The sequence below is a fragment of the Novosphingobium resinovorum genome (assembly GCF_001742225.1).
GTDB lineage: Bacteria > Pseudomonadota > Alphaproteobacteria > Sphingomonadales > Sphingomonadaceae > Novosphingobium > Novosphingobium resinovorum_A.
Genome location: NZ_CP017075.1, coordinates 3,639,601 through 3,746,567, shown reverse-complemented (window position 1 = coordinate 3,746,567; position 106,967 = coordinate 3,639,601). Strand labels below are relative to the sequence as shown.

Genomic DNA, 106,967 nt, shown 5'->3' with positions numbered 1-106,967 from the left:
TCGATCCGGCGAGGCTCATCGCGGGACCGAAGCAAAGCCCGTAAGCCAGCAGGTAGAGGGCGTAGCTTTGCGTCCAGGCCAGCGTGAGATAGCCTGCCACCGTCAGTAATGCGCCGATCAGCAGCAGCAGGCGCAGCGACACCTTGGCGATCAGCACGCCCACGAAAGGCGCGAGCACCGACGAGCCGACCAGCACCAGCGGAATGCCCGCCGCCGCCTCTTCTGCGCTGACGCCGAGGCGTTGCTCGACCGAGGCCAGCATCAGCCCGAAGGAGCCCATGACGGTGCCGACGACGACGTTGTGCGATACGCCCGCGATCACGCCCATGCGTACCGCAAGCGGATGGTTGGGGGCGTCGCCCTCCGGTCCGACAGGTGCTGCCAAACGCTCTCTCCCCATGCTTGAACTTGCCGGCGATGGCGTGCCGGTCTATTCGCGGGAGTGTGTGGGGCGCCGGATCGGCTTGACCAGAACTTTCCGACCGGATGAACGAGAATTCGCCGGGGCGACGTTATCGCTCAGGCGCTCGCGTGCGATCCGTGCGTTGCCGCGATGTGCTCGAGCACCGGGCCGTAGAGCGGACGGTCGAACTCGACCCCGGCAAGGTCGCTGCTGACCCAGCGCACCACGCCCGACATGCCTTCCATCCCCTTGGGCCGCACGATCAGGCGCGCGCCGACGCGGAAATAGATGCCGCGCATGCGCAGGCAGCAGCCCTCCACCGAGATGTCGGAAATCTCGCCGTCATCCCGCAGACCGCTCTGCGTGCGGCACTGAACGGCCAGCGCGACGGAGCGTCGCTGCGATCGCCGGGGAAGAACGGTGCGGGTCATGAGCGGGAGAATACAACCGATCGGTTTATGATCGCTTAAACTTCATCGCGCGCCCGTTCGAACACGGTTCGAACTCAATCCGGGAATCAGGGCGACCATTTCCGAAGACAATGGCGCGCCCGACAGGGTTCGAACCTGTGACCCCAAGCTTAGAAGGCTCGTGCTCTATCCAGCTGAGCTACGGGCGCGCGCCGGATTTCCCATAGCGTGGTTACCGCGCGGCGCAAACCGCTGGCGGCGCAAACTTGTGCTTTGCGCTGCAGCAAAGCCACGTTACGCACAGGCAATGACCGCCGCTACCGACGCTCCATCGCCTCTGTCCCGCCCCTTGTCACGCATCGACGGCCTTACCGGCGCCCGTCGGCACTTCCGCTATTTCGACTACGTGATGGCGGCCTTCGTCGCGATCCTGCTGCTGTCGAACCTGATCGGTGCGTCCAAGCTGGCGAATATCGGCGGCGTGACGTTCGGCGCGGGCATCCTGTTCTTCCCCGTCAGCTACGTCATCGGCGACGTGCTGACCGAAGTGTACGGCTATGCCAATGCCCGCCGCTGCGTCTGGGCGGGCTTCTTCGCGATGATCTTCATGGCTTTCATGAGCTTCGTCGTCGTCGCCATGCCGCCGGATTCCGGCTGGACCGGACAGGCCGCCTACGAAGCAGTATTCGGCTCGACCTGGCGCATCGTCCTAGCCTCGCTGACCGCGTTCTGGGCGGGTGAGTTCGTCAATTCCTTCGTCCTCGCCAAGATGAAGCTGATGACTGGCGGCAAGCACTTGTGGATGCGCACCATCGGCTCGACGGTGGTGGGACAGGCCGCCGACAGCGCCCTGTTCTATCCCATCGCCTTCCTCGGCACCTGGACGCACGAGCAGGTGCTGACCGTCATGGTCACCAACTGGGGCATGAAGGTGCTGTGGGAAGCGGTGCTGACGCCGGTAACCTACGTCGTCGTCGGCTGGCTAAAGAAGCGCGAGGGCGTCGAGGTGTTCGACGACAATCTCGATTTCTCGCCTTTCGCCAAGGCAAAATCGGTCTGAACGTTGTGAGCAGGGCGCTGAGCCGCGCTTTTTACAGGGCTGCCGCATTTTCCGAGTCGTCAGGTGTTTCCACCTGACTTGAAAATGCTCTAGGCCGCGCCGACCATGCTCGACCGCATCCTCCTGTCCCGTTTCCGCAACCACCACGAGACCGCGGTGAAAGGCACGGCGCAGTTCAACCTGCTGGTCGGCGAGAACGGCGCGGGGAAGACCAACGTGCTCGAGGCGATCAGCCTGCTCGCGCCCGGACGCGGCCTCCGTCGGGCGCAGCTCGTGGACGTGCCCGCGCAGGACGGCGACGGCGGGTTCGCGGTGAACGCTGCACTGCGCATGCCCGGCCAAGGGGAAGGGAGCGAGCCCGTCCGCCTCGGCACCGGCGTCGCGGCGGAGCGTCCCGGGCGGCGGCTTGTGCAGGTGAACGGCGCGCAGGCATCCGCCCTGAGCCTGGCCGAGTGGCTCTCGATCGGCTGGCTGACCCCGGCGATGGACCGCCTTTTCGTCGAGAGCGCGGGCGCGCGGCGGCGGTTCCTCGACCGGCTGGTGCTGGCGATCGAGCCGGCCCATGCCGGCCATGCGGCGCGGCTGGAGACGGCACTGCGCGAGCGCAACCGCCTGCTTTCCGACGAACGTTCCCCCGATCCGCACTGGCTCGACGCGATCGAGGTGCAGATCGCCGAGGCCGGGGCGCTGGTGGCGACGGCCCGCGCGCGCCTCGTCACCCGGCTGGAGGCGGCGCTGGCTCGGCTTCCCGACACGCCTTTCGCGCGCCCTTCGCTGACCTACCAGCCCGGCGGCCCGGTCGAGGCCGGTGCGCTTGCCATCGCCCTGCGCGACGGGCGGCCGCGCGAGCGGGCGGCCCAGCGCACCCTTACCGGCCCCCACCGCGACGAACTGGCGGTGACGATGGCGGGCAAAGGGCAAGCGGCGGCGGAATGCTCAACCGGCGAGCAGAAGGCGATGCTCATCGCCATCACTCTTGCGCATTCGCAGCTGCTGGAGGCAGATGGGGAGAACCGCCCGCGCCTGCTGCTGCTGGACGAGGTCGCCGCACATCTCGACCCGCTGCGGCGCGAGGCGCTGTTCGACCGGCTGCGGGCAGGCTCCGCGCAAGTCTGGCTGACGGGGACCGAGATCGCCCCGTTCGAGGCAATCGCGGCGGAAGCGGCGGTATGGGAGGTCAGCGCAGGGACGGTGCGGCGGGTCTGACCACTCGGTCGTCATTGCGAGCGTAGCGAAGCAATCCAGGGCAGTCTTGAGCCGCCTTGGATTGCTTCGCTACGCTCGCAATGACGAAGTGAAGAGGGGACCTCACCTCTTCGGCAAAGCATCCGCCACATCGTCCACCGTCGCCGTCACAATGGCGTCTATGCCGATGGCCGTAGGATGCACGTGATCGCCCTGCATCAGATCGGGCTTGTCGATCACCGGCTGGAGGAAGAACGGCACCAGCACCGCGCCGTACTTCTCCGCCAGCTGCGGATAGATCGGGTTGAATCCCGAGGCATAGTCCCTGCCTAGGTTCGGCGCCGCCAGCATTCCGAGCAGCACCACCCCGATCTTCTCCTGCCGCAACCGCTGGAGGATCTTCTCCAGGTTCGCGCGCGTCTCGGCCGGGGGCAGCGAGCGCAGCATGTCGTTGCCGCCGAGGCTGATGATCACCAGTTCGGGCTTGGCCGGCTGGCTTTTCAGCGTGAAGTCGAGCCGCTGCAGCCCCGCCGCCGTGGTGTCGCCCGAGACCCCGGCATTGGCGATGCGCGCGTTGACACCCCGCGCGCGCAGGGCCTGTTCGAGCCGGTCGGGGTAGCTTTCGCCATCCTCGAGTCCGTAGCCCGCCAGCAGCGAATCCCCGAAGGCGAGTATCCTGCGCTCCGGCCCCATGACCGGTATCTGCGGCGGCGCATCGATGGCCGACCGGCTCTCCTGCACGGGCGGCGCCGGGGCCTTGTCGCAGGCGGAAAGCGCCAGGGTGGAAGCGGCAAGGAGAGCGAGAGAAACGAGGCGCAAGGCATTCTCCTGAAGGGACCGACTTGTCGGATGCACTGGTGCTATCCCATATGGGGATGGTGACAAGCCCTGCCCAAGCCCGCTCCGCCCTTTCCGCCACTCCTTCCCCCGCTTCCGACGACACTATTCTGGCCCGCGACCTGCGCCTGACGCTGGGTTCCGGGGACAGTGCGGTCGAAATCCTCAAGGGAATCGACCTTTCCGTGCCCCGGGGCCAGACGCTGGCGCTGCTCGGTCCTTCGGGATCAGGCAAGTCGTCGCTGATGGCGGTGCTCTGCGGGCTGGAGCGCGCCAGTTCGGGCACGCTGGAGGTCGCCGGACAGGACTTCGTGGGGATGGACGAGGACGCCCTTGCCCGCGCGCGGCGCGGCAGGATCGGTGTGGTGCTTCAGGCTTTCCACCTGCTGCCGACGATGACCGCGCTGGAAAACGTCGCCACGCCGCTGGAACTCGCGGGAATGCCCGATGCTCGCGCGCGGGCCGAAGCGGAACTCACGGCGGTCGGGCTGGGCCATCGCCTGTCGCACTATCCCGCGCAGCTTTCCGGCGGCGAGCAGCAGCGCGTCGCGATCGCCCGCGCCCTCGCTCCCCGCCCGGCGCTGGTCTTCGCCGACGAGCCGACCGGCAACCTCGATGCAGCCACCGGCGCGGCAATAATCGACCTGCTTTTCGCCCGCCGGGCCGAGACCGGCGCGACCCTGCTCATCATCACCCACGACGAAAGCCTCGCCCACCGCTGCGAGCGCGTAGTGACCATCGGCGACGGCCAGATCGCCAGCGACATACGGGCAGGCGAACACCTTGGCTGACGCCCTCCCCTGGCGGACCGCCTGGACACTCGCCCGCCGTGACCTCTCGGCCCGGTTCAAGGGGCTGCGACTGCTCCTCGTGTGCCTGTTCCTCGGCGTCGGCGCGATCGCCGCGATCGGCACGCTGACCGGCTCGATCGAGCGCGAGCTGGGAACACGCGGACGCGAAATCCTTGGCGGCGACATCGAACTGAGAGTCTGGCAGCGCGCCTTCGGCAAGGACGAGGATGCGGCGCTCTCGCGCCTCGGCCGGGTTTCGCGCGGGCAACGCATGCAGGCCATCGCCACGAAGGGAGACGCCACCGCGCCGGTCGCGCTCAAGGCGGTGGACGGGAACTGGCCGCTCTACGGCCGCCTCGAACTGACCGACGGCCGCCGCGTCGGCGCCCCCGCCCCCGGCACGGCATGGATCGCCAAGGGCACCGCCGCCCGCCTCGGTGCCGGGAAGGGCCAGCGTATCGCCATCGGCGGCGTGCCGGTGATCGTGGGCGGCATCATCGCGACCGACCCCGAGCAGATGAGCGAGGGCTTCGCGCTGGGCGACACCGCCGTCGTCCCGCTTTCCCTCCCTGCCAGCGCCGGGCTCACGGCGCCGGGCGCCATGTACCGCAGCGTCGTGCGGGTGCGCTTCGCCGACCCCGCGCGCGATCCCGAAGCGGTGATCGACGCCCTCAAGTCCCGCTTCGGCGACGGCTTCGACACCCGCACCCGGCTGGCAGCCTCGCCTTCGACCGAGCGCTTCGTCACCCGCATGGGCGAGTTTCTCGTGCTGGTCGGGCTTGCCGCGCTGGTGATCGCCGGGATCGGCATCGGCGGCGGCGTCTCGTCCTATCTGGAGGCACGGCGCAGTTCGATCGCAACCCTGAAGGTGCTCGGCGCCACCAGCGGCGACATCGCGCGCATCTATCTCCTGCAGGTCGGCGCGGCCGCCCTGGTAGGCAGCCTGGCAGGGCTCGCCGCAGGCGTGCTCGTGACCCCGCTCCTCGCCTCGGCGCTGCAGAGCCTGCTGCCGGTCGAGCCCGGGTTCACCGTCTCCCCCGCGGCGCTCGCGACGGCGGCGGCCTATGGCCTGCTGGTCGCGCTGATATTCTCCGCGCCGCCGCTGGTGCGGGCGCGCAGCTGGCCGACGATGGCGCTGATGCGTGCCCGCGTGGCGCCGCTCACGGCCGACCGCAAGGCGCTCGCCCTGCCGGTCGGCCTCGGCCTTGCCGCCATCGTCGCGCTGGCGCTGCTCAACGCCGCGCAGCCGCTGGTGACGCTGGGCTTCCTCGGGGCCTCGGCCGCGATGCTCGGCCTACTGGCGCTCGTCGGCCTCTGCATCCGCAAGCTCGCCGCCCGCCTGCCGAGACCGCGCGGGCCGATGCTGCGCGCGGGACTGGCGAACCTCCACCGCCCGGGCGCGCAGACCGGCGCGCTGGTGACGGCGCTCGGCTTCGGGCTCTCCGCCTTCGTGCTGATCGCGGCTGTGCAGACGAGCCTCGACGCCAACATCCGCCGCACCGTCCCCGCGCGCGCGCCCGACTTCTTCGTGCTCGACGTGCCGAAGGACAAGGCGCCCGCCTTCGCCGACGCGGTCGAGCGGACGATCCCCGGTTCCACCCTCAAGCTGGTGCCGAACATGCGCGGCCGCATCCTCGCTTATGGACCGAAGGATCGAATGACCCGCGTGGCAAGCCTCGGCAAGGACCTGCCCGATGGCGCCTGGGCGCTGCGCGGCGAGCGCGGGCTGACGTATTCGGTCGGCGTGCCGGAGGGCAGCACGGTGACCTCCGGCCAGTGGTGGCCGCAGTTCTACCGGGGCGAGCCGCTTGTCTCGGTCGATGAGAGGCTGGCCGAGGCGATCGGCCTGAAGGTCGGCGACTACGTGACCGTGGGCGTGCTGGGCGTCGAGAAGACCGCGCGCATCGCGGCGCTGCGCCGGATCGACTGGGACAGTCTGGGCTTCAACTACGTGCTGGTGTTCTCGCCCAATGCGCTGGCCGACGCCCCGCACAACCTCGCCGCGACGATCGAGGTGCCCAAGGGCGCGTCCACGGCGGGCCTGCTGCCCCGGCTGGTGCGCGCCTTCCCCTCGACCTCGGTGATCGAGACGGGGAGCCTGCTGCGCGATGCCCGCGCGCTGCTTGACCAGATGTCGGCGGCGATCCTCGCGGCATCCTCGGTGGCAGTGCTGGCGGGGCTCGCGGTGCTGCTGGGCGCCATCGCGGCGGCGCGGGCGAGCCGGACTTACGACACCGTGATCCTGCGCGTACTGGGCGCCAGTCGCGGGCAGTTGCTCGCGGCGCAGATGGCCGAGTACGGGCTGCTCGCCGTGGTGCTCGCCCTCGTCGCGCTGGGCGCGGGCAGCGCGATGGCCTGGGCGGTGATCGTCAAGCTGTTCGAGTTCGCCTGGCTGCCCGACTGGCCGCGCGTGCTGGCGGTTCTGGCCGCCGGGCTGGTGCTGATCCTCGGCTTCGCCCTAGCCGGAACGCTGCCGCTGCTGCGGGCGAAACCGGCAAGGGCGCTGCGCGAACTTTAGAAGCCGATCTCTACCCTCACCACTCATTAGTCATTCCCGCGAAGGCGGGATTGGAAATCAGGCGAAGACCTCGCGGTTGTCGAACAGCACGCTGGGATCGCGCGTCTTGTAGACGAGCGTGCTGGCGACGATGTCGTGCAGGCCCTGCTTGCGCTCGGTGAAGGCGACCATGATGTAGCCGATGCACAGGATCAGGCTCGACAGGATCTTGGCGAAGTAGCGCCCGGTCGCACGCGCGAAAGTCAGCCGTTCGCCCCGCAGGTCGGTAACGACCACGCCGACGGCCAGCTTGCCGACGGTCGCCTGCAGCTTCGAGCTTTCCATGATCGCGAAGTAGAGCCAGTTGATCACCAGCGACGCGCCGATCATGCCGAACATCATCATCCCGAACGCCGCGTTCTCACCCGCGCCCAGCCCCGTCAGCGGCAGCGCAAGGCCGACACCGAAGATGCCGCCGATGATCGAAGTCGCGATCTGCAGGATGATCGCGTCGAGGATGTAGGCGAGCACGCGCCACCAGAAGCCACCATACGGAATCATGCATTCCCCCTTGTTTTACGGCCTGCCCAGCCTGACAATGCGACGCAAGTTCACATTTAAACCGGGAAATTACAAAGACTTTCTGTTCCGCCGTCCGAAGCCGTAAAGAAAGAGGGGCACAGGAGGTCGAGCCTCCCGCGCCCCTTTTCAGGTCCGCGCCCCGCTTCTCTTGCCGTACCTCCTCCCAGAGACGACACGGCGGGTACGCGCTTCACACGCTCCGGGCTTTATCATGCCGCATTTTCCGAGCCGCCGACCGCGCACGGCCGGCTTGAAAATGCTTCAAAACCGGTAGCGCGCCGCCACGCCGTAAGTGCGCGGCTGGTTCGGATAGCCCGAGATCGAGCCGGGCTGTGCCGGGCTGTCGAATATCTGCAGGATGGTGCGGTCGTTCAGCAGGTTGCGGCCCCAGACCGTCAGTTCCAGCCCGTTCGCCATCGCGTATGTAAGCGAGGCGTTCATGTCGTTGATGTCCTGCTTGAACTCTCGCGCAGCGGCGAGCGCTGCGGATACGTCGGTGACGTTGCCCGCGCTGTCGCGCACGACGAGGCCCGGCAGGCCCTCGACCAGACGGAACTGCGATTCGTAGTGATAGTCGCCGCGCAGGATGATCCGGTCCCCGCGCGTTCCCACGGGCTGCACGAACTCGGCCGAGAACGTCGCCGACAGGGGCGGGACGCCCGCCGGGGTCGTCCCCGAAAGGTCGCCGAAGGCCGAAAGCTGGAACGTGTCGTACTTCGGATCGAGGTACGTCCAGGCCATCGTCAGCGTCAGCTGGTCGATGGGCTTGGCCGAGCCTTCGAACTCGATACCGAACGCCGACTGCTTGCCCGCGTTCGCCAGGAAGAAGCCCGAGCCGGTGAAGATGTTCGACTGGAAGTTCTTGATCTCCTGCTTGAACACCGCGACGTTGGCCGAGACGATCCCCCAGTTGCCCTTGATCCCGGCCTCGTACACCGTCGAATTCTCGGCATTGGCGAAGCGGCTGCCGGAGGTGAGATTGGTCACCGCCAGGCCCTGCGCACGCAGTTCGACGAGGTCGGCCGGCGTCGGGCGGCTATCACGCGACAGGTTGATCGACGCCGCCTTGTAGCCGGTCGCCCAGGCCGCGTAGAAATTGACCGTGGGAGTCACGTCCCAGGCTACGCGCGCGGTGTAGCTGAAGTCGCCGTCGCTCACCCTGCCCGGCTCGACCGCGTTGGGCACGTTCATGAACTGCGGGAAATACTGCAGCGCGCGCAGCGGATTGAGCGGGTTTGCGGCCGGATTGTTGGCATTGCCGTTCGCGAAGCCGACCAGCTGCTGATAGATCGGCGCGGTCTGCGGGTTCGTCGCGAAGGCGAAGATCGCCGCCGGGTTGGTCGGGTCCACACCCACCGAACGCAGCGCCCCGCCGAGCAGCAGTTGCTGGCGGAACGCCGAATAGCGCGGATCGTCGAAATTGATCGACGAGAACACGTCATCCGACGTCGTGTTGGTGGCGAAGCGCTTCTTGTCGTGCGTGTAGTTGAGACCGCCGGTCACCGTCAGCCCCGGCGCCACCTCGAAGTCGAGCTGGCCGAAGATCGACCACGCCTCGTTCTTCAGCTTGTAGGCCTCGGTCAGGCCGGTGCCGGAAGCGAAGAACTGCCCGGCGTACTTGGCCGGATTGCCTTCGTAGGCGCCGAAGGCCGTCTCCAGCGCGGGCACGCTGAGCGCCCCGCCCGAGAGGCTCTGGACCAGCAGGTTGGCGTAAGGCCGGGCATCGTCGCCCCAGAAGACCTCGTTGTTCTGGTCGATCTTCTCGTTGAAGTAGTAGCCGCCGATCAGGCCGGTGATCTTCTCACCCACCTCGAAGTTGGCGCGCAGTTCCTGCGTGAAGGTCTTGATCCGCAGGTCCTGCCAGTTGCGGCCCAGCAGGTCGGCGCTGGAGAAGTCCGAATCCTGATTGGTGAGCGCATTGGTGCGGCGGTACGAGGTGATCGAGGTCAGCTTGGTGGCGCCCAGATCATAGTCCAGCTGGCCCGAAACGCCCCAGTTCTCGATTCTATTGGACGATTCGAAGTTGTTGTAGACGATGTTGTCGTACTTCTCGCCCGGCTGGTTGACCGCCCCGCCCAGCGCGAAGATCGCCGCCGTCGGCGTCGCCTGACGCAAGTTCACCACCGCGCAGCAGTTCTCGTCGATCTTGCCGTAATCGCCGATCAGCCGCAGTTCGAGGCCGTCATGGTTGTCGAACAGCAGCTGCCCGCGCCCGAACCAGCGGTCGCGCTCATTGGTGCGCTCGCCGGTAGCCAGATCCCTGACGATACCGTCGCGCTTGTTGAGCCCGCCCGCGAGGCTGAATGCGACGTTCTCGCTCAGCGGCCCGGTTACCGTGCCCTTGACGACTACGGCGTCGTAGTTGCCGTAGCTGGCCTCGACATTGCCGCCGAACTGGAACTGCGGCTTCTTGGTAACAATCGAGATCACGCCCGCCGACGCATTCTTGCCGAACAGCGTGGACTGCGGCCCGCGCAGCACCTCGATGCGCTCCACATCGGGGAAGTCCGCGATCATCGAGGCCGAGCGCGAACGGTAGACGCCGTCGATGAACAGGCCGACCGAAGGCTCGATACCGGCGTTGTTGGCGCCGTTGCCGAAACCGCGGATATAGAAGTTGGTATTGGCGCTCGACTGCAGCTGGTTGACGCGCAGCGACGGCACCAAAGTCTGCAAGTCCTTGAGATCGCGCATCTGCGCGCGTTCCAGCGTCGCTCCGCTGGTCACCGAGACGGCGACGGGCACGTCCTGCAGCGTCTGCTCGCGCTTGGTGGCGGTGACGATGATGGTGTCGGTGTATTGTTCGTCGGCAGCCTGAGGCGCCGCGTCCTGCGCCATGACCGCAGGCGACCAGGCAAGCCCGAATGCCGCACTCGCCAGCAGCGCGGCACTGCGTTCGGTCATGCCCCTGCGTTCGGTGAAGATGCGCGTACCCCGCGCGCCGATGCCCGCCAAAACACCTTTCATCTGGTCCCCTGTCCCTTCCTGCGCGACGGCCCGCATCGTGATGCGCGGAAAGCTCGCCGCAAAGCGTAAGAGGTTCAGGTTATGCGGTTCCGGGGCGCCTCACAATGAAGACCTGTGAACAGGTGCGGACATTTGGCGCCACTGTTGCGCCGTCGCCACATTCCTCAGCCGGCCTTCTTCGCCTTGTGCTCGGCGAGCAACTTGTCGAGTTCGGCGATCCGAAGCCGTTCGGGGGTTCCTTTGGCAAGACCCTTCAGGCGGCATTCCGCCCAAAGGCTGCGGCGTTCGGATTCCAGTGCCTTGAGATACAGGTCAGCCATCGTGTCTTTTCCTTCTTCTGCCGCCGGCCGAGGCCGGTCGTCGCCCGCCGCCCTGGGTACTGTCGGCGTCTTCATCGCGCAGCTTGCGCCAGCGTTCCAGCCGCCTGGGCTCGAGGGTGCCGTCCCGCAGTGCGGCCAGCACCGCGCAGCTTTTCTCTGTGGTGTGGGTACAGTTGCCGAAACGGCACGCCTGCGTCAGCGCGGTTATGTCGTCGAACACTTCGGCGATGCCGGTCGCGGCGTCGGGCAGGTGAAACTCGCGCATGCCGGGCGTATCGACCAGCCAACCACCTTTGGCGGGACCGTCCAGCGGGTACAGTTGCCGCCCCGTCGTCGTGTGCCGACCCTTGCCGTCGATTTCACGGATCGGCTGGGTCTCGATGTCGTCGGAGCCCCGCAGGCCGTTGATCATCGTCGATTTGCCCACGCCCGACGAGCCCAGCAGGGCTACAGTCCGGCCCTTGCCGCAGTACCGGGCCAGCCGCCCGACGCTGGCCGGATCGCGGCCATTGACCATCTCGACTTCCAGATCCGGCTGCAACGCGCGTGCCGCCTCAAGGAACCGCTCGGGTGCCTCGGCCAGATCGACCTTGGTGAGCACCACCACGGGCCTCACCCCGACCTCCCGCGCCATCACCAGATAGCGTTCGAGGCGCGCGACGTTGAAATCCTGGTTGCAGGAGGTCACGATGAACAACGTATCGACGTTGGCCGCGATCAGCTGCAGCCGGCGCTGGTCGGCGGGCGCCTTGCGCTTGAACAGATTGATCCGATCGAGGATGCGCACCGGCTCCAGCCGCTCCCGGTCCACCATAAGCCAGTCGCCCACGGCCGCCCGGTCCTCCGGCCCCTCGGACAGCGGCAGGGCGGAATTGATCATGCCGCTGAGGCCGCTTCCGGCAATGTCCACCATGCCGCGATGAACCGCCATCACACGCACGGGGCATACCTCGCCCGCCTGCTCCTCGGCCGAAAGCTGATCGGCGAAGAAGGAATTCCAACCGAGGTCTTCAAGGGTGGGGCCGGATGCTTCCATCGTTACGACATGGGCTTTCTTCATGGGGCGGGGCGCGAAAGCCCACGGGAGAGCGCGGCACAGCCGCCGGGCAGGACCCTTGCGACGTCCCCGAAATGCCCTATCGACCAGCCCCTAGTACGATATCGGCCGGCACGCCATGGCGCACGGCACGCTTTTCGCCCGATCGTCGATTCCCCGACCCGGCGCACACCGCTTGCCGAAATGCCCGCCATCGGCTAAGGGCGCGGCAATTTTGCGGTGCAGCACACGATGGCTGCCCGCCTCCGGCCCTCGTACAGAGAGAACAACAATGTCCGCCCCGCTTCCCTTGCGCAATATCGCGATCATTGCGCACGTCGACCATGGCAAGACCACCCTCGTCGACCAGCTGTTCCGCCAGTCCGGCACGTTCCGTGACAACCAGCGCATCGAAGAGCGCGCGATGGACAGCAACGACCTCGAAAAGGAGCGCGGCATCACCATTCTGGCGAAGCCGACCTCGATCGAGTGGAACGGCTATCGCATCAACATCGTCGACACGCCCGGACACGCCGACTTCGGCGCCGAAGTGGAGCGCATCCTCTCGATGGTGGACGGCGTGGTTCTCCTCGTCGACAGCTCGGAAGGCGCGATGCCGCAGACCAAGTTCGTCACCGGCAAGGCGCTGGGCCTCGGCCTGAAGCCGATCGTCGTCGTCAACAAGATCGACCGTCCCGACGGCCGCCACGCCGAAGTGCTCGACGAAGTGTTCGACCTCTTCGTCAGCCTCGACGCCAACGACGAGCAGCTCGACTTCCCGACCCTCTACGCTTCGGGCCGCAACGGCTACGCCAGCTACGATGCGGACCGCCGCGAAGGCGACCTGACCCCGCTGTTCGAAAAGATCGTCGAGCACGTCCCCGCGCCGAACCTCGACGTCGACGCGCCGTTCTCGTTCCTCGCCACCCTGCTTGACCGCGACAACTTCATGGGCCGTGTCCTCACCGGCCGCGTCCAGTCGGGCACGTTGAAGGTCAACGACCCGATCCGCGCCATCGACATGGACGGCAAGGTCGTCGAAGTGGGCCGCGCCACCAAGGTGCTGTCGTTCCGTGGCCTCGACCGCGTGCCCGTGGAAGAAGCCCGCGCCGGTGATATCATCGCGCTCGCTGGTCTCGAAAAGGCGACCGTGTCGAACACCATCGCCGATCCTTCGGTCACCGAGGCGATCCAGGCGCAGCCGATCGATCCGCCGACCCTGGCGATGCGCTTCGCCGTCAACGACTCGCCGCTCGCGGGCCGTGAAGGCGACAAGGTCACCAGCCGCATGATCCGCGATCGCCTGATGCGCGAAGCGGAAACCAACGTCGCCATCCGCGTCACCGAATCGGCCGACAAGGACAGCTTCGAAGTCGCCGGTCGCGGCGAACTCCAGCTGGGCGTCGTGATCGAAACCATGCGCCGCGAAGGCTTCGAACTGGGCATCAGCCGTCCGCGCGTGCTGTTCGGCACCGACGAAAAGGGCGGCCGCACCGAGCCTTACGAAACCGTCGTGATCGACGTGGACGACGAGCACTCGGGCACGGTCGTCGAGAAGATGCAGCGCCGCAAGGCAGAGCTGACCGACATGCGTCCGTCGGGCTCGGGCAAGACCCGCATCACCTTCTCGGCCCCTTCGCGCGGCCTGATCGGCTACCACGGCGAGTTCCTTTCGGACACCCGCGGCACCGGCATCATGAACCGCCTGTTCGAGAAGTACGACGCCCACAAGGGTCCGATCGAGGGCCGCCAGAACGGCGTGCTGATCTCGAACTGCACCGGTGAAGCGGTCGGCTACGCGCTGAACTCGCTCGAAGATCGCGGCGTGCTGTTCATCAAGCCCCAGGAAAAGATCTACGAGGGCATGCTGATCGGCGAGAACGCCAAGACCGACGACCTCGAAGTGAACCCGATGAAGTCGAAGCAGCTGACGAACTTCCGTTCGACCGGCAAGGACGACGCCATCCGCCTCACCCCGCCGCGCGTGATGACGCTGGAGCAGGCCATCGCCTACATCGACGACGACGAGATGGTCGAAGTCACCCCGCAGTCGATCCGCCTGCGCAAGGTCCACCTGGACCCGAACGAGCGCAAGAAGCAGAGCCGCAAGAAGGAAAGCGCCTGATTTTGCCCTCCCCTGTGGTCGGGCTTTGAAAAGAGCGATCGCGGGGGGATGCATTACCGGTTGAATGAAAGGTCGGGGCGCCGAAGGGCGCTTCCGGCCTTTCGTGTTTTTGAAGCAGGGGGCATGACTGCAATGACGAGTTCCAACGCACCCTCGCCCACCCCGCACGGGCACGGCGAGGACATCTACGCCCTCTTTGTGGGCACGATCCATCTCGCGGTCGGGCTCGTGCTGCTGCGCGCGGCAGGGCTCGCGACAGGCGGTGTGGCGGGTGTCGCGCTGGTGCTGAGTTATGCAACGGGATGGCCGGTGGGCCTGCTCTATGCGCTGATCTCGGCGCCGCTGATGGCGATCACCTTGCGCTCGATGAGCTGGCGGTTCCTTATAAAGACCGCCGTGGTGACGCTCGGCCTGTTCGCGATGACCGCCCTGGCCCCGATGGGCATCGACATCGCCCGGGTGAGCGACCTGGTTGCAGCGGTCGTCGGCGGCAGCGTCATCGGCATGGGCGCGCTCGCCCTCGCCCGCCATGGGGCGGCAACGGGCGGCTCGGGAGCGCTGGTGCTGTGGCTTTATCGCACGCGCGGATGGAATGCCGGCCGCACCCAGCTCATCATCGACGGTACGGTGCTGCTGTTCGCGGCGTCACGGCTCGATGCGGTGCGCATGGGCTGGTCGCTGCTGGGCGTCGCGGCGACGGCGGGCATACTTTGGGTCTGGCACCGCCCGGGCCGCTATACCGGATACTGAAAGAGGGCCGGCCCTGCCCGGCCGGCCCTCCCCCCGTTTGCCCCGCAAGGCCGAGTGATCAGAACGCCGCGGACAGCGAGAACACCACGGTCGAGCCGGAGATCGGCGAACCGTTCTTGGAAGAGGAGAAGTTCGGCTTCAGGTAAGCCGATTCCGCCTTCGAGATGTCGGTGTCGATGTAAGCCACGCCCAGCACGACCGGGCCGACCGCGAGGTCCGCGCCGAGCATCCAGTCGAGATAGCTGCCCGTCGGCGCCACGCTGGTGCCGTTGGGGCCAAGGCCGGAGTTGCCGTTCGAATAGCCCAGGTGTGCCTTCAGGGTCAGCGGCGTGTTGGGAATGCCGGTGCTGGCATCGCCCCAGAGGTAGAAGTTGTCCGACTTGGCGCCGGGTGCATCGGGAATGCCGGTCGCGTAGGAATCGGCGTCCAGATACCAGCGACCGAGCGCTTCCTGCTTGGGCGCATAGGCCGCGCCGACGAGCAGGTTTGCCGGACCGACCGAGCCCGAAACCTTGACGTAGGGTTCAGCGAAATCGGTGATGTCCGAGCCGCCCGGGTACATGTACCAGGTCACGCCGACGTCCACCTTCACGCCCGGCGTCACTTCGGCCGCGAAACCGCCGTAGATGTCGAGTTCGGTGTTCGAGCCGCCGAAGGTGCCCCAACCCGAGAGGTTCGAACCCCAGGTGCCGACGTAGAGCCCGCTTTCATGCGTAACCGAGACGCCGCCCTGCACCGCGAGTTCCTTGTCGGACTGCGACACACCGCGGAAACGGTAGTCGGTGACGAGCCCGACGCTGCCCGCGATGGTGAATTCGCTGGGGGCTTCCTCCTGCGCCATCGCGGGAGTCGCAGCAAACGCGGCTGCGAGGCCGGCGACGCCGGCAAAGAGACGAAACTTCATAGTCGGAACACCCTCATGTTACTGTTGTAGCATGTTCCGTCCTGCGGCCTGCAAGCCGGGCTCCGCTGCGTGGCGAGCCCGTTTCATGCCGGCAGGTTCATGGATATGGCGCCGATCTGTCTCTATTCTTGCCTTATCGTAACGAACTGTTGCTGAATTCTGCAGCGCAACAAGTGTGGTTGCGTAGCAACACAAGCACGCCGTCACGATATTGCCGAGTATCTATGCAGGCCAATTCGCTCTGCGATCAGAAAACGGCACCGTCCAAAAGAAAGCGGGCGGAAACGCTTACGCACTCCGCCCGTAGGTTAGAGGGCCGGGTGTGAGGGTTCCCGGCCCGCCAGGTGTTCGATCAGATCGTCAGCTGGCCAGCGGCAGCGGGCGCAGGATGGCATCGGGACCGGTGATCCGGTCACGCTGGCCACCCTGGCGGCGGCGGCTGATCCATTCGGACAGCGTCTCCGCCGTGGTATGGTCCATCGCCTTGACCAAGCCGAGGTCGAGGTGGACCGGACGGTTGGCCGGCTGCTTCTCCAGCACCGCATTCAGGCGGGTGAGCCCGACGAAGGTGGCCGCACCGTTCAGTTCCACGCGGGTCGCCTCACCCTCGTCATGCTCCGCGACCTTGAGCCGCAGGTGCTTGTAGTGCGGCAGCAGTTCGACGACCGAGAGCGCCAGGCCGACGAGCACGCCGGTCAGCAGGTCGGTGGTGACAACCAGCACGAAGGTCGCGGCCCAGATCGCTGCGGGCAGCGGACCATGCGCCTTGAACAGGTGCGTGACGTGCTTGAGGCTGACGAGCTTCCAGCCGGTGACGACCAGCACGCCGCCGAGCGCGGCCATCGGTACTTCGCGCAGCAGCCAGGGCAGCAGCGCGACGAAACCGAGGATCCACACGCCATGGAAGATCGTCGAAAGGCGGGTCTTTGCACCTGCCTGCACGTTCGCCGAGGAGCGCACGATCACGCCCGTCATCGGCAATGCGCCGAAGACGCCGCACAGGAAGTTGCCGATGCCCTGCGCGCGCAGTTCCTTGTCGTAGTGGGTACGCACGCCGTCATGCATGCGATCGACGGCAGCGGCAGAGAGCAGCGTTTCGGCGCTGGCGATGAAGGCGATGGCGACGGCTGCGACGAGCAGCGCGGGCTGGCTCAGCGGCGCGAACCAGGCGGCGCTGGTCGGCAGGCTGAAAGCCGAGGCGATCGAGGCAGGCACCTCGATGCGGGCGACGTCCAGGCCCATGCCCCAGGCAACCGCCGTGGCGGAAACCACGCCGAGCAGCGCGCCGGGAACCAGACCCATCGACTTGGGACGCAGCTTTTCCCACGCGAGCATGACGGTGATCGTAAGCACGCCGATCAGCAGCGCCATTTCGGTTGCAGCCGCATTGGTGAAGTCGAGGCCAAAGACGCGCGCGGGCATCGCCGCGAGGTTCTGGAGGCCACTCGACAGCGGTTTCGCGTCGAACAGGATGTGGAACTGGCCGATGACGATCAGCGCGCCGATACCCGCCAGCATCCCGTGAACGACAGCCGGGCTGATCGCGCGGAACAGCCCGCCGAGCCTGAGCGCACCGGCAATCAGCTGGAGCACGCCTGCCAGAAGCAGCACGGGACCAAGCGCCTCGAGTCCGTTCTCGCGAACGAACTCGAAGACGATGACCGCAAGGCCGGCCGCCGGGCCGCTGACCTGCAGCGGCGAACCCGCCAGCAGGCCGACGACCACGCCGCCGATGATGCCGGTGACGAGGCCCCTTTCAGGCGGCACGCCCGAAGCGATGGCGATGCCCATGCACAGCGGCATGGCGACCAGGAACACGACGATCGACGCCGTGAAATCGCGGCCGAAGTGGGAGAAGAGGCCTTGGCGGCCGTCTCCCACGCCAGAGGAAACCGAGGTCATTCTGCCGCTTCTGCGTATTCGGTGGCAAAACGGCTGCGGGCGGCGAGAGCAACCGGCAGGTCACGGTCTTCGCGCAGCGGCACGAACTCGCCGGTGTCGCCGTTTAGGCCAAGGACCTGACCGGCGTGAATGTCGACCATCCAGCCATGCAGCGTTATCTCGCCGCGCGCGATGCCCGCGGCAACGGCCGGATGCGTGCGCAAGTGGCTGATCTGGGCGATGATGTTCTCCAGCGTGATCGCGCGGACGCGGTCCTTGCCCTGAAGGTCGGAATGGCAGGCGCTGACGATGTTCTCGGCCGCGGCGCCGTGCTTGAGCCAGGCGGCGACGTTCGGCATCGCCTCGAGGCCGGTGGGATCGGACAGCGCCTTCATCGCGCCGCAGTCCGAGTGGCCGCAGACGATGATGTCGCGCACGCCGAGCGCCATGACCGCATATTCGACGGTCGAGGTGACGCCGCCGTTGAGCGTCGCGTAAGGCGGCACGATGTTTCCGGCGTTGCGGCAGACGAACAGGTCGCCGGGCTCGGCCTGCATGATCTGCTCGGGCACGATGCGCGAATCGGCGCACGAGATCATCAGCGCCTTGGGCGACTGGCCGTGCGTGGTCAGCTTGCCGAACAGCTCGCTGCTGGCGGGGAAGAGGGTCTTCTCGAAGTTGAAGACGCGACCGATCAGTTCGTTCACTGGAACACCTTTCTTTTATCCACTGCCGTCAGCGCACGCACTGCGGCTCACTGTGGAAAGCTAGGTGCCGCGCTTGTCGCTGAGCGTGCGCGAACGTTACGAAAGTTTGCTGCGATGCAGCGTGTGTGAACTCCGGGTCAGTCCGTACCCATGGGCAGGCGGATGGTCGCCCGCAGTCCGCCTTCGGGCCGGTTGCGCAAGTCCAGCGTGCCGTTTTCCGTGCGCACGGCCTTGCGCACGATCGGCAGGCCGAGGCCCATTCCGGCGGTGTCCCGCGCCCGCGCCGTGTCGAGGCGGACGAAAGGCTGGAGCGCGTCGGTGATGCGATCGTCGGGGATGCCGGGCCCGTCATCGTCGACGGTGATCTCCACCGCTCCTCCGTCCCGGCGCACGCTGACGCGAACATTGCCGCCGTAATGCAGCGCGTTTTCGATGAGGTTCGACAAGGCGCGGCGGATCGGGACGGGGCGCACTTTGACTTCGAGGCTGGACACGCCGGAATAGGTCGCGTCGGCGCCATGATCGGCAGCGGTATCGACCAGTGTTTCGGCCATGACGGCGATGTCGATGCGCTCCGCCGGGATCGAGCGGCCGTCGCTGTCGACATAAGCCTGGATCGAATCGAGCAGCATGCGCATCTCGTCGATGTCGTGGTTCAGGCCGTCGCGCACTTCGGGATCGACGCTCTCGTCGTCGAGCCGCAGCCTCATGCGCGCGAGCGGGGTCTTGAGATCATGTCCGATCGCCAGCATCGTCTGGGTGCGGTCCACCAGCGACTGGTGGATGCGTTCCTGCATCTCGTTCAGCGCGCGGATAAGTTCGCGCAGCTCGTCCGGTCCGCGTTCGGGCACCGGACGCGGCGGACCGGAGCCGAGATGGCGGGTCGCGCCGATCAGGGTGCGCAGGGGCTTGAGCGTGGTGCGCACCAGCACCCAGGCAAGCGCGAAGAGCAGCAGCGTGGGCAGCACCAGCCCGGCGATCCGGCCCAGCGTCAGCTTCCACGCCGACTTCGCATGCGTATGGAACTTCACGAGGCTGTTGTCGGAGAGCCGAATCGAACCGCCGATGTTCCCCTTGCCAGGCAGCTCCTCGAGGTGAAGCTCGAGATCGGCCATGGCGAGTTCGGGTTGGAGATCGACGACCTGCGCGCGCAGGTTGGTCAGCCCTAGGCTACCGCGGCGGCGGGTGCCGGGTGCGAACCAGTGCAGCTGGAAGCGGTCGGTACTGAGGACGTGGGCGATCTGGTCGCGCTCGCCCGCCTCGGCATGTTCCATCGTCCGGCGCGCGAGGACGAGGTTCTCGGCGATGCGCTCGGCATCGTCGCGCCGCAGCATGAAGGAATCGACACGCTCGAACAGGAAGGAGTTCGCCACGAAGTCGATAATGACGACGACCAGCAGCACCGCGAGCAGCCGCTCGGGCAGGCCCATCCGCCTGAACAGGGCGACGAACCTGCCTGCCATCAGGTGCGGATCACTTCCGCCTTGAACATGTAGCCAACACCGCGAACGGTGACGATCGGGGATTCGGAGCCCTCGGCCTGCAGCTTGCGGCGCAGGCGGCTGACGAGCACGTCGATCGAGCGATCCGAACTGTCGCCGATGCGCGAGCGCGAAAGCTCCATCAGGCGTTCACGCCCGAGCACTCGCTGCGGGTATCCCAGGAAGGTGGAAAGCAGGTCGAACTCGGCGCCGGTCAGATCGACGATCGCACCGCTGGGCGAGCGCAGTTCGCGCCGCGCCATCGAGACTTCCCAGCCGTCGAACCGGATCGCATCGGCGGATCGCATCTCGGGCACCGGCTCGCTGGTCGAATCGAGACCGCCGCCGCGCCGCAGGACGGCGCTGACGCGCGCAGCCAGTTCGCGGGTGCTGAAAGGCTTGGCGAGGTAATCGTCGGCGCCCAGTTCAAGGCCGAGCACGCGGTCTTCCTCGCTGCCGCGCGCACTGACGAAGATGATCGGCACGTCGCTTTCGCGGCGCAGGCGGCGGAACAGGTCGAAGCCGCTGGTGCCCGGCAGCATGATGTCGAGCACGACCAGGCTGACCGTCGCCTCGCGCAGGGTCACCCACATCTCCGCGCCGGTGGCGGCGGTGAGCACGTTGAAACCGCTCTGGCGCAACGCTCGCGCGGTCAGGGTGCGCAACGCGCCATCGTCCTCGACGAGCAGAATGGTGGAAGGGGTTGTCATAGTCTCGTGCGGGTGTCTGTAGCGGGGGGCGACCGTCATCGTGCTGGTTGTCTCTGCTGTCTATAGGCAACCGGCGCGGTCAGGCAAACCGCGCCGGTCGGAAATTGTCCTGCCACCCTCTTTCGCGCAGCAAATCTGCACAAAAGGCCAAGGCGGCGGATGCGTCAGTCCTTGGTCACGGCCGCATCGGCGACTGCCAGAATCGGACGCTCTGCCTGCTCGGCCTGGACGACGGCGTGACGGCAGGCGCGGCCCTTGGACGGGTCAGGATGGCAGACGGTCGGAGCCGAAGCCTTGCCCTGCGCGCGCGCCACGATGGTCGGATGGCCCTTCGAGGCGGCGACGCTGTCACCGGCATAGGCAGTAGCGAGCGATGCCGAAGCGGGCGTGGAAAGTGAAACAAGGGCAAGAAGAGCGGCGGAAATCATTGGTATTCTCCAATCTGGCAATGCAATGACGCCAGATTGAGGAGCCCGCGTGTCACGTTTCGGGCGGACGCGTGACGAAACATGTCTGGAACCGCTTCATCTGCAGCCCCGCATCGCCCCATGTACCGCTACGCATACAATTGCATACAATCGTGAATGGATTCTGCCAGATCCGCTTCGATCCGGTTCAGGAGCCGGGGCTTATACCAAACTTCACACGGGGACAACGGCTTCCTTGATCCGCCACCCCGAACAAGGAGTTGAAGCCATGACCATTTTCAAGAAGACCGCGCTGGCCGTCGGCCTCGCCGCCACCGCTCTTGCCACCACGACGCCGGCGATGGCGCGCGACTGGCACCGGGGCGGCGACAACACCGCCGCCGTCGCCATCGGCGCGGGCATTCTGGGCCTTGCCGTCGGCGCCATCGCCGCCTCGTCCAGCCGCGACCACGACCGTTACGACAATGCCCGCTACGACGACCGCTACTACGGTTCGAGCTGGTCCTATCGCGACGGCTACTACTGGAATGGCGACGGCAACCGCTACTCGCGCGGCGACTACGATCGCTACAACCGCGATCACCGCGACGATCAGCGCCGCGGCTACTACGGCGACCGGGGTGACTGGCGCCGCGGTTACTGATCGATCGAATACCAGCGAAGCCGGGTGACGCCCCTTTCGGCCCCTCCCCGACTTCGCGAGACGCCCGGCCCCTCCTCCTCGGCCGGGCGTCTTCGCATGTGCCGTTAGAGCGAGATCGACTTTAACCGTATTATTGTCATTCCCGCGAAGGCGGGAACCCATCTCCTGACGGCGCCTGCTGCATGAGCGTCAGATGGGTTCCCGCCTTCGCGGGGATCACGAACGGTGTTTTAGCCGAACACGATCACGCCCTGGCGCACGGCTCGCCGCACGCCCGATACACCTCGCGACAAATTCACTTCCGGTTCAGTCCATCCGGCCCATGTTTCCAGCGTGCCCACCGCTACCGCCGTTACCCGGTCGGCCCGGAAAGGGAGACGTCACGTCATGAGTATAAATTTGAAATCCTTCGGGAAAAAACTCGCGCTGGGGGCCGCACTCGCCGCCTCGGTGCTGGTGACCACATCGCCAGCCCAGGCGCGAGACCGCTACTACGGGCGCGGTGACGACACTGCCGCCATTGCCATCGGTGCGGGCGTGATCGGCCTTGCCCTCGGCGCCGCGATCGCCGACCGCGGTGATCGCAATTACTACGATCGCGGCTACTGGGGCTCGCGCCGCTACGTCACCGTGCGCGACCGTCCCGGGTATTATTATTACTACGACGGCTACCCCAACCGCTATTATCGCGATCGCTACTACGACCGGGACTATTCGCCGTGGTATCGTGATCGTTGGCGCGACGGCGGCAATCGCTGGGACCGTGGCCGCGACTGGCGCCGGGACAGGCAATACGATCGTCGGGATCGCTGGGACCGTCGTGACGATCGCCGCTGGGATCGCCGTGACGGACGCTGGGATCGCCGCGATGACCGCAGAGACGACCGGCGAGACGACCGCCGCTGGCGCGACCGCGATTATCGTCGCTGAAGCATAGCTGCGATGCTTTCCGCGGACGGCTGCCCGATCGATGGCAGACCGTTCGCGGCCTCCCTCGCCCCCAATGCATACGGCCATGAAATCCATCGGGGAGCGCCTCATCATGCACCCTCGCCAAGTGCGGCCGGGGCGGCTATGGGGCGCTCCATCATGGACACCGCAGATCTGCGCATCGCCCTGTTCTCGGGCAACTACAACTACGTCCGCGACGGCGCCAACCAAGCGCTCAATCGTCTCGTCGGCTACCTCCTGCGCCAGGGCGCGCAAGTTCGCGTCTACGCGCCGACCGTGGCCGAGCCCGCGTTCGAGCCGACCGGCGATCTTATCAGCGTGCGTTCCTTCGCGATTCCCGGACGTCCGGAATACCGCGTTCCGTTCTCGATCTCGGGCAAGGCCCGCCGCGACCTCGCGAAGTTCGCGCCGAATGTGGTGCACGTCTCTTCGCCCGACCCGGTCGGCCACCAGGCGGTGACCTGGGCACGCAACCGGACCATTCCGGTGCTGTCCTCGGTCCATACCCGGTTCGAAACCTACCTGCGCTACTACAACATGGCCTGGGGCGAGCCGGTGGTCGAGGCGATCCTGCGCCGCTTCTATCGCCGCTGCAACGCCCTTGTCGCGCCTTCGGAAAGCATGGCGCAGCTCCTGCGCGAGCAGCGCATGAACTACGATGTCTCGATCTGGTCGCGCGGCGTCGATCACGAGATATTCAACCCCGGCCGCCGCGACCTCGAATGGCGCCGCAGCCACGGCATCGCCGACCATGAAGTCGCCATCGGCTTCCTCGGCCGTCTGGTGATGGAAAAGGGGCTAGACGTGTTCTCGGACACGCTCGACGAACTGCGCCGCAAGGGCATCGCCCACAAGGTTCTGGTGATCGGCCAGGGGCCTGCCCGCGAATGGTTCGAGGAACGTCTTCCCGGCGCTGCCTTCGTCGGCTTCCAGGGCGGCGCCGAGCTCGGCCGCGCGGTCGCCTCGATGGACGTGCTGTTCAACCCCTCGGTCACCGAGACTTTCGGCAACGTCACGCTCGAGGCGATGGCCTGCGGGCTGCCCGTCGTCGCAGCGGCCGCCACCGGCAGCCAGAGCCTCGTCGACGACCGCGTCTCGGGCCGCCTGATCCCGCCCGGCGCCGTGCACCAGTTCGCCGAAGCGCTGAAAGGCTATATCGAAGATACCGAACTGCGGCGCGCCCATGGCGCCGCCGGCGTCGCGCGTGCCGGCGAGTTCAGCTGGGACCGCATAAACCAGGCCGTCGCCGATACCTACGTGCGCCTGATCCGCCAGAAGGCGCGCGCCTGAGCACATAGCAACAAGACGCGGCGGTGGTGGCTACCCGCCGCGCCTTGCGCTTCTCCCCTTCCCTCGGCTCTGCGCGAAGGCCCAGCCGACCTTCGCGCGCGTTCTCCCTGCGTCTTCTCTTTTTATACCGTCATGCGACCTTGCGCTGCAGACGGACCAGCGCGCGGTCGATCTCGGCCCGGGCACCATCCCCGATCTCACCGGTGACCACCCGGTAGACGATCCGCCCTTTCTCCAGCGAATAGGCCACCGTCGCCATGCCGTCGTTGAAACTGGCAAGGTAGAGCGCGGGCTTGCGCTGGAGCAGGGCGAGATCGTCCGCTCGGGGAACCAGGCTGTCGCGCATGTAGTACGCACCGGTCATCGCATCCGCCTCGACGGACACTTCGGCAGCGTGACCGGTTCCGGTCATCGCCATTGCTGACGGGAAAGCCATTGCCGACAGGGCAAACCCTACCTGCAATGCTGTCAGGAATCGCTTCATGACAACTATCCTCTTCCGGTGCGGCACCGTCGTCGCGGGCCGTCATCTCACAAGCCGAGAGGTACCATGCGCACCCACCGCGACAAAGCGAACAATCCTCAAGAAGCTTAGGATTTCTGCGCTTTTTGCGGTGCGCAACGATTGGTGTACCGCATGGTATCACGGGCATCAGCCCCGCTTTCGGCGGGATGTGAGGGCGCCGCGCCCCCTGCCCGGTGCCAAGGCGTAAAAGGCTCTTCCAGGAAGCATCGCCCGGGCGTAGCCTCGTGCTGCAACGCGAGGCTCGCCAAACCCGCTGCGGCATCGTCACGCGGCAGACTTTCGGAACCTGTACAGAGCCCCGGCGTTGCAGCCAGCGCCACTTCGGCCCGCCAGCAGTAGCATCAGCACCAGGGGAACCTCGACATGACCACCAATACCGCTTCCGCCCGTTATGTCGGTCTCGGCAAGGACGGCAAGGGCTCGATCACCACGCGCTCGGGCGTGTTGTCAGACCAGCCCTACGGCTTTGGCACCCGCTTCGAAGGCCAGCCCGGCACCAACCCCGAGGAACTGATCGCCGCCGCGCACGCCGCCTGCTTCACCATGGCGACCAGCTTCGCGCTCGCCCGCGCAGGGCACGCCGAAGGCACCCTCGACACCCAGTGCACGGTCACGCTCGACAAGGACGGCGACGGCTTCTCCGTCACCAAGTCGGCCCTGACTCTCACCGCGTCCATACCCGGCATCACGCCCGAGGACTTCGCCAGCATCGCCGACGAAGCCAAGGCCGGCTGCCCGATCTCCAAGCTCCTGAACTGCGAGATCACGCTCGAAAAGTCGCTCGGCGACTAATTGCTGCCCGTGCGCGGGCTGCGGTCGGTCCAGCCGCAGCCCTGCCGCGTTTCCTCGCCGATCTGCAAGGTGATGGTAAAGGGATAGCGCGTGTCCGACATGCCGTCGCTGCAGACCGACGGCGTGACCGCCAGCGTCGCCGCACCGCCCGACAGCTTTCCGCTGAACGAAACCCCGCCGCGACCGGCGAAGCGGGTGACCGGCACTGTTTCGCCTTCGGCATTATCCGGGGTTGTATACGTCAGGCGCGAGGACGCGACCTGCCCGCCCCAGAACGGCTCCGTACCGACGAAGTGCACGGTCTCCGTGACGGCGATGCCGTTCCACGGCCGATGATCGGCAGGATCACCGGGCAACCCGTCCGAAGCGGAATGACATGCTGCAACTGCGAAAATGGCCAGCAGTGCGCTCGCCCGGTACGGTCTGATGCTCGACATGAGTTGCACGGTACGCCTCTCCCGGCCGGCGGGCAAACTTTCGCATGCGATTCGACAGGCCGCCGGTGTGATTCGGCTGATTCCCTGACCCGACGATGATGAATTTGCGGTCATGCTTGTTTTTTCTTCGCGCCTGGCAACGCCGATTTGCTTAAAAATCAGGCACATTGTCCGATGATTGCAAAACTTGCAACACCCGGTTCGGGTATTGAAATTGCACTCCCGTTCAACATCCGCTTTTGCTGCAGCGCACAAGATAAACGTCGCCCGAGGCGATCCAGCCTCATCCAGAATCTAAGGATTTTGCCATGTTCAAGACTGTTCTCGCCTCTGCCGCCGTTGCTCTCCTCGCCGTTCCCGCCGTCGCCCAGGCCGACGACAGCCGCGAATTCTCGCACGAAGGCGTCAACTACAACTACACCACTGCCCAGAAGGGCAAGGTTACCGTGATCGACGGCGCGACCTCGGCGGGCATCCCCTTCCGCCTCTACGTCAAGGGCGGCCGCGTGACCGGCACCTACAACAGCCGTTACGTCTCGTTCACGACCGCCGAAGCCGCCAAGCTGCACCTCGGCGAGTAATCGAGCTACCGATCGGGCATACTGATCGCGCGCTCGCGCTTCTTCCGGGCAGTCCTCCTCTCCCAACGCCCGGGTAGCCGCTGAGCGCCGAACCAGGCGCCGTCCCCCTCCGTGCGGGACGGCGCCTTTTTCTTTGCGTTCAGCAGGCCGACAGCTGCGACGGGATACCCCGCCATCATGCAAGACAGCCGTGGCCCGAGCCGATGAGTGGAGCCAAGTTCGCCCTTTTGCTGGTGGTCGGCGGTATCGCCGGCGCGGCCTTCGCCGTCATGACGACCGGCGCGATGCCGCGATTCTCCCAGCCCCAATCGCATCGCTCCGCCACCATGGAAGACAGCTCGCCTGCCCGGCGCTCGTGGCTGGACGAGGGCCTGTCCGCCCTCAATTCTCCCGCCTGGCCCTTCGGTCGGGGCTCCGACGACGCCGGACCGCCGATGCCGCCCGAACCGCAGCAGCACTACGCGCCTTACGGTTACGGCCCGCCGGACGACTATGACGATGGCGCCTGGGAACGTCGCCAATACGGCAGCCATGCTCCCTATCAAGGCGAGGGCTACGCTGCGGAGGGTAGCCAGCCGGCACCAGACCGGTCACCGGCCCAGTCACCGGCAGCCCCTCGTGCAGACGCCGCTGCCGACGCAGCAGCGCGCGCCGCCGATGCAGCTCAGGACGTACTGTCGGCCGAGAACACGCCCTGAGGGACAGAGGCCGACGGAAGGATTTGGATCAGGCCTGATCGTTCGCCGAAAGGCGGCGCAGATTCTTGCGCACGGCGCGGCGATAGTGGTTCACCGTGCGGCGGCACACCGTCTCGGGATCGTGCCCGAACTGCCCGGTCGCCAGCGCCATGCCGACTTCCCAGCCCGCCCAGACCTTTTCGGTGACCATGCGGACCATCTCGTCGCCCGCCAGAGGATCGCCCCAGCCGATGCGGGCGGTGCGCAGCGCGATCACCGATCCGGCCTCGACCCAGAGCTTGCCGGTATCACGCAGCAGAGCTTCTCCGGCGACATCCTGCTTCATCGACACGTCCTTATGCCCCCGCCGCACGCAAGGATTGCGCGCGGTCCGGAGAGCCGGCTGCCAGGCATCGAACATCCTCGGGAATTGCCCGGAGCGCTCGACCGGCGCGCCGGGTTGCGGGCGGCTCCTTAATCGAACTCACCCGCCTTAGGAAACGATTTCATGCCATGCGTCACACCCCGTCACGAAAACGTCACGAAGATTTCGGCTTCGATTACCCATTCTCCCGCCACTTCGCGCCACTTGGCGGCGTAAGTGCCCGAGGCTCCGGGAATTTCCGAACCACCTTGCGTTCCGTACCAGCGTCCGTGCTCCATGGCGATCGGCTCGGCGGAAGAAATGGCCACGCTTTCGGACGTGCGAACATAGACCATCCGCCCGGAATGGCCGAACTCACGCCGCCAGACTTTCACTTGCGCCATCCGGCCCGCGATCACGGCGCTGTCGGTGCCGGTAACCATGACGCAGTCGCGCGCCAGCATTGGCCCGATCGCCGCCGCATCGCCGTCCGCAATGGCCCTGTTGAAGGCGGCTCGGCGGCTGCGGATCGCCAGTTCGCTCACGGCCTCACCGGAGCCGAAGCCTCTTTGCCCACGACGGTCACCCAGCGCCGGACGTTCCAGCGCTCGACCAAGCCCTCGGTCACATAAGGGTCGGCCTCGGCGAAAGCCTCCGCAGCTTCCGGCCCCTCGCCGGCGAACAGCAGCATCGCCGTATCGAGCGGATCCTCGACCGCGCCGCCAAGCAACAGTTCGCCGCGCTCGGCCGCCTGCCATGCGAGGTCCAGATGCGCGGCGCGAAATTCGGCCCGGCGCTCGAGGTAACCGGGCGCGAGGTGATAGATCAGCAGGTAGTGGTTCATCGCCCGACCATGCCCGGCGGCACGACCCGGGGAAACCCCTCAGCCACAGCCTTCCACATAGGCCAGCACCGGCATCTCGCCGACATGGATCAGGCCGACCTTGCCGTCAGACTTGATCTCGAAGCGCAGCGCCCATTCTCCCGGGCGGGCATTGGGAGCGGTCAGGTACTTGGCGGGCGCGGCCTCGTACTTGTGCGGCTCCTCGCGGAAACCGGCGAACCACTTCTTCACGTCGCCCTCGGTCGCGCCGACGCCGATACCCTCGGCCAGCTTGACCGTGGAATTCGCGCCCAGCGTGATGCGGCGCACCTTGCCCTCGGTGACGATGGCATAGACGCCGGGGTAGTCAGGCGAGCTGATCGCCGTGCAACTGTCGCTTTCCTGTGCGCCGCGTGACGCCCAGGAACTGCCCTTGGGCACCGGCTGACCGATCTTCAGGTCACCCAGCCCTTCCAAGCCAAGCACTTTAGGGTCGCTCGCCGGAGCGACGGCGGGCGCAGCCTCCGAAGGCGCGGCCTCGCTGGCCAGAGCCTCCTCGCTCGCGGAAGCGGTTACACTCGGCTCCTCCGGCCCGGACGAGCAGGCGGCGAGGGGCAGCAGGACGAGAGCGGCGAGCGCGGCAATCCGTTTCATGATAGCCGAAACGGATCGCAATCGCTCAGGTTGCCGGGGCGATCGACAAAGATGCCAAGGGTAAGAAAATGCGAGGGTTATTACCCTCGCGCTCCCGGGACTGTCGGCGTCGCACCCTGCAGCATCCTCAGCGCCCGACTTTCTCGATCAGCTTCATTGCCGCAGCAGGCGCCCGCTCCTTCGCGCCATTGATGAAAAAGACAAATGCTTCGCGGCCTTGTCCGGTCCAGTCGCCGACACGCTTTGCCCATGTGTCGAGGTCTTCGTCCGGATAGCCCTGTTCCAGTTCGCTTTGCGCGTTCTGCAGGCGGGCGTAGACGAACGGAGCGCAGTCCGTCGCATCCAGCACTGCATATTTGGGCGAATCGGCCAGCGCCACCGCTACCCCGGCCTTGCGGCACAAGTCGAAGAAGGCCGAATCGTCGAAACTCTCGTGCCTTGCCTCGATCGCGTGGCGCACCGTCAGGCCCTCGTGGCTGGCGGGCAGCAGGGCGAGGAAGGCGGCGATCTCGGCCGCATCGAACTTCTTGGTGGCGGCAAGCTGCCAGTTGATCGGGCCGAGCTTGTCGCCCAGTTCGACCAGCCCCTGCGCCATGAACCGCGCCACGCTCTCGCCCGCCTCGGACAAGTCCTTGCGGTTGGTGCAGTACCGGCTGCCCTTGAGCGCGAAGCGGAAGCCGCCGGGCACCGCGTCGCGCCACTTGGCAAAGCTGGCGGCGCTCTGGCCGCGATAGAAGGTGGCGTTGATCTCGGTGCCGGTCAGGTGCTCGCCGACGTAGGCCAGTTCGCGCGACTGGGTGAGGCCCTTGGGATAGAACAGCCCGCGCCATGGCTCGTAAGTCCAGCCGCCAATGCCGATATGAACACTCATGATTTCTTCCGGGCGAGGCGTTTACGGTTTGCGGTGACCTTGCGGCGGTAATGGCGCACGGCCTTTCCGGCGGTCTTCGGAGATGCACTCGACGTCGCCAGCATCATGCCCACTTCGGCGGCCGCCCTGACCTTTTCCGACACCATCAGTGCATTTTCGCGGTCGCTGCCCTTGCCGGTCATCATATCGCTGGTGCGCATGCCCATGACCATGAGCGATTCCGCCCAGAGCCAGTAGCTGTCGTGGGCGAGCTTCATCCATTCGGTGGTCGGGTTGCGCATGCGTGGCCCTCCTTGAGAACCGGCACCGTAGCACCGGCGCGCGATGCTGCGAAGGCGGCATGCTGCTGGTCAAACGCGCGTCGCGCTGCCAAGGGCGCAAAGGCATCAGGAGAATGGATCATGGCAAGCGACGACGAGGATTATGTCTACGACGAGGACAGCGGCGAATGGCTGCCTGCCTCGGAACTGACGGCGAAGCGCGCGGCGGCCGATGCCGTGGAAGTCCGCGACGCGGTCGGCAATGTGCTCGCCGACGGCGATTCGGTGACGCTGATCAAGGACCTCGACGTCAAGGGCGCAGGCCAGACGCTGAAGCGCGGGACGGTGATCCCCGCGATCCGCCTGACCGGCGATGCGCAGGAGATCGACTGCCGCTATCCCGGCATCAAGGGGCTGGTGCTGCGCGCGGAGTTCGTGCGCAAGCGGTGAACCATGCCCGCGGGCCGACTGCCTTCGCGGATAGGACGACATGACATGAAACGGGCGCGCCCTACCTGAACCCCAGACTGCGCGAGATCGCGGCGGCCTCGTCCCGCACCAACCGGACGAGTTCTTCAAGCCGCCCCGCCGCGCGCGCGCTGGGCGCGGCGGCAACCAGCGCGCCGACGACCCCGCCCGCCGCATCGCGCACCACGCAGGCCGTACCGGTGACGCCCTCGGCCGCCTGATCGACAGTCTGGGCGCACCCTTTCGCGCGGGCCTGCTCGACTGCCAGCGCCAGCGCGGCGGGGTCGATCTCGGTCCCCGGCGCCAGCCGCGTCAGCGTCACGCGCTTGAGGTAGGCATCGACCGCCGAGGGCGAACACATGGACAGGAGCACCCGCCCCGCCGCCGTCGCGTAGAGCGGCCGCCTGTCCCCGATCGAGACCGAATAGCGCACCACGTTGCGGCTCTCCACGAGGTCCACGTACGTGACCATGTCGCCGTCATGGTCGCCCACTGCCAGCAGCACGGTCTCCCCGCTGCGCGCGGCCAGCCGCCGCATCCCGTCGCGCACGAGGTCGGAGCTTTGCAGCCGCCGCCGCGCCTCGGTCAGCGCGCTGCCGAGGCCGAAAGCGCCCGGACCGAGCCGCCAGACGCCATCGGCCGCGACGACGAGATCCTCGTCCGCCAGCCCGCGCAGCAGCGCCGCAAGACTGCTCTTCGGGGTCTTCAGACGGCGGCTGAGATCGGCCAGCGACACCGGCTCGCTGCTGACGCAGAGGGCTTCGAGCAGGCGGATGACCCGGGTGACCGACTGCGGCGACCCGCCCCGGCGCTCGCCGTCCTTCTCCGCATCCTCGATCACGCAAGCCCTCACTGGAAATGCGGGAGCACCTCCCGCGCGAAGAGCCCCGCATAAGCGAGGAAGCGCTCCGCCGGAAGGCCGGGCGGCATCATCATCGTGAATTGCTCGACTGGGGCCTTTTCCAGCAGGCGGTGGAAGTAGGCGACCGCCTCGGACGGGGTCAGGATCTGCAGGATGCCGCTGGCCTTGAAGGCATCGAGGCTCATCGGCTGGATCGTCGGACCGTCCAGGCCAATCGCCCTATCCTCGTTCATCCAGGCGCCGTAGCTGTTGTTGACGTGGTGAAAATGGGGCGCCAGTTCCTCCAGCGCCGCCGCCTTGTCCTCGGCGACGACCAGCATCAGGCCCTGTATCCAGATGCGTGCATCGGCTGGGTCCTTGCCCGCCGCTTCCAGTTTCTCGCGGTAGAGCGGCCAGATCTCGGGATTGCCGAAGTAGCCAAGGCCGTGCCGCGCAACCCGCTCCATCGCCTTGGGCGCGAAGCCGCCGATGTAGAGCGGGATATGCCCCCGGCTTGAGAGCGGCCCGGCCTTGGCGCCGTGAAGAGTGAAGAAGCGGCCTTCGAAGTCTACCGTCTCGCCGGACCAAAGGCGGCGCACGATCTCCAGGAATTCGTCGAACCGGGCGCCGCGCTTGGTGAAATCCAGCCCGTGCGCCGCGTACTCCCGCGCACGATAGCCGATCGCGAGCCCCAGTTGCAGCCGTCCGCCGGACAGACTGTCGAGCACCGCGCAGTCCTGTGCGAACCGCAGCGGCTCGTAGAGAGGGGCAAGCGCGATGCCGGTGCCCAGCCGCATCCGCCGCGTGCGTGCAGCCATCGCGGCGAGCGCCACCAGCGGCGAGGACATGTAGCCGTCCTCGGCGAGATGGTGCTCGGGCACGAAGGCGCCGTCGAAGCCCAACGCTTCGGTTTCCGCGACCACGTCGAGGATTTCGGCGTAGAGCGCTTCGGGCGGACGGCGCCACGGGGCCGGATTGCGGAAATCGTAGAGGTAGCTGAATTCCAGCCTGCCGGTCATGCAGCCTTCTCCCCCCGTCTTGTGATCCGGCTGGAGATTAGAGGCAGCTATCCAAGCGGCAAGGCGCGGGGGCGATGAATGAGCGAACCCGTGAATCCTCCCTGTTGCGAAGCAGTGGGGAGGTGGCAGCCCGTAGGGCTGACGGAGGGGTTTTCCCCCTCCACCACACTCGCTACGCGAGCGGTCCCCCTCCCCATCGCTGCGCGACAGGGAGGATAAGTGTACGCTACTTCACGCGATTACGGCTGCGCGCTGCGCCGACGAGGCTGTCGAGCGCCCGCGCCCGCATGTCGAGTTCGCGCGCCTCGGACTCCGTCAGGCCATCGCGGGAATAGCGCTCGGCCAGCGCATTTGTCTGGCGCGCTTCCTTGCGAAAGGCCTTTGCTTGCGGCCTGGAAAGTTGCCCCGCGTCACGGCCCCTCTCGATATTGCGCCAGGTCTCGCGCAGGTCCGGGCCATACGTGCCGGTTACGGCGGACGGCGTATCCACCCGCGCTCCGGCAGGCTCGTCGGCGACGATCTGCGCCATGACGGTCGCTGGCGACAGGACAAGAAAGGCGAGCGGCAGATAGCGTAGGGTCATCGGCGATCTCCACGCAGGAACTACCGAAGTGTCTGTGCGGGGCCTGAACGCCCGATGAACCGCGCCCTCAGCCCTTATGCGGCCCCAGCAGGATCACCGCCGCCCCGGCAAGGCAGAGCAGCGCGCCGCCCATGTCCCAGCGGTCCGGTCGCACGCCCTCGACCAGCCATAGCCACAGCAGCGCCGAGGTGATGTAGATGCCGCCGTAAGCCGCATAGGCCCGGCCCGCCTGCGAGGTGTCCACCAGCGTCAGCAGCCAGGCGAAGATCACCAGCGAGACGCAGCCCGGCACAAGCCACCAGACCGGCTTGCCCATCCGCAACCAGCCCCAGAACGCGAAGCAGCCACCGATCTCGGCCAGTGCGGCAAGGAGGTAGACGGCGGCGGTCTGGATCACGCCCCCGGTCATGCAGAAAGCAGCGTCGCCTTGACCCCGTCGATCACATACTGCGCCGCCAGCGCCGCCAGCAGCACGCCAAGCAGGCGGGTGATCACCGCCTCCACCTTGTCGCCCAGCACCTTCATCAGCGGCCCGGCAGCAGCAAGCGCGGCGAAGGCGAGCAGCATCACAGCGATCATCGCGCCCAGGATCGTCAGCGTCTGCTCGGTGCCGTGCGCGCGGCTGGTCAGCAGCATCATCGTCGCGATCGAGCCCGGCCCCGCCAGCATCGGCATCGCCATCGGGAAGACGGAGACGTCCTCGATCTCGGGCGTGGCGGCGTTGTGGGCGATGATCTTCTCGGCCCGCTCCTCGCGCCGCTGGGTGCGCTTCTCGAAGACCATGTCGATGGCGATCATGAACAGCATGATGCCGCCCGCGATACGGAAGGCATCGAGTTCGATGTGCAGCGCGTTCAGCAGCGTCTTGCCGAACAGCGCGAAGACCACGAGGATGATCGCCGCGATCACGCAGGCGCGGGTCGCCATGGAGATCGCCTGCGCGCGGCTCGCCCCGGCGGAGAGCCCGGCGTAGATAGGCGCGCAGCCCGGCGGATCGATGACGACGAAGAGCGTGACGAAGGCGCTGAGGAAAAGCTCGTACATTCGCCCTACCCTAACCTTGCGGCGTCACCTTGTCCTCTACGATCGTGTCGAATTGCGTACCATTCCACAGTTGTACGCTGACGGTGCGGGCATCGTTGGCGCTCATGACCGTGACGTGCCAGCGCAAGGTGCCGTCGAGCGAGTTGCCCCCGGTGAAAGTGCGCGCGTCCGCAGGCGGCGTACCCGGCGGCGGCGCATCGGGGCGGCGGCCGCATTTCGCAACCCGCGCGGTGAGCATGTCGGGCTCCGGCAAAGCGCTCGGCAGGGTGTCGCCGTGGTCGAGGACCCAGCGATACTCGCCCTTCTTCTGGCGCTGCCAGATCGTGGTGTACCAGCCGACCGAGCCGTCCGGGCGCTGCCAGGCGCCCTTGGTTACGCCCAGCGTGCCGTCGCAGCTCATCCAGACCTGATGCGGCTCCCACTGCACGGGAGCGGCGGGATCGGCCTGCTTCTTCAGCCAGTCCTGCGCCTGCACTTCCTGCGGCACGAACATAATCGCGGTATCGTCCGCGAATTCGCGGAACGCCTTCCACTGACCCTTCTCGCGCGCGAGCCGGGCGAAGGCGATCTCCTCGGCAACGAGGGCGCTGGGGTTGGCCGTTCCCGTACCGGGCGGGAGGCGGCGCTTGGGCCGCGCATCGGTCTGGGCTGACGCAGCGAAAACCGCTACCAGCGCCAGACCGAGCGCGATCCGCTTCAAAGGGCAGTCTCGTCGAAGGCGAGCCCGGCATTGCGGTGCGCGGCGACGATGGTGTTGCGCAGCAGTACCGCGATGGTCATCGGCCCGACCCCGCCCGGAACCGGCGTGATCGCTCCCGCGACTTCGGCGGCCGAGGCGAAATCGACGTCGCCGACGAGCTTCGTCTTGCCTTCCTCGGCGCCGGGAACGCGGTTGATGCCCACGTCGATCACAGTCGCGCCGGGCTTGAGCCAGTCGCCCTTGACCATCTCGGGACGGCCGACCGCCGCCACCACGATGTCGGCGCGGCGCACCACCTCGGGCAGATCCTTGGTGCGGCTATGCGCGACAGTGACAGTGCAGCTTTCCGCGATCAGCAGCTGCGCCATCGGCTTGCCGACGATGTTGGAGCGCCCGATCACCACCGCGTCGAGACCCGAGAGCGAACCCAGCCGGTCCTTCAGCAGCATCACGCAGCCCAGCGGCGTGCAGGGCACGAAGCCCGGCAGGCCGGTCGCCAGACGGCCAACGTTGACGACGTGGAAGCCGTCGACGTCCTTGTCCGGGTTGATCGTGGCGATGACCTTCTGCTCGTTCATGTGCGCGGGCAGCGGCAGCTGGACGAGGATGCCGTCCACCGCCGGGTCATTGTTGAGCTGCTCGACCACGGCCAGCAGATCCGCTTCGGACGTGTCTGCGGGCAGCTTGTGCTCGAAGCTGTTCATGCCCGCCGCGAGCGTCTGCTTGCCCTTGTTGCGCACGTAGACCTGGCTGGCCGGGTCCTCGCCCACCAGCACCACGGCGAGGCCCGCCTTGCGGCCGCTCTTCGCCTCGAAGCCCACCGCAGCGGTGCCGACGCGGGCGCGCAGGCCCTCGGCGAAAGCCTTTCCGTCGATGACCTGGCTCATCAGTAACCCGCCATGGCAAGGTTGCCGAAGATGATCTGCAGGATCTTGAGACCGATGATCAGCACCATCGGCGAGAAGTCGATCGCGCCGGTGTTGGGCATGATCTTGCGGATCGGCCGCAGCAGCGGCTCGAGGATCGCGTTCAGCGCGGTATAGACCGCCGACACGAACTGGTTGTGCATGTTGACCACGTTGAACGCGATCAGCAGCCCGAGCACGAACTGCACGATCACCACGAAGACGATGATGTCGATCAGGTAGCTGACGATCTGGAAAATGGTGAGGAACAGCAAGGCCGGCTCCTAGAATGACGTTGGGACAGCACGTTCGCACATGCGGCATGGTTCTGCGCGCGCTGATAGCCGAGCGGGTGGCCGGTGGGCAAGGGTCGTAAGCGGTTAAAGCCCACCCCTGCCCCCTCCCGCAAGCGGGAGGGGAATGAGAGCCCGTGTTCTGCTCTCCCGCTCATCCTGAGCCCGTCGAAGGAGGGAGGGCCGGAAGGCTTGGCCGCGCAGCGGCTTAGCCGGACGGGGTGGGCAATATTACTGCGTAAGCGTCGAAGTCCGCTCGATCCGCCAGTTGAGCTGGCTGCCGCTGGCGCCCGGCACGTCGTTCACGCGGCGCAGAACGATGGTCCCGCGCTTCGAGGTGCGCCCGTCGCCGAAGTCCACGACGATCGGCGCCTCGTAATAGAGCGAGCCCGCCGCGCCTTCCATGTCGCCCTTGCCGACCGCGAGGCGAGGCTTGGCACCGCCGAATTCGCCCTGCAGCTTTTGCGCCGTCATCTCGGCATCGAGGCTCCAGGCCTGAGCCGCGGCGTTCCAGTCGCCGATGCGCACGGCACTGACGTAGTAGCGCAGCAGTCGTTCGGGATCGCGGCGCTCGGTCAGGGCGGCGGTGTCGAGGGTGCTTGCGGCAGGCGCGGCCACGGACGTCGCGCCGTCCACCGGACCGACATCGACCACGGCATCGCCGGCATCCGCCGCCGCACTTGCGCTGTCGAGCACGGCCGGGTCCTCTCCCGCCTTACCGCAGGCGGCAAGGGCCAGCAACGAGCCGGAGAGCAGGACGGCGAGTGCAGCTTTGGTGCGCATGTGCTTCGAGACGCCTTTCAGTTCCTTGATCCCCCTCGCAAGGGTAGTTCAGCCCGCCCGGATGAGCGTACCTGCACCTTCCTGCGTGAATATTTCCAGCAACATGGCATGCGAAACCCGTCCGTCAAGGACGACGGCCGCCTCGCAACCCGCCTCGACCGCGTGAATGCAGGTCTCCAGCTTGGGGATCATGCCGCCCGAGATGGTGCCGTCTTCCTTCAGGCCCGCGATCGCGGCGGGGGTCAGGTCGGTCAGCAGTTCGCCCTGCTTGTCGAGCACGCCGGGCACGTCGGTCAGCAGGAACAGGCGCGATGCACCCAGCGCCGCGGCGATGGCGCCCGCCATCGTGTCGGCGTTGACGTTGTAGGTGCCGCCGTCCGGTCCGGCCGCGATCGGGGCGATGACCGGGATCATCCCCGCGCCCGAGATCGTCTCGATCACGCGGGTGTCGATGTGTTCGGGCTCGCCCACGAAGCCGAGATCGACCACCTGCTCGATCAGGCTGTCGGGGTCCTTGCGGGTGCGCGAGACCTTGCGCGCGGTGACCATGCCGCCGTCCTTGCCGGAGACGCCCATGGCCTTGCCGCCGGCCTTGGCGATCCAGCCGACGATTTCCTTGTTGATCGCGCCTGACAGCACCATCTCGGCCACTTCGGCGGTCGCCTTGTCGGTAATGCGCAGGCCATCGACGAACTGGCTCTCGACGCCGACCTTCTTGAGCATCGCGCCGATCTGCGGCCCGCCGCCGTGCACGACGACGACGTTGATGCCCACCGCCTTCAGCAGCACCACGTCCTCGGCGAAGTCCACCGCCTTTTCGGGATCGCCCATGGCGTGGCCGCCGTATTTGACCACGAACGTGCGCCCCGCATATCGCTGCATGTAGGGCAGCGCATCGACGAGGGTTTCGGCCTTGGCCAGCAGGGCGGGGTGGTGCGGATTCGACATGAGGGCGCTAATACGCCCCCACGCGCAATTTTGAACCCGCTTAACGTGATTTTTTCGGCGTAATCGTGCCGTTTATCGGCTCAGGAATCCAGTTTCCTGCCCAGCTTCACGAAGAACCAGATGAACGGCGGCACCATGATCGTCGAGAGCACCAGCTTCGAGATGATCTGGCCCTCCATGATCTGCACGATCGGCAGGCCGGTTCCGACGAAGGAAATGGTGATGAACAGCACCGTGTCGATCACCTGCGAGAGCATCGAGGCGATCCACGCGCGCACCAGCAACAGCTTGCCGCCAGCTTGCGACAGCTTCGAGAAGATCAGGACGTTCAGCGTCTGCGACACGCCGTAGGAGATCAGCCCGGCGAACTGCATCCGCGCGCCCTGCCCCAGCAGGCGAGCATAGGCCTCCTGGTCGCCCCAGAACGCAGCCGGCGGGACCACGTGGATCACGAAGGTCAGCAGCAGCATCGAGACGATCAGCGGGATGAACCCGAAGCGCACCAGCTTGTTGGCGGTGTCCGGTCCGTGCAGTTCGGCGATGGCGCTGGAGAGCACCACCAGCAACAGGAACGCGAAGATCCCCGATTCGACCGCGAGGTCGCCCAGCACCGGCCAGTGGCCAAGCGAAGCCAGCTTGGTCCCCAGCACTCCCGCCAGCACGACGAGGCCGCCGTAGAGCAGCGAGAAGACGAAAAGCGAGCGGGTGATGATGGGCGCAGGCGCAGTGACGGGTCGATCCATCGCCTCCCTGTAACGGGCAAAGCGGCGTTGGACTAGGGTTCGGTGGAGAAAATGCGAGCCCCATCGCATCCTCCCTGTCGCGAAGCGATGGGGAGGTGGCAGGCGCGCAGCGACTGACGGAGGGGCTTTCCGACCCCTCCACCACCGACTGCGTCGGCTGTCCCCCTCCCCATCGCTGCGCAACGGGGAGGATGCGGCGGGGTCATCGCTATCGTCTAGCCGCCGTGCTAGCCGCCTCGCCATGACCGAAGACGAAGACAATGCCCTCACCCGCCCCCAGCGCCGCCTGCTGCGCCGCCTCTACAACGGCCGCACCGAGCCTGTCGTCGCGGATGACAAGCCGTTCCTGACTTACAAGGAGGCCAGTAGATACCTCCTGTCGCTGGACGCCGAAGCGCGCGAGGCGGCCTATCTGGAGATGAAGCGACAGGCCGGGTAGCTTTCCTACAAGGGCGCCGCCGCGTACTATTCCCGTCGCCCGTCCCCCGGCCACAAGGTTACACCCGATGCCCTGCAAGGTGACACATCGCTGCCCCAAGGTGACACTTTTCACGCACAAGGTGACACCCGCACTCACGCATTTGCGCCAATCACGCTCCTGCCCCGTCGCAAAGTGACACCTTCTTCGCCCTGGACAGTGTAAACCGTGTAAACCTGTCACCTTGCGGGACACCTGCCGCGAAACCCTCTAGCCCTGCGTCCCTCGCGCCTCTAGGGTCGGCGGCTGTTTCCCCCCTTCCTCTCCCGGAGCCAAGCGCCTCGATGCATGTCGCCTACAGCCTGATCGGCATCGTTCTCATCATGGCGGCAGCCTTCCTGCTCTCGACCGACCGCAAGGCGATCCGCCCGCGCGTCGTCTGCGCGGCCTTCGCGCTGCAGGCGGGCCTTGCCGCGCTGGTGCTCTACGTGCCGTTCGGCAACCGCATGCTGCGCGGCGCCGCCTCGGGCGTCGAGGGGCTGCTGAGCTACGCGCATGAAGGCGTGACCTTCCTGTTCGGCCCGCTCGCCTCGCCGGAAATCGGCGGCACCAGCTTCGCCATCGCGGCGCTGCCGGTGATCATCTTCTTCGCCTCGCTGATCTCCATCCTCTACTATCTGAAGATCATGCCGCTGGTGGTGCGCTGGCTGGGCGGCGCGCTGGAGAAGGTGACCGGGATCAGCAAGGTCGAAAGCCTTTGCGCGGCCTCCAACATCTTCGTGGGCCAGAGCGAAGCGCCGCTGGTGATCCGCCCCTACCTCGCCTCGCTCAACCCCTCGCAGCTGTTCTGCGTGATGACGGTGGGCCTGGCGGGCGTGGCGGGCACGATCCTGGCCGCCTATGCCTCGATGGGCATCCGCATCGACTACCTCGTCGCCGCCGCCTTCATGTCGGCACCGGGCGGCATCTTCATGGCCAAGATGATCATGCCCGATCCGCGGCCCGGCACCGTGTCGGACGCCGAGGTCCATGAGAGCACCCTGCCGCCTGCCGGTGCCGCCGCCGCCGCGATGAACCGCGCCGACGTCACGCACCTCCCCGGCGTCCACGTCGACGAGCCCGAAGCCGTCGAGCACGAGGAGGAAAAGCCCGCCAACATCATCATGGCCGCATCGCAGGGCGCGCAGACCGGCGTGAAGCTGGCGGTCGCGGTGGGCGCGATGGTTCTCGCATTCGTGGCGCTGATCGCGCTCGCCAACGGCTTCGTCGGCTGGGCAGCGGGGCTCTTCGGCTTCCAGGGGGTGACGTTCCAGTCGCTGCTGGGCTACGTCTTCGCGCCGATCTTCTACCTGCTGGCGACCCCCGACTGGACCGAGGCGCTGCACGCAGGCGGCCTGTTCGGCACCAAGATCGTGCTCAACGAATTCGTCTCGTTCATCGAACTGGGCAAGGACGGCCTGCTTTCGCCCCGCACGGTAGCGGTGGTGACGTTCGCGCTGTGCGGCTTCGCCAACTTCTCCTCGATCGCGATCCAGATGGCGGTGACCGGCGGCCTCGCCCCCAACCAGCGCCCGATCATCGCGAAGCTGGGCATCCGCGCGCTGGCGGCGGGCAGCCTGTCGAACCTGATGAGCGCAGCGCTGGCGGGGCTGTTCCTCACCGTCGCCTGAAGCTGGTCCGTCCCGGCGATGTTGCCCCGGGGAAACTGGACACCGCCCTGAGGCTTGGGTCTTCTTTCCCCTTGAGAGGACCAGAGCATGACCGACCGATTCCGCGAGACTTACGGCCCCACCGCGCTGGTGACGGGCGCTTCCTCAGGGATCGGCCTCGCCTTCGCCGAGGAACTAGCCGACCGGGGCTTCCACCTCGTCCTCACCGCGCGCCGGACCGACCGGCTCGACGCGCTGGCGGAGCGGCTGGCGTCCTCGCACGGCACCCGGACCACCGTGCTCGGTGCGGACCTCGGTGACCCGGCGACTCCCGCGCGGATACTCGAGGCGACCGAGGGCACCGACATCGGCCTCGTCGTCAGCAATGCCGGCTTCAACATCAAGGGCTCGTTCGAGGCGCAGGACCCGGCCGCGATGGCGCGGATGCTCACCGTCAACTGCCACGCGCCGATGCAGCTGGCCCACGGACTGATCCCCCGCCTCAAGGCACGGGCGAGCGGAGGTCTGATCTTCACCGCCTCGGTCGAGGGCCTGATCGGCTGCCCGCACTCGGCCGCATACTCCGCCACCAAGGCACTGGTCGTGGCGCTGGGCGAGGCGCTCTGGGGAGAGATGCAGGGCACCGGCGTGGACGTGCTGACGCTCTGCCCGGGTGCTACCGAAACCGAGGCGACCGCCGGGATGGAGGGCATCGCCAACCTGCAAAGCCCGGCCGAAGTCGCGCGCCTAGCCCTCGACAACGTGCGCGAGGGACCGACCTTCGTGCCGCACGCGCATTACCGCACCATGTTCGATGCGCTCCGCGCCCGTCCCCGCCGCGAGGCACTGGCGGGCATGGCGGAAGGGATGCGAAAGCGCCTCGGCTGAACCGCCTCAGACGGAACCCCGGCGCATCAGTTCCACCGCGGACAGCACGATCCCCGCGAGGATCAGCGCCATGCCGAGAAAGTGGTAGCCCTCCAGCCGCTCGCCCAGCAGCAGCGCGGAGAGCAGTGCACCGAACAGCGGCATCAGCGTGATCGCCTGCCCCGCCCGCGCAGCGCCCAATTGCACGGTCGCGGCGTTGTAGATGAAGTAGGCCAGCACCGACGGGAAAATGCCAACGTAGAGGAAGGCCGCGAGCACCTTTGGACTCCAGGCGACGACCAGCCCCCGCGCCGCTTCCGATGCTGCCAGCGGCGCCATGACCACCGCGCCGATCACGAACACCAGCAGCAGGAAGCTCGCCGGCGCGATCGGCGGCCGCTTGCGCAGGAGCACGGTGTAGAGCCCCCATACCACGACGCCGCACAGCACCAGCGCATCGCCGATGCCAAGCCGCAATGTCGCCAGCGCGGATACGTCCCCCCGGAACACGATGGCGACGACGCCGATGGTGGACAGTGCGACGCCCGCCTGGTGCAGCACCCCCGCCCGCGTTCCGAAGATCATGCGATCGAGCACCAGTACCAGAGCCGGAATCGACGCCTGCAGCAGCAGGGCATTGGCCGCGCTCGTATGATGTAGCCCGGAGTAGACGAACGAATTGAAGCAGACGATGCCGAGGAATCCCAGCGCCGCGATCCAGCGCCATCCCGCGACTATCGCCGCGCGCTCCGCCCAGGCCTGCCGCGCCGCGAACGGCAGCAGGATCAGCACCGCGATGAGCCAGCGCCCGAACGCGAGCGTGAACGGCGGAATGTCGTCCCGCACCGCGCGGCCGGTGATCGAATTGCCAGCCCAGAACAGCATCACAAGGCCGAGCAGCAGAAAGGCCCGGGTGTGAGAGGGAGACTTGGACACGACTGCTCCATTCGTCGTCCCGGACTTGATCCGGGACCGGTGGCTATCTTTAGGCACAACCTCGCTGCCGGCGCCGCAAGATGGGCTGTTCACGGCCAGCGGTCCCGGATCAGGTCCGGGACGACGCCATTATGCCAGCGCCCTGTCGAGCATCTGCGCCAGACGCAGCCCCGCCCGCTCGATGCGTTCATCGACGATCGGAATCGTCTGTTCGATCGCAGCGTTGGTCCAGACGATCTTCTGCGGCTCCTTGACGTCACAGGGTAGCTTGCCGCCGAACGCCAGCGGATAGAGCACGTCGCGGCTGATCTCGTAGCTCTCGCGGGTCCAGTCTTCCAGCGTGCCGGTCGCCAGCCGCGCCTTTTCGGCCGCGCTGTAGACGCGCACCAGCGGCGGACGGGCGGAGGTGATCGCGCGCTCGGCCAGCGTCGTGTCCCAGATCGAGTGCAGGTTGCGGCCCGGCGCGTCGCCGTAATCGGCCTTCACCGCGTTGCCGCCCTGGTCCTCGTTCTCGCCGATATGCAGAGGCTGGTGAATGTCGCCGACGAAGTGGACGAGGAAGACCAGCGCTTCGAGCCGCAGCACCGGCGCCAGCTTGTGGTTGGCCAGCAGCTTCTCGTCGCGCTCGATCTGCGCGGTGGCGCACATGCCGTCGCGGCACAGTTGCTTGAGGTCGAAAGTCCCGCAGACCGGCTGGTCGTGGTAGTGCCAGGAATTCTGGTAGGCCCAGCGCCAACGCTCGCCCTTGATGCAGTCGGGCCAGGTCGCGGCGTCCTCGATCGTGCGCATCGAGCACTTGGGCGTGTCCATCTCGCGCTCGTGGGCGAGCAGCTTGCGGATGGCGACGCGGGTGGCAGGGCGAACGTTGGCCATGGCGATGCCCGCCACGGTTCGGTGCCCCATCGCGCCCCAGGCGAAAGCCGGGCTGGATACGATCGTCGCAAGAGCGGCGAGGAGAAGGAGAACTTTGCGCATCATCAGGCCACCGGGTGCTCGTACTGTTCGATGACCCAGTCCTCCGCCTCGGCGGCGGCGATCCAGGCCTGCATCCATTCGTGCTCCCACACCGCCTGCATGTAGGCCTGCGCGAAGCCGGGCACGCCGATGCCGTACGTCAGGAAGCGGCTGACGACGGGGGCGTAGAACACGTCCGCCGCGCCGAAGGTGCCGAACAGGAACGGACCGCCCTTGCCGAACCGCGCCCGCGCCTCCGCCCAGAGGGTGAGGATGCGCACGATGTCGGTGCGGGTCTCGTCCTCCAGCCCCGGCAGTTCGACGCGAGAGCGGATGTTCATCGGGCAATTGCGGCGCAGCGACAGGTAGCCGGAGTGCATCTCCGCCACCATCGATCGCGCCATAGCGCGCGCCGCGTCGTTCTTGGGCCAGAAGCGGTCGCGGCCGACCTTGTCGGCAAGGTAGTCGACGATGGCGAGCGAATCCCACACCACCGCCTCGCCATCCCACAGGATCGGCACTTTGCCGTGGCTGGGGGCAAGGTCGTCGGAGGACTTCTTGAAGGCTTCCCATTCCTCGCCGAACAGGGGCACGGTGATCTCGTCGAAATGTAGGCCGGACTGTTTGCAGGCAAGCCAGCCGCGCAGCGACCAGCTGGAATAGTTCTTGTTGCCGATGATGAGCTTCACGGGACGGCGTTCCTCGGGATGGCTGAACAAGCGGCCTAGTGGCTGGGGGGCGCTGTGTCGAGGTGAAGAAAAGGCCCACCCCCAGCCCTTCCCGCAAGCGGGAGGGGAGAAGATGCGCAAAGCCCTCCCGCATGCGGGAGGGCCGGAAGGCTTGGCAGCTTGCCTGCCTAGCCGGACGGGGTAGGTATCAGCTCGCCCTCAGAACGCCCGCGTGATCATGTAGAACAGCGCACCCACCGCCGCGCTGGCGGGGATGGTCACGAACCATGCCACGATGACCCGGCTCGCCACCGACCAGCGCACCGCACTCGACCGCCGCGCCGCGCCGGTGCCGACAATGGAGCCGGTGATGGCGTGCGTGGTCGAGACCGGAATGCCCAGCGCCGACGCCCCGAACACCACGATGGAGCCCGCCGTGGAAGCACAGAACCCCGAGTGGTGATTGAGCTTGGTCAGCTTGGAGCCCATCGTCTTGATGATCTTCCAGCCGCCCGAAAGCGTGCCCAGCGAAATCGCCAGGTAGCACGACAGCACCACCCAGTGCGGCACATGGAAGCCCCCGGACATGTGCCCGGTCGAGTAGAGCAGCACGGCGATGATGCCCATCGTCTTCTGCGCATCGTTGCCGCCATGGCTGATCGAGTAGGCCGCGCTGGAGAGCAGGTGGAGGCTCTTGAAGATGCCGTTCGACTGGCGTGGGGACGTGCCCTTGAACAGCCAGCTGGTCAGCAGCATCAGCGCCATCGCGATGACGAAGCCGAGCACCGGGGAGACGAAGATCGCGGCGATGGTCTTTACCGTGCCCGAGCTTTCGACCACCGCGAAGCCGCCGTGCGCCATGCCGGCGCCGAGCAGGCCGCCGATCAGCGCGTGACTGGAACTGGAAGGGATGCCCTTGATCCAGGTCAGGACGTTCCAGAACATCGCCCCCACCAAGGCACCGAACACCACGGCCGGGGTGACGGCATCGACGTTGATGATGCCCTTGCCCACCGTCTCGGCGACGTGGAGGCCGACGAAGAAGTAGGCGAGGAAGTTGCCGGCGGCGGCGAACAGCACCGCGAAGACCGGCGAGAGCAGCCGCGTCGCCACCACCGTCGCGATGGCATTGGCGGCATCGTGCAGCCCGTTGAGGAAGTCGAACGCCAGCGCGAGCGCGACGAGGCCGATCAGCAGCGGCAGGGCAAGGCTGTGGTCCATGGGCGGGCCTTTACGAGTGGTCGATGACCAGCCCGTCGATCTCGTTCGCGAGGTCCTCGAAACGATCGACCACGCGCTCGAGGCGCTTGAACATCTCCTGCCGCACAAAGAAGTGCATCGGGTTGGTCAGGTCCGCCTTGAACAGGCGCTTGAGCCCGGCCGCGTGGATCTCGTCGGCGTGGCCTTCCATGCGCACGAGGCGCTCGGTCAGTTCGTGGAGGCGGTGGCCGTTGTCGCCGATCTTGCGCAGCAGCGGGATCGCCTCGGCGGTCAGGCGCGCGGCATCGACGATGATCGCGGCCATGTCGATCATCTCGGGCTCGAACTCGCTTACCTCGTAGAGATCACAGGCGTTCGCCGTCTGCTGCATCTCGTCGATGGCATCGTCCATCGTGTTGATGAGGCTGGTGATGGCCGAGCGATCAAACGGCGTCAGGAAGCTGCGACGCACCGTCTGCAGCACTTCGCGGGTGATGTCGTCGGCGTCGTGCTCGCGCTCGGCGATCTCGCGGATGTGCTGGGCGCGGCCCGGACCACCCTGCGCGAGGCGGGCGAGTGCATCGGCGCCCGCCACCAGCGTGGCGGCCTGCTTCTCGAACAGGTCGAAGAAGTTGCCCTGCTCGGGCAGCAGCTTCTGGAACCAGGCGAACATGGCATTGACCCCTGTCTTGCTTGCCACCGTGTCCACGGCTGCGCCCAGGAAGCGCGCGGGACTGGCGGCGGCGCGGAATTCACGTGCGCCGAAGGAACGTATGAGGGCGCGAAGGTCCTCTTCGTCGACCGCCCTAGCCGCTTCCTCCAGCGAGAACCAGCGCCGTTCGCGCTGGTGCTGCTCGTCCCATGTGGAAAGCTCGTCGGTGACCGCGAACGGATAGACATCGACGTCCGCCCATACCGAAGCGCCCGAATTGCGCTGCTTACGGTAGCGGTAGGAGCCCAGCGGCACTGGACAGGTCGCGCCCAGCACGCCTGCTTCCTCTTCCGCTTCCTTCGAGGCGGCGGCGTGCGGTTGCAGGCCCTTCATCAGCCCGCCCTTGGGAATCACCCAGCGACGAGTGCTGCGCGAGGTGATGAGCAGAATCTGGATCGGCGCGTCGACGGCGGGACCGACGGTGCGGTAAGGAAGAACGGCAATCTGGCGCATATGGGCGAGATTCCTTTCATCCCTCGACGCGTGAAGCTGCGCCCCATAGGGGACGGCGCGCCGTCATGCAAATGTCACAAACAGAGACACGGTCTCGATTGTGGACTCGAATGATGAAAGGATGATTTCCGCAACGCTACGCGGCCGGCGCTTGCGTCGTCCCGGACCCGATCCGGGACCGCTGGGTACTCTTGAGGCGAGAGCTTGCGATGGGCCACTGCGGCGCTGCGCGACATATCTAGGTCGAGCAGCTTTGCCAGCGATCGCGGCATTCGCCGGGATGACGATTGGGCACTCCCCAATCCCACCCCGGACTTCCCAACCTCGCTCAGGCTGAGCTTGTCGAAGCCCCGCCGCGCGCGGAAGTGGTTCAGAGTTCCGAATCGCCCAGCACGGCAGCGCGCAGTTCCTCGATCCCAAGGCCCTTTTCGGAACTGGTGACGTGGACCACCGGGAACGCGGCGGGATGCTTGCGCGCCTCGGCGATGGTGGCGGCGTGGACCGCTTCCAGTTCGCTGGCCTTGATCTTGTCCGCCTTGGTCAGGACGAGGCGATAGCCCACCGCCGCCTGATCCAGCATCTCCATCATGTCGAGATCGACCTGCTTCACGCCGTGGCGCGAATCGATCAGCACCAGCGTGCGCTTGAGTTCCACACGGCCACGCAGGTAGTCGCGCACCAGACGGCGCCAGGTCTCGACAACCTTGGGCGGCGCCTTGGCGAAGCCGTAGCCCGGCATGTCGACGAGGCGGAACTTGAGCGGTTCGGCCACGTCGAAAAAGTTCAGCTCCTGCGTGCGGCCCGGCGTCACCGAAGTACGCGCGATCGCCTTGCGGCCCACCAGTGCGTTCAGCAGCGAGGACTTGCCCACGTTCGACCGGCCCGCAAAGGCGATCTCCGGCGCATCGGGATCGGGCAGGAACTGGAGCGACGGTGCCGACTTCAGGAACGTCACCGGTCCCGAGAACAGCTTGCGCGCGCGCTCCGTCAGTTCTGCCATTTCTTCATTCACGCGATCATCACTCACTTTGTACGGGCCGCCGCGCGTGCCTTGTCGGCCGCGTCCTTCTCGGCTTGCGCCTTGAGCTGCGGATGGCGGCTGTAGAGGAACTTCTGCTGCGCGATGGTCAGGATGTTGGAGGTGATCCAGTAGACCAGCAGGCCCGAGGCGAAGGGCGCCATCACGAACATCATGAACCACGGCATCAGCTTGAACACCTGCTGCTGCGCCGGGTCCATCTGGGCCGGGTTGAGCTGGAACTGCAGGTACATCGTCGCGCCGAGCAGCAGGGCGAGCAGGCCGATCGCCAGGAAGCTGGGCGGATCGAACGGCAGCAGGCCAAACAGGTTCAGGATGTGCAGCGGATCCGGAGCCGAAAGGTCCTTGATCCACAGCACGAAGGGCTGGTGGCGCATCTCGATGGCCAGGATCAGCGTCTTATAGAGCGCGAAGAACACCGGGATCTGCAGGAACATCGGCAGACAGCCTGCGAGGGGATTGACCTTCTCCTGCTTGTAGAGGGCCATGATCTCCTGCTGCTGCTTCTGCTTGTCGTCCTTGTAGCGCTCCTGGATCGCCTTCATCTTCGGCTGGATCGCGCGCATCGCCGCCATCGAGGCGAACTGGCGCTGGGCGACCGGGAACATCATGCCGCGCACGATGAGGGTCAGCAGGATGATGGCGACGCCGAAGTTGCCGACAAGGCTGAACAGCTTGGTGAGCAGCCAGAAGATCGGCTTCTCGAACCAGCGGAACCAGCCCCAGTCGATCGCGAGGCCGAAGTTGGCGATGCCCTGCGCCTCGTAGGCGTCAAGCACCTTGTGCTCCTTGGCGCCCGCGAAGATCTTGGTCGTCACGCTCTGGCGCGTGCGCGGCTGGATCACTGCCTGATCGTATACCACGTCGGCGCGGAAGATCTGGTTGCCGAGCGAACGGAACGTGCTCTCCGCCTTCGCGCCTACGGGAATAAGGGCCGACATCCAGTAGATGTCGGTGAAGCCGATCCAGTCGGTGCGGCCCGCTTCGTTGACGGTGCCGGCTTCGGCCACGTCCTTGTAGTTGGTGCCGAAGGTCACCGAACCGTCGAAGGCGCCGATCGGCCCCGAATGGACGTTCCAGGTATCGAGGCTTGCAGTCTTCTCGGTACGGTTGACGAGCGCGAAGGGCTTGACCGAAACCGCGCCGCCGCCCGCGTTCTCGACGGTCTGCTGCGCGGTGATCATGTAGTTCTGGTCGATCGAGTACGTGATCGCGAAGCGCTGGCCGGTGGGGTTCGCCCAAGTCAGGGTCACCGGGGTGGTCGGGGTCAGCGTGGCGTTCGCGGGCGCGGTCCAGACGGTCGAGGCGGTCGGCGCGGCGACGCCGCCCTCACCCAGCCAGCCGACCTGTGCAAACTGCTGCGCGGGAGTCCCCGCGGGCGAGAAGATGCGGACCGGGCCGGAATTCTTCTCGACCGTTTCGCGGTGGCGATTGATCACGAGGTCGTCGACGATCGCGCCGGTCAGGTTGATAGAGCCCGAGAGGCCGGGCGCGGAAATCTTCACGCGGCCCGGAGCAGCCAGCTCGGTCTTGAGGTCGGTAGCTTCCAGCGTGCGGTCGGCGGCATCCATCAGGCCACCTTCGCGCGTCGGCTTGGTGGGACTGGAGGCGTTCTTGGCGCCGCCGGACTCGACGATCTGCGTCGGGGTCTTGGCCTGCGGATAGAAATAGCCGACCCCGGCCTCCCAGCCGAAGAGCACGAGCGCGGTCAGTACGACCGCAAGGATGATGTTACGCTGGTTTTCCACGAAAGCCTGTTTCCTGCCCGTATCTTCGTCTCGGCGGCGGCCATGTGGGGCCGCCGGCATCACTTCGCCAGTATCTAAGGTTCAGTCCGGCACGGGATCGTGCCCGTGCCCACCCCAAGGATTGCAGCGCAATAGACGCCACAGCGCCAGCAATCCACCCTTGATCGCACCATGCTTGCGAACCGCGATAATCGCGTACTGCGAACAGGAGGGGGAGTAGCGGCAGGTGGGCGGCATGATCGCCGAAGGACCGAGTTGCCACAATCGCGCGACCCCGATGATCGCCAGCCCCGGAAGCGAGACGAGGAAGGCGAGAACCTTGGTCATTTGCGAGGACCGCGCCTGCGATTCGGCTGGCGAGGGGCGTCCCCCTTGCCGTCCCGCGCCCGTCCCAGCGCGGCGACGAGTTCGCCGCGCAGCTTTTCGAAGTCGCGCTCGACCCCGCCTTCGCGGCCGATCAGGACGTGGTCGGTGTCAGCCAAGCCATGCTCGGGGAGCAGTTCGCGCAGCAAGGCGCGGAAACGCCGTTTCATGCGGTTGCGCACGACGGCATTGCCGATCTTCTTGGTCACCGTGATCCCGGCGCGCCGTCCCAGCCCGTCATTGCGGTTGGCCAGCAGCACGAAACCGGGACGCGCGACTCGCAGGCCGCGATTGGCGGCGAGAAAGTCCGAACGACGGCTCAGGACCGTGTAGGCGTCAGCCTGCTTCATGACAGCTCGAACGTCGGGACATGGCGATTCGCGCCAAAACAAAACGGCGCCAGCCCATGCCCTCGCGCAAGGCGAGAGCGTGGGCTGGCGCCGCTTATGGCAGGAGCTTTGCGCCCCTGCCGATCCCGGCGGATTAGGCCGAGAGCTTGGCGCGGCCGCGAGCGCGACGCGCGCGCAGAACCTTGCGGCCACCGACGGTCGCGGTGCGGGCACGGAAGCCGTGACGACGGGCGCGAACAAGGTTGCTCGGCTGGAAAGTGCGCTTCATGTCAGTCCTCGAAAATCTAACAAAAAGGGCCGCCCAAACCGGACGACCATGGAAATCGTTGGCCGCCGTTACTGGAACGACGGGATTGAGTCAACAACAGCCGCAAGCTGGACGAACTGAAAACGCGGGCTCACGTCCACTTTCACCTCGTCGAGTTGCACCCATGCACTCATCTCTCCCGCATCGAGCCAGCGCGCCGAAGCGAAGGGCACCGAATTGGTCATGGCATAGAACGCCTGCGCCTCGGCCGCATTCATGCCCATGGCGCGGTAGTAGTCGATGTAGCGGCGATTCTCGGGGGCATTGGCGGCATAGTCCGAGGGCTCGAGCCCGGTGTCGTCCTGCCAGGAATGCACCGCGAACTCGGAGCCCGGATCGGCGTAGCGCCGTGCGCCCGCCAGGAACAGTTCTACCCCGCCCGAACGCACCGACCCTCCCGCCGGAACATGGGTGACGATGCCGCTGCGGCGAATCATCTGGCCGACCTGCAGGTTGGCGAGGTCGTCTTCGGTGCCGGGGCAGTCGATCATCTCGATCGTGGCAATTCCGGGATGGTCGCGCAGCATCGCGGTGAACTGCCCGGGCGTGCGCGCGTCGGTGACATCGACCAGCGCCGCCCGGCCCTCGTCCAGCACGCGGAACGGACCGTAGGCCGGACCTTGCGGAATCGCAGGCGCTTCGATCGCGGTAGTGAAAAGGGTGCGCTCGCCCCCGGTAACGACGGAATCGGTGACCTCGTCGACAGTCTCGTACTCGATTACCTGCGCCGACAGGGGGGACACGGCGAAAAGGGCGACCAGAGCAAGACTTGCGGAAAGCGAGCGCATCACAAGTCTATGCCGGGAACACCCTTACCCTCTTCCTCACGGGTCCGGTTAAAGTGCTGTAAGGTATATTTTTGAACATGGCGCCGCCGCGAGCGGGCCTTACTAGACGAGGTCTTCTTCGCAATTCTTGCAGAAAGGCCCTTCCCTTGGTCGCCATCGTCTCGACCGTCGCGTACCTCGGGCTCGAGGCGCGTGCCGTCGAGGTGCAGTGCCAGATCGCACCGGGAATGCCCGGCTTCACGCTGGTCGGCCTGCCCGACAAAGCCGTGCGCGAAAGCACACAGCGGGTAAGCGCGGCGCTCACCGCGATGGGGTTGGCGCTGCCGCCCAAGCGGATCATCGTCAACCTCTCCCCCGCCGACCTGCCCAAGGAAGGCTCCCACTTCGACCTGCCGGTAGCGCTGGCGCTGCTGGCGGCGATGGGCGTGGTCGATGCCGAGCAACTGGGCGATTTCGTGGCCGTGGGCGAACTCGCGCTCGATGGCCGGGTGATCCCCTCTCCCGGCGTATTGCTGGCGGCGATCCACGCCAGCGAGCACGAGAAGGGCCTGATCTGCCCGGCCTCGCAAGGCTCGGAAGCGCGCTGGGCCAGCGGGGTGCCGGTCGTCGCGGCGCCCAACCTCATCAGCCTGCTCAACCACTTGCGCGGCATCCAAGTGCTGCAGACGCCACCGCTGGGCGAGGTCGAAACGCGGGCAGGCGGCCCCGATCTCCGGCAGGTCAAGGGACAGGAAACCGCCCGCCGCGCACTAGAGATCGCGGCTGCGGGCGCGCACAACCTGTTGATGGTCGGGCCACCGGGTGCGGGCAAGTCGCTGCTCGCATCGTGCCTGCCCGGCGTCTTGCCCGAACTCACCCCGGCCGAAGCGCTGGAGGTATCGATGGTCGCCTCGGTAGCGGGCACGCTGGAGGGCGGGCGGATCAGCCGTGCCCGGCCGTTTCGCGCGCCGCATCACTCCGCCTCGATCGCCGCTCTGACCGGTGGCGGGATCAAGGTGCGGCCGGGTGAAGTTTCGATGGCGCACCTCGGCGTCCTGTTCCTCGACGAACTGCCCGAATTTCAGCGGCAGGCCCTCGATTCGCTGCGCCAGCCGCTGGAAAGCGGCGAAGTCACCGTCGCCCGCGCCAATGCCCATCTCACGTATCCCGCACGAGTCCAGTTGATCGCGGCGATGAACCCATGCCGGTGCGGCTACATGGGCGACCCCGCCCTTGCCTGCAGCCGCGCGCCGCGCTGCGGGGCGGATTACCAGAGCAAGGTTTCCGGGCCGCTGCTCGACCGGATCGATCTTCACGTCGAGGTAGATCCCGTCCGCGCCGTCGATCTCGCCCTCCCGCCACCAAGCGAAGGCAGCGTGCAGGTCGCCGCCCGGGTGGCTCAGGCGCGCGAGATTCAGGCGGAGCGACTGAACGGCACCAAGGCGCGCACCAATGCCGAACTCGACGGCGACCTGCTGGAAGCCCACGCCACCCCGGACGAGGCCGGACGCCGCCTGCTGATGCAGGCCGCCGAAACGATGCGCCTCTCCGCGCGCGGCTACACCCGCATCCTGCGCACCAGCCGCACGATCGCCGATCTGGCGGGGGCGGGTCAGGTCACCCGCATTCATCTCGCCGAGGCGCTGAGCTATCGCCGCCGTGCTCCGGTGGGGTGAGAGCCCGCGCAAGGTAACAGGGTTTACACGGTTGACACGGTCCAGAGAGAAAAGGTGTCACCTTAGAGCCGCAAGGTGACACATTTTGCGTGCGATGTGTCACCTTGTGCGAGTGAGGTGTCACCTTGCGGTGTAACCTTGTGGTGGGAGTTGAGCGACGGACGGTCATGAGCGCAGTGTATCGGAGTGCCCGTTGTGTAGGAAAGCCGACCTTCGGCAAGCGCCCCATGCACGAACCCGCTTCGCGGGAGGGCGCATGGTGCATTGTAGCGTGTTATATGTAGGCCTTTAGCGGGGCGAGACTGGCAGTTCTTCAACGGAGAGGAACTTGCCATGACTGTCTCGATCAATACCGCCCCGATCAGCCCGCTGCGCCAGCGGATGCAGCACGACATGATGATGCGGGGCCTCGGTCCCCACACCCAGCAGGATTACGTGCGGCATGTGAAGCGCCTTGCAGCCTTCCTGGGGCGCCCTCCCGATACGGCAACGGAAGAGGACCTTCGCCGCTTTCAGCTCATGCAGCATGAGAGCGGGGTCAGGCCGAGCACCATCAACGGCACCGTGTCGGCCTTGCGCTTCCTGTATAACGTCACGCTCAGGCGACGCGATCTGGCGCGGGCCCTGGTCGTCACCCGCATCGTGCCCCGGCTGCCCGAAGTGCTGAGCGTCGAGGAGGCAGCGCGGCTGCTGCAGTCCGCGCCCGGCATGAAGTACAAGGCGGCGCTGGGCGTGGCTTATGGCGCGGGCCTGCGCGTGTCGGAGGTGGCCCACCTCAAGGTCGACGACATCGACAGCACGCGCATGCTGATCCGGGTCGAACAGGGCAAGGGAGGCAAGGATCGCAATGCGATGCTCTCGCCCCAGCTGCTCGAGCTGCTGCGGATGTGGTGGCGTGAGGGGCACAAGCGCGGGGTGCTGATTGCGCATGGCTGGCTGTTCCCCGGCCAGAACGTCACCGACCCCATCTCGACCCGGCAACTGCACCGCGCGGTTCAGGAGGCGGCCGAGGTGGCGGGCATCCGCAAGCGCGTCAGCCCGCACACCCTGCGCCATTCCTTCGCCACGCACCTGCTCGAGCAGGATGTCGATATCCGCGTGATCCAGGTCCTGCTGGGCCACAGCAAGCTGGAGACCACCGCACTCTACACCAAGGTGTCGACCCGCACGATCCACGCCGTGTCGAGCCCGCTCGACCAGTTGATGGCGCTGATGGAAGGCAAGGCACCCACAGGGTCGGCCGACGCCGGTTGAACCGGTGCGCGCCGACCTCGAGGTCGCGGACATCTTCCGTTCTGCAGGACCAGCCTACCGGGCGGCCCATGCCGGGCACCTGAGCCTTACCCAGCTCAAGGTGATGTCCGCGATCGAGACCTGCCGCACCGCGGCCTTGGGCGGTCACGTCGAGGCCTGTGAGGACTGCGGACACTGGCGGGTCGCCTACAACAGCTGTCGCAACCGGCATTGCCCAAAATGCCAGGGCGCCGCGGCACGCACCTGGCTGGCCGAACGGGAGGCCGACCTGCTTCCCGTCGGCTATTTCCACGTTGTCTTCACGCTGCCCGCCGAGGTCGCGGACATCGCATTCCAGAACAAGGCTCTGCTCTACGACGTGCTGTTCAAGGCGGCCGCGCAGACGATGCTGACCATCGCCGCCGATCCCCGCCATCTGGGCGCCCGGATCGGGATCACCGCCGTGCTGCATACCTGGGGGTCGGCAATGACTCACCATCCGCATGTTCACATGATCGTGCCGGGCGGCGGTATCGCGCCCGATGCAAGTCGCTGGATATCCTCGCGTCCGGCCTTCCTCCTGCCCGTGCGCGTTCTGGGTGCGCTGTTCCGCCAGCTCTTCCTCGCCCGGCTGAACGCGCTGCACGATGCCGGCAAGCTCGCCTTCTTCGGCTCCCTGACCGATCTGACAAAGCGGCGGGCCTTCCAGCGCCACCTTGCCCCGGCGCGTAAGAAGCGCTGGGTGGTCTATGCCAAACCGCCCTTTGCCGGCCCCGAAGCGGTGCTCGCTTACCTGTCGCGCTATACCCACCGCGTCGCCATCTCGAACCGGCGCCTGATCGCCTTCGACGAAAACGGCGTGACCTTGCGCTACAAGGATTACCGCCGCGATGGACCCGAACGCCAGCGTGCCATGACGCTCACCGCCGACGAGTTCATCCGCCGCTTCCTGCTCCACGTCCTGCCACGCGGCTTCCACCGCATCCGCCATTACGGCCTGCTCGCCAGCGCCGCGCGCCACGACAATCTCGCGCTCGCCCGCCGCCTGCTTGCCGTCACACCGGAGACGCAGGTGCCAGAGCCCGAAGCCGAGCCCGGCACCTGCGCGCCATGCCCGTGCTGCGGCGGGCGCATGATCGTCATTGAAAACTTCCCACGCTGGAGCCAGCCCCGCGCACCGCCCAAGCCAACCCCGCCGATCCGGGAGCGCATCGCATGACCCGGCATGATCCGCCTGCCGCGATGGCCACGCAAAGCGCGCGATGGTCAAAGGGCCGACTTGCCCCCGGCACGCGCCGCGCCCACGTCCGCTCCTGGCATCAACATCGACAGCCTGGCAAACACATCTCCGGCGCATCCAGACACCGACCGCTGCGCTGCTGTCGTGCCTCCATCAAAGCGCGCACTTCACCCCGCCACACCACACGAAAGCGCAAATCCCCATAGCCCACTCTACCGGGCACGCGGGTTCCTGCATGGGAGGCTTTCGTACGCAAGCGCCCGAAACCCTTCACCATAGCGGACGCTTCTGCTGTAATTGCCACATCCCTAATGCAGACATAAGATTGGGAGAGGCAGGAGGCGCGCATGGTGTATGAAGTTCAGCAAATCCGTATCATTGACGCCTCGGGCCTGCTCGGGCTTGTTGATACACAGGCGTATCCGGCGTTCGTTTCGGAGGACTGGAGTTACGACGATATAATCTCCCACTTCGAGGAGCAGATGCAGCAGAAAAAAATCCTCGTGTGGGACTGCGGAGACGGTGGCGACGACTACTCTATTGAGGTTCGACGCGGATTTACGACAGAACCGGGGTTTCGTGAAATAACCGGAGGCGTAAAATCTTCCGGCGATGGATTGTATTTTGCATCATATACGGCGCTCACGATGGCAGCGCAATTTGACGATGAGACGCTACCAAGCAAACATGAAGCTGATGCGCATGTGAAGCTTGAGCCGGGGCCTTATCGGTTGAGGATCGTTCAGCGATTTGATCCGACGCGGATCGGAGAAAGGGAGGGTCCCGACTTTATCGTCGAATTGGAGCAGGGCGAGTGCGAGCCCTTGCTTGCGGTTGCTTGGCTACAGACTTCGCCACCTTAATTTTTGACGGTATTTTGCCCGAGATTAGCCGAAAGCGGACTTACCGCTTCCCACTCAAATCCGTCATTCAAACACCGTCGTCATCCCAGCGAAGGCTGGGACCGCTATGACCATGATATGCAATCTCGGCAGAGTTGCGGCAGCTTTTTCCCAGCCTAGCCGAGATGTCGCGACAGAACGAGAGCGGTCCCGGCCTATGCCGGGATGACGGTCTGGTTATGAAACGGCAGATAGCCCCTTACTCCCGCACATCCAGTTGCCGCAGGACTTCGGCCACTACCTTGGGCGAACTCGAAAAGTCGAGGTGACTGCAGCGGATCGCCACCGCGCGGTCGCGCTCGTGCGGCCAGCCGGCGGCGGCGCGGGGCTGGATGATGCCGTCGCGCGGGCTCCACAGCGCGATCGTCGGCACGGCGGGCTTCTCCGAGAAATCGCAGTCGATCGGCGGGCTGTCCACCGAATGGCCGGTCACCACCTGATAGGCCTTCCACGCATTGTTGGCCCGCGGATCGCCCGAGAACGGCGTGCCCATGGTGATGACCTTGGCCACCAGATGCGGCTCGCGCCGGGCGATCTCGCGCGCGAAGAGGCCGCCGAGCGACCAGCCGACCAACGCCACCGGGTGCCAGTTCTCCCGCGCTATGATCGCCACCCGGCGCATGAGGTAGGAGAAATTGCGCTCGTTCGGCCCGAGGTTGAGGCCCAGGCCCCACTGGTGAACATGGTGCCCCGCGGCGGAGAGCGCGTCGGCCATCGGCTTCATCCGCTTGGGATGCGCGCCGAAGCCGGGCAGCAGCATGACCGGCATCGGGCTGACTGCCGGCTGCACCCGCTGCCCCGTGAACCGCACCTTGTGGCCGCCCCGATAGAGCGAGCGCAGTTCCGCCCACAGCAGCTCGAGCGGCGGCTTGCCGACCCCCTCGGGGTGCTGCTCGCGCGCGAAGGCGGCGCGCCGCGCGATCGCGGCGCGCAGGGATCCCGCGAAGCGTTCCTGTTCCTCGTTCAGCGGATCCATCGCTCTCTTCGCGTTACCCCATCATGTCTTGCAGTCGCCGAGGCGAGTGGTGGTCAAGTGCATCGTCATCTTCATTGAACCCGTGGGCGCAGGTCCGCCGGTGGTATCCATGTCGACCGTGACATCTGAACCATCGCGCCTGACCGTGCCATTAAGCGTCATCGTCGATTTGCCATCACCGGCGGACTGGCAATCCATCTGGGCATCAAGCCTGCCGCCATCAACGTCGAACTTCGAATAGGAGCACTCGTTCCCCTTGCCCACACCCCTGAACATGTCGCGATAGCCTTTTTCGGCGTCCGCCCTGGTCAGGCAGATGGTGCTTTCCTGCTTCGCCGCCATCATCGACTTCATCTGTTCGGCGGCTTCCTTCGGCATGCCCGGCACTTCGAGACGGGTGATCTCCACCGTCTGCCGATACTGGCCCGGCTGCGGAGTATCGAGCTTGGCCGCCTCGTGCTTCACCTCCTCCGCCGACTTCGGTGCACCGCCGCTCCCGGCTTGCTCGCCGTCGTCCTTCGATCCGCAGCCGCCCAGAACCAGCGCGCCCGTCATCATGCTCAGCGCCGCGATCATGATCCTGCCCTTCATGGCCTTCTCCTCTCCCTGAGATGGACCGAGGGCTATCACCGCCCTGCCCCAACGCCAACGCCCTGTTGCCGCGGGAACGGATATACCCCATATGTTCCGCCATGGCAGAGATCATCATCCGGCGCGGCCTCGAAGAACCCGATACTTCGGAGAACTTCGTCCCCCACAAACCGCAGCGGCCCGAGAAATCGATGCCGGGCAAGCCGTTCAAGATCGTCTCGGACTATGCCCCGGCGGGCGACCAGCCGACCGCCATCGCCGAACTCGTCGCCAGCGCGGCCGACGGCGAGAAGACGCAGGTGCTGCTGGGCGTCACCGGCTCGGGCAAGACCTTCACGATGGCCAAGGTGATCGAGGAACTGCAGCGTCCCGCGCTGATCCTCGCCCCCAACAAGATCCTAGCGGCCCAGCTCTACGGCGAGTTCAAGGACTTCTTCCCGGACAACGCGGTCGAATATTTCGTCTCCTACTACGACTACTACCAGCCCGAGGCCTACGTGCCCCGGTCGGACACCTACATCGAGAAGGAAAGCTCGGTGAACGAGGCGATCGACCGGATGCGCCACTCGGCCACCCGCGCGCTGCTGGAGCGCGACGACGTCATCATCGTCGCCTCGGTGTCGTGCCTCTATGGCATCGGTTCGGTCGAGACGTACTCGGCGATGATCTTCGACCTCGTCACCGGCAAGGCGCAGGACCAGACCGAGATCATCCGCAAGCTCGTCGCCCTGCAGTACAAGCGCAACGACGTGGCGTTTGCGCGCGGCAACTTCCGCGTGCGCGGGGACAATCTGGAGCTGTTCCCCAGCCATCTGGAAGACGTGGCCTGGCGCATCAGCTTCTTCGGCGACGAGATCGAGGAGATCGCCGAATTCGATCCCCTCACCGGCAAGAAGGGCGCGGTGCTGGAAAAGGTGCGCGTCTATGCGAACTCACACTACGTCACGCCCGGGCCGACGATGCGGCAGGCGAGCGAGGCGATCCGCTTCGAGCTGACCGAGCGGCTCAAGGAACTGGAGGCCGAGGGCAAGCTGCTGGAAGCCCAGCGGCTTGAACAGCGCACCAACTTCGACCTTGAAATGATCGCCGCCACCGGATCGTGCAACGGAATCGAGAACTACAGCCGCTTCCTGACCGGGCGCATCCCCGGCGAGCCGCCGCCGACCCTGTTCGAGTACCTGCCGGATAACGCCCTGCTCTTCGTCGACGAAAGCCACCAGACGGTGCCGCAGATCGGCGCCATGTCCAAGGGCGACCACCGCCGCAAGATCACGCTGGCCGAATACGGCTTCCGCCTGCCCAGTTGCATCGACAACCGCCCGCTGCGCTTCAACGAGTGGGACGCGATGCGCCCGCAGACCTTCGCGGTCTCGGCCACGCCCGGCCACTGGGAAATGGACCAGACCGGCGGCGTCTTCGCCGAACAGGTCATCCGCCCCACCGGCCTGATCGACCCCCCGGTGGAAATCCGCCCGGTGGAGGATCAGGTGCAGGACTGCATCGCCCAGTGCAAGGAAGTGGCCGCCAAGGGCTACCGCACCCTCGTCACCACCCTCACCAAGCGCATGGCCGAGGACCTGACCGAGTTCATGCACGAACAGGGCGTGCGCGTGCGCTACATGCACTCCGACGTGGAGACGCTGGAGCGCATCGAACTGATCCGCGATCTGCGCATGGGCGTCTACGACGTGCTGATCGGCATCAACCTGCTGCGCGAGGGCCTCGACATTCCCGAATGCGGCCTCGTCTGCATTCTGGACGCGGACAAGGAAGGCTTCCTGCGCAGCGAAACCTCGCTGATCCAGACCATCGGCCGCGCCGCGCGCAACGTGGACGGGCGGGTGATCCTCTACGCCGACCGGATAACCGGTTCGATGGAACGCGCGATGGCCGAAACCGACCGCCGCCGCGCCCGGCAGGAGCAGTTCAACCTCGAAAACGGCATCACCCCGCAGACGATCAAGCGCCGCATCGCCGACATCGTGGCGGATACCGCCAGCCGCGACGGCGTCATCGTGGACCTTGAGGACGACAGCACCAACAACCTCGTCGGCCACAACCTGCGTGCGTACATCGAGGACCTCGAAAAGCGCATGCGCGCGGCAGCAGCAGACCTTGAGTTCGAGGAAGCCGGCAGGCTGCGCGACGAGATCAGGCGGCTCGAACAGAGCGAGCTTGGCTTGCCGGAGGCGGAACACAAAGCGCCGAGGGTGGGGCGTTCTAACGAGGGCAAGCCGGGCACGCGAAAGATGCGGTACGGGAAGACGCAACGTAAGTTCGGGAAGTAACGCAAGGGCCTTTCAGTCACCCCTCCGCTTCAATTCCAGCAATTTAACTTCCTCATCGAATAGAATACTTGATGATGCATGGCTGCGATGACGGACGAATTTGACGATGACATCAGTGTCCTGTATGAAGGACAAATCTCGATCCGTCAGACGAAACACTTCGAAATGTGGCTCTCGCGGCTTCGCGATCGCCGGGCACAATTGAGAATAGGCGATCGCCTTCGGAGACTTGGCGATGGACATGAAGGCGACGCGAAACCCGTCGGAGGCGGAGTGCAGGAATTGCGGCTGCATTTCAGCCCCGGCTATAGAATATACTACATGCGGCAAGGCGACGTTCTGGTCATCCTGCTGATTGGCGGAGACAAGGATTCTCAGCCGCGCGATATTGCCAAGGCCAGGCAATTGGCCAGGGAAGTAAACGATGGCTTTGGAATTGACTCCGTTTGATCCTGCTGTGTACATCGAAACCGAAGAAGATATCTTGGTCTATCTCGAAGCGGCTATGGAGGGCAACGACCCCCGGCACATCGCTCGCGCATTGGGTGACGTGGCCCGCTCGAAAGGCATGAGCGAAATCGCCCGCAAGACCGGCCTCGGGCGGCAGGCGCTTTACAACGCGCTCTCGGAAAGCGGCAATCCGACACTGGAAACGCTCACTGCCGTTCTGAAGGCGCTCGGACTGGAACTGACTGTTCATCGACCGGCGGCGTGAACCAAACGCAGCTCGCTGGCCGCTGACCCTACTCCGGCCGCGTTTCCGGCAGTTTCAGCAGCACCGGCAGCACGCATAGCGCCACCACCGCGATCATCACGCCCGGTGCGCTCGGTGACGCGGCGCGGGCAGTCAAAACTTGTGCCAGCCATGGTGTGAGGCCGCCGAACAGTGCGGTGGCCGTGGTCGCTCCTAATGCGAGACCGCTGAGGCGCCCTTGCGCGGGCACTTGCTCGGCCGTGGCGACGGCGCCCACCGCGCTGACACCCCCGGCCAATGCCGCAAGCAAGACACCGCCGCCCAGCGCTCCTGCCACAGAAACGCCCGCCAGCCACTGAAACAGCGTGTAGGGCAGCGCCGCCGACAGCACCGCCAGCACCACCAGTACCGGCCGCCGCCCGAAACGGTCCGATGCCAGCCCCACGAAAGGCGTCACCACGATCACCGCCAGCGCCGCGATCGTCGCCAGTTGCAGCGCTTCCGCCTCGCCCAGACTTCCAACGGAGGTCAGGTAGACCGGCACATAGGTAATGCCCACATAGTACGTGATCGATCCCAGCGCCGAAATCGCGAAACCGCGCAGGATGCCCGCACGGTGCCACGACAGGGCATGGGCCAGCGGACGCGCAGCCAGCGTGCCGGCCTCGCGATGGGCCTCGAACTCGGGCGATTCCGCCATGGCGGCACGGGCCAGCAGAATCACCCCGGCCAGCGCCGCGCCGAAGAAGAAGGGGATGCGCCAACCCCAGCCGTCGAGTGCGGGCGTGGGCAACAGGCTCACAACCAGCGCGGAGATGCCCGCTGCCAGCAAGCCGCCGATCTCGCTCGTCGCGGCGGCCAGCGAAGTCACGAGACCGCGCCGATGCCTTGGTGCGCCTTCGAGGAGGTAGGCGACGACGCCGGTGTACTCTCCGCCCACGGCGAAGCCCATCACGCAGCGCAGCGTCAGCAGCAGGAGGCCCGCCATCGGCCCGATCTGCGCCGCGGTCGGCAACATGGCCGTAAGCAGCATCGCTGCCGTCATCAGCGCCATCGAGGCGAGCAGGGTCGCGCGCCGCCCGCGCCGGTCTCCGAAATGACCGAAGACGATCGCGCCGACCGGCCGCATCAGATAGGCCATGGCGAAGCCAAGCAGCGCCGTCAGCACCGCGTCCTCGCCCAGGAAGAACACCCGTGACAGCACTGTCGCGAGGTAGAGGTAGAGGGTGAAGTCGTACCACTCCACCACGGTCGAAAGCGCCGCCAGGGCAAGCGAGCGGCGGTCCAGAGAAGCGGCGGGAGGCGTTGGCATGGCCTCTACAACGCCGCGCGCGTCATCTTGATCCGGCCGGATGGCGACCACCGTTTTCCTACTTTCGCGCGATGTGATGTACTTGCGCCATGCCGACCAGTCGCTTCCTTCAACCTCCTAGGCTGACGGTCCGAGGAGGGACGCCGCCAAAGTTCACACCGATCGCTCGCGATATGACGCAGGAATTACGAATAATATCGTTTATTTTCAAATTATTATCGGAATTTTTAACTCACCGGACATGGCTCCCTGCCGGCGAGTTTCACCCCGCGTTTCGTGTCAACCCGCCCCTCAGCTCCAGGTCGCTTCGGGCGGCAGGCTCATCAGGATCGCGTCGATATTGCCGCCGGTCTTCAGGCCGAACAGCGTGCCCCGGTCATAGACGAGGTTGAATTCGGCATAGCGCCCGCGCCATTCCAGCTGCTGCGCCTTGTCGGCGGGGGTGAAATCCATGCCCATGCGGCGGCGTACCAGCCGGGGGAATACCGCAAGGAACGCCTCGCCCACGGCCTGCGTGAAGGCGAAGTTCGCCTCCCACGCGGCTTCGTCGCCGCATTCGAGGTGATCGTAGAAGATGCCGCCGACGCCGCGATGGACCTTGCGGTGGGGGATGTAGAAATACTCGTCCGCCCAGGCCCTGAAGCGGTCGTAGTAATCGGCGCCGTGGGCATCGCAGGCTGCCTTGAATTCCGCATGGAACTCGGCAGTGTCCTCCTGATAGGGCAATGGCGGGTTGAGATCGGCGCCGCCGCCGAACCAAGCCCTGGTCGTCGTCAGGAAGCGTGTGTTCATGTGAACCGCCGGGACATGCGGGTTCGCCATGTGCGCGACGAGGCTGATGCCGGTGGCGGTGAAGCCGTTGTTCTCGGCCGAGGCCCCGTTGATGGTCGCGGCGAAGTCCTTGGCCAATCCGCCCGAGACGGTCGAGATGTTGACGCCGACCTTCTCGAACACACGCCCTTTCATGAGCCCGCGTGTGCCACCGCCGGTTTCGCCGCCCTGTTTGTCTTCGGCACCCTCCACGGCGGCGCGCTGCCAGGGCGTGTAGCCGAACACCGCATCGGAGCCCCCCTCGCGCTCGATCGCCTCGAATTCAGCGCAAATGCGATCGCGCAAGGTGCGGAACCAGTCGCTGGCGCGCGTCGTGTAGGGGGTCCAGTCCGTCATCCGTGTCCTCATGGCAGGTTGCCGCAACGTGGCACCCTTCGCTTCGCACGGCGCTTGCCAAATCGGACAAGCTGCGGCAAGGAAAAGCCATGGTTCCCTTTTCGTTCTGCGGTCAGGAGATGGTTCTGGTGGACGGCGCCATGCGGGGTGCCTGCGCGCTTTACTGGCCGCGCGAACAGGCGCTGCTGGTCGCCGACCTCCATCTGGAGAAGGCCAGCTTCTTCGCCCGCACCGGCCAGATGCTGCCCCCCTACGACAGCCGCGAGACGCTGGAACGGCTTGCCTCGGCAGTGCGGACCACCGGCGCGCGGCGGGTCTTCGCACTGGGAGACAATTTCCACGACAGCGCCGGACCGGACCGGCTGGAGCCGCACGCCGCCGGGATGCTCGCCGCGCTGACCCGCGCGCTCGACTGGGTATGGATCACCGGCAATCACGACCCGCATCTGGGCGCCGAGGCAGGTGGCACCCGAGTCGAGGAACTGATGCTGGCAGGCCTTGCCCTGCGCCACCAGGCTTTGCCGGGCACATGCGAAGCGGAAGTCTCGGGCCACTTCCATCCGCGCCTGATGATCGAGGCGCGCGGGCGGCGGATTGCGCGCCCTTGTGCGGTGCGCAGCGAGAAACGGCTGATCCTGCCGGCCTTCGGAGCACTGACCGGCGGTATGAATGCGGCCGATCCGGCAATCCTGTCCGCGCTTCAGCCGGCCGATGCGATCGAGGCGCTGGTGCCTGCTCGCGGGCAGTTGATACGCTATCCGCTCTGGCGCAAAGCGGCCTGAATACCTATATGGCGCGCAAGGCCGGTTTTCCGGTCGGGGCGTTCCATCTGCAATCTCGTGAAATCGCGCTTTGCGCGCGAGGACGAATCGCATTAATGACCGCCGAATCCAGCCACGTCGACTGTAACGACTCAGGAGAACGCATATAGCACCCCCACCCCGGCGCATGATGACGCCACCGGTCAAGAGTGGACCGCGCTACAATAACATGATCCAGTCGGACAAGGTCCGCGTCATCGACCATGAGGGCGAGAACCTGGGCGTCATGTACACGCGCCAGGCGATCGAGCAGGCAGCTGAGGTCGGTCTCGACCTCGTTGAGGTCTCCCCGAACGCCGATCCGCCGGTGTGCAAGTTCCTCGACGTGGGCAAGTACCGTTACGAGGCGCAGAAGAAGGCAAACGCCGCTCGAAAGACGCAGAAGACGCAGGAGATCAAAGAGATCAAGATGCGTCCGAACATCGACGACCATGACTACGACACGAAGATGCGCAATGTCGTGCGCTTCATCGAGGACGGCGACAAGGTCAAGGTGACGCTACGCTTCCGTGGTCGCGAGCTTTCGCACCAGCAGCTTGGCATGGACCTCCTGCGCCGTGTGCAGCAGGATGTGGAAGAGATCGCCAAGATCGAAGCCTATCCGCGCATGGAAGGCCGCCAGATGCTGATGGTGCTGTCGCCGAAGTAAGCGATAGCTGTCGGTTTCGACGCAAACGAGGGGCGTGGCCGATGGCCGCGCCCTTTGTCGTTTGAGGATGGGGCTTCGAGACGGCAGAGCGCCATGATCATACCTCCAATCGTCATTGCGAGCGAAGCGAAGCAATCCAGGGCACGGTTATGCCGCCCTGGATTGCTTCGCTTCGCTCGCAATGACGAAGGGTGGCTTAATCCGATACCATCTCAACCCCGCTCAGGCTGAGCTTGTCAAAGCCCCGTGAGCGAAAAGCCGCCGCTCAGCCCTTCCACTCGCGGCGTTCTTCCGCCGCGCGCAGGACTTCGTAGGCAAGTTGGTACGTCTGGAACGCCTTCGCCGCCTCGGCATCATTGGGCTTCACGTCCGGGTGGACTTCCTTGGCCCTGGTGCGCCACGCCTTGCGCACCGCATCGAAGTCCGCGTCGGGATCGAGGCCCAGCGCTTCCAGCGCCCGCAGTTCATCCCGGCTGCGCGACCCGTCGCCCGAGCCGCCCCAGCCGTAATGCTGCGCTTCCTTGTAGCCGGAGGTCTCGGCCTGCTCGCGCGCTTCGCGCGCGGCGGCTTCCTCGGCGTCCAGCCCGGCGAAGTAGTCCCAGCCCGAGTTGTATTCCGCCGCGTGCTTCTGGCAGAACATCCAGCGATCGGGGCTGTTGGGGCTCTTGGGAGCGGGGCATTCGCCGCGATCGTTGCAGCCGTGGCGATCGCACAGGCGTACTTCCACGGCCTCGCGCGCGCTGCCATAGCCGCGCCAGCGCGGAAAACCCCAGTCTGCGGATCGGCGTGCGCGGCTCATCAGATCGGCGATACGCTGCGACTCGACGGGGACGCAACCCCCGTCTGACGCAAAAATATCAATCCAGCGCGCTGGGCACGCCCGCGCGCTGGAAACGGCATCAATCGATGGTGACGGTCACCGCGCGGCGGTTCTGCGCCCACGAAGCCTCGTCCGAACCGAGCGCGATCGGGCGCTCCTTGCCGTAGCTGACGGTGGTGATGCGCGAGGGGTCGATGCCCAGGCTCGCCAGATAGTTCTTGGCGGCATTGGCGCGGCGTTCACCCAGCGCGATATTGTATTCGCGGGTGCCGCGCTCGTCACAGTGGCCCTCGATCGTGGCGCGCTTGTTGGGGTACTGCTGCAACCACTGCGCCTGCTTGGCGAGAGACGCCTGATCCTGCGCATCGACGGTCGATTCGTCGAGGGCGAAGTAGATCGTGTCGGCGCCCATCATCTTGGCGACGAAGTCCGCCTGGCTGCCGGGCTGGGCCATGCCGTAGCCGCCGCTCGACTGGCCGGTGTCGGTGCTGGTCGCCGGGCCGGGATCGGGCGGAAGCTGGGCCGGAGCCTTCTTGCCGCAAGCCGAGATGGCAAGAGCGCCGGCCACGACCAGCGCCGTCGCGCCGACGCGGGTGATGCGCATGGATGAGAGGGAAGAAGGCATCGGCAATCTCCTATGTCGCCGCCATGATACGACTGGCCTGTTGAATGGGCGGCATGGTGTGATGGTTCCGTTCAATTCTCTACACAGTCAAGATGAACGTCGGGCAACCTGAACGCGAGAAAACGGCCCCGGATTTCGCCGGGGACGCCAACTTGCTGCATTCGCCTGCAAATCAGGGGCGGATCGGACCCCAGGCCGGATCCGAGGCGCCCACCGGGGTCGGCAGCTTGCGCTCGTTGCGGCCGGTGAGGTCGACCTGCCAGATCGAGGCGAGGCCGGTGCTCTTGGTCGTGCGGAAGAACTGCACGATGCGGCCGTTAGGCGACCACGTCGGCGCCTCGTCCTGCCACGAATCGGTGAGGTGGCGCATGCCGCCGCCGTTCGGGTTCATCACGGCGACGCGCAAGTTGCCCGCGATGTGCGTGAAGGCGATCTGGTCGCCGCGCGGGCTCCATTCCGGGGTTGCTGCGCGGCCGCCGAAGAAGCTGATCCGGCGCTGGTTCGAACCGTCCGAATTCATAACGTAGACCTGCTGACTACCCGAGCGGTCGCTCTCGAACACGATCTGCGAGCCGTCGGGCGAATAGCTGCCGCCGATGTTGATTCCGGGGCCGTTGGTCAGGCGCTGCGGGGTGCCGCCGCCTGCCGAGGAGATGCGGTAGATGTCGGTCGTGCCGCCCTTGGCCATCGAATAGAGCACCCACTTGCCGTCCGGCGACCAGCGCGGCGCCAGCGTTGGCGCACCGGTGCGGGCGATCAGCGTCTGGCGGTCGGTCGCAAGGTCGTAGGCGTAGATGCTCGGCTGTCCGTTGAGGTAGGACAGGTACATGATCTTGCTGTAGTCCGGCGAATAGCGCGGGGTGAGCGCCATCGACTGGCCGCTGGTCAGGAATCGGTGGTTGGCCCCGTCCGAATCCATGATCGCAAGGCGCTTCATGCGATGGTCCTTGGGACCGGTCTCGGCGATGTAGGCGATCTTGGAATCGAAGAACGGGCTTTCGCCCGAGAGGCGCGAATAGACCATGTCGGCGCACTTGTGCGCGGCGCGGCGCCAGTCGGACGGGGGAACCTGCCAGCCGCCCTTCACCAGCTGCTGCTTGAGCTGCACGTCGTAGAGATAGCAGCCGATGGTGAGGTTGCCGTCGGCGCCTGCGCGCACGAAGCCCTGCACCAGCATGTCGGCGCTGCGCGCGGCCCATGGCGTGTAGTCCGGCGCCTGAATCTGGCCATAAGCGGGCTGCGGCAGGCCGTCGGGGCCGGAGGGCTTGAACAGGCCGTTGTTCTTGAGATCGCCCGCGACGACTTGCGCCAGTGCACGGCCGAGCTGGCCGGTCGTGCCCGCATTGGTGCGGGTCGGCACGTCCTGATCGGTGGCGAAGGTGGTGATGGCGATGCCGAGGTCGTTCCACGCACTGTCGTCGGACACCGTAACCTCGAGGCCACCGTCCTGCGGCGGCGGCGCGTTCACCACGGGTGCCGGGGCGCCTTGCGCGAAGGCCGTACCCGATACCGCCACACTCGTCGTAAGCATCAATCCCAAGGCGAGAACACGGGTTATCTTCATTGCGATAGCCTTCTGTCAAACGTGGTCGTGACGACCTTCCAGCCCTCGTAGAGATCGTCGGGCAAGTTGAATGGCGCCGCAAGCCTTACCGCACGCACGGCCTGTTCCTGATGGCGTTCCACCTGCGCGCGGTTGGAGGCGTTGACGCCGCTGGTGCCGATCACCTCGGGCGCGCCGGCAAGGCTGCCGTCGCGGTTGAGGCGGAAACGCACCTTGGTGGTCAGCAGTTCGACGTCGGCGCCCTGCGGCGCCTGCCAGTGCGGCTTGAGCTGCCGGTTGATCGCCGCGCCCAGCGCCGACCGGGCCGAAGGGCCGATCTCGGAGGCAGGCGTGCCGGTCGGCTTGGGCGCGCTGGAAGTGGCGCCCGGCGTGCCCGGCTTGAATGCATCGTCGAAAGCACTGGTGCCCGCCTTCTTCGGCGGCGTCGCCGAATTGCTCGATCCCGAAGACTGCCCTGCGGTGGCCGGCTTGGTCGCGGGCCTTGTCGCAGGCTTCGCAGCGGGTTGGGGCGAAGGCTTGCGAACGATGTCATCGATCGCGCTCGACTTGCGCGGCGGCGCCTTGGGCGCGGGCTTTGCCGCAGGCTTGGGCGGCGTCGGCTTCGCTTTGGGCGGAGTCGGCTTGGGGAGCGCGGGCTTGGGCTTCTCCACCGGCTTGGGTTTCGGCTTCGGAACCGGCTTGGGCTCGGGTTTCGGCTCAGGCTTGGGCTTTTCCACCACGCGCGGGGCGGGCTCCGGAGCGGGAGCCGGTTCGGGCTCCGGCGCAGCCGCAGGTTCGGGCGGGGGCGGTGCTGCCGCTGGCGCGGGCTGGCCCAGTTCCGGGCTCTTGTCCGGAGACGCCTCGCCGGGATTCGGCGCAGTCGAGGTCGCCGCGACCTCGTCGCTGATCGTCACCTCGATACGCTCGGGCGGCTTGACCACGTTGTTCGAGCGCGGGCTGTACAGGATCGCAGCCAGCACCGCGCCGTGCAACAGCACGGCGACGACGAGGCCGACCCTCTCATCCTTGCGCACACCCAGTACCGCCATCAGACCGACCCTACCCGGCGCGCCTTAACCGCCGCTGACATCGGTAACCAGCGAGATCGAGGTGAAGCCTGCGCGGTTGAGTTCGCCCATGACTTCCATCACCCGGCCATAGTCGAGCGCCTTGTCGGCGCGCAGCGTCACCAGCGGCGGCTTGCCGTCGGGACCGGCGGGCGTGGAGGCCAGACGCTCGGGCAGTTCGCCGGACGCGAGTTCGTCCTGCTCGTAGAATACCGCGCCGTCGCGGCGCAGGGTGATGGTGATCTGGCCCTGCTCCTCGCTCATCGCCTTGGCGCGGCTTTCGGGCAGTTCGATCGGCACCGCCGCCTTCAGCAGCGGCGCGGTGACCATGAAGATGATCAGCAGCACCAGCATCACATCGACGAGCGGCGTGACGTTGATCTCGGCCATGGGGCCGCGACCGCCGCGTCCGCGACGCCGACGTCCGCCGCCTCCGGACATCCCCATCGCCATCAGCGCTGCTCCAGCTGGCGCGTAAGGGCGGCATGGAGGTGATCGGCGAAGCGCTGCAGGCGCGCCTCGAAGCCGTTCACCTTATGCGAGAAACGGTTGTAGGCGATGACCGCCGGGATCGCCGCAAACAGGCCGATGGCGGTGGCGAACAGCGCCTCCGAGATGCCGGGGGCGACGACCGCGAGCGAGGAATTCTGCTGCTGGCCGATATCGAAGAAGCTCTTCATGATGCCCCACACCGTGCCGAACAGGCCGACGAAGGGCGCCACCGAACCGACGGTTGCCAGGAAGTTCAGACGGTCGGAGAGCTTGTCCGCCTCCTCGCCCACCGAGGAATTGAGGATCGTCGCGATGCGCTGGCGGGCACCCTCGGCATCGATGCCGGGGCCGACGTTGCGCTTGAATTCACCGAGGCCCGCGCCTGCGACCTTGCCCATCGGCACGTCGCCGCGCTTGCGCTCCTTCTGGTAGGTGTCGAAGTTCTGGGCCTCCCAGAAGCCTTCCTCGTACTCGTCGCAGCGGCGGCTGATCGCCCCCATGCGCACGATGAAGGTGACGATGATCATCCATACCCACACGCTGGCGAGGACCAGCCCGGCCATGATCGCCTGCACCACGATGTCGGCATCGAGGAACAGTTTCACCGGGTTGAGATGGTTGTCGTCACCGGCGAAGCTGATGGTCGAGGCAAGCAGGTCGAGCGTCATTCTGGTCCTTCCGGGGCCGGAGCGGCGATGGGTTCAAGTGTGGCGAAAGCCTGTTGCCAGGCCTCGGGCTGTCGGCGCGGTCGTCCTTCAGGGCTGATGAACGCGACCTTTACGGCCGCCTCGCATAGCCTGACATCACCCCGCAATGCGACCTGTCGCAGCACACTGGCGACGCGGCCGGTGCTTTCGGCCCAGGTCTCAATGATGACGGTATCGCCCAGCCGCGCCGGCGAGAGATAGCGCAAGTTCGCCTCGGCCACGGTGTAGAGTCCGGTGCCCGCCTCCAGCGAGGCGCGCTGGTCGATGCCGAGCACGTCGAGCAGGTCGGAGCGGGCACGTTCGAACCAGCGCAAGTAGTTGGCGTGATAGACCACTCCGCCCGCGTCGGTGTCCTCGTAGAACACGCGCAAGGGGTAGCGGTGGACTTTGCCGTCGATCACGCCCGATTGAGGCATGAGGGGGGAGGATGGTGCGTCCGTCATTCCGGGCGGTTGTGTAACGGGGAGCAGGGCGACTTCAACCCCGGGAGCGCAGGAACCGGCCTTGGAGGCTGTATTGCGGGGTAAATTTTCGGTGGACAGCGGTGGAAGTACCCACCCCTGCCCCCTCCCGCACACGGGAGGGGAATGAGAGACCGGCGCTACGCCCTCCCGCTCGCGGGAGGGCCGGGAGGCTTATGAGCGCAGCGCATTAGCCGGACGGGTTGGGCAAAAGGCCCTACTCCCCGATCATCTGGAAGAACTGGCGCCCACCGAAGATGTGCACATGCAGATGCGGCACTTCCTGATGGCCGTTGGTGCCCATGTTCACCATGAGGCGATAGCCCGGCCCATCGAGTTCCAACTGGCGCGTAACATTGCCCACCGCGCGCATGAACCCGGCAATCTGCGCATCGTCAGCCTTGGCGGTGAAATCGTCCCACGAGACGTAAGCGCCCTTGGGGATCACCAGCACATGGACCGGCGCCTGCGGGCGAATGTCGTTGAAGGCGAGCGCGTGGTCGTCCTCGTAGACCTTCGAGCACGGCAGTTCGCCGCGCAGGATCTTCGCGAAGACGTTGTTGTCGTCGTAAGGCAGCTTCGGATCGATGGGCATCGGGTTCTCCGGTTCAGTCCTTCGGGCGCGCAGCTTTCTCGGCAATCCCCGAGACACCTTCGCGGCGGTCCAGTTCGGCCAGCACGTCGGCCAGCGGCACGTCCTTGGCGCCGAGCAGGACCATGAGGTGGAAGATGAGGTCCGCCGCCTCTCCGACCAGCGCCTTGTGATCCTCGGTCAGCGCCGCGATCACGGTTTCGGTCGCCTCCTCGCCCAGCTTCTGCGCGATCTTGCGCAGGCCCCTGGCGTTGAGCTTGGCGACATAGCTGGAATCGGGATCGGCCGCGCGGCGCTCGGCAATCGTGGCTTCGAGGCGTGCGAGAGTGTCGAGGCTGCTCATGCCCTGCCCATGCGGTGCAGGGGCCGCGCGGTCAAGAGCGCGTCAGTCCTCGCCGCGCTTGGACGACAGCTTGCGGCCCACGGCGACGCCGACGACGCCAAGGCCAAGAAGCAGCATGCTGCTGGGTTCGGGAAGCGGGATGCCCCCTGCGGCATAGGCGGGAACCGGCGCAACGAAAGTCGCGACGAACGCCGGAATGAATTTCAACACGGGCACCGCGAATCCTCCTGTTGATCCGATGGCCTAGATTTTGCCATCGACCACCGGGTGCGCTGCAGCAAGCGCCGATCCGGGGTTGTCCCGATGTGGTTCACTCCGTTAGTCGCATTCGGCTAACAATGAGCCGTTAACCTTGGCGTGCCTTCACCCGCGCGCAGGGATCCCTGCCGCTCGCAGCGCCGAGTGCGCCTCGGCGATGGTGTGCTTGCCGAAGTGGAAGATCGAGGCGGCTAGCACCGCGCTCGCCTTGCCCTCGGTCACACCGGCCACGAGGTGATCGAGATTGCCGACGCCGCCACTCGCCACCACCGGGACCGACACGGCCTCCGCGATCATGCGGGTCAGGGCGAGGTCGTAGCCGTTCTGGGTGCCGTCGCCATCCATCGAGGTGACGAGCAGTTCGCCCGCGCCGTAGTCGGCCAGCTTGATCGCATGTTCCAGCGCGTCGATGCCGGTCGCCTTACGTCCGCCGTGGGTGAATATCTCCCACTTTCCGGGCGAAACCTGCCGCGCATCGACCGAGGCGACGATGCACTGCGAGCCGAACTTCTCGGCGATATCGGCCACCACTTCAGGGCGCGAGACGGCCGCGGAGTTCACTGCAACCTTGTCCGCGCCCGCCAGCAGCAGCGCGCGGGCGTCCTCCGCCGTGCGGACGCCGCCGCCGACGGTGAGGGGCATGAAGCAGACTTCGGCGGTGCGCTGGACCACGTCGAGCAGGGTGCCGCGGCCTTCGTGGCTGGCGGAAATATCGAGGAAACACAGCTCGTCAGCGCCCGCCGCGTCGTAGGCGCGGGCCTGTTCGACGGGGTCTCCGGCGTCCTTGAGGTCGACGAAGTTGACGCCCTTCACCACCCGTCCGTCACGGACGTCGAGGCACGGAATTACGCGGATTCGCACGGTCATTCGGCTTACTCCGGCTTGAAGAACAGCAGCACGGCAAAGATCGCCACAACTCCACACAAAGCGACATTGAACGCCGTGTAGAGCGCAAACTTGCGCGGATCGGCGGCTTTTGTCGTCAAAATCGGATTACGCGCACGGCTGAACAGCATCAACCGCGCCTTGCCCTCGCGCCAGTCGCGAAACGCGAAGATCGCGGCCGGCACGAAGATGACGAACGCCAGTACCGCCATGAGGCGATTTTCGTTCACCCCTCGCGCTCCGCAAACTGGATCGCGGCGGCGAGGTCGAGGCGGCCGTCGTAAAGCGCGCGGCCGGTAATGACGCCCTCGATCCCGTCCTTGGCGTGGAGCGCCAGCAGGCGAATGTCGTCGAGCCCCTTCACGCCGCCCGATGCGATCACCGGCAGGTCGGTGCGCCGGGCGAGATCGACGGTGGCGTCGATGTTGACGCCCTTGAGCAGACCGTCACGGCCGATGTCGGTGAACAGCAGCGAAGCTACCCCTGCGTCCTCGAAGCGGCGGGCCATGTCGACGATCGAGACGTCGGAGACTTCGGCCCAGCCCTCGGTCGCGACCATGCCGTCGCGCGCGTCCACCGCGACGACGATGCCGCCGGGGAACTCCTTCGCCATGTCCTTGACGAACTGCGGGTCCTTGAGTGCGGCGGTGCCCATGACCACGCGGCTGACGCCAAGGTCGAACCAGCCTGCCACGGCCTCGGGCGTGCGGATGCCGCCGCCGAGCTGGACGTGGCCGGGGAACACTTCGAGGATGGCTTCCACTGCCTCGCGGTTCTCGGCGCGGCCCGCGAAGGAGCCGTCGAGGTCGACGACGTGGAGGAACTGCGATCCGGCCTCGGCGAACAGCATCGCCTGCGCGGCGGGGTTGTCGCCGTAGACGGTGGCGCGGTCCATGTCGCCTTCGGCGAGGCGCACGACCTGCCCTTGCTTGAGGTCGATGGCGGGGAAGACGATCATGATGCAGTCCTGAGGGTCTGAGAGCGGCGCGCGGGCTTCGACAAGCTCAGCCTGAGCGGGGTTAGTGTAAATCGCGGGTTTCTTGAAGCACCACCCTGAATCCGCTCAGGCTGAGCTTTGTCGAAGCCCCGGCGGCAAGACGCTACGGCTTCCATTCCAGGAACCGCGCCAGCAGCGACAGCCCGTAGCCCTGGCTCTTTTCCGGGTGGAACTGCACGCCAACGACATTGTCCTTGGCCACCGCCGCGACAAGACCGCCGCCGTGGTCGGTCATCGCAGCAACGGTCGCGCCGTCATCGGGCTGGAAGTGATACGAATGCAGGAAGTACGCCTCGCCCGGATCGATCAGGCCCTGCGCCGGGTCCTTGCGGCCGAGGTTCACGTCGTTCCAGCCCATGTGCGGGATCTTGATCTCGGGATCGGTGCGCTCGATGCGCTGCACCTGCCCCTCGATCCAGTCGAGGCCACGCGTCACGCCGTGTTCCAGCCCGCGCGTGGCGAGAAGCTGCATGCCGACGCAAATGCCGAGGAACGGCGCCCCGCCGACATGGACACGCTCGGTCATCGCCTCGACCATGCCGTGAATGCCCCACAAGCCCTCCGCGCAGGCGCGAAACGAGCCCACACCCGGCAGGACGATGCGGTCGGCCGCGCGCACGACGTCGGGGTTCGCGGTGATCGCCACGTCCTCGGCCCCCGCCGCTCGCAGCGCATTGGCGACCGAGTGCAGGTTGCCCGCGCCGTAGTCGATCAGCGCGAGGGTCATTGGGCCAGAGCCTCCAGCCCTTCGCCGAGGAAGGTCGGCACCCATTCGATCACGTCCACTTTCGCCACGCCGCCCCCGATGAACGGATCGGTGGCCGCCAATGCCTCGACGGCTTCGCGGCTATCGCCCTTCGCGATGATCGCGCCGCCTTCGCGCGGCACCTTGCGGCCCCAGGCGAGGAAGTGCCCCTTCCCGCGCCCGGCTTCCAGCCATGCGAGGTGATCGGCCAGCAGGGCATCCACCTCGGCAATGTCAGTGGTGACGTAAGTGAGGTTGAGGATGAAGATCGCCATCAGAGGCTCGCCTGCCCGAGGATGCCCTTGGTCGAGGGGATCGCCCCCCCCTTGCGCGGGTCCAGTTCCACCGCGCTGCGCATGGCGCGGGCAAAGCCCTTGAAGATGCCTTCGCAGATGTGGTGGTTGTTCGAGCCGTAAAGCAGTTCGATGTGCAGGGTGATGCCCACCGCCTGCGCGATCGAGTGGAACCAGTGCTCGACCATCTCGGTGTCGAACTCGCCCAGCTTGTCCTGGGTGAATGCGGCCTTCCACACGAGGTAGGGACGACCCGAAATGTCGAGCGACACGCGGCTCAGCGCCTCGTCCATCGGCGAGTTCACGTCGCCGTAGCGGCCGATGCCCGCCTTGTCGCCCAGCGCCTGGGTGATGGCCTGGCCGATGGCGATGGCGCTGTCCTCGGTCGTGTGGTGCTGGTCCACATGGAGGTCGCCCTTGATGTGGCACTTGATGTCGATCAGCGAGTGACGGCTGAACTGCTCGATCATGTGGTCGAGGAAGCCGATGCCGGTGGACACGTCATAGGCGCCGGTGCCGTCGAGGTTCACCTCCACGGCGATGTCGGTCTCATGGGTCTTGCGGATGATCGAGGCGGTACGCATGGCCCGTGCCTATATACCTGTACGCGCCGGAATCAATTCGGTCGCGGCACAAGAATGCGCGCCATGCGTTTATATAGCAATCTTCGGTCGCGCGAAGCCCACCCCTGCCCCCTCCCGCAAGCGGGAGGGGAATGAGACGCCGGCTCTTCGCCCTCCCGCATGCGGGAGGGCCGGTAGGCTTGGTCCGCAGGACCTAGCCGGACGGGGTGGGCAAGGGCGACGGAGGATCGAGTTAGGGAAAACCCGGCGGTCCATGCTATTTTCCACCCAAACACGCTTGACCGGCCGGAGAACCATGAGCACGTAGGGCGCGATGAACGATACCACAGACAGCCTGATCCCTTACGACGAGATCGTGCAGGAGGCCCTGCGCGCCGTCGTCGGCCGTGTTCTCGGCCAGGTCGAAAGCTCCGGCGGCGTGCTTCCGGGCGGCCACCACTTCTACATCACCTTCAAGACCGGTGCCCCCGGGGTCAGCATTCCCGCCGACTTGCGTGCCCGGTTCCCGGACGAGATGACGATCGTGCTCCAGAACAAGTTCTGGGATCTGGGCGTCTCGGAGAACGGCTTCACCGTCAGCCTCTCGTTCAACGCCATGCCCGCCAAGCTGGACATTCCCTTTTCGGCGATCACCGCCTTCGTTGATCCGGCGGTGGATTTCGGCCTGCAGTTCCAGGCCATGGTCGATGACGAGGCCGACGAGCCCGCAGCGGCCGAGAACGATGCGGAACGCGATGTGGCGTCGCGCATTACTCCCAGCGAAGACGGCTCCAACGTCGTCTCGGTGGATTTCGGCAAGAAGAAGTAACCGGGCTCGCCCGGTAGAGCAGGGCGAAAAATGGCAACGGTTCTGAAAGATAGCGCCAGGAAGGCCGCCAGCGTCGTGGCAGCCCCCGCAAAGGGGCTGAAGACGCTGGCCGACAATGGCGGGGAACTCCACGGGCCGAGCCCGAACCCCGCCACCAACCTCATCATCGCTGACATCGCCCTTCGCACCGCGACGACCATCATGCGCCGCAGCATGGAGCGCGGCGTGCTGGGCGCCAGCTACTCGCCGAAAAAGGCCAAGTCGATCCTCAAGGGGCGCACGGTGGCCGAAACCCTGCTGCACGGCGCGCTGGCCCGAGTCGCGCTAAGTTCGGTGCCGGGGGCGGTGGTCATCGGCGGAGCGCTGGTGGCCAAGACGCTCTACGATCGCAGCCGCGCCCGGCAGGCGCGCGCCGAGGGCGCAGCGCATTTGCAGGACATGGCCGAGGACGGTGCGGAAGAGGCCTGAAGGCCGAAAGAACCCACCCCCGGCCCCTCCCGCAAGCGGGAGGGGAGAAGAAACGTACGCCCTCCCGCTTGCGGGAGGGCCGGAAGGCTTGGCCGCGAAGCGGTCTTAGCCGGACGGGGTGGGCCTTCTCCCTTGATTCCCGCGCCAACCATCGGCATCGGGGGCCATGGTCCAGTCCACTCCTTCTCCCGACACCACCGGCACGCTCGCCCGGCGCGGCCTCATGTTCATCCTGTCCTCCCCCTCGGGCGCGGGTAAGACGACGATCGCGCGTATGTTGCTGGAGCACGATCCGCAACTGCGCAACTCGGTGTCCTGCACCACCCGCCAGCCCCGCCCCGGCGAGATCGACGGCGAGCACTACCACTTCATCACCCACGAGCAGTTCGACGCCATGGTCGAGGCGGGCGAGTTCCTGGAGTGGGCCACCGTCTTCGGCCAGAGCTATGGCACCCCCAAAGCCCAGGTGAAGGCAGGCCTCAAGGACGGCGTCGACTACATGTTCGACATCGACTGGCAGGGCACCCAGCAGCTTTACCAGAAGCTGGAGCGCGACGTCGTGCGGGTGTTCCTGCTCCCCCCCAGCATCGAGGAGCTGCGCCGCCGCCTGACCGGCCGCGGCACCGACAGCGCCGAAGTGATCCACGGCCGCATGGAACGCGCCCGGTCAGAGATCAGCCACTGGGACGGCTACGACTATGTCGTGGTCAACGACGACATCGCCAGCTGCTTCGAGGAAGTGAAGAAGATCCTCCACGCCGAACGCCTGCGCCGCGCGCGGCAGACGGGGCTGATCGGGTTCGTACGGGAACTGATGCAGCCGGACGATTGAGGAAACAACAGTCGTCGTCCCGGACTTGATCCGGGACCGCTGGCTGTCTTTAGGCGATAGGTTGCAGGCGCGTTCAGCAAGATGGGCTGTTCATGGCCAGCGGTCCCGGATCAAGTCCGGGACGACGATAACCTTGCCCCGCGCCCCAACTCCCTCTAGGCCGCGCCGCGACAGTTTCATCCCTTCCGGAGACCAGCCAATGTCCAACCTCAATTCTGGCCTCGCCGCCCAGATCGAAGCCGCGTTCGACGCACGCGACACCGTCACCCCCGCGAGCGCGGACGTGCGCAAGATCGTCGACGAGGCGCTGGAACTGCTCGATTCGGGCCAGGCCCGTGTCGCCGAGAAGATCGACGGTGAGTGGGTCGTCAACCAGTGGCTCAAGAAGGCGGTGCTGCTCTCGTTCCGCCTGAACGACAACACGGTGGTCGAATACGGCGCGGCGGGCGCCCCGGCCTACGACAAGGTGCCGCTCAAGTTCGCAGGCTGGGACGATGCCCGCTTCAAGGCGGCAGGCGTGCGCGTGGTTCCCGGCGCCGTGGTGCGCCGCAGCGCCCACATCTCGAAGGGCGTGGTCCTGATGCCCTCCTTCGTCAACCTCGGCGCCTACGTCGGCGAAGGCACCATGGTCGACACCTGGGCGACCGTCGGTTCGTGCGCGCAGATCGGCAGGAACGTCCACATCTCGGGCGGCGCGGGCATCGGCGGCGTACTTGAGCCGCTGCAGGCCGGCCCGGTCATCATCGAGGACGGCGCCTTCATCGGCGCCCGTTCGGAAGTGGCCGAGGGCGTGATCGTGGGCGAAGGCGCGGTGCTGTCGATGGGCGTGTTCATCGGCGCCTCGACCAAGATCGTCGACCGTGCGACCGGCGAAGTCCACATCGGCCGCGTGCCGCCTTACGCCGTGGTCGTCCCCGGCGCGATGCCCGGCAAGCCGCTGCCGGACGGCACCCCCGGCCCGTCGCTCTACTGCGCCGTGATCGTCAAGACCGTGGACGCGCAGACCCGCTCGAAGACCGGCATCAACGAACTCCTGCGCGACTAAGCCGCGCAGACGCGGGACGGGCAGCGGAACATTCGCCCGTCCCGGCGTGTTGACGAAGGCAAAGGGCCGCAACCGGCCGCCTTCGGAGCACGCCATGGAAACCCGAGGACAGGAAGTCCATCTCGACAAAGAGGAAGCCCGTGGTGGCGAGACGTCCGGCGTCGTGCGCTACGTCCTCCTCATCAGCCTCGCCCTCGTGATCATCGCGCTGTCGGCCATCTGGCTCACCGGCGCGCTGACCACGCCTGAGACCGGCGGCCACGCCGATACCGAAAAGGCGGCGACGCAGCAGCAAGACCAGCCGCAGTGACCGCCACCTTCCGCAAGGGAGCGCAGGTCAGCTGGAATTGGGGCACCGGCACCGCGACCGGCCACATCGCCGAACGTTTTGAACGCCGCGTCAGCCGCACGATCGAAGGCAAGCGCATCGTGCGAGTCGGAACGTCTGAAAACCCCGCATACCTTTTCGAGCAGCCTGACGGCGGCCGCGCCCTAAAGCGCGGGTCCGAACTGCACGACGCATGATGAACCTGGAGCGCTTCGTCACCGCGCAGGACGCCATCTTCGGTGAAGTCCGCGCCGAACTTGCCCACGGCGAAAAGCGCACGCACTGGATGTGGTTCGTGTTCCCGCAAGTCGCCGGGCTGGGCTCCAGCCCGATGGCACGCCGCTACGCCGTGGAGACGCTCGACGAAGCGCGGCGTTATCTGAGCCATCCTGTACTTCGCCAGAGGCTCGACGAAACGACTCGTCTCATGCTGGGCTGGGCGGGAAGGCGCAGCGCCACGGGCATCCTCGGCGCGGTCGATGCGATGAAGTTCGCCAGTTCGATGACCCTGTTCGAGCTTGCCGCCATGGGCACCGATGGCGCCGGACAATTCGCCCACGCCCTCGATGCCTTCTGCCAGGGGCGAAGGGACGAACGCACTCTGCAACTGCTGCACCTCACATCCCATCACGCAAGTTGAACTCTGGGGAACTTTCCCGCGCCCATCCTCGTTCCAACAGACGGCCCGAATCGATAATGCGGCCATAAAGGCCACCGTCGGGCCGACGGGAGAGCAGTCATGTATCGTTCCGGTGACGAAGTTCATCTCGACGATGACGAAGCACGCGGGGGCTCTACGCCGCATATCGTTCGCTATGTGCTGATCGTCAGCCTGGTGCTGGTGGTACTGGCGATGTCGACCATTTGGATCGCCCGTGCCTTGTCCGACCGGCCAAGCAGTACGCCGGTGACTGCGGAACAGCACGCGCTGGGAAGCTGACGACAGGCTTGGGAAGAGTGACGGGAAATGCCAGGAGCCGTCGTCGAAGGCGGTAATCGAACGTGCCCGAAAGCTGCGTTCCCACCCCGGATTCGGACCATTCGCCCCCCGACGATCGGTCCATCCGGCTCGCCGGCGGCTCCTGTCAATCCGGTGGCCGAAACCACCGTCTCCTGTGCCGACAGGGATTAGGCACAATCCGTTGCCAACTCGTTAACAGCGCGCTTACCTTGCGGGCGAAATTCAAGCCAGCGCCTCTGCCAGCTCGCGCCATTGCGGCAGCAGCTGGTCGAAGCTGCCGCCCCTCGGCCCGGCGATGACCTGAAGACAGACGTGGTCGGCTCCCGCATCGAGGTGCGCCGCGACCCGCCGCGCCGCCGCCTCCACCCCGCCGATCGCGAAAAGGGCATCGAGCAGGCGGTCGTCCAGCGCCTCGATCTCCCCTTCGCTGAAGCCCAGTCGCACCCAGTTGTTGCGATAGTTGGGAAGCCGTCGATAGTGCTCCAGCGCCGCCACCGCCAATTCGCGGGCCTTGGCCGGATCGGCTTCCAGCACCACGCCCTGTTCGGGCGCCAGCAGAGGTTCCGGGCCGAGTATCGCGCGGGCGCGGCGCGAGTGCTCGGGCGTCGCCAGATAGGGATGCGCCCCGGCGGTCCGCTCGCCCGAAAGCGCCACCATCTTCGGCCCGAGTGCGGCAAGGCACAGGTTATCGCGCGGCATCCCGGCGGCGGCGAGCCGGTCGAGGAAGGCCGCGGTCACCTCCAGAGGCTTGCCCCAGCTCTCGCCGATGAGCGGGCCATGGCTGATGCCGAGGCCCAGCAGCGTGCGCGCCTGCCAGTCCGGCGGCAGCGCCAAGAACCAGGCGGCCAGTTCCTCTGGTTCGTGCTTCCAGATGTTGAGGATGCCGGTGGCGATGGTCATGCGCGAGGTCACCGCCAGCAGCCGCTCGACGTCGGCAGGGGCACCGTCGTCGATGCCGCCGGGAATCCACAGTGCACCATAGCCCAGCGCATCGAGCTGCGCCGCCGCCGCGCTCGACTGCGCCTTGTCGCCGAAGCGCATCTCCATCGACCATATGCCCAGCCTGCCGATCGCGGGTGTCGCCATGGTGCTTTTCTCCTCGTCTCCTGCGATCATGGTGGGTTCGCCTGCCCTCTCCGGCAAGATTCTTGGCCGGAATCCAAGCTGGCATCGCCCCGGCGTGCAATGATCCACGGCATTCCCCTGTCCAAAGCGCGTGCTTGATCACGCCCCAATCACGGCATAGCCCTGCAGGATGGGAGAGTTCGACTATATCATCGTCGGCGGGGGCAGCGCGGGCTGCGTCCTCGCCAACCGGCTGAGCGCCGATCCGGAAACGCGCGTGCTGCTGCTGGAGGCAGGCGGCAAGGACGACTACATCTGGATCCGGGTGCCGGTGGGCTATCTCTACTGCATCGGCAACCCGCGCACCGACTGGTGCATGTCCACCGAGGCAGAGGAAGGGCTCGGCGGCCGTGCGCTCAAGTATCCGCGCGGGCGCGTGCTGGGCGGCTGCTCGTCGATCAACGGCATGATCTACATGCGCGGACAGGCCGCCGACTACGACGGCTGGCGGCAGGCGGGCAACCTCGGCTGGGGCTGGGTCGACGTGCTGCCCTACTTCACCCGCGCCGAAGACCATTACGAGGGCGCCAACGCGTTCCACGGCGGCGGCGGCGAGATCCGGGTCGAGAAGCAGCGCCTACGCTGGGACATCCTCGAAGCCTTCCGCGATGCCTGCGGACAGCACGGCATCCCGCATTCCACCGACTTCAACACCGGCGACAACGAGGGCGCGGGCTTCTTCCAGGTGACCCAGCGGGGCGGCTGGCGCTGGAGCGCGGCCGACGCCTTCCTCAAGCCGGTCCGCTCGCGCAGCAACCTGAAGGTCGAGACCGGCGCGGTGGTGGACCGGGTGATCGTCGAGGCGGGCCGCGCGGTCGGCGTCGCCTACTCTGTCGGCAACCAGCAGCGCGTGGCGCTCACCCCCGGCGAAGTCGTGCTGGCGGCGGGTGCGATCGGCTCGCCGGCGATCCTCGAGCGCAGCGGCATCGGCGACGCGGCGCGGCTGGCGGACCTCGGCATCGCGCCGGTGCTCGACCGGCCCGAGGTCGGCGCCAACCTGCAGGACCACCTGCAACTGCGCTGCGCCTACCGCGTCTCGGGCGTGGCGACGCTCAATGCGCGGGCGAGCAACCTCTTCGGCAAGGCGCTGATCGGCATGGAATATGCGCTGCGCCGGACGGGACCGATGGCGATGGCGCCCAGCCAGCTCGGCGTCTTTACCCGCAGCCATGCGCGCTATGCGACGCCGAACCTCGAATACCACGTCCAGCCGCTGAGCCTTGCCGCCTTCGGGGGAGCGCTCGATCCGTTTCCGGCCTTCACCGCCAGCGTCTGCAACCTCAGGCCGGAAAGCCGGGGCAGCACCCGCATCACCGCCGCCGATCCCGCAGCCGCACCCTCGATCCGACCCAATTACCTCTCCGCCGAGGAAGACCGCCGCGTCGCCGCCGAGGCGATCCGCATCACGCGCGGCATCGTGTCGCAGCCCGCTCTGGCCCGTTACCGGCCCGAGGAAGTGCGCCCCGGCCCAGCGTTCGAGAGCGAGGAAGACCTGCAGCGCGCGGCGGCGGAGATCGGCACCACCATCTTCCACCCGGTCGGCACGGCGGCGATGGGCACGGTAGTCGACAGCCGGTTGCGGGTGATCGGGCTCGACGGGCTGCGGGTGATCGATGCCTCGGTGATGCCGAAGATCACTTCGGGCAACACCAATGCGCCGACGATGATGATCGCCGAAAAAGGCGCCGAAATGCTGCTGGATCGAACCTAGTTTCTCCCCGAGCTTGCTCGGGGAGGAATACGCTAGGCCAGAAACTCCCGCGTGCGCTTCACGATCTCTCCCACGTAGTCGCGCACGTCGCGCCCGCTGGCGGCGGCGGCCATGAGCGGCACTTCCAGCCCCAGCACCTGCCCCCGCGGCAGGGCTTCGACGAATTCGCGCAAGGGCAGTTCCCCCTGCCCCGGGATCATGCGACCGCTCATCGCCTCGGTCATGTAATCGTCGTCGCCCTTGCGCGGCACGTCGCTCAGCTGGACATGCCCGATCAGCGCCGGGTCGAGCTGCGCCACCTGCCGCACCGTCCCGCCCGAGCGGAAGAAGTGCATCGTGTCGATCAGGACCGTGGCCTTACCTGCGCCGATGTATTCGACCGCCTCCAGCGCCTCGGGCAGCGAGCGGATGGTGAAGACCGGCGTGAACTCGATCGAGAACTCCATCCCGCGCTCGTCCGCCATCGTCGCCAGCGCGGCCAGCTGGTCGAAGGCCCGCGCGCGCTCCACGCCCATGTCCACCGCGTTGACCCGCAGCGCGCCGAGATCGGCGAAGATGTCCATGTCGCCCGCCCGCTCGGCAGCGTCCAGTTCCGCGGACACGCCGAGGCCCTCGGCGATGCTGATGGCGATCCCGCGATCGGCGAGCACCGCCTTCAGTTCACGCCGCAAGGCCGGATCCTCGCGCAGCGACCAGGGGGCATAGCCATGCGGGTTGAAGCGTTCGGGCAACTGGCTCAGGCCCATCGACACTGCCTTGCAGCCGAGGTCGGCGGCCAGAGTGACGTGCTCGACCGGGCCGAGCCCGAGCACCGTCAAAAGTTCGATACCCAGCGGATGTGGCATGGTCGTGATTCCCTCTCCCGTCGCCGCTGCCATACCGCGTGGACGGCGGGCAAGGAACGTCATTCCCGTGTCGGTCACTCAATTCAGTGGAGTACGCCTGCGCGCCGCTTGTCCCAGGCGAACCACAATAGCCCGAGTGCGATGACCCAGATGCAGGCCGTCATCGCCAGCATCCCCGGCGTGGTCATGCTTTCCGGCATCCCGTCGGAGAACTGCCAGGCCTGCGACACCGCCAGCCCGACCAGCGACACCGCGAAGGCAGGCACCGCCCAGCCCGACCGCGCGAGCAGCAGCAGGCTTCCCGCCAGCCCGCCCCACACGCCCAGAGCCCACGGCACCAGCGTCCAGCTTGGCGCGGAATCGAGCCAGTCGATGATCTCGGGCGGCACTTGCGAAAGATAAGTCGGATTGCGCGAAGCCGTCATCGTGAAGTCGAGGCAGCCGAAGGCATTCCACAGCACCGCCAGCACCGCGATGAGCCAGAAGGTCCACCCCGGCCTCGTCACGTATCTGTCCGTCGTAGCCATCGCGCCTCTCCCTGCCGTGCCCGAGGATACTCCCGCGACGAGGCCGATGCAATTCGCGCCGCGAATGGCTAAGTACCCTTTCATGGCCGACCTTTTTGCCGATGACCTGCCGCCGTCGACCCCTGACGAACTGCGCGAGGACGCCCCCCTCGCCGACCGCCTGCGCCCGCGCGACCTGACCGAGGTTGTGGGGCAGGAGCACCTGACCGGCCCCGAAGGCGCGATCGGGCGCATGGTGGCGGCGGGGCGGCTGTCCTCGATGATCCTGTGGGGGCCGCCCGGCACCGGCAAGACCAGCATTGCCCGCCTGCTCGCTGCCGCCGTGGGCATGCGCTTCGCCGCCGTCTCCGCCGTGTTCTCGGGCGTGGCGGACCTCAAGAAAGCCTTTGCCGAGGCCGACGTCGCTGCCAAGGCGGGCCAGCGCACGCTGCTGTTCGTGGACGAGATCCACCGCTTCAACCGCGCCCAGCAGGACGGCTTCCTGCCCTTCGTCGAACGCGGCACGGTGACGCTGGTGGGCGCCACGACCGAGAACCCCAGTTTCGCCCTCAACGCCGCGCTGCTCAGCCGCGCGCAAGTGCTGATCCTCCACCGCCTCGATGCCGCCGCGCTGAATGCACTGCTCGCCAAGGGCGAGGAGCTGGAAGGCCCCCTGCCCGTGACGCCCGAGGCCCGCGAGGCGCTGGTCGCCTCGGCCGACGGCGACGGGCGCTTCCTGCTCAATCAGGCCGAGACGCTCTATGCGGCGAAGATTCCGCAGCCGCTCGATCCGGCGGGGCTCGGTCAGTTCCTGCAGCGGCGCATGGCGGTCTACGACAAGGACCGCGACGGGCACTACAACCTCATCTCCGCGTTGCACAAATCCGTGCGCGGATCGGACCCGCAAGCCGCGCTCTACTACATGGCGCGAATGCTGACGGCGGGCGAGGAACCGCTGTTCGTGCTGCGTCGTCTGGTTCGCATGGCCAGCGAGGACATCGGCATGGCCGACCCTCAGGCGCTGGTGCAGTGCCTCGCGGCCAAGCAGGCGTACGAGTTCCTCGGCTCTCCGGAGGGCGAACTGGCGATCGTGCAGGCGTGCCTCTACGTGGCGACCGCGCCCAAGTCGAACGCGGCCTACATGGCGTTCAAGTCCTCGTTCAAGGCCGCGCGCGAGACGGGGTCGGTCAGCCCGCCGCCGAACATCCTCAACGCGCCGACCAAGCTGATGAAGGACATCGGCTACGGCAAGGACTACGCCTACGACCACGACGCGCCCGATGCCTTCTCCGGCGACGACTACTGGCCCGAGGAGCTGGGTCCGCAGGTCTACTACGAACCCGTCGAACGCGGCTTCGAGCGCGAGGTGAAGAAGCGCCTCGAATGGTGGGACAAGAAACGCGCCGAGCGGCGTCCTTCGACAAGCTCAGGATGAGCGGAAGTGGAACCACACTCTCAACCCGCTCAGGCTGAGCCTGTCGAAGCCCCCGGCGGCGGGCACGCAATGGGCGTCGTCCCGGACTTGCTCCGAGACCGGTGGCTGTCTTTAGGCACAGCTTCTCGACAAGGCGCCCCGACGCGACCTGGGCTGTTCACGGCCAGCGGTCCCGGAGCAAGTCCGGGACGACGATGACGCATTTCCGCCACTTCATCGCCATCGATTGGTCCGGCGCGCTGGGCGAGCGCCAGAAAGGCATCGCCGTCGCTCTGTGTGAAAGCGGCGACGCCGCGCCCCGCCTGCTACGCCCCACCGCCCACGCCGCATGGTCGCGCGCCGACGTGCTCGACCTGCTGCTCGGCCACTTGCCGCAAGACACGCTCGTCGGCCTCGACCTCGGCATATCATTGCCCTTCGCCGACGCGGGTGCGTTCTTTCCCGGCTGGGCGGACAGCCCGCCGAACGCCCGCAGCCTCTGGGCGCTGATCGACGCCATCTGCACCGACGACCCGCACCTCTCGGCCGCCAGCTTCGTCGACCACGTCGATCTCAGCGCCTACTTCCGCCGCCACGGAGGGCGCGAGGGCCCGCATTTCCACCGCCCCGGCGCCCTCCACAAACGCGGCCGCATGCGCGTGACCGAGGAGGCGCAGGCCCGCGCCGGATGCCGCCCCTATTCCAACTTCAACCTCGTCGGCGCGGCGCAGGTCGGCAAGTCGAGCCTCACCGGCATGCGCCTGCTCCACCGCCTGCAGGGCCGCGTCCCGGTCTGGCCGATCGATCCGCTGCCTGCGAGCGGCTCAGTGGTGACCGAAATCTACACCACCCTTGCCGCCGTGGAGGCCGGACGCACCGCAGGCCGCGCCAAGATGACCGACCACGCCGCGCTCGATGCGGCGCTCGAAACCCTGGGCTCGCGCCCGACCGGCGGCAGCGGCCCGATCGACGACCACAGCGCCGACGCCCTCCTCACCGCCGCCTGGCTGCGCGTGGCCGCCCCGCGCGAGGACTTGTGGCAACCCGCTGAACTCACGCCGGAACTCGCTCGCACCGAGGGCTGGACCTTCGGCGCGCGCTGACGCACAACCGCTCCCATAAGCACAGGGAGCCTCCCCCCAATGAAGTCCATCCTGCTGGCGGGCATCGCCTGCCTTACCCTTTCCGCCTGCGCCACGACGATGGCCGACGATCGCCGCGCCGACGCCGCCATGGATGCCGCGCAAGTGGCGGAGCGAACCGCTCCCGCGCCGACGTGGAAGAGCTTCGTCGATGGCACCATCGAAGACTGGTTCGAGACCGACCCCGCCTTCGCGATCTACGAAGGCGCGCACAAGTACGACGGCCGCCTGCCCGACTGGAGCGACGCCGGGCTCAAGGCGCGCGCCGCCTTCCTGCACTCCGTCATCGACGATGCAGGCAAGTTCACCGCCCTCTCCGACGCCGACCGCTTCGAACGCGACTATCTGGTGCAAGTCGCCAAGGGCCAGCTGTTCTGGCTGGAGGACGCCGACCAGCCGCACACCAACCCCGCCTACTACATCAACGGCGGCCTCGACCCGAACGTCTACGTCAGCCGCGACTATGCCGACAAGCCGACGCGGATGAAGGCGATGATCGCCTTCTTCAAGGCGGTGGCGGCGCAGGCCCCCAACATCCGCGCCAACCTGCCCGCCGCGATGCCCGCCAGCTTCATCAAGCTGGGCACCGACGGCTTCGGCGGCTTTGCCGACTACTACCGTGGCGATGCCCGCGCCGCCTTCGCCGACGTGGCCGACCCGGCGCTGCAGGCCGAGTTCAAGGCCGCGTCCGAAGCCGCCGCCATCGCCATGAAGGGCGTCGCCGATCAGGTCGCGAAAGCCACCCCGACGCAGGATTTCGCGCTCGGCGCCGGCAAGTTTGCGCGCATGGTGCTTGCGACCGAAGGCGCCGATACCACGCTCGATACGCTGGAGGCAGCGGGCAAGGCCGACATCGCCCGCAACCAACAGGCGCTGAAACTGGCCTGCGCGAAGTACACGCCGGGCAAGACCATCCAGCAGTGCTTCGACAGGATGCGCGCCGACAAGCCCAAGGACGGCCCCGTCGCCGAGGCCCGGCGCGAGATTCCGCAGCTCGCCGATTTCGTGCGCAGCCACGACGTCGCGACGATCCCCGGCACGAAGATGGCGATGGTCGAGGAGAGCCCGCCCTACAACCGCGCCAACTCGGCCTACATCGACCCGCCGGGGCCGCTGGAGAACGGCGGCTCGTCGATCTACTACATCTCGCCGCCGGACCCGACGTGGTCGAAGCAGATGCAGATGGACTACATCCCCGGCAAGGCGGACCTGCTGTTCACCACCGTCCACGAGGTGATGCCGGGGCACTACCTGCAGTTCCTCCATTCGAACGCGGCGCCCTCGATCGTGGGCAAGCTGTTCGTCGGCTACGCCTTCGCCGAAGGCTGGGCGCACTATGCCGAGGAGATGATGCTGGAGGCGGGCCTGGGTGACGGCGATCCCGGCGTGCAGGTGGGCCAGATCTCCAACGCGCTGCTGCGCAACTGTCGCTATCTCTCGGCGATCGGCCTGCATGCGCGGGGGATGACGCAGGCGCAGTCCAAGACGATGTTCATGGAGCAGTGCTACCAAGACGCCGGCACCGCCGAACAGCAGGCCGCGCGCGGGACGTATGATCCGGCCTACCTCAACTACACGCTGGGCAAGCTGATGATCCGCAAGCTGCGCACCGACTGGACCGCCACGCGCGGCGGGCGCTCAGCCTGGAAGGCGTTCCACGACGAATTCCTGAGCCACGGCGGCCCGGCCATCCCGCTACTGCGCCAGACGATGATGAACGAGCCCGCCCCGCACGCGGTATTCTGATTATGGGCTTTACCGGCGCCCCCCGCTCGCGGTAAGGGCGCCGGACTTGCTTGATGAAGCAAGCGCCGGCTTAGCTCAGTTGGTAGAGCACCTGATTTGTAATCAGGGGGCCACGGGTTCGAATCCTGTAGCCGGCACCACCGTCCCTTTCGGGCGGCGGATTACATTCCTGTAAGCGCGCGTTTCTCCCGCCGCGTTGACCTCCGGGTAACGGAATCCGGGTATTGGCCGGATGCCAATAAACGGGGGCAATTTCATGAAGCATATTACTTTGGGCGTCATCGCCTGTCTCGTGGCGGCTCCGGCCACCGCGCAGACGCGTTCCACCGTCGCCGCGATCGAAGCCGCGGTGCCGGTCAACATCTATGGCCAGCCGATGCAGGGCAAGCTGATGCCGGCCAGCACCATGGTGAACGTCACGCCGCTCGAGGAAATCTCCAGCAAGCATATCGAAGTCGGGCAGACGTTCCGCTTCGCTACCGTCGGCGACGTCGTCGAAAACGGCGCCGTCGTCATTCCGCGCGGTTCGCCGGTGACCGGCATGATTTCCTGGAAGACCGGCCGCGCCATCGGCGGCAAGTCGGGCAAGTTCGAGGTCGAGTTCAAGAGCGTGACCGTCAACGGCCGCGAAATGGGGCTCACCGGCAAGCATCGCCAGGAAGGGCGCGGCAATACCGTCGGCGCGCTGCTCGGCTCGATCCTGATCAGCGGACGGTCCGCCGTCATGGTTCTGGGGCAGACCGTGCCCGCCTTCACGGCGGAACCAATTCCCTACTGATACCTGTCCGGGCAGCGGCCGAGGCGACCACGGCCGCTGCCCTATTTCTCCGTGACCCACTCCCTGCGCAGGCCCGGCCCCGCCAGCGTCATCAGCAGCGCCGCCAGCAGGTAGAGCACCAGCGCGAACAGCATCGAATAGCGCAGCGACTCCGCGCCCCATACCGGGGCCAGCGCCTTCGACAGCGCGCCCAGCGCGTAGATGCCGCCGCCCAGGCCGATCAGGTTGTTGATCAGCAGGAACAGCGCCGAGGCCGTCGCGCGGGCAGGCGGCTCGACGAGGTGCTGGATCGCGCCGGTCACCGGGCCGAGCCAGAAGTAGGCCAGCACCTGCGGGATCAGGAACAGCACGAAGGCGACCGGCACGCTGGTCGTCCAGATACCGCCCGCATAGAGCGGCACCGCCAGCACGAAGCCGATCGCAGGGACGCGACCGTACCAGGCGCGGTCGCCCTTCCCCAGCCGGTCCGCCAGCGCGCCGCCGGTCAGCACGCCGACCGTGCCGCCCAGCAGCAATACCGCGCCGAAGAACCATGACGTCTCGACGAGGGTGAGGTGGAAGCTGCGCTGCAGCAGGCTCGGCAGCCAGAAGGCGACGCCGTAGCCGAGCATCGAACTGGACGCCGCCCCGAAGCTGAGGAACCAGAACGCCCGCTTGCGCGCCAGCGTGGCGAAGACCTCTGCGAAACGCACGGTCGGCGCGGAGACAGGGCGCGGCTTGTCCTTCACCACCAGCTTGAACAGCGGCGCGATCAGGATGCCGCACAGGCCGACGATGAGGAACGCCGTGCGCCAGTCCACCGCCTGCGCCACGTAGCCGCCCGCCATCACCCCCGCCGCCGAGCCGAGCGGAATACCCAGCGAATAGACCGAGAGCGCGAAAGCGCGGCGCTCGCTGGGGAAATGGTCGCCGATCACCGCATAGCTCGGGGCCACGCCGCCCGCCTCGCCCACGCCGACGCCGAGGCGGGCGAGGAAGATGTGCCAGAACCCCGTCGCCAGCGCGCAGGCGGAAGTGAACACGCTCCATACCACCAGCGAGCCGGTGATGACCCAGGATCGGCTCGTGCGGTCGGCCACCCAGGCCAGCGGCACACCGAGCGTGGAATAGAGGATCGCGAAGGCGAGCCCGCCCAGCATCCCCATCTGCGCGTCGTCGAGTTTGAGGTCCGCCTGGATCGGCGCGGCGAGGATCGAGAGAATCTGCCGGTCGACGAAGTTGAATACATAGACCAGCAGCAACATCGCCAGCACCAGGCGGGGGGATGTCGTCTTGTGATCGGTCATCGCGTTTGCACCCTTTTCGTCATCCCGGACTTGATCCGGGACCGCTGGCCGTGAACAGCCCACCTTTCTGCGCGCAGCACGCTCCCAGCTAAAGACAGCGACCGGTCCCGGATCAAGTCCGGGATGACGGGAGATGCGCCTGCAGAAACGCCTCGATCGCGGCCAGCGCCACCGGCTCGTCGAGGATCGGGGCGTGGCCGACGCGCGGCACTTCCACCGCCGCATAAGGTCCCGAATGGCGGCGCGCCATCTCTTCCACCGTGGCGGTGCTCAGCAAGTCCGAGAGTGCACCGCGCACCACCAGCACCGGCACCGCACCCAGCAGTTCCCACAAGGGCCACAGGTCCGGCGGCACGGTCTGCGGGTCATCTCCCGCGATGCTTTCGGAAATCGCCGGGTCATATGCGAAGGAGACGGTGCCGTCGGCGTTCTCCCGGGCGATGCGGCGGGCGAAGGCGTCCCACTGCGCTCCGCCAAAATCAGGGAAGGCCGGGGCATTGATGGCGCGGGTGCGGGCGGCAGCCTCGGTCCAGTCGGCCATCTTGCCTCCGGGTCCGACGTAGCCCTGTATCCGCGCGAGGCCCGCCGGGTCGAGCACCGGGCCGATGTCGTTAAATATCGCCGCCTGCGCGAGGTCAGGCCGCAGCGCCTGCATCACCATCGCCATGAGCCCGCCCATGGAGGTGCCGACCAGACCGGCGCGGCTGACGCCAAGGTCATCCATCAGCGCCAGCATGTCCTGCGCATAGACGTCCGGCCGGTACTGTGCGGGGTCCGGATCCCACTGCGAGGCCCCTCGCCCGCGCTGGTCGGGCACGATCATGCGGTAGCGCCCGGCGAGCTTGTCCAGCAGCGGCTCGAAGTCCGCGCTGTTGCGGGTAAGGCCGTGCATCATCAGCATCACGGGCGCACCCTCGTGTGCAGGGTAGTCCCGGGCGACGAGGTCGAGCCGGCCGTCGGCGCTACGATAATGATGGACGCGGTAGTCCATGAAATGTCCTTTCAATGGGCGGCTGCCCGACCTCTTCTATCCCGTCATCCCCGCGAAGGCGGGGACCCATCTGACGGAAGTGCAACAGACACCGTCAGGAGTTGGGTTCCCGCCTTCGCGGGAATGACGGGAAAAGGGATGCTCCCCTCAGAACTCCAGCGTCGCGGTCGCGAAAACCTGGCGCGGGTTGCCGTAATAGGCGGTCAGCGTGCCCTCGGTGCCGAGCGAGGGAATGAACCGGCCGTTGGGTGCCGTCAGGAGCGCCCCGGTCACTGGGTTGGTCGCCAGGAACGTGTAGCCCGAGGTCTTGTAGCGCTTGTCGAACAGGTTCTTGCCGTGGACGCCAAGGCTCCAGCGGCCGCCCGGCGCAGTGTAGACGAGGCTCGCATCGACCAGCCCGAAACCCTTCTGGTCGAGATAGGGGTTGGGAATCTCGAACTGGTAGACCTTGCTGCGATACGAGTAGGTCGTGCTGAGATCGAGATCGCCACCGCCCACCGGCGTCGAGTAGGCGAGCGTGCCGCTGGCGGTCCACTTCGGTGTGTTCTGCACCTTGCGGTACTGCGCCACGTCGGTCGGAGTGGAGGCGATGTTGGCGATATATTCCTTGTACTGCGCATCGATATAGCCGAGCGCGCCCGACAGGCTCAGCCGGTCGCCCGAGGACATCAGGTCACGCCCCAGCCGCGCGTTGGCTTCCAGTTCGAAGCCCTTGAAGCGCGCCTTGCCGGCGTTGGTGATGACCCCGCAGAAGGTCGGCAGCCCGCCCACGGTGCAGCCCGCCGAACCGGGAATCTGCACGTCCTTGTAATCCATGTAGAATCCGGCCGCCGCGATGTAGAGCCCGCCGCCGAAGAAGTTGCCCTTGTAGCCGACCTCGTAGCTGTCCACCGTCTCCGGCTGGAAGCTCAGGTAATCGGCGATCTCGGCGTCGGTAGGTGCACCCGGCGTAGCCGCAGGCGCGTTGACGCCGACGCCGCGCGGGTCGAAGCCGCCGCCTTTGAAGCCCTGGCTGTAGCTTGCATAGATGTTGTGGTCCGGCGTCGGCTTGAAGCTGAGCGAGGCGCGCGGCGTGAACTTGTCGAACTTCGCCTTGCCGGAGAAGTTGGTGCTCGGCGCGCCAAGCGGCACTCCCGCCCCGCCGAATACCGGCGAGCCGCCGCCAAGATAGTTCTGCCGCAGGATCTGCGCCTTGCGCTCGTCCCAGGTATAGCGCCCGCCGACCGCGAGGCTCAGTTGTTCGGTGAAATCGAACGTGAAATCGCCGAAGATCGCGAAAGTATTCGTATCGACGTTGGCGCGGGTGAACGCGGTCAACCCGTTGAGCGCGGTGAACAGGCGCACGTCGAAGTCGGTGTCGGCCTTGGCGGTCAGGTAATAGGCGCCCAGCAGGCCCTGCACCATGCCGCCATCGTCCCACAGCAGCTGGACTTCCTGGCTGATCTGCTCGTTGCGATAGTAGGCGGGCACGTCGACGTCGACGGCGGGCAGCGCATCGAAGTCGATCGGCGAGGCGGAGTTGTCCTTGCGCCACGAACTGATCGAGCGGAACGTCAGCGCGTCAGTGAGTTCGGCGGTGGCATTGATCGCGAGGCCGTAGGCTTCCACCACCTGGCGCGGATCGTTCAGGCCGCCGCGCGTGTCGTAGACGTCGTCCAGCACCGGCGCGCCCGAGACGTAGCCCGGGATCAGGCGGTGACCGCCGCGCGCATTGGACTTGTCCTTGGTGTAGTCGCCCGAGATGCGGATCAGCACCGGCTCGCCATAACCGCCGATGTCGACGCTGGCGCGGCCCGCCCAGATGTCCTTGTTGTAGTTGTCCTGCCCCGTCGTCAGGTTCTTGCCGAAGCCCCCGCGCGACAGCCGCGCCACCGACCCGCCGACGCGGATGAGGTCGCTGACCGGCGCGGAGGCGGTGGCGATGAGGTCCGCCTGATCGTAGCTGCCGTAAGTGCCCTTCACCTTGAAGGAGAACTCCTGCGGCAACTGCTTGGTCACGTACTTCACCGCGCCGCCGATGGTGTTGCGCCCGTAGAGCGTGCCTTGCGGCCCGCGCAGCACCTCGATCCGCTCGACATCGTAGATATCGAGTACGGCGGCCTGAGGGCGGTTGAGGTAGACGTCGTCGAGGTAGATGCCAACGCCCTGCTCGAAGCCCGAGACCGGGTCCTGCTGGCCGACGCCGCGGATGAAGGCCGACAGCGTCGAGTTGGTCCCGCGCGAGGGCTCCAGCGTGACGTTGGGCGAGACGTTGGCGATTTCGGTGATGTCCACCGCGCCGGACTTGGCCAACTGGTCGCCGCTGAAGCTGGAGACGGCGATCGGCACATCGACCAGCCGCTCCTCACGCCGCCGAGCGGTAACGATGATGTCGCCGCCTTCCGCTGCGGTCGCCGCAGGAGCGCTATCCTGCGCGTTCGCAGGCGTCACGAAGCCGCCCGACAGAGCCAGCACACTCGAGGAAATCGCGAGGAATCGCACCCTTCGCATCACAGTCACTCCCATTCACGCTTCTTGTTGGCGATCTGCATATTGATAGTTGAATCGATTTTCAACTTTGAAAGTTTGCCATGGGCCACGGTCCGTTCTAACTGTGTCATCGTGAGCACAGAGCAGCCCTCCGCCGAAGGTTCGGCCAGCAAGATCCCGCGCACCGAGCGCGGGCGGCGCACCTTGCGCAAACTGCTGGACGCGGCCGCGCTCGAATTCGGCGAGCATGGCTTTCACGAAGCCTCGATCACCGGCATCACCCGCCGGGCGGGAACGGCGCTGGGCAGTTTCTACACGTACTTCAATTCCAAGGACGAAATCTTCCGCGCGCTGGTGGACGACCTTTCGGGCAAGGTGCGCGAAGCGGCGCGCAACGCCCGGCAGCAGGACCTGCCCGCGCTGGAGACCGAGCGCGCCTCGCTGATCGGCTTCCTGCGCTTCGCGGCCGAGCACAAGGAAATCTACCGAATCATCGACGAGTGCGAATTCGTCGATCCGGCCAGCTTCCGTCAGCATTACCAGTCCACCGCAACCCGCATCCGCGAACGCCTTTCCGAAGGCATCCGCAAGGGCGAACTGCGCGAAGGGCTGGACGAGGCGCATGCCTGGGCGATCATGGGAATGAACGTGTTCCTTGGCCTGCGCTACGCGGTCTGGGACGATGCGGAGGCGGAGGAGATCGCGGAACTGGCGAACTCGATCCTGCGGGATGGGATCGTGAAGCGTTAGCTTACCGCGCGCCCACCCCATCCGGCTAGGCGGTAAACCGCCAAGCCTCCCGGCCCTCCCGCAAGCGGGAGGGCGAACACCCCTTTCTGCTCCCCTCCCGCTTGCGGGAGGGGCCGGGAGTGGGCCTTCCTGCCTCCTTCCTTCCACCACTTATACTGGCACCTAACCGCCATTTACGCGATGCTAAGGCCGCCCTGCCAGAAGCGGATTCACCAAAGGAATCGGAACAATACCAAGTGGACGCGCGCATCTTCCTAGCCTCAGGCTTCGTCGCCCTTGCCGCCATCGCCGGCGTGCTGATCGTCGCAGCCGAGCCCGAAAAGCCCGCACCCGCATCGCTGGCCGAAGCAAAGCTCTCGCAACCCGCGCCCAAACCTGCCGCGAAACCATCGGTCCCCGCGAAGGACGAGCCCTTCGTCATCAAGCGCATCCTGCCGATCAAGGGCGCGATAAGGTACGGCGAATGGCACTGGGACGAGCATGACGTGCCCCCCGGCCCGATCGTCGTCACCGTGGACCTCGAGGCCCGCGTGATTTCCGTCTTCCGCGGCGGCTACGAAATCGGCGCGGCAGCGGTGCTGCTGGGCACGGCGGACAAGCCGACCCCGCTGGGGATCTTCCCGATCACCCAGAAGGACAAGGACCACGTCTCCAACATCTACACCGGCGCGCCGATGCCCTACATGCAGCGCCTGACCAACGACGGCATTACCCTCCACGGTTCCGACGTGGCGCTGGGCTATGCCAGCCACGGCTGCGTTGGCATGCCCGATGCCTTCGCAGCGAAGCTGTTCGACACCACGAAGATCGGCGACAAGGTCTATATCACCAAGGGCAAGCAGGTCGGCATGGGCGACAGCCTGATCGGGGGCTGAGGAAGGCCCACCCCTGCCCCCTCCCGCAAGCGGGAGGGGAATGAGAGCGCAGTGTTCGCCCTCCCGCTTGCGGGAGGGCCGCGAGAGTTGGCGATGTATCGCCTAGTCGCAGCGGGGTGGGCTTTTGATCCGCCGCACCGGCGCCCTGACCGGCGCTTTCGCAAAGCTCCACCCGCCTGCGTTGGGCCGCGCCACCAGTTTGCCGATAGAGGCAGGCTGTCCCTGCGAAAGCCCATCGACCAGCCGTGCGATCGCCCCGCCCCGTGCGTCCTCACCGTCGAGTTCGCGTACGATCCGCGCCACCACGCGCAAGGCCACTGCACGCGGCGCCTGCGGGCGGTACTTGAGGCCCATCGGCTCCTTCGTCACGCAGGATCGCCATTCGAGCGCCGCCATCCAGTCGAGCGCGGCGTCGGCCTCGGCGATATGCACCGCGCTCTGGGCGATGGCGGCAACGTCGAGCCAGTCGGCCTCCGCCAGCGCCTTGCGGATACGCACCCGATCGAAGCGATCGTTGATGTTGCTGGGATCCTGCGCAGCGACCAGTCCCGCCGCCTCGACCACCACGCCGAGTTCCATGCGCCGCCAGTCGAGCACTGGCCGCAGCAGCGGCAGCTCCGCTTCCGGCACCCTCCCCCGCCCGCGCGTACCAGCCAGACCCGCCACGCCGCTCGCCCGGTTGAGCCGCATGAGCAGCGTCTCCGCCTGATCGTCAGCGTGATGCGCAGTCGCCAGCGCCGCGAGCCCGCGTTCGGCTGCCCACCCGGCCATGGCGGCATAACGCGCCAACCGCGCCTCCGCCTGTACATTGCCGGGCGCGACTTGCACCGTCAGCGTGACGTGAGGCACCCCCAGTCCGGCGCAGACACGGGCGACTTCCGCCGCCTCGGCCGCGCTTTCGGGACGCAGGCCATGATCTACAGTTGCCGCTTCCACACGCCCGGGCAGCGCCGCATGGGCGAGCAGCAGCAGGGCAAGGCTGTCTGGCCCTCCCGACACGGCGATGCCCAACCGCGCCGTCCCGTCGTCGATCCGGTCAGGCCAGATCGCGGCAAGATCGGCGCGGAAGCGATCGACCTCAGCTACAGGCAAGCCCATTGCGCGTGGTGTTGTAGATGCCCGCCAGACGTCCGGCCGCTTCGGCCGCATAAGTCTCGCTGAACTCGGACAGCGCGATGCAGGCCCGCTTGGTGTCCTTGAGCTGCTTCATCGAGACCGCAAGGTACAGCAGGCTGTCCGAGGCGCGATCGCCGCGCTTGTCGGTCTGGAAGTTCTGGAGGAACCACTTGGCCGCCTCGCCCGGGTTGCCATCGTCGAGGTAGGCGCGGCCCAGCAGGTTGCGGCCGAAACTGGCGCGTGCATGCTTGGGGTACTTTTCGAGGTAGAGCTTCAGCTGTTGCTGTGCCTCGGGATAGTATTTCGCTTCCCAGAGACGGAAGCCGTAGCTGTATTCGTCATCGCCGGGATCGGCGCTCTGCGGCTTGACGATGGCCTTGACCCCGTCGATCCGCGAGTTCGAAGGCGCGGTCGGCTTGGGTGCCGCCGCTACAGGCGTGGGCGCGGGGCGCGGGGCCGCGGCAACCGGCATCGGCAGCGGGGCCGGACCGGAGGACGCTGGGACAGAACCGGAAGGCATCGGCCCGGTCGCTGACGGACCGGGCACGAAATCGGACTGCGCAGGCGCGGCCGCCGCCAGCTTGGCTTCCAGTTGGCCGATACGATTGGTGTTCTGCTCGACCTGCGCGGTCAGCTGCGCCATCCGGGCTTCGACGGCGTCCATCCGTGTCAGCACATCGGACAGCGGCGTGGTCGAAGGCGCGCCGGGGGCCGGGGTCGGCGTCGGGGTGCCGCTGATCTGGGGTTCGAAGAACTTGCCGTCGGCGCCCGGGAAGACCTTGCGCTGCAACGCGCGCACTTCGGCCTCAACCTTGTTGAGCCGCAAGTTGGTGTTGGCGTCCTGTGCAATGGCCGGAGCCGCGCCGAACAGGACCGAGGCCGCCGCTACCGTGGCCAGCCACCGCGCGCGGGAGGTTCCGCCGATTGCGCCAAGGGTACGTTTCATCGCCAAATCATCTCCATGCCGGGACCATCACCGTCCGAAACTATGGCCGCGCCATGCCAGCGACGGGTGAAACCGGGGATTAACCAATGGACCGGCTACGGGTGTTGCCCGAGGCGGCCCCGCCTGTCGAGCCGGAGGCGGTCGGAAGTCGTGGAAAGCACCGGACCGGAAGGAGTGGTCGCAGCCTTTACTGGGCAGTTACTGGGCGCTGGGCGGCAGCAACGATTCCGGCGTCGGGGCCTCGGTCGGCTCGCGCGGGGCAGTTCTGACGGAAGGACGCGGAGCCGGGCGGCGCACCGGCACGGCAGCAGGTGCGCGCGTCACGGCCGGTACGGGCACGGCGGCCGGAGCCTGCTCTGCCGGAGCCTGCGCTACCGGAACCGCCGCTCCGGTGCCGCGTGCAAGAAGGTCCGCAGCCGCCAGCGAAACGCCGGTAACGAGGCGCGGCTCGATAGAAAGCGGCGCGATAGCCTTGCCGCCTACCGAAATCTGCAGGGCATCGGGGCGTCCGGTACGCAGTTGCAGGCCGGGGATGGCCGTCGGCGCGGTCCAGTTCTCACCCTTGGCGAGTTCCTTCTGCAGCACCTGGTCGCCCTTGGCGTCGGTCACCTTGACCCAGACCTTGTCCCCGGTCGCGGTCAGCACGACCGGGCCATTGGCCTGTGCCGGCGGAGGCGCCACGGGAGCGGCTGCCTTGGGCGCGGCAGGCGCAGCGGTCTGCTCGGCGACGAGATCGGGCAACTGGCCTTCGGGTGAAAGGAAGTTGCTCCAGAACATCACCAGCGCTCCGACGACCACGATGACGCCGATCACCGCCAGCCACGCGAGGCGGCGGGTCGGGACGCGGGCGGGGTCGCCCGGCTCGAAACTCGGGACATATTCGACGCGGTCGCCGGCTTCGTGATCGAGCTGCTCGCGCACCTTGGCGGCGATGACTTGCTCGTCGAGGCCCACCGCCCGGGCATAAGTCCGCGCGAAGCCCACGGCATAAGTCCGCGCGGCCAGATCGCCAAGGCGGTCCTCCTCGAGCGCGATCAGATGACGTTCGGCGATCTTGGTCTGCGACGCGATATCCGCGCGGCTCTTGCCCAGCGCCTCACGCCCCGCACGAAGCTGGCTTCCGACGCTCTGCGGTCCGCGCGCAAGCCCTTGGGTTTCGACGTTTTCCAATTCCGCTCCGTTTGGCGTGGTAGATGCGACCTGAACGGTGCCTAACCAAACCTTCTGACCGGATAAAGTCAATCAGGCGCCGCCCGTTCCGGTCAAATTTATAGGGCAAATCGTCATCCGGACTGGCGCGGGCCGTTCCGGAGCATCAATTCAGTCGATCGCGATGTCCCGCTCGGCCGCCCACGCCGTCATCGTGCCGCGCAAATCGGCTGGCGGCGCGGCGAGCCACCCCTCCATCGCGGCCGTGATCGCGGGCAGGTCGACCTTGCCGACAAGTTCCTTGATCGGACCGACCGCCGCCGGGGTGATCGACAGGCGCCGGACGCCGAGGCCCAGCAACGCCAGTGCCTCGAGCCGCCGCCCGCCCATCTCACCGCAGACGCTGATATCGACCGGCGTGCCCTCCAGCGTGCGCACGACGCGGCGCAGGAAGCGCAGGATCGCCGGGCTCAGCCAGTCGTAGCGCTCGGCCAGCTTGGGGTTCGAGCGGTCGGCCGCGAAGAGGAACTGCGTGAGGTCGTTCGTGCCGATCGACAGGAACGCGATCTTCGGCGCCAGCAGGTCCAGCTGTTCGGCCAGCGAGGGCACTTCCAGCATCACGCCGTAGCGGATGGCCTCGGGCAGCACCTTCTTCTGACGGCGCAGATAGGCGAGCTGACCGTCGAACACGGCCTTGGCCGCATCAAACTCCCAGGGCTCTGCGACCATCGGGAACATCACATTGAGCGGCCGCCCCGCCGCCGCTTCCAGCAGCGCGCGGGCCTGCGCCTTGAGCAGCGCGTCGCGCTCCAGCGCCACGCGCAGCGCGCGCCAGCCCATCGCGGGGTTCTCCTCTCCCTCGCCGTCGTCGTGGCGCAAGTAGGGGAGCGTCTTGTCGCCGCCGATATCGACCGTGCGGAACACGACCGGGCGATCGCCGGCGGCATCCATGACGTCGCGGTAGAGGCGCGTCTGCTTCTCACGCTGCGGCAGCGTGGCGGAAACGAGGAACTGGAACTCGGTGCGGAACAGGCCGATGCCGTCCGCGCCGGTCAGGTTGAGGTTGGCGACGTCGTCACGCAGCCCCGCGTTGATCATCACCTTGATGCGGGTGCCGTCGAGCGTGGTCGCAGCCACGTCGCGCATGCCCGCATAGACGGCCTGACGTTCGCGGTTCTTCGCAAAACGCGCCTCGAACGCCTCGACCACGCCGGGCGACGGGCGCACCATCGTCGTGCCCTGATCGGCGTCGAGCAGCAGCGGATCGCCTTCGCGCACGATGCCGCGCAGGCCCCGCACGCGGCCGAGTACCGGGATGCCCATCGCCCGCGCGACGATGACGACGTGGCTGGTGAGCGAGCCTTCCTCGAGGATCACGCCCTTGAGCCGCCGCTTGTCGTATTCCAGCAGTTCCGCCGGGCCAAGGTTGCGCGCGATCAGGATCGCGTCGTTCCGCAACCCCATCGAAGCCGCCGTGCCGATCTGGCCCGAGACGATCCGCAGCAGGCGGTTCGCCAGATCCTCGAGGTCGTGCATGCGGTCGGCGAGGAGCGGGTCGTCGATCTGGCGCATGCGCATGCGGGTGCGCTGCTGCACGCGCTCGATCGCCGCTTCCGCCGTCAGGCCGCTGTCGATCGCTTCGTTGATGCGGCGCGTCCAGCCTTCGTCGTAGGCGAACATGCGGTAGGTCTCGAGCACTTCGTCATGCTCGCCGCCCATGCCGAACTCGGCCTGGTTGGCCATCCGGTCGATCTGTTCGCGCATGCGGTCGAAGGCGAGGATGACGCGCTGGCGCTCGGCCTCGGTATCCTCGGCGACGATGTGCTCGATGGTGACGCGCGGCTGGTGGTAGACGGCGACGCCCGATGCGAGGCCCTTCACCAGCGTCAGGCCGCGCATCTGCTCCGGCCCGGTCTGGGCGGCAGTGAGCGCGCGCGCATCTTCCTCGTCGATGAGGTCGGCATTGACGATGAGTTCGGACAGAACCATCGCCACCGTCTGCAGCGCCTCGATCTCCACCTCTTCGTAGCGGCGCGGCTCGACGTGCTGGACGCAGAGCGCGCCGACCGCGCGTTCGCGGCGGACGATGGGGACGCCGGCGAAGGAGTGGAACTTGTCCTCGCCCGTTTCCGGGCGGTACATGAAGTCGGGATGCGCGGCCGCTTCCGCCAAGTTCAGCGTCTCGATCCGGTCGGCGATGGAGCCCACCAGACCTTCGCCCACCGCCATGCGGGTGACGTGGACCGCCTCCTGCGCAAGACCGCGCGTGGCGAAGAGTTCGAGCATTCCCTCACGCAGCAGGTAGATCGAGCAGACCTCGCTATCGAGGCACTCGCCTATCACTTCCACCACGTTGTTGAGCTTGGTCTGCGCATTGCTGCGCGAGGCCATCACCTCGTGAAGGCTCGTGAGAATGGTTCGGGCTGCTTCGACGGCTCCGCTGGTCATTCTTCTGGCGTAACGCAAAGTCATGGCTTTGGGAACGCAGCGGATGCCGTCGATTCAGCTTATGCGGGTGATATCGGGAATTACCCGGTTGTCCGGTGGAATTCTCCGCGCTCAGGACCCTCTACAAGACTGAGATCGGCGATCAGAACCGCCCGATCTCCTCCTTGATGCGAAGCTTGCGCTTCTTGAGAGACTGGACGACCGCGGCATCAGGGATCGGGCGGCTCAATTCCTCGTGGATCTGCCGTTCGATACCGGCATGCTTGAGCTGCAGAGCGCTGACGTGCGAATTATCCATTGGACGTTCCTCCTTATAGGGGCCGGACCCTTGTCTTGCGACTGTGTGCGAACGGTGCTCTCGTAAGAGCCATGACGAGCGACCTGATCGGGCGACTCGACACTGGTGGGCCGGCGCAAAAACCAAGGAACCACAATCGGAGGACCTTGCGAAGACCCCACTTGCTTCATATCGGTGAGTTGCGTGAATCATGCGTTCGGCAGGATTCGGTCCCGCCCGTGCACAGGCTTGAAACTTAAGGAATTCCGGCGTGACCGAAGAGGAAATGCGCAAGCGCCTCGAAATCCTGAAAGTCGAACATCGCGACCTCGACGCGGCGATCGATGCTTTGATGAACGCGGGTGGCGGCGGCGACATGCTGCAGATCGCGCGACTCAAGAAGCGCAAGCTGCGCCTCAAGGACCAGATCGCGCAGATCGAGGACTACCTGATCCCCGACATCATCGCGTAATCGCGCAATCCTCCCTGTTCCGTAGGAATGGGGAGGTGGCAGTCGCGAAGCGACTGACGGAGGGGTTTTCTTCCCCTCCACCACCGCTTCGCGGCGGTCCCCCTCCCCATCGCTGCGCGACAGGGAGGATTTACGCCGTTTTCGAGCGATCAGGATTAACTTTCGTTCACCCTGCCGCCGTGCCGTTCAGGGACAGCGCGATATTTGCGCGGGATTATCGATTCGCCCCCGCTTGCCGCCGATTCGCCGGTAGGAAATACGAAGGGCCATGTCGAAACCGGCGACCATCAATCCGCGCATCGTCGAGGCGCTCTATTGCGAGGCGCTCGTCCTGTCCGACGAAGTGCGCGCAGCGTTCACCTTGTCCGGGCGGATCGACGGAGATCCCGGCCGCGTCGCGCTCTCCAGCGAGGGGCTCCGCACCACGACACGGATGATGCATGCAATCGCCTGGGTGCTCAATCATCGCGCCTACTTCATCGGCGAGATCAGTGACTTGCAGCTACGCCGCCATGGCCGCCTGTCGCCCGCGATGCGCCAGTCGGACCCTGCGCATGCCCTTCTTCTGGAGCCCGCCACCGCCCGGCTCGTCGAGGCCACGCGCCTGTTCTACGACCGCCTCCTTCGCCTCGACCAGTTCTGGCGGCTGACCACACCTGCGGCTTTCGGCGCGATCGAGCAGCTTCGAGAACGGATCGAGGGCGAGGTCGCGACCGGCACCTGACGGCACTCGGCGGTGCCATAACCGCCCTCAAGGTCGACACGGCGCTTCATCCACCCCATATCGCGCCCATGAACGCTGCTGCAGAGATCGACCGGCCCTACACGGTGGCCGAAACCATCGGCCCGCTGGTCCGCCGGGTGCTGGCGCGCAACCCGTCGCCCTTCACTTTCACCGGCACCCAGACGTATCTGGTAGGCACCGATGGCGAAGTGGCCGTCATCGATCCCGGCCCGGACGAGGCCGAGCATCTGGGCGCGCTGATGGCGGCGATCGGCGGTGACAAGGTGGTGGCGATCTGCTGCACTCATACCCACCGCGACCACTCGCCCGCCGCTGCCCCCCTCGCCGCGCTGACCGGCGCGCCGATTGTCGGCTGCGCGCCGCTGGTGCTGAGCGACGACGGCCCGCGCGCGGATGCCTCGTTCGATGCCAACTACGCGCCCGACCGCGTGCTCGCCGACGGCGAGGTGGTTACGGGCAAAGGCTGGACCCTGCGCGCGCTCACGACGCCGGGCCATACTTCCAACCACTTGTGCTTCGCGCTTGAGGAAACCGGCGCGCTGTTCACCGGCGATCATGTCATGGGCTGGTCCACCAGCGTCGTCTCCCCGCCCGACGGCGACATGACCGCCTACATGGAAAGCCTCGCCCGCCTCTACGAGCGCGAGCAGGACGTGGTCTACTACCCCGCCCACGGCCCGGAAGTGACAAAGCCGCGCCAGCTCGTGCGCGGGATGATCGGCCACCGCCGCCAGCGCGAGCGGCAGATCCTGCGCCAGATCGAATCGGGGGTGACCTCCATCGCCGCGATGGTGCCGCTGATGTACAAGGGCGTCGACGAAAGGCTCTGGCCCGCCGCCGGGCGTTCGGTATTGGCCCATCTTCTCGATCTTGAAAAACGCGGCATTACAATGCGCAATGAAGATGAATGGACGCTGATCGCCGCGAATTAGGCGTTCGTCGACAAGTATTCGCCGTACAACCCGCCATGCATTACTATCCGCCACCATCACGGGTGGAGGCAAATTCATGGCAACCGCAGCCGCAGCGCAGGTTTCGCGCGTCTCGTTCTGGGCGAAGATGACGATCGGGCTCAGCCTGTTCATCGTCTTCGCCTTTGCGCAATTCGGTCTGCGCGGCTTCGTGCCCGTTACGCAAGTGCCGGTAATCTTTCATGTCCATGGCGTGGTCATGCTCGGCTGGCTCGCCCTCGTGACGACGCAGGCGCTGCTGGGCAATGGCAGTGGGCTGGAACTGCACCGACGGCTCGGCTGGGCGAGTGCAGTCATGCTGCCCACCATCGCCGTGCTGACCAGCCTGACCTGCTTCGCCGGGCTTCGCACCGGCATGTTCCCTCCGTTCTTCCCGCCGGCCTATTTCCTCGCGCTGATCCATGTCTCGATGCTGATCTTCGTGATGATGGTCGGCGGCGCCGTTGCGCTGCGTGGCCGTGCGGACTGGCACAAGCGGCTGATCCTGGGCTCCACCATCCTCATCATGGACCCTGCGCTCGGCCGGGTCCTGCCGATGCCTTTCATCATGCCCTGGGGCGAGTGGCTGTCGATGGCGATCCAGCTTGGCATGGTCGCGCTGATCGTGCGGCACGACCGGCGCACGATAGGCCGCGTCCATCCTGCCACCGTGACCGTCGCGCTGGCGGTGGTGCTGGCGCATGTCCTTGTCGAGCTGCTGGCGATCACGCCGCCGTGGGTCGCGTTCGCGGCGCAATTCGCGGGATAGATGTCCTGCTGTCCTCCCTGTCGCGCAGCGATGGGGAGGGGGACCGCCCGCATAGCGGGTGGTGGAGGGGGAGCCCCCTCCGTCAGCCCTGCGGGCTGCCACCTCCCCATCGCTACGCGACAGGGAGGATCAGGCGACGGCCGCGATCTGCGAAAATTCCGCTTGGGTCCTTGGGCCAGCGTCCCTAGATAGACCCCGCCCGCAGCAAGGTTCGGGCGAGGATGTACAGGAACGACCATGACCGTAATGCCCGCCGACCTCTCAGGCATCGACGTGCGCGCCGAGATCGAGCGCCTGCGCAAGGAGCGCAATGCGGTCATCCTCGCCCATTACTACCAGAAGCCCGAGCTTCAGGACCTTGCCGACTTCGTGGGCGACAGCCTCGAACTGAGCCGCAAGGCGGCGGAAACCGATGCCGACGTCATCGCCTTTTGCGGCGTGAAGTTCATGGCCGACACCGCCAAGATCCTCTCCCCGAACAAGATCGTCGTGCTGCCCGATCTCAACGCCGGCTGCAGCCTGGAAGATTCCTGCCCGCCGGAGAAGTTCAAGGCGTTCCGCGAGGCGCACCCCGATCACATCGCGCTGACCTACATCAACTGCTCGACCGAGGTTAAGGCGCTGTCCGACGTCATCGTCACCAGCTCCAGCGCCGAGACGATCCTGCAGCAGATCCCGCTCGACCAGAAGATCATCTTCGGCCCCGACCGTCACCTCGGCGGCTACCTCGCGCGCAAGTTCAACCGCGAGATGCTGCTGTGGCCGGGCGTGTGCATCGTGCACGAGGCGTTCAGCGAGACCGAACTGCTGAAACTGCGCGCCGAGCATCCCAATGCGCCGATCGCCGCGCACCCTGAATGCCCGCCGCACATCGTCGATCATGCGGACTACGTCGGCTCGACCAGTGGCATCCTGCAGTATGCGAAGACCATGCCCGGCGACACGCTGATCGTGGCGACCGAGCCGCACATCATCCACCAGATGCAGCTCTCGATCCCGAACAAGACCTTCATCGGCGCGCCCGGTGCGGACGGCAACTGCAACTGCAACATCTGCCCCTACATGGCGCTCAACAACCTCGAGAAGCTGTACATCGCGCTGCGTGACCTGTCCCCGCGCGTCGAGATCGAGGAACCGCTGCGTCTGGCGGCGAAGAAGAGCCTCGACCGCATGCTGGAGATGGCCAGCGGGACGATCGGCAAGGGCGACCTGGGCGCGCGTTGAGGGCTTCGTCGTCCCGCCTGAAGCGCGATGACCCAACCCTTCGTCATTGCGAGCGAAGCGAAGCAATCCAGGGCGGTGTAAGACTGCTCTGGATTGCTTCGCTGCGCTCGCAATGACGATTCAAGGTAAGGCATCACTCTAAAGACAAGCCACCGGTCCCGGATCAAGTCCGGGACGACGACTGGCGAAACCTCTTCGCGCTTCCTATGTTGTATGGGAACGAACCGGGGAGCCCTGAAACTTGCGTGATGTCCTCATCCTGAGGAAACTGAAGGTCTGGTGCCTGCTGCTGCTGGCCGCCGTCTTCGCGCACGCGCTGATCCCGATCGAGGCCCGCGCCTCCGGCTCGGCATTCAGCCCTTCTACGGTCGAGGTATCGACCGGCCACTCCCTGCGCGTGGCTGCCGTGCGCAAGCTCGCCCCCCAGCGTGACCCGCTCGGCAGGGGGATGTTGCTCGCCTCCTCTTCCCAGGACCGGGAAGCACGGGACGCCCGCGCCTGCCCTGCCCCGGCCGCAGCCTCCGGCCCGCCCGGCTGGCGCTGCGCGCTGTCGCAGCCCAGAGCCCCGCCCTTCGCCTGACACGCCGCCGGATCGCAATGCCGATCCGACAGTTTCAGCAAGGCCGGAGCGGCGCATTCCAGCGCGTCCCGGCAGCGAAGCACGGGACATCCAATGCCTCATCACACTCCCCTGATCGGCACCATCGTCGCCGGTCTGGTGATCGCCTTCTTCATGGGGGCGCTCGCCCATCGCCTGCGGGTCTCTCCGATCGCGGGCTATCTTCTCGCCGGGGTCATGGTCGGCCCCTTCACGCCCGGCTTCGTCGCCGATGCCGGGCTCGCACAGGAACTCGCCGAGATCGGCGTGATTCTCCTCATGTTCGGCGTCGGCCTGCATTTCTCGCTGCGGGACCTGCTGGCGGTGAAGAACATCGCCATCCCCGGCGCACTCGTGCAGATCGCCGTCGCGACCCTGCTGGGCATCGGCATCGGCTACATGATGGGCTGGGACCTTGCCGCCGGCTTCGTCTTCGGCCTCGCGCTCTCGGTGGCGAGTACCGTGGTCCTGCTGCGCGCGCTGCAAAGCCGCAACCTCGTCGAGACCGAGCGCGGACGCATCGCCGTCGGCTGGCTGATCGTCGAGGATCTCGTCATGGTCCTCGCGCTGGTGCTGCTGCCTGCGCTGGCCTCGGGCCTCTCGGGAGGCGACGGCGCGGCAAGCCTGCCATGGGTGATCTCGACCACGCTCCTCAAGGTCGCGGGCTTCGTGGCGCTGATGCTGATCGTCGGGCGCCGCGTGCTGCCCTGGGCGCTGCACTGGGTGGTCCACACCGGATCGCGCGAGCTGTTCCGCCTTGCCGTCCTTGCGGTGGCTCTCGGCGTGGCGTTCGGGGCGGCCTATGCCTTCGACGTCAGCTTCGCGCTGGGTGCCTTCTTCGCAGGCATGATCCTGGGCGAAACGCAGCTCTCCCGCCGCGCCGCCGAGGAGACCCTGCCCTTGCGCGACGCTTTCGCGGTACTGTTCTTCGTTTCGGTGGGCATGCTGTTCGACCCCTCGGTGGTGACCGAGCAGCCGATCCCGCTGCTGGTCACCGTCCTGACGATCGTGGTCGGCAAGTCGCTGGCCGCCTGGCTGATCGTGCGCGCCTTCGGCTACGAGAACGACAAGGCGCTGACGATCTCCGCCAGCCTTGCGCAGATCGGCGAGTTCTCGTTCATCCTCGCCGGGCTGGGCGCCGGGCTGGGGCTGCTGCCCGAGGCCGGGCGCGACCTCATCCTGGCAGGCGCGATCATCTCGATCTTCCTCAACCCCTTCATCTTCAACTTCGCGGTCGGCAGCACCGGTTCCGTCAAGAAGCAGATGGAGGAGCAGGCCGAACAGGCGGAGATCGAGCACGAGAAAAAGCGCGAGGAGCACGTCATCCTCGTCGGCTACGGCCGCGTCGGCAAGCTGGTGGCGCACGGCCTGCGCGCCACCCCGACCGCCGTGCTGCTGATCGAAGCGCAGAGCGATCTCGCCCGCGAGGCCCGCGCCGAAGGCTTCGAAGTCGTCACCGGCAACGCGGTGGAGCCCGATGTCCTGAGGGAAGCGGGCATCGAGCGCGCCAACCGCATGCTCATCGCCATCC

General features: G+C 66.5%; 121 protein-coding genes and 2 tRNA genes (2 of these 123 only partly in view). 48 read left to right on the top strand and 75 right to left on the bottom strand.

The annotated features are described in order from the left end of the window. The 3 genes from BES08_RS17550 to BES08_RS17540 all read right to left on the bottom strand — a co-directional run. Positions 1-385, bottom strand: the 5' portion of a protein-coding gene (locus tag BES08_RS17550) for an MFS transporter (RefSeq protein ID WP_008832126.1). It extends 866 nt beyond the left edge of the window; the window shows 385 of its 1,251 coding nt (coding positions 1-385); its start codon is at positions 383-385; its stop codon lies beyond the left edge, outside the window. A 134-nt stretch (positions 386-519) separates the two neighbouring features. Further along, positions 520-834: a PilZ domain-containing protein gene (locus tag BES08_RS17545; protein WP_008832127.1), complete on the bottom strand. Its 315-nt coding sequence runs from the start codon at positions 832-834 to the stop codon at positions 520-522. A 111-nt stretch (positions 835-945) separates the two neighbouring features. Continuing rightward, positions 946-1,022, bottom strand: a tRNA-Arg gene (locus BES08_RS17540). A 98-nt stretch (positions 1,023-1,120) separates the two neighbouring features. Between BES08_RS17540 and BES08_RS17535 the strand changes: the two genes are divergently transcribed. Beyond that, positions 1,121-1,873, top strand: a complete 753-nt coding sequence (locus BES08_RS17535) for a queuosine precursor transporter (RefSeq protein ID WP_008832128.1) — start codon at positions 1,121-1,123, stop codon at positions 1,871-1,873. 105 nt (positions 1,874-1,978) lie between these two features. After that, complete coding sequence (gene recF / locus BES08_RS17530) at positions 1,979-3,079, top strand: DNA replication/repair protein RecF (RefSeq protein ID WP_069709065.1); 1,101 nt, start codon at positions 1,979-1,981, stop codon at positions 3,077-3,079. Between the two features lie 102 nt (positions 3,080-3,181). On the opposite strand, the gene BES08_RS17525 is transcribed toward recF, so the two are convergent. Further along, the gene (locus BES08_RS17525) at positions 3,182-3,877 is read right to left on the bottom strand and encodes an arylesterase (RefSeq protein ID WP_069709064.1); all 696 of its coding nucleotides are present in this window, start codon (positions 3,875-3,877) and stop codon (positions 3,182-3,184) included. Positions 3,878-3,927: 50 nt separating this feature from the next. Between BES08_RS17525 and BES08_RS17520 the strand changes: the two genes are divergently transcribed. Both BES08_RS17520 and BES08_RS17515 read left to right on the top strand, forming a co-directional pair. Then, positions 3,928-4,686: an ABC transporter ATP-binding protein gene (locus tag BES08_RS17520; protein WP_069709063.1), complete on the top strand. Its 759-nt coding sequence runs from the start codon at positions 3,928-3,930 to the stop codon at positions 4,684-4,686. Further along, positions 4,679-7,204, top strand: a complete 2,526-nt coding sequence (locus BES08_RS17515) for an ABC transporter permease (RefSeq protein WP_069709062.1) — start codon at positions 4,679-4,681, stop codon at positions 7,202-7,204. Before BES08_RS17520 ends, BES08_RS17515 begins: the two co-directional genes overlap by 8 nt. Positions 7,205-7,261: 57 nt before the next feature. Here BES08_RS17515 and BES08_RS17510 read toward each other — a convergent pair whose 3' ends face one another. The 4 genes from BES08_RS17510 to rsgA all read right to left on the bottom strand — a co-directional run bounded on the left by BES08_RS17510 (position 7,262) and on the right by rsgA (position 12,112). Further along, positions 7,262-7,744: an RDD family protein gene (locus BES08_RS17510; RefSeq protein WP_008832133.1), complete on the bottom strand. Its 483-nt coding sequence runs from the start codon at positions 7,742-7,744 to the stop codon at positions 7,262-7,264. Between the two features lie 282 nt (positions 7,745-8,026). Next, entirely contained in the window at positions 8,027-10,732 is a 2,706-nt protein-coding gene (locus BES08_RS17505; RefSeq protein WP_069709330.1) for a TonB-dependent receptor, read from the bottom strand. A gap of 164 nt (positions 10,733-10,896) precedes the next feature. Beyond that, entirely contained in the window at positions 10,897-11,052 is a 156-nt protein-coding gene (locus tag BES08_RS33665; protein WP_172705113.1) for a hypothetical protein, read from the bottom strand. Then, positions 11,045-12,112, bottom strand: coding sequence for a ribosome small subunit-dependent GTPase A (gene rsgA, locus BES08_RS17500; protein WP_231958080.1), 1,068 nt, complete (start codon positions 12,110-12,112; stop codon positions 11,045-11,047). The genes BES08_RS33665 and rsgA overlap by 8 nt, the downstream gene beginning before the upstream one ends. Before the next feature lie 268 nt (positions 12,113-12,380). Here rsgA and typA point away from each other — a divergent pair, with 268 nt between their 5' ends. Next, positions 12,381-14,213, top strand: coding sequence for a translational GTPase TypA (gene typA, locus BES08_RS17495; RefSeq protein ID WP_008832136.1), 1,833 nt, complete (start codon positions 12,381-12,383; stop codon positions 14,211-14,213). Between the two features lie 132 nt (positions 14,214-14,345). After that, positions 14,346-14,963 (top strand): YitT family protein, encoded by a 618-nt coding sequence (locus BES08_RS17490; RefSeq protein ID WP_069709061.1) that lies wholly within the window; start codon positions 14,346-14,348, stop codon positions 14,961-14,963. Between the two features lie 58 nt (positions 14,964-15,021). Here the strand turns inward: BES08_RS17490 and BES08_RS17485 are convergent, their stop codons facing one another. The 6 genes from BES08_RS17485 to BES08_RS17460 all read right to left on the bottom strand — a co-directional run bounded on the left by BES08_RS17485 (position 15,022) and on the right by BES08_RS17460 (position 21,074). Then, positions 15,022-15,867 carry a TorF family putative porin gene (locus tag BES08_RS17485; protein WP_069709060.1) on the bottom strand — a complete coding sequence of 282 codons (846 nt, stop codon included), beginning with the start codon at positions 15,865-15,867 and terminating at the stop codon, positions 15,022-15,024. Positions 15,868-16,227: 360 nt separating this feature from the next. Continuing rightward, on the bottom strand, positions 16,228-17,769 hold the full coding sequence (locus BES08_RS17480) for a SulP family inorganic anion transporter (protein ID WP_008832139.1): 1,542 nt from the start codon (positions 17,767-17,769) through the stop codon (positions 16,228-16,230). Continuing rightward, positions 17,766-18,455 carry a carbonic anhydrase gene (locus BES08_RS17475; RefSeq protein ID WP_008832140.1) on the bottom strand — a complete coding sequence of 230 codons (690 nt, stop codon included), beginning with the start codon at positions 18,453-18,455 and terminating at the stop codon, positions 17,766-17,768. Before BES08_RS17475 ends, BES08_RS17480 begins: the two co-directional genes overlap by 4 nt. Positions 18,456-18,592: 137 nt before the next feature. Continuing rightward, positions 18,593-19,918 carry an ATP-binding protein gene (locus tag BES08_RS17470; protein ID WP_069709059.1) on the bottom strand — a complete coding sequence of 442 codons (1,326 nt, stop codon included), beginning with the start codon at positions 19,916-19,918 and terminating at the stop codon, positions 18,593-18,595. Continuing rightward, positions 19,918-20,646, bottom strand: a complete 729-nt coding sequence (locus tag BES08_RS17465; RefSeq protein WP_069709058.1) for a response regulator transcription factor — start codon at positions 20,644-20,646, stop codon at positions 19,918-19,920. Before BES08_RS17465 ends, BES08_RS17470 begins: the two co-directional genes overlap by 1 nt. 164 nt (positions 20,647-20,810) lie before the next feature. Continuing rightward, positions 20,811-21,074, bottom strand: a complete 264-nt coding sequence (locus BES08_RS17460; RefSeq protein WP_036529526.1) for a hypothetical protein — start codon at positions 21,072-21,074, stop codon at positions 20,811-20,813. Positions 21,075-21,342: 268 nt separating this feature from the next. Between BES08_RS17460 and BES08_RS17455 the strand changes: the two genes are divergently transcribed. The 3 genes from BES08_RS17455 (at position 21,343) to BES08_RS17445 (ending at position 23,958) form a co-directional block, all read left to right on the top strand. After that, positions 21,343-21,717 carry a hypothetical protein gene (locus BES08_RS17455; RefSeq protein WP_008832144.1) on the top strand — a complete coding sequence of 125 codons (375 nt, stop codon included), beginning with the start codon at positions 21,343-21,345 and terminating at the stop codon, positions 21,715-21,717. 387 nt (positions 21,718-22,104) lie between these two features. Continuing rightward, complete coding sequence (locus tag BES08_RS17450) at positions 22,105-22,647, top strand: hypothetical protein (RefSeq protein WP_008832145.1); 543 nt, start codon at positions 22,105-22,107, stop codon at positions 22,645-22,647. 159 nt (positions 22,648-22,806) lie between these two features. After that, positions 22,807-23,958, top strand: coding sequence for a glycosyltransferase family 4 protein (locus BES08_RS17445; protein ID WP_069709328.1), 1,152 nt, complete (start codon positions 22,807-22,809; stop codon positions 23,956-23,958). 130 nt (positions 23,959-24,088) lie between these two features. On the opposite strand, the gene BES08_RS17440 is transcribed toward BES08_RS17445, so the two are convergent. Beyond that, positions 24,089-24,442: a hypothetical protein gene (locus BES08_RS17440; protein ID WP_069709057.1), complete on the bottom strand. Its 354-nt coding sequence runs from the start codon at positions 24,440-24,442 to the stop codon at positions 24,089-24,091. A gap of 405 nt (positions 24,443-24,847) precedes the next feature. Here BES08_RS17440 and BES08_RS17435 point away from each other — a divergent pair, with 405 nt between their 5' ends. Continuing rightward, positions 24,848-25,276, top strand: coding sequence for an OsmC family protein (locus tag BES08_RS17435; RefSeq protein ID WP_008832148.1), 429 nt, complete (start codon positions 24,848-24,850; stop codon positions 25,274-25,276). Here BES08_RS17435 and BES08_RS17430 read toward each other — a convergent pair. After that, positions 25,273-25,713 (bottom strand): COG3650 family protein, encoded by a 441-nt coding sequence (locus BES08_RS17430; protein ID WP_008832149.1) that lies wholly within the window; start codon positions 25,711-25,713, stop codon positions 25,273-25,275. The genes BES08_RS17435 and BES08_RS17430 overlap by 4 nt on opposite strands. Positions 25,714-26,021: 308 nt before the next feature. Between BES08_RS17430 and BES08_RS17425 the strand changes: the two genes are divergently transcribed. Together BES08_RS17425 and BES08_RS17420 are read left to right on the top strand one after the other, a co-directional pair. Further along, on the top strand, positions 26,022-26,294 hold the full coding sequence (locus BES08_RS17425; RefSeq protein ID WP_036529531.1) for a hypothetical protein: 273 nt from the start codon (positions 26,022-26,024) through the stop codon (positions 26,292-26,294). Between the two features lie 203 nt (positions 26,295-26,497). Beyond that, complete coding sequence (locus BES08_RS17420) at positions 26,498-26,992, top strand: hypothetical protein (RefSeq protein WP_069709056.1); 495 nt, start codon at positions 26,498-26,500, stop codon at positions 26,990-26,992. 28 nt (positions 26,993-27,020) lie between these two features. Here BES08_RS17420 and BES08_RS17415 read toward each other — a convergent pair whose 3' ends face one another. The 6 genes from BES08_RS17415 to BES08_RS17390 form a co-directional block, all read right to left on the bottom strand. Then, a complete protein-coding gene (locus BES08_RS17415) occupies positions 27,021-27,317 on the bottom strand; it encodes a hypothetical protein (RefSeq protein ID WP_036529573.1) in 297 nt (98 codons plus the stop codon). Between the two features lie 182 nt (positions 27,318-27,499). Further along, positions 27,500-27,880: a DUF4440 domain-containing protein gene (locus tag BES08_RS17410; protein WP_156799898.1), complete on the bottom strand. Its 381-nt coding sequence runs from the start codon at positions 27,878-27,880 to the stop codon at positions 27,500-27,502. After that, positions 27,877-28,179: a YciI-like protein gene (locus BES08_RS17405; protein WP_008829359.1), complete on the bottom strand. Its 303-nt coding sequence runs from the start codon at positions 28,177-28,179 to the stop codon at positions 27,877-27,879. The genes BES08_RS17410 and BES08_RS17405 overlap by 4 nt, the downstream gene beginning before the upstream one ends. 39 nt (positions 28,180-28,218) lie before the next feature. Then, positions 28,219-28,812: a hypothetical protein gene (locus tag BES08_RS17400; protein WP_069709055.1), complete on the bottom strand. Its 594-nt coding sequence runs from the start codon at positions 28,810-28,812 to the stop codon at positions 28,219-28,221. Positions 28,813-28,939: 127 nt separating this feature from the next. Then, positions 28,940-29,683 carry a DUF72 domain-containing protein gene (locus BES08_RS17395; protein WP_069709054.1) on the bottom strand — a complete coding sequence of 248 codons (744 nt, stop codon included), beginning with the start codon at positions 29,681-29,683 and terminating at the stop codon, positions 28,940-28,942. After that, the gene (locus BES08_RS17390; RefSeq protein ID WP_069709053.1) at positions 29,680-29,964 is read right to left on the bottom strand and encodes a hypothetical protein; all 285 of its coding nucleotides are present in this window, start codon (positions 29,962-29,964) and stop codon (positions 29,680-29,682) included. Before BES08_RS17390 ends, BES08_RS17395 begins: the two co-directional genes overlap by 4 nt. 120 nt (positions 29,965-30,084) lie before the next feature. Between BES08_RS17390 and BES08_RS17385 the strand changes: the two genes are divergently transcribed. Then, entirely contained in the window at positions 30,085-30,393 is a 309-nt protein-coding gene (locus BES08_RS17385; RefSeq protein WP_008829355.1) for an alkylphosphonate utilization protein, read from the top strand. 61 nt (positions 30,394-30,454) lie between these two features. Here BES08_RS17385 and BES08_RS17380 read toward each other — a convergent pair whose 3' ends face one another. The 11 genes from BES08_RS17380 to BES08_RS17330 form a co-directional block, all read right to left on the bottom strand. Continuing rightward, positions 30,455-31,252, bottom strand: a complete 798-nt coding sequence (locus BES08_RS17380) for an IclR family transcriptional regulator (protein ID WP_069709052.1) — start codon at positions 31,250-31,252, stop codon at positions 30,455-30,457. An 8-nt stretch (positions 31,253-31,260) separates the two neighbouring features. Then, the gene (locus tag BES08_RS17375) at positions 31,261-32,271 is read right to left on the bottom strand and encodes an LLM class flavin-dependent oxidoreductase (RefSeq protein WP_069709051.1); all 1,011 of its coding nucleotides are present in this window, start codon (positions 32,269-32,271) and stop codon (positions 31,261-31,263) included. 226 nt (positions 32,272-32,497) lie between these two features. Further along, the gene (locus tag BES08_RS17370) at positions 32,498-32,854 is read right to left on the bottom strand and encodes a hypothetical protein (protein ID WP_069709050.1); all 357 of its coding nucleotides are present in this window, start codon (positions 32,852-32,854) and stop codon (positions 32,498-32,500) included. Positions 32,855-32,921: 67 nt separating this feature from the next. Further along, positions 32,922-33,263, bottom strand: coding sequence for a YnfA family protein (locus BES08_RS17365; RefSeq protein ID WP_008829352.1), 342 nt, complete (start codon positions 33,261-33,263; stop codon positions 32,922-32,924). Beyond that, on the bottom strand, positions 33,260-33,898 hold the full coding sequence (locus BES08_RS17360; protein WP_008829351.1) for a MarC family protein: 639 nt from the start codon (positions 33,896-33,898) through the stop codon (positions 33,260-33,262). Before BES08_RS17360 ends, BES08_RS17365 begins: the two co-directional genes overlap by 4 nt. A gap of 10 nt (positions 33,899-33,908) precedes the next feature. Further along, complete coding sequence (locus BES08_RS17355) at positions 33,909-34,598, bottom strand: Cif family virulence factor (protein WP_231958078.1); 690 nt, start codon at positions 34,596-34,598, stop codon at positions 33,909-33,911. After that, positions 34,595-35,485 carry a bifunctional methylenetetrahydrofolate dehydrogenase/methenyltetrahydrofolate cyclohydrolase FolD gene (gene folD / locus BES08_RS17350; protein ID WP_008832921.1) on the bottom strand — a complete coding sequence of 297 codons (891 nt, stop codon included), beginning with the start codon at positions 35,483-35,485 and terminating at the stop codon, positions 34,595-34,597. Before folD ends, BES08_RS17355 begins: the two co-directional genes overlap by 4 nt. Further along, entirely contained in the window at positions 35,485-35,778 is a 294-nt protein-coding gene (locus tag BES08_RS17345) for a YggT family protein (protein WP_008832920.1), read from the bottom strand. The genes folD and BES08_RS17345 overlap by 1 nt, the downstream gene beginning before the upstream one ends. 249 nt (positions 35,779-36,027) lie before the next feature. Continuing rightward, positions 36,028-36,579 carry a hypothetical protein gene (locus BES08_RS17340; RefSeq protein ID WP_008832919.1) on the bottom strand — a complete coding sequence of 184 codons (552 nt, stop codon included), beginning with the start codon at positions 36,577-36,579 and terminating at the stop codon, positions 36,028-36,030. A gap of 48 nt (positions 36,580-36,627) precedes the next feature. Further along, the gene (gene argB, locus BES08_RS17335; protein ID WP_008832918.1) at positions 36,628-37,527 is read right to left on the bottom strand and encodes an acetylglutamate kinase; all 900 of its coding nucleotides are present in this window, start codon (positions 37,525-37,527) and stop codon (positions 36,628-36,630) included. A gap of 80 nt (positions 37,528-37,607) precedes the next feature. Further along, positions 37,608-38,270, bottom strand: a complete 663-nt coding sequence (locus BES08_RS17330; RefSeq protein ID WP_008832917.1) for a queuosine precursor transporter — start codon at positions 38,268-38,270, stop codon at positions 37,608-37,610. Between the two features lie 241 nt (positions 38,271-38,511). Here BES08_RS17330 and BES08_RS17325 point away from each other — a divergent pair, with 241 nt between their 5' ends. From BES08_RS17325 to BES08_RS17315, 3 genes are all read left to right on the top strand, one after another. Then, entirely contained in the window at positions 38,512-38,709 is a 198-nt protein-coding gene (locus BES08_RS17325; protein WP_069709049.1) for a hypothetical protein, read from the top strand. A 323-nt stretch (positions 38,710-39,032) separates the two neighbouring features. Beyond that, positions 39,033-40,358 carry a NupC/NupG family nucleoside CNT transporter gene (locus BES08_RS17320; protein ID WP_069709048.1) on the top strand — a complete coding sequence of 442 codons (1,326 nt, stop codon included), beginning with the start codon at positions 39,033-39,035 and terminating at the stop codon, positions 40,356-40,358. An 87-nt stretch (positions 40,359-40,445) separates the two neighbouring features. Then, a complete protein-coding gene (locus tag BES08_RS17315; protein WP_069709047.1) occupies positions 40,446-41,225 on the top strand; it encodes an SDR family NAD(P)-dependent oxidoreductase in 780 nt (259 codons plus the stop codon). A gap of 6 nt (positions 41,226-41,231) precedes the next feature. Here the strand turns inward: BES08_RS17315 and BES08_RS17310 are convergent, their stop codons facing one another. The 11 genes from BES08_RS17310 to BES08_RS17260 form a co-directional block, all read right to left on the bottom strand. Continuing rightward, positions 41,232-42,140, bottom strand: a complete 909-nt coding sequence (locus BES08_RS17310; RefSeq protein WP_083274724.1) for a DMT family transporter — start codon at positions 42,138-42,140, stop codon at positions 41,232-41,234. 129 nt (positions 42,141-42,269) lie between these two features. After that, complete coding sequence (locus BES08_RS17305; RefSeq protein WP_069709325.1) at positions 42,270-43,115, bottom strand: S1/P1 nuclease; 846 nt, start codon at positions 43,113-43,115, stop codon at positions 42,270-42,272. A gap of 2 nt (positions 43,116-43,117) precedes the next feature. Continuing rightward, positions 43,118-43,783, bottom strand: a complete 666-nt coding sequence (locus tag BES08_RS17300; RefSeq protein ID WP_069709324.1) for a glutathione S-transferase family protein — start codon at positions 43,781-43,783, stop codon at positions 43,118-43,120. Between the two features lie 198 nt (positions 43,784-43,981). Beyond that, positions 43,982-44,983 carry an inorganic phosphate transporter gene (locus BES08_RS17295; protein WP_008831756.1) on the bottom strand — a complete coding sequence of 334 codons (1,002 nt, stop codon included), beginning with the start codon at positions 44,981-44,983 and terminating at the stop codon, positions 43,982-43,984. Between the two features lie 10 nt (positions 44,984-44,993). Continuing rightward, positions 44,994-46,127, bottom strand: a complete 1,134-nt coding sequence (locus BES08_RS17290; protein WP_008831757.1) for a DUF47 family protein — start codon at positions 46,125-46,127, stop codon at positions 44,994-44,996. A 370-nt stretch (positions 46,128-46,497) separates the two neighbouring features. Beyond that, on the bottom strand, positions 46,498-47,127 hold the full coding sequence (gene yihA, locus BES08_RS17285) for a ribosome biogenesis GTP-binding protein YihA/YsxC (protein ID WP_008831758.1): 630 nt from the start codon (positions 47,125-47,127) through the stop codon (positions 46,498-46,500). A 23-nt stretch (positions 47,128-47,150) separates the two neighbouring features. Then, complete coding sequence (yidC, locus tag BES08_RS17280; RefSeq protein WP_008831759.1) at positions 47,151-48,914, bottom strand: membrane protein insertase YidC; 1,764 nt, start codon at positions 48,912-48,914, stop codon at positions 47,151-47,153. 81 nt (positions 48,915-48,995) lie between these two features. Continuing rightward, the gene (gene yidD / locus BES08_RS17275) at positions 48,996-49,241 is read right to left on the bottom strand and encodes a membrane protein insertion efficiency factor YidD (protein WP_069709045.1); all 246 of its coding nucleotides are present in this window, start codon (positions 49,239-49,241) and stop codon (positions 48,996-48,998) included. After that, positions 49,238-49,627, bottom strand: coding sequence for a ribonuclease P protein component (gene rnpA, locus BES08_RS17270; protein WP_069709044.1), 390 nt, complete (start codon positions 49,625-49,627; stop codon positions 49,238-49,240). Before rnpA ends, yidD begins: the two co-directional genes overlap by 4 nt. Positions 49,628-49,760: 133 nt before the next feature. After that, entirely contained in the window at positions 49,761-49,895 is a 135-nt protein-coding gene (rpmH, locus tag BES08_RS17265; protein WP_008831762.1) for a 50S ribosomal protein L34, read from the bottom strand. A 68-nt stretch (positions 49,896-49,963) separates the two neighbouring features. After that, on the bottom strand, positions 49,964-50,722 hold the full coding sequence (locus BES08_RS17260; protein WP_008831763.1) for an alpha/beta hydrolase: 759 nt from the start codon (positions 50,720-50,722) through the stop codon (positions 49,964-49,966). 146 nt (positions 50,723-50,868) lie between these two features. Between BES08_RS17260 and BES08_RS17255 the strand changes: the two genes are divergently transcribed. From BES08_RS17255 to BES08_RS17240, 4 genes are all read left to right on the top strand, one after another. Then, on the top strand, positions 50,869-52,377 hold the full coding sequence (locus tag BES08_RS17255) for a YifB family Mg chelatase-like AAA ATPase (protein WP_008831764.1): 1,509 nt from the start codon (positions 50,869-50,871) through the stop codon (positions 52,375-52,377). Positions 52,378-52,710: 333 nt separating this feature from the next. Continuing rightward, on the top strand, positions 52,711-53,631 hold the full coding sequence (locus tag BES08_RS17250; RefSeq protein WP_069709043.1) for a tyrosine-type recombinase/integrase: 921 nt from the start codon (positions 52,711-52,713) through the stop codon (positions 53,629-53,631). Positions 53,632-53,635: 4 nt separating this feature from the next. After that, positions 53,636-54,829, top strand: coding sequence for an IS91 family transposase (locus BES08_RS17245; RefSeq protein ID WP_069709042.1), 1,194 nt, complete (start codon positions 53,636-53,638; stop codon positions 54,827-54,829). A gap of 368 nt (positions 54,830-55,197) precedes the next feature. Next, positions 55,198-55,713: a hypothetical protein gene (locus tag BES08_RS17240; RefSeq protein WP_069709041.1), complete on the top strand. Its 516-nt coding sequence runs from the start codon at positions 55,198-55,200 to the stop codon at positions 55,711-55,713. Positions 55,714-55,951: 238 nt separating this feature from the next. Here BES08_RS17240 and BES08_RS17235 read toward each other — a convergent pair whose 3' ends face one another. After that, complete coding sequence (locus BES08_RS17235; protein ID WP_008831766.1) at positions 55,952-56,728, bottom strand: esterase/lipase family protein; 777 nt, start codon at positions 56,726-56,728, stop codon at positions 55,952-55,954. Positions 56,729-56,749: 21 nt separating this feature from the next. Continuing rightward, positions 56,750-57,304: a DUF3617 domain-containing protein gene (locus BES08_RS17230; RefSeq protein WP_231958076.1), complete on the bottom strand. Its 555-nt coding sequence runs from the start codon at positions 57,302-57,304 to the stop codon at positions 56,750-56,752. A 116-nt stretch (positions 57,305-57,420) separates the two neighbouring features. Between BES08_RS17230 and uvrB the strand changes: the two genes are divergently transcribed. The 3 genes from uvrB to BES08_RS17215 all read left to right on the top strand — a co-directional run bounded on the left by uvrB (position 57,421) and on the right by BES08_RS17215 (position 60,322). Beyond that, positions 57,421-59,607 (top strand): excinuclease ABC subunit UvrB, encoded by a 2,187-nt coding sequence (uvrB, locus tag BES08_RS17225; RefSeq protein WP_008831768.1) that lies wholly within the window; start codon positions 57,421-57,423, stop codon positions 59,605-59,607. Positions 59,608-59,685: 78 nt separating this feature from the next. After that, a complete protein-coding gene (locus BES08_RS17220; RefSeq protein ID WP_231958074.1) occupies positions 59,686-60,057 on the top strand; it encodes a type II toxin-antitoxin system RelE/ParE family toxin in 372 nt (123 codons plus the stop codon). Further along, positions 60,032-60,322: an addiction module antidote protein gene (locus tag BES08_RS17215; RefSeq protein ID WP_069709039.1), complete on the top strand. Its 291-nt coding sequence runs from the start codon at positions 60,032-60,034 to the stop codon at positions 60,320-60,322. The genes BES08_RS17220 and BES08_RS17215 overlap by 26 nt, the downstream gene beginning before the upstream one ends. 28 nt (positions 60,323-60,350) lie before the next feature. Here the strand turns inward: BES08_RS17215 and BES08_RS17210 are convergent, their stop codons facing one another. Together BES08_RS17210 and hemF are read right to left on the bottom strand one after the other, a co-directional pair. After that, entirely contained in the window at positions 60,351-61,613 is a 1,263-nt protein-coding gene (locus tag BES08_RS17210; RefSeq protein WP_069709322.1) for an MFS transporter, read from the bottom strand. A gap of 291 nt (positions 61,614-61,904) precedes the next feature. Next, positions 61,905-62,780 (bottom strand): oxygen-dependent coproporphyrinogen oxidase, encoded by an 876-nt coding sequence (hemF, locus tag BES08_RS17205; protein WP_069709038.1) that lies wholly within the window; start codon positions 62,778-62,780, stop codon positions 61,905-61,907. Positions 62,781-62,869: 89 nt separating this feature from the next. Here hemF and pdeM point away from each other — a divergent pair, with 89 nt between their 5' ends. Then, entirely contained in the window at positions 62,870-63,562 is a 693-nt protein-coding gene (pdeM, locus tag BES08_RS17200) for a ligase-associated DNA damage response endonuclease PdeM (protein ID WP_008831773.1), read from the top strand. Between the two features lie 166 nt (positions 63,563-63,728). Beyond that, positions 63,729-64,250 carry a translation initiation factor IF-3 gene (gene infC / locus BES08_RS17195; RefSeq protein ID WP_036528118.1) on the top strand — a complete coding sequence of 174 codons (522 nt, stop codon included), beginning with the start codon at positions 63,729-63,731 and terminating at the stop codon, positions 64,248-64,250. A gap of 265 nt (positions 64,251-64,515) precedes the next feature. Here infC and BES08_RS17190 read toward each other — a convergent pair whose 3' ends face one another. The 16 genes from BES08_RS17190 to hisB form a co-directional block, all read right to left on the bottom strand. Then, on the bottom strand, positions 64,516-65,049 hold the full coding sequence (locus BES08_RS17190; RefSeq protein ID WP_069709037.1) for a J domain-containing protein: 534 nt from the start codon (positions 65,047-65,049) through the stop codon (positions 64,516-64,518). 100 nt (positions 65,050-65,149) lie between these two features. Next, entirely contained in the window at positions 65,150-65,695 is a 546-nt protein-coding gene (gene pal / locus BES08_RS17185) for a peptidoglycan-associated lipoprotein Pal (protein ID WP_008831776.1), read from the bottom strand. A gap of 172 nt (positions 65,696-65,867) precedes the next feature. Continuing rightward, a complete protein-coding gene (gene tolB, locus BES08_RS17180; protein WP_069709036.1) occupies positions 65,868-67,259 on the bottom strand; it encodes a Tol-Pal system beta propeller repeat protein TolB in 1,392 nt (463 codons plus the stop codon). Then, on the bottom strand, positions 67,256-68,287 hold the full coding sequence (locus BES08_RS17175; RefSeq protein WP_069709035.1) for a cell envelope integrity protein TolA: 1,032 nt from the start codon (positions 68,285-68,287) through the stop codon (positions 67,256-67,258). The genes tolB and BES08_RS17175 overlap by 4 nt, the downstream gene beginning before the upstream one ends. A gap of 24 nt (positions 68,288-68,311) precedes the next feature. Continuing rightward, positions 68,312-68,758, bottom strand: coding sequence for an ExbD/TolR family protein (locus tag BES08_RS17170; protein ID WP_036528115.1), 447 nt, complete (start codon positions 68,756-68,758; stop codon positions 68,312-68,314). Further along, the gene (tolQ, locus tag BES08_RS17165; protein WP_008831780.1) at positions 68,758-69,465 is read right to left on the bottom strand and encodes a protein TolQ; all 708 of its coding nucleotides are present in this window, start codon (positions 69,463-69,465) and stop codon (positions 68,758-68,760) included. Before tolQ ends, BES08_RS17170 begins: the two co-directional genes overlap by 1 nt. Beyond that, on the bottom strand, positions 69,462-69,920 hold the full coding sequence (locus tag BES08_RS17160; protein WP_156799896.1) for a YbgC/FadM family acyl-CoA thioesterase: 459 nt from the start codon (positions 69,918-69,920) through the stop codon (positions 69,462-69,464). The genes tolQ and BES08_RS17160 overlap by 4 nt, the downstream gene beginning before the upstream one ends. Before the next feature lie 262 nt (positions 69,921-70,182). After that, positions 70,183-70,560 carry a histidine triad nucleotide-binding protein gene (locus BES08_RS17155; protein ID WP_069709033.1) on the bottom strand — a complete coding sequence of 126 codons (378 nt, stop codon included), beginning with the start codon at positions 70,558-70,560 and terminating at the stop codon, positions 70,183-70,185. Positions 70,561-70,573: 13 nt separating this feature from the next. Beyond that, the gene (locus BES08_RS17150; RefSeq protein ID WP_008831783.1) at positions 70,574-70,900 is read right to left on the bottom strand and encodes a phosphoribosyl-ATP diphosphatase; all 327 of its coding nucleotides are present in this window, start codon (positions 70,898-70,900) and stop codon (positions 70,574-70,576) included. A 42-nt stretch (positions 70,901-70,942) separates the two neighbouring features. Further along, positions 70,943-71,116 carry a PEP-CTERM sorting domain-containing protein gene (locus BES08_RS17145; RefSeq protein ID WP_069709032.1) on the bottom strand — a complete coding sequence of 58 codons (174 nt, stop codon included), beginning with the start codon at positions 71,114-71,116 and terminating at the stop codon, positions 70,943-70,945. 147 nt (positions 71,117-71,263) lie between these two features. Continuing rightward, entirely contained in the window at positions 71,264-72,025 is a 762-nt protein-coding gene (gene hisF, locus BES08_RS17140) for an imidazole glycerol phosphate synthase subunit HisF (protein ID WP_069709031.1), read from the bottom strand. A 5-nt stretch (positions 72,026-72,030) separates the two neighbouring features. Then, positions 72,031-72,255 carry a hypothetical protein gene (locus BES08_RS17135; protein WP_231958071.1) on the bottom strand — a complete coding sequence of 75 codons (225 nt, stop codon included), beginning with the start codon at positions 72,253-72,255 and terminating at the stop codon, positions 72,031-72,033. A gap of 14 nt (positions 72,256-72,269) precedes the next feature. After that, positions 72,270-73,001 (bottom strand): 1-(5-phosphoribosyl)-5-[(5-phosphoribosylamino)methylideneamino]imidazole-4-carboxamide isomerase, encoded by a 732-nt coding sequence (gene hisA / locus BES08_RS17130; RefSeq protein ID WP_008831786.1) that lies wholly within the window; start codon positions 72,999-73,001, stop codon positions 72,270-72,272. 142 nt (positions 73,002-73,143) lie between these two features. Next, on the bottom strand, positions 73,144-73,767 hold the full coding sequence (gene hisH, locus BES08_RS17125) for an imidazole glycerol phosphate synthase subunit HisH (RefSeq protein ID WP_008831787.1): 624 nt from the start codon (positions 73,765-73,767) through the stop codon (positions 73,144-73,146). Next, the gene (locus BES08_RS17120) at positions 73,764-74,060 is read right to left on the bottom strand and encodes a YciI family protein (protein WP_008831788.1); all 297 of its coding nucleotides are present in this window, start codon (positions 74,058-74,060) and stop codon (positions 73,764-73,766) included. Before BES08_RS17120 ends, hisH begins: the two co-directional genes overlap by 4 nt. Then, positions 74,060-74,662: an imidazoleglycerol-phosphate dehydratase HisB gene (gene hisB / locus BES08_RS17115; protein WP_008831789.1), complete on the bottom strand. Its 603-nt coding sequence runs from the start codon at positions 74,660-74,662 to the stop codon at positions 74,060-74,062. The genes BES08_RS17120 and hisB overlap by 1 nt, the downstream gene beginning before the upstream one ends. A gap of 313 nt (positions 74,663-74,975) precedes the next feature. Here hisB and BES08_RS17110 point away from each other — a divergent pair, with 313 nt between their 5' ends. The 8 genes from BES08_RS17110 to BES08_RS17075 all read left to right on the top strand — a co-directional run bounded on the left by BES08_RS17110 (position 74,976) and on the right by BES08_RS17075 (position 79,083). Further along, a complete protein-coding gene (locus BES08_RS17110; protein ID WP_069709030.1) occupies positions 74,976-75,470 on the top strand; it encodes an SspB family protein in 495 nt (164 codons plus the stop codon). A 30-nt stretch (positions 75,471-75,500) separates the two neighbouring features. Beyond that, positions 75,501-75,938, top strand: coding sequence for a hypothetical protein (locus tag BES08_RS17105; RefSeq protein WP_069709029.1), 438 nt, complete (start codon positions 75,501-75,503; stop codon positions 75,936-75,938). A gap of 166 nt (positions 75,939-76,104) precedes the next feature. Then, the gene (gene gmk, locus BES08_RS17100) at positions 76,105-76,770 is read left to right on the top strand and encodes a guanylate kinase (RefSeq protein ID WP_008831792.1); all 666 of its coding nucleotides are present in this window, start codon (positions 76,105-76,107) and stop codon (positions 76,768-76,770) included. Positions 76,771-76,969: 199 nt separating this feature from the next. Then, on the top strand, positions 76,970-77,815 hold the full coding sequence (gene dapD / locus BES08_RS17095) for a 2,3,4,5-tetrahydropyridine-2,6-dicarboxylate N-succinyltransferase (protein WP_069709028.1): 846 nt from the start codon (positions 76,970-76,972) through the stop codon (positions 77,813-77,815). Positions 77,816-77,909: 94 nt separating this feature from the next. Then, positions 77,910-78,125 carry a hypothetical protein gene (locus tag BES08_RS17090; protein ID WP_069709320.1) on the top strand — a complete coding sequence of 72 codons (216 nt, stop codon included), beginning with the start codon at positions 77,910-77,912 and terminating at the stop codon, positions 78,123-78,125. Beyond that, entirely contained in the window at positions 78,122-78,340 is a 219-nt protein-coding gene (locus BES08_RS17085) for a hypervirulence associated TUDOR domain-containing protein (RefSeq protein WP_069709027.1), read from the top strand. The genes BES08_RS17090 and BES08_RS17085 overlap by 4 nt, the downstream gene beginning before the upstream one ends. Next, complete coding sequence (locus tag BES08_RS17080; RefSeq protein ID WP_008831796.1) at positions 78,337-78,783, top strand: DUF1810 domain-containing protein; 447 nt, start codon at positions 78,337-78,339, stop codon at positions 78,781-78,783. Before BES08_RS17085 ends, BES08_RS17080 begins: the two co-directional genes overlap by 4 nt. A gap of 99 nt (positions 78,784-78,882) precedes the next feature. Beyond that, complete coding sequence (locus BES08_RS17075; protein ID WP_008831797.1) at positions 78,883-79,083, top strand: hypothetical protein; 201 nt, start codon at positions 78,883-78,885, stop codon at positions 79,081-79,083. A gap of 243 nt (positions 79,084-79,326) precedes the next feature. Here BES08_RS17075 and BES08_RS17070 read toward each other — a convergent pair whose 3' ends face one another. Next, complete coding sequence (locus BES08_RS17070) at positions 79,327-80,220, bottom strand: TIGR03620 family F420-dependent LLM class oxidoreductase (RefSeq protein ID WP_231958069.1); 894 nt, start codon at positions 80,218-80,220, stop codon at positions 79,327-79,329. Between the two features lie 139 nt (positions 80,221-80,359). Here BES08_RS17070 and BES08_RS17065 point away from each other — a divergent pair, with 139 nt between their 5' ends. Then, positions 80,360-81,940 carry a GMC family oxidoreductase gene (locus tag BES08_RS17065; RefSeq protein ID WP_069709026.1) on the top strand — a complete coding sequence of 527 codons (1,581 nt, stop codon included), beginning with the start codon at positions 80,360-80,362 and terminating at the stop codon, positions 81,938-81,940. Positions 81,941-81,972: 32 nt separating this feature from the next. Here BES08_RS17065 and BES08_RS17060 read toward each other — a convergent pair whose 3' ends face one another. Together BES08_RS17060 and BES08_RS17055 are read right to left on the bottom strand one after the other, a co-directional pair. After that, entirely contained in the window at positions 81,973-82,785 is an 813-nt protein-coding gene (locus BES08_RS17060) for a sugar phosphate isomerase/epimerase family protein (RefSeq protein ID WP_069709318.1), read from the bottom strand. Between the two features lie 83 nt (positions 82,786-82,868). Continuing rightward, entirely contained in the window at positions 82,869-83,312 is a 444-nt protein-coding gene (locus BES08_RS17055) for a hypothetical protein (RefSeq protein WP_069709025.1), read from the bottom strand. 82 nt (positions 83,313-83,394) lie between these two features. Between BES08_RS17055 and BES08_RS17050 the strand changes: the two genes are divergently transcribed. The 5 genes from BES08_RS17050 (at position 83,395) to BES08_RS17030 (ending at position 88,371) form a co-directional block, all read left to right on the top strand. Further along, entirely contained in the window at positions 83,395-84,726 is a 1,332-nt protein-coding gene (locus BES08_RS17050; protein ID WP_069709024.1) for a replication-associated recombination protein A, read from the top strand. A gap of 194 nt (positions 84,727-84,920) precedes the next feature. Further along, on the top strand, positions 84,921-85,808 hold the full coding sequence (locus tag BES08_RS17045; protein WP_069709023.1) for a hypothetical protein: 888 nt from the start codon (positions 84,921-84,923) through the stop codon (positions 85,806-85,808). 39 nt (positions 85,809-85,847) lie between these two features. Beyond that, the gene (locus BES08_RS17040; RefSeq protein ID WP_069709022.1) at positions 85,848-87,593 is read left to right on the top strand and encodes a DUF885 domain-containing protein; all 1,746 of its coding nucleotides are present in this window, start codon (positions 85,848-85,850) and stop codon (positions 87,591-87,593) included. A gap of 64 nt (positions 87,594-87,657) precedes the next feature. Continuing rightward, a tRNA-Thr gene (locus BES08_RS17035) sits at positions 87,658-87,733 on the top strand. 116 nt (positions 87,734-87,849) lie between these two features. Then, positions 87,850-88,371 carry a hypothetical protein gene (locus BES08_RS17030; protein ID WP_051587015.1) on the top strand — a complete coding sequence of 174 codons (522 nt, stop codon included), beginning with the start codon at positions 87,850-87,852 and terminating at the stop codon, positions 88,369-88,371. Between the two features lie 41 nt (positions 88,372-88,412). Here BES08_RS17030 and BES08_RS17025 read toward each other — a convergent pair whose 3' ends face one another. The 3 genes from BES08_RS17025 to BES08_RS17015 all read right to left on the bottom strand — a co-directional run bounded on the left by BES08_RS17025 (position 88,413) and on the right by BES08_RS17015 (position 93,138). Then, positions 88,413-89,657 carry a spinster family MFS transporter gene (locus BES08_RS17025; RefSeq protein ID WP_069709021.1) on the bottom strand — a complete coding sequence of 415 codons (1,245 nt, stop codon included), beginning with the start codon at positions 89,655-89,657 and terminating at the stop codon, positions 88,413-88,415. 112 nt (positions 89,658-89,769) lie between these two features. Beyond that, complete coding sequence (locus tag BES08_RS17020) at positions 89,770-90,648, bottom strand: alpha/beta fold hydrolase (RefSeq protein WP_069709020.1); 879 nt, start codon at positions 90,646-90,648, stop codon at positions 89,770-89,772. 147 nt (positions 90,649-90,795) lie between these two features. Then, complete coding sequence (locus BES08_RS17015) at positions 90,796-93,138, bottom strand: TonB-dependent receptor (RefSeq protein ID WP_069709019.1); 2,343 nt, start codon at positions 93,136-93,138, stop codon at positions 90,796-90,798. Between the two features lie 111 nt (positions 93,139-93,249). Here BES08_RS17015 and BES08_RS17010 point away from each other — a divergent pair, with 111 nt between their 5' ends. Further along, a complete protein-coding gene (locus tag BES08_RS17010; RefSeq protein WP_069709018.1) occupies positions 93,250-93,867 on the top strand; it encodes a TetR/AcrR family transcriptional regulator in 618 nt (205 codons plus the stop codon). A gap of 236 nt (positions 93,868-94,103) precedes the next feature. Continuing rightward, positions 94,104-94,742, top strand: coding sequence for a L,D-transpeptidase family protein (locus BES08_RS17005; protein ID WP_069709017.1), 639 nt, complete (start codon positions 94,104-94,106; stop codon positions 94,740-94,742). Positions 94,743-94,844: 102 nt separating this feature from the next. Here BES08_RS17005 and tilS read toward each other — a convergent pair whose 3' ends face one another. The 5 genes from tilS to BES08_RS31895 form a co-directional block, all read right to left on the bottom strand. Continuing rightward, positions 94,845-95,840, bottom strand: coding sequence for a tRNA lysidine(34) synthetase TilS (tilS, locus tag BES08_RS17000; protein ID WP_069709317.1), 996 nt, complete (start codon positions 95,838-95,840; stop codon positions 94,845-94,847). Beyond that, positions 95,821-96,804: a tetratricopeptide repeat protein gene (locus BES08_RS16995; RefSeq protein WP_008832927.1), complete on the bottom strand. Its 984-nt coding sequence runs from the start codon at positions 96,802-96,804 to the stop codon at positions 95,821-95,823. The genes tilS and BES08_RS16995 overlap by 20 nt, the downstream gene beginning before the upstream one ends. Positions 96,805-97,002: 198 nt before the next feature. After that, positions 97,003-97,974: a helix-turn-helix domain-containing protein gene (locus BES08_RS16990; RefSeq protein WP_069709016.1), complete on the bottom strand. Its 972-nt coding sequence runs from the start codon at positions 97,972-97,974 to the stop codon at positions 97,003-97,005. A 150-nt stretch (positions 97,975-98,124) separates the two neighbouring features. Next, positions 98,125-100,401 carry a phosphoenolpyruvate--protein phosphotransferase gene (gene ptsP, locus BES08_RS16985; protein WP_069709015.1) on the bottom strand — a complete coding sequence of 759 codons (2,277 nt, stop codon included), beginning with the start codon at positions 100,399-100,401 and terminating at the stop codon, positions 98,125-98,127. A 142-nt stretch (positions 100,402-100,543) separates the two neighbouring features. Beyond that, a complete protein-coding gene (locus tag BES08_RS31895) occupies positions 100,544-100,699 on the bottom strand; it encodes a YdcH family protein (RefSeq protein WP_008833012.1) in 156 nt (51 codons plus the stop codon). A gap of 250 nt (positions 100,700-100,949) precedes the next feature. On the opposite strand from BES08_RS31895, the gene BES08_RS16980 reads away from it, so the two are divergent. From BES08_RS16980 to ybaL, 7 genes are all read left to right on the top strand, one after another. Beyond that, positions 100,950-101,150, top strand: a complete 201-nt coding sequence (locus BES08_RS16980; RefSeq protein WP_008833013.1) for a YdcH family protein — start codon at positions 100,950-100,952, stop codon at positions 101,148-101,150. A 268-nt stretch (positions 101,151-101,418) separates the two neighbouring features. Then, positions 101,419-101,874, top strand: coding sequence for a DUF1465 family protein (locus tag BES08_RS16975; protein WP_069709014.1), 456 nt, complete (start codon positions 101,419-101,421; stop codon positions 101,872-101,874). Positions 101,875-101,942: 68 nt separating this feature from the next. Beyond that, a complete protein-coding gene (locus BES08_RS16970) occupies positions 101,943-102,827 on the top strand; it encodes an MBL fold metallo-hydrolase (protein WP_069709013.1) in 885 nt (294 codons plus the stop codon). A 76-nt stretch (positions 102,828-102,903) separates the two neighbouring features. Then, entirely contained in the window at positions 102,904-103,614 is a 711-nt protein-coding gene (locus BES08_RS16965) for a hypothetical protein (RefSeq protein WP_069709012.1), read from the top strand. Positions 103,615-103,851: 237 nt separating this feature from the next. Beyond that, positions 103,852-104,838 carry a quinolinate synthase NadA gene (gene nadA / locus BES08_RS16960; protein WP_008833588.1) on the top strand — a complete coding sequence of 329 codons (987 nt, stop codon included), beginning with the start codon at positions 103,852-103,854 and terminating at the stop codon, positions 104,836-104,838. A gap of 241 nt (positions 104,839-105,079) precedes the next feature. Beyond that, the gene (locus BES08_RS16955) at positions 105,080-105,418 is read left to right on the top strand and encodes a hypothetical protein (protein ID WP_069709011.1); all 339 of its coding nucleotides are present in this window, start codon (positions 105,080-105,082) and stop codon (positions 105,416-105,418) included. A gap of 93 nt (positions 105,419-105,511) precedes the next feature. After that, positions 105,512-106,967, top strand: the 5' portion of a protein-coding gene (ybaL, locus tag BES08_RS16950) for a YbaL family putative K(+) efflux transporter (protein ID WP_008833586.1). It continues 224 nt past the right edge of the window; only the first 1,456 of its 1,680 coding nucleotides appear in the window; its start codon is at positions 105,512-105,514; its stop codon lies off the right edge, out of view.

What these genes read in the sequence shown, in the direction of transcription:
- BES08_RS17545 (WP_008832127.1), bottom strand. Translation starts at nt 834, where the DNA reads ATGACCCGCACCGTTCTTCCCCGGCGATCGCAGCGACGCTCCGTCGCG.
- BES08_RS17535 (WP_008832128.1), top strand. Translation starts at nt 1,121, where the DNA reads ATGACCGCCGCTACCGACGCTCCATCGCCTCTGTCCCGCCCCTTGTCA.
- recF (WP_069709065.1), top strand. Translation starts at nt 1,979, where the DNA reads ATGCTCGACCGCATCCTCCTGTCCCGTTTCCGCAACCACCACGAGACC.
- BES08_RS17520 (WP_069709063.1), top strand. Translation starts at nt 3,928, where the DNA reads ATGGGGATGGTGACAAGCCCTGCCCAAGCCCGCTCCGCCCTTTCCGCC.
- BES08_RS17510 (WP_008832133.1), bottom strand. Translation starts at nt 7,744, where the DNA reads ATGATTCCGTATGGTGGCTTCTGGTGGCGCGTGCTCGCCTACATCCTC.
- BES08_RS17505 (WP_069709330.1), bottom strand. Translation starts at nt 10,732, where the DNA reads ATGAAAGGTGTTTTGGCGGGCATCGGCGCGCGGGGTACGCGCATCTTC.
- BES08_RS33665 (WP_172705113.1), bottom strand. Translation starts at nt 11,052, where the DNA reads ATGGCTGACCTGTATCTCAAGGCACTGGAATCCGAACGCCGCAGCCTT.
- rsgA (WP_231958080.1), bottom strand. Translation starts at nt 12,112, where the DNA reads ATGAAGAAAGCCCATGTCGTAACGATGGAAGCATCCGGCCCCACCCTT.
- typA (WP_008832136.1), top strand. Translation starts at nt 12,381, where the DNA reads ATGTCCGCCCCGCTTCCCTTGCGCAATATCGCGATCATTGCGCACGTC.
- BES08_RS17490 (WP_069709061.1), top strand. Translation starts at nt 14,346, where the DNA reads ATGACGAGTTCCAACGCACCCTCGCCCACCCCGCACGGGCACGGCGAG.
- BES08_RS17485 (WP_069709060.1), bottom strand. Translation starts at nt 15,867, where the DNA reads ATGAAGTTTCGTCTCTTTGCCGGCGTCGCCGGCCTCGCAGCCGCGTTT.
- BES08_RS17480 (WP_008832139.1), bottom strand. Translation starts at nt 17,769, where the DNA reads ATGACCTCGGTTTCCTCTGGCGTGGGAGACGGCCGCCAAGGCCTCTTC.
- BES08_RS17470 (WP_069709059.1), bottom strand. Translation starts at nt 19,918, where the DNA reads ATGGCAGGCAGGTTCGTCGCCCTGTTCAGGCGGATGGGCCTGCCCGAG.
- BES08_RS17465 (WP_069709058.1), bottom strand. Translation starts at nt 20,646, where the DNA reads ATGACAACCCCTTCCACCATTCTGCTCGTCGAGGACGATGGCGCGTTG.
- BES08_RS17460 (WP_036529526.1), bottom strand. Translation starts at nt 21,074, where the DNA reads ATGATTTCCGCCGCTCTTCTTGCCCTTGTTTCACTTTCCACGCCCGCT.
- BES08_RS17455 (WP_008832144.1), top strand. Translation starts at nt 21,343, where the DNA reads ATGACCATTTTCAAGAAGACCGCGCTGGCCGTCGGCCTCGCCGCCACC.
- BES08_RS17450 (WP_008832145.1), top strand. Translation starts at nt 22,105, where the DNA reads ATGAGTATAAATTTGAAATCCTTCGGGAAAAAACTCGCGCTGGGGGCC.
- BES08_RS17445 (WP_069709328.1), top strand. Translation starts at nt 22,807, where the DNA reads ATGGACACCGCAGATCTGCGCATCGCCCTGTTCTCGGGCAACTACAAC.
- BES08_RS17440 (WP_069709057.1), bottom strand. Translation starts at nt 24,442, where the DNA reads ATGAAGCGATTCCTGACAGCATTGCAGGTAGGGTTTGCCCTGTCGGCA.
- BES08_RS17435 (WP_008832148.1), top strand. Translation starts at nt 24,848, where the DNA reads ATGACCACCAATACCGCTTCCGCCCGTTATGTCGGTCTCGGCAAGGAC.
- BES08_RS17430 (WP_008832149.1), bottom strand. Translation starts at nt 25,713, where the DNA reads ATGTCGAGCATCAGACCGTACCGGGCGAGCGCACTGCTGGCCATTTTC.
- BES08_RS17425 (WP_036529531.1), top strand. Translation starts at nt 26,022, where the DNA reads ATGTTCAAGACTGTTCTCGCCTCTGCCGCCGTTGCTCTCCTCGCCGTT.
- BES08_RS17420 (WP_069709056.1), top strand. Translation starts at nt 26,498, where the DNA reads ATGAGTGGAGCCAAGTTCGCCCTTTTGCTGGTGGTCGGCGGTATCGCC.
- BES08_RS17415 (WP_036529573.1), bottom strand. Translation starts at nt 27,317, where the DNA reads ATGAAGCAGGATGTCGCCGGAGAAGCTCTGCTGCGTGATACCGGCAAG.
- BES08_RS17405 (WP_008829359.1), bottom strand. Translation starts at nt 28,179, where the DNA reads ATGAACCACTACCTGCTGATCTATCACCTCGCGCCCGGTTACCTCGAG.
- BES08_RS17400 (WP_069709055.1), bottom strand. Translation starts at nt 28,812, where the DNA reads ATGAAACGGATTGCCGCGCTCGCCGCTCTCGTCCTGCTGCCCCTCGCC.
- BES08_RS17395 (WP_069709054.1), bottom strand. Translation starts at nt 29,683, where the DNA reads ATGAGTGTTCATATCGGCATTGGCGGCTGGACTTACGAGCCATGGCGC.
- BES08_RS17390 (WP_069709053.1), bottom strand. Translation starts at nt 29,964, where the DNA reads ATGCGCAACCCGACCACCGAATGGATGAAGCTCGCCCACGACAGCTAC.
- BES08_RS17385 (WP_008829355.1), top strand. Translation starts at nt 30,085, where the DNA reads ATGGCAAGCGACGACGAGGATTATGTCTACGACGAGGACAGCGGCGAA.
- BES08_RS17375 (WP_069709051.1), bottom strand. Translation starts at nt 32,271, where the DNA reads ATGACCGGCAGGCTGGAATTCAGCTACCTCTACGATTTCCGCAATCCG.
- BES08_RS17370 (WP_069709050.1), bottom strand. Translation starts at nt 32,854, where the DNA reads ATGACCCTACGCTATCTGCCGCTCGCCTTTCTTGTCCTGTCGCCAGCG.
- BES08_RS17365 (WP_008829352.1), bottom strand. Translation starts at nt 33,263, where the DNA reads ATGACCGGGGGCGTGATCCAGACCGCCGCCGTCTACCTCCTTGCCGCA.
- BES08_RS17360 (WP_008829351.1), bottom strand. Translation starts at nt 33,898, where the DNA reads ATGTACGAGCTTTTCCTCAGCGCCTTCGTCACGCTCTTCGTCGTCATC.
- folD (WP_008832921.1), bottom strand. Translation starts at nt 35,485, where the DNA reads ATGAGCCAGGTCATCGACGGAAAGGCTTTCGCCGAGGGCCTGCGCGCC.
- BES08_RS17340 (WP_008832919.1), bottom strand. Translation starts at nt 36,579, where the DNA reads ATGCGCACCAAAGCTGCACTCGCCGTCCTGCTCTCCGGCTCGTTGCTG.
- argB (WP_008832918.1), bottom strand. Translation starts at nt 37,527, where the DNA reads ATGTCGAATCCGCACCACCCCGCCCTGCTGGCCAAGGCCGAAACCCTC.
- BES08_RS17330 (WP_008832917.1), bottom strand. Translation starts at nt 38,270, where the DNA reads ATGGATCGACCCGTCACTGCGCCTGCGCCCATCATCACCCGCTCGCTT.
- BES08_RS17325 (WP_069709049.1), top strand. Translation starts at nt 38,512, where the DNA reads ATGACCGAAGACGAAGACAATGCCCTCACCCGCCCCCAGCGCCGCCTG.
- BES08_RS17320 (WP_069709048.1), top strand. Translation starts at nt 39,033, where the DNA reads ATGCATGTCGCCTACAGCCTGATCGGCATCGTTCTCATCATGGCGGCA.
- BES08_RS17315 (WP_069709047.1), top strand. Translation starts at nt 40,446, where the DNA reads ATGACCGACCGATTCCGCGAGACTTACGGCCCCACCGCGCTGGTGACG.
- BES08_RS17305 (WP_069709325.1), bottom strand. Translation starts at nt 43,115, where the DNA reads ATGCGCAAAGTTCTCCTTCTCCTCGCCGCTCTTGCGACGATCGTATCC.
- BES08_RS17295 (WP_008831756.1), bottom strand. Translation starts at nt 44,983, where the DNA reads ATGGACCACAGCCTTGCCCTGCCGCTGCTGATCGGCCTCGTCGCGCTC.
- BES08_RS17290 (WP_008831757.1), bottom strand. Translation starts at nt 46,127, where the DNA reads ATGCGCCAGATTGCCGTTCTTCCTTACCGCACCGTCGGTCCCGCCGTC.
- yihA (WP_008831758.1), bottom strand. Translation starts at nt 47,127, where the DNA reads ATGGCAGAACTGACGGAGCGCGCGCGCAAGCTGTTCTCGGGACCGGTG.
- yidD (WP_069709045.1), bottom strand. Translation starts at nt 49,241, where the DNA reads ATGACCAAGGTTCTCGCCTTCCTCGTCTCGCTTCCGGGGCTGGCGATC.
- rnpA (WP_069709044.1), bottom strand. Translation starts at nt 49,627, where the DNA reads ATGAAGCAGGCTGACGCCTACACGGTCCTGAGCCGTCGTTCGGACTTT.
- rpmH (WP_008831762.1), bottom strand. Translation starts at nt 49,895, where the DNA reads ATGAAGCGCACTTTCCAGCCGAGCAACCTTGTTCGCGCCCGTCGTCAC.
- BES08_RS17260 (WP_008831763.1), bottom strand. Translation starts at nt 50,722, where the DNA reads ATGCGCTCGCTTTCCGCAAGTCTTGCTCTGGTCGCCCTTTTCGCCGTG.
- BES08_RS17250 (WP_069709043.1), top strand. Translation starts at nt 52,711, where the DNA reads ATGACTGTCTCGATCAATACCGCCCCGATCAGCCCGCTGCGCCAGCGG.
- BES08_RS17240 (WP_069709041.1), top strand. Translation starts at nt 55,198, where the DNA reads ATGGTGTATGAAGTTCAGCAAATCCGTATCATTGACGCCTCGGGCCTG.
- BES08_RS17235 (WP_008831766.1), bottom strand. Translation starts at nt 56,728, where the DNA reads ATGGATCCGCTGAACGAGGAACAGGAACGCTTCGCGGGATCCCTGCGC.
- BES08_RS17230 (WP_231958076.1), bottom strand. Translation starts at nt 57,304, where the DNA reads ATGATCGCGGCGCTGAGCATGATGACGGGCGCGCTGGTTCTGGGCGGC.
- uvrB (WP_008831768.1), top strand. Translation starts at nt 57,421, where the DNA reads ATGGCAGAGATCATCATCCGGCGCGGCCTCGAAGAACCCGATACTTCG.
- BES08_RS17220 (WP_231958074.1), top strand. Translation starts at nt 59,686, where the DNA reads ATGGCTGCGATGACGGACGAATTTGACGATGACATCAGTGTCCTGTAT.
- BES08_RS17215 (WP_069709039.1), top strand. Translation starts at nt 60,032, where the DNA reads ATGGCTTTGGAATTGACTCCGTTTGATCCTGCTGTGTACATCGAAACC.
- BES08_RS17210 (WP_069709322.1), bottom strand. Translation starts at nt 61,613, where the DNA reads ATGCCAACGCCTCCCGCCGCTTCTCTGGACCGCCGCTCGCTTGCCCTG.
- hemF (WP_069709038.1), bottom strand. Translation starts at nt 62,780, where the DNA reads ATGACGGACTGGACCCCCTACACGACGCGCGCCAGCGACTGGTTCCGC.
- pdeM (WP_008831773.1), top strand. Translation starts at nt 62,870, where the DNA reads ATGGTTCCCTTTTCGTTCTGCGGTCAGGAGATGGTTCTGGTGGACGGC.
- infC (WP_036528118.1), top strand. Translation starts at nt 63,729, where the DNA reads ATGATGACGCCACCGGTCAAGAGTGGACCGCGCTACAATAACATGATC.
- BES08_RS17190 (WP_069709037.1), bottom strand. Translation starts at nt 65,049, where the DNA reads ATGAGCCGCGCACGCCGATCCGCAGACTGGGGTTTTCCGCGCTGGCGC.
- pal (WP_008831776.1), bottom strand. Translation starts at nt 65,695, where the DNA reads ATGCCTTCTTCCCTCTCATCCATGCGCATCACCCGCGTCGGCGCGACG.
- tolB (WP_069709036.1), bottom strand. Translation starts at nt 67,259, where the DNA reads ATGAAGATAACCCGTGTTCTCGCCTTGGGATTGATGCTTACGACGAGT.
- BES08_RS17175 (WP_069709035.1), bottom strand. Translation starts at nt 68,287, where the DNA reads ATGGCGGTACTGGGTGTGCGCAAGGATGAGAGGGTCGGCCTCGTCGTC.
- BES08_RS17170 (WP_036528115.1), bottom strand. Translation starts at nt 68,758, where the DNA reads ATGGCGATGGGGATGTCCGGAGGCGGCGGACGTCGGCGTCGCGGACGC.
- tolQ (WP_008831780.1), bottom strand. Translation starts at nt 69,465, where the DNA reads ATGACGCTCGACCTGCTTGCCTCGACCATCAGCTTCGCCGGTGACGAC.
- BES08_RS17160 (WP_156799896.1), bottom strand. Translation starts at nt 69,920, where the DNA reads ATGCCTCAATCGGGCGTGATCGACGGCAAAGTCCACCGCTACCCCTTG.
- BES08_RS17155 (WP_069709033.1), bottom strand. Translation starts at nt 70,560, where the DNA reads ATGCCCATCGATCCGAAGCTGCCTTACGACGACAACAACGTCTTCGCG.
- BES08_RS17150 (WP_008831783.1), bottom strand. Translation starts at nt 70,900, where the DNA reads ATGAGCAGCCTCGACACTCTCGCACGCCTCGAAGCCACGATTGCCGAG.
- hisF (WP_069709031.1), bottom strand. Translation starts at nt 72,025, where the DNA reads ATGACCGTGCGAATCCGCGTAATTCCGTGCCTCGACGTCCGTGACGGA.
- BES08_RS17135 (WP_231958071.1), bottom strand. Translation starts at nt 72,255, where the DNA reads ATGGCGGTACTGGCGTTCGTCATCTTCGTGCCGGCCGCGATCTTCGCG.
- hisA (WP_008831786.1), bottom strand. Translation starts at nt 73,001, where the DNA reads ATGATCGTCTTCCCCGCCATCGACCTCAAGCAAGGGCAGGTCGTGCGC.
- hisH (WP_008831787.1), bottom strand. Translation starts at nt 73,767, where the DNA reads ATGACCCTCGCGCTGATCGACTACGGCGCGGGCAACCTGCACTCGGTC.
- BES08_RS17120 (WP_008831788.1), bottom strand. Translation starts at nt 74,060, where the DNA reads ATGGCGATCTTCATCCTCAACCTCACTTACGTCACCACTGACATTGCC.
- hisB (WP_008831789.1), bottom strand. Translation starts at nt 74,662, where the DNA reads ATGCGTACCGCCTCGATCATCCGCAAGACCCATGAGACCGACATCGCC.
- BES08_RS17110 (WP_069709030.1), top strand. Translation starts at nt 74,976, where the DNA reads ATGAACGATACCACAGACAGCCTGATCCCTTACGACGAGATCGTGCAG.
- BES08_RS17105 (WP_069709029.1), top strand. Translation starts at nt 75,501, where the DNA reads ATGGCAACGGTTCTGAAAGATAGCGCCAGGAAGGCCGCCAGCGTCGTG.
- gmk (WP_008831792.1), top strand. Translation starts at nt 76,105, where the DNA reads ATGGTCCAGTCCACTCCTTCTCCCGACACCACCGGCACGCTCGCCCGG.
- dapD (WP_069709028.1), top strand. Translation starts at nt 76,970, where the DNA reads ATGTCCAACCTCAATTCTGGCCTCGCCGCCCAGATCGAAGCCGCGTTC.
- BES08_RS17090 (WP_069709320.1), top strand. Translation starts at nt 77,910, where the DNA reads ATGGAAACCCGAGGACAGGAAGTCCATCTCGACAAAGAGGAAGCCCGT.
- BES08_RS17080 (WP_008831796.1), top strand. Translation starts at nt 78,337, where the DNA reads ATGATGAACCTGGAGCGCTTCGTCACCGCGCAGGACGCCATCTTCGGT.
- BES08_RS17075 (WP_008831797.1), top strand. Translation starts at nt 78,883, where the DNA reads ATGTATCGTTCCGGTGACGAAGTTCATCTCGACGATGACGAAGCACGC.
- BES08_RS17070 (WP_231958069.1), bottom strand. Translation starts at nt 80,220, where the DNA reads ATGATCGCAGGAGACGAGGAGAAAAGCACCATGGCGACACCCGCGATC.
- BES08_RS17065 (WP_069709026.1), top strand. Translation starts at nt 80,360, where the DNA reads ATGGGAGAGTTCGACTATATCATCGTCGGCGGGGGCAGCGCGGGCTGC.
- BES08_RS17060 (WP_069709318.1), bottom strand. Translation starts at nt 82,785, where the DNA reads ATGCCACATCCGCTGGGTATCGAACTTTTGACGGTGCTCGGGCTCGGC.
- BES08_RS17055 (WP_069709025.1), bottom strand. Translation starts at nt 83,312, where the DNA reads ATGGCTACGACGGACAGATACGTGACGAGGCCGGGGTGGACCTTCTGG.
- BES08_RS17050 (WP_069709024.1), top strand. Translation starts at nt 83,395, where the DNA reads ATGGCCGACCTTTTTGCCGATGACCTGCCGCCGTCGACCCCTGACGAA.
- BES08_RS17045 (WP_069709023.1), top strand. Translation starts at nt 84,921, where the DNA reads ATGACGCATTTCCGCCACTTCATCGCCATCGATTGGTCCGGCGCGCTG.
- BES08_RS17040 (WP_069709022.1), top strand. Translation starts at nt 85,848, where the DNA reads ATGAAGTCCATCCTGCTGGCGGGCATCGCCTGCCTTACCCTTTCCGCC.
- BES08_RS17030 (WP_051587015.1), top strand. Translation starts at nt 87,850, where the DNA reads ATGAAGCATATTACTTTGGGCGTCATCGCCTGTCTCGTGGCGGCTCCG.
- BES08_RS17025 (WP_069709021.1), bottom strand. Translation starts at nt 89,657, where the DNA reads ATGACCGATCACAAGACGACATCCCCCCGCCTGGTGCTGGCGATGTTG.
- BES08_RS17020 (WP_069709020.1), bottom strand. Translation starts at nt 90,648, where the DNA reads ATGGACTACCGCGTCCATCATTATCGTAGCGCCGACGGCCGGCTCGAC.
- BES08_RS17015 (WP_069709019.1), bottom strand. Translation starts at nt 93,138, where the DNA reads ATGCGAAGGGTGCGATTCCTCGCGATTTCCTCGAGTGTGCTGGCTCTG.
- tilS (WP_069709317.1), bottom strand. Translation starts at nt 95,840, where the DNA reads ATGGGCTTGCCTGTAGCTGAGGTCGATCGCTTCCGCGCCGATCTTGCC.
- BES08_RS16995 (WP_008832927.1), bottom strand. Translation starts at nt 96,804, where the DNA reads ATGAAACGTACCCTTGGCGCAATCGGCGGAACCTCCCGCGCGCGGTGG.
- ptsP (WP_069709015.1), bottom strand. Translation starts at nt 100,401, where the DNA reads ATGACCAGCGGAGCCGTCGAAGCAGCCCGAACCATTCTCACGAGCCTT.
- BES08_RS31895 (WP_008833012.1), bottom strand. Translation starts at nt 100,699, where the DNA reads ATGGATAATTCGCACGTCAGCGCTCTGCAGCTCAAGCATGCCGGTATC.
- BES08_RS16975 (WP_069709014.1), top strand. Translation starts at nt 101,419, where the DNA reads ATGTCGAAACCGGCGACCATCAATCCGCGCATCGTCGAGGCGCTCTAT.
- BES08_RS16970 (WP_069709013.1), top strand. Translation starts at nt 101,943, where the DNA reads ATGAACGCTGCTGCAGAGATCGACCGGCCCTACACGGTGGCCGAAACC.
- BES08_RS16965 (WP_069709012.1), top strand. Translation starts at nt 102,904, where the DNA reads ATGGCAACCGCAGCCGCAGCGCAGGTTTCGCGCGTCTCGTTCTGGGCG.
- nadA (WP_008833588.1), top strand. Translation starts at nt 103,852, where the DNA reads ATGACCGTAATGCCCGCCGACCTCTCAGGCATCGACGTGCGCGCCGAG.